Source organism: Capnocytophaga ochracea DSM 7271, assembly GCF_000023285.1.
Lineage (GTDB): Bacteria > Bacteroidota > Bacteroidia > Flavobacteriales > Flavobacteriaceae > Capnocytophaga > Capnocytophaga ochracea.
The window spans coordinates 1,760,172-1,875,514 of record NC_013162.1 but is presented as its reverse complement, the minus strand read 5'-3'; the positions used below and the strand labels follow the sequence as shown (position 1 = coordinate 1,875,514).

Below are 115,343 nucleotides of genomic sequence, written 5' to 3'. Positions count from 1 at the left end.
GGAGGCGAACACAACTTCCATAATTTCACCTATACCTTAGGAGGAACAATGCCTATTTCACGAGTTTCACAACTGAAATCTAACATAGGCGTGGCGTGGCGTGCTCCTCAGGTAAACGAACTGTACAGTAGCGGACTTCATCACGGCGCAGGTACTTATGATTTAGGTGACGATAAGCTCGAATCAGAAACAGGAGTGAAGTGGGTTACCTCACTTTTGCTAAACAATGAGAATAAACGTTGGAATGTAAATCTCGACTTTTATATCCAATATATTAAGAATTACATTTACGATTATCCTACCGGCGAAGTGCAAACCCTCTTTTCAGGCGTGTATCCTATCTTTCAGTACACCCAAGCCAATGCGTTTTTTAGAGGCGCTGACCTCGATGCTACTGTTCGTTTGTTAAACAAAAACAGAGTAGCACAAGTAGGCAATCCTACAAGTTTAGACTACCATTTGAAAGCCTCAGTAGTATGGGCTAACGAAGTGAAAACGGGACGTTACTTTCCGTTTATTCCTGCCCCTCGTTTGAGTCAGTCACTAGAATATAACAAAACGCACCGCAACAGTTTATTAAGCCGTATGAGTGCTAGCATAGGGCATACTTTTGTAGCCAAGCAAACACACTTTGAGCCCTCACAAGAGTTAGTACCTACTACACCCGATGCCTATCACCTTTTCGAGGCGAGCATAGGAGGTACTTTGGATATAGGCAAACGCCAAACCCTGGACATAAGGTTATCAGCCGAAAACCTTTTTAATACTGAATATAAGGAATACACCAATCGTTTTAGGTATTATGCCCACGATTTGGGTAGGAATGTATATTTAAGAATAAATTACAATTTTTAAACACTATTAAAATGAAAAAGATATCTTATTATTTAAAAGCTATTAGTCTAATAGCATTAGTATGTTTTACAATGGGCAGTTGTAGTAAAGACAACACTAAACCCACTCCTCCAAACGATGAAACCAAAGACAGAGGGCACGATATGCCCGACAAAGTGCAGTTTATCATTACCAATTTAGGAACTAACGAGGTGCAAGAGCGCACCGCCGACAAGTCAGCTAAAGGAATAGTGTATGACATCACCGAGCCTATAAAATGGCAAGTGGGACACGAATATCGTTTCGAGATTGTCTATTACAACAATGGAGCTCGTATGAACCACGAGTTTGTAAGTGCCAAAATGGCTCCTATCCATCAGCACTTCTTTCAGTTATTTCAAGGAGAGTATCCTAAAGATGAAGCAGGAAGAACCGCTATGGTAACAGCTATGAACAAAGCCCTAAGCTATGTATATCAAGATACCGACCCCGAAAATGGTACTTACGGCACACAAGGGGTGAAATTGCGCTTGCGCACTTGGGATAAAACTAACCCTGAGCAGCGCGACCCTATTGGACTAAAAGGCGTCTTTCACATCAAAGACGAAGCTACCGCAGGTGATTACAAGTTGCGCATCAAGTTAGCACACTTTCTTATTGCTAATAAGCTCAACCCTAAAACTCAAGAAGAGCGTCCATACAACGTAGTGGAGTATTCTAATGCCTTCACCTCAGACTCCGATATGACAGTACCTATACAGATTATTCGTTAGCTGTGTGTATTATCAACTTTTCCAAGTTGATACCTCGCTAATACATTTTTACAAAACAATAACTTTTAATATTAAAAAACGATGAAAAGAATATATTATATCTTAAAAATCAGTTTATTTTTACTATTTGTAACAATAACCCTAAACTCTTGCAGTAAGGACAAAGACCCTCAAAACCCTATTATTACAAACCCTACTGAATTTGCGTGGAGCAAACTCGAAGTGCGCTTTACCAAAGGGCATTCTCACGGATATTTTCACGGAAACCCCGATTACCCTGTGAAATATCTCAAAACAGTACAACGTTTCTATTTTAATAACATAAATGGAGTGCCTACACCTGCTACCGATAACCCTACTGCTATCCGCTGGGAAGGAACTGATGTAGTGACTGATGATCACCACGATGAAGATGAGGACGAAGATGCTCTCCACAATCACCAGCACAATGCAGGCGTGAGCTTATACGGTATAGAATTGATTTTTTACGACAAAGACGGCAAGCGTGTAAATGCACAACTGAGCACTGGTGATGCTCCCAATCACTACCAATTCTTCTTTATCGCAAATAATTTTGCAGCAGTAGCCAGCAATACAACTGTGCCTACCCAAGCTGAAGCACTCGACTACAAATACCGCGATACCAACCCTGAAGAATTGTATATCAAAGGCGGTAGTTTTGATAAAAACCCTAATGCTCCTAAAGGAGTGCTTCGTAAAGAGCAGATAGGCTTGAAAGGCTTTTTTGAAGTAAAAAGAACCTATATAAACTTCGATTTACAAATCGTATTAGGTGTTTTTACTACCAAGCCCGCAAATCTAACCTATAATACTGTTCCTGCTAATAAAGTGTTAGATATAAAAATACCTATACATATCTACACAGACCTTTTGCGAGAAGACAAGACGGTAGAAGATGCAATGCGCGAGTTTGGTGTTACGAGAGAGGAAATTATCAAAGATCAAGACGACATTATAGCTTCTGATCTTTCTCCTGAAAGCAGTGGTACCTTTTTATAATTTTGTGCATATCACTTAGCAATAATAAAAGAGACTGTTCTTTTTTGAGGAACAGTCTCTTTTTTAAACAATAAGTAAAGCTAATAAAACCAGTTTATACTCGTTTTACTCCTATTATCCTCCATTTATTCTATATCTGTCCGCGTGTTTTGCACCGTTCATTGTTCGTCTTTTGTTCGTCTTAGATTCGTCTTAGCTTCGCTCTTCCTTCGAATAAACATTGATATTCAGATACATTTTCCTCCTCAAAACATTTTTTTCTCTTCACTTTTCACTAAAATATCTCAACTTGCTCACAGCATAAAAAGTTATCAAACGAGTTAAAACAATTGTACGAAGTTATAACATACCCTTTACTCTCTACCTTTTATCTTTCACCTGAATTGAGAAATTATCTCATCAAAATTTGCACATTCAAATATTTGTTGTAATTTAGCCGAAATTTTCGAATTGTATCAACAACTAAAAACAACTATACTATGGGAAAAGGATTTTTTAAGGTTCCTAAAGCTACCAACGAACCCGTAAAAAGTTATGCGCCAGGAAGTACTGAGCGTGAGGCTGTACTACAAGCCTATAAAGAATTGTGGAATACTAAAGTAGATGCTCCTCTCTATATTGGAGGTGAAGCCGTACGTACAGGTCATACAGGTGAAATGCATTCCCCTCACGACCATAAGCACTCATTGGGTGTTTACCACAAAGCGAGCAAAGAACACGTGCAACAAGCCATCGAAGCAGCGCTAAAGGCGCGTACTCAGTGGGCTAACCTTGCGTGGGAAGAACGCGCTGCTATTTTTTTAAAAGCTGCCGACCTTATTGCTGGACCTTACCGTGCTAAAATGAACGCCACTACTATGATAGCGCAGTCTAAAACCGTACACCAAGCCGAAATAGATTCTGCTTGCGAGTTGATAGACTTCTTGCGCTTCAATGTGCAGTTTATGGCTAATATCTATAACGACCAACCTAACTCTTCCGAAGGCGTATGGAATCGTGTAGAATACCGTCCGTTGGAAGGTTTTGTATATGCTGTTACGCCTTTTAACTTCACCGCTATCTCTGGCAACCTTCCTACCAGTGCTGCCCTTATGGGAAATGTAGTCATTTGGAAGCCGAGTACTTCACAAATATTTTCCGCTGAAATGATAGTAGAAGTCCTCAAAAAAGCAGGTTTACCCGATGGTGTTATCAACGTATTGCACGGCGATGCAGCTATGATTACCGATACTGTTTTAGCAAGCCCTCATTTCGCAGGTATTCATTTTACAGGCTCTACCGAAGTATTCCAAGATATTTGGAAAAAGATAGGTAACAATATTCACCTCTATCGCTCTTATCCTAAAATTGTAGGTGAAACAGGTGGTAAAGACTTTATCATCGCTCACCCAAGTGCTTGCCCCAAACAAGTAGCTACGGCTATTACTCGTGGAGCTTTTGAATATCAAGGACAAAAATGTAGTGCTGCTTCTCGCGTGTACTTACCTAAATCGAAGGCTGACGAAACGCTGAAATTGGTAAAAAAAGATGTACTCTCTTTCAAAATGGGTTCTCCCGAAAACTTTGAGAACTTCATCACTGCGGTAATTCACGAACATTCTTTCGATAAATTAGCTAAATATATAGACCAAGCTAAAAAAGACAAAGATGCCGAGATATTTGTAGGTGGTGGATATGATAAAAGCAAAGGGTACTTTATAGAACCTACTGTTATTGTTACTACCAATCCTCATTATACCACTATGGAAACCGAACTTTTCGGACCTGTAGTAACTGTGTATGTATATGATGACTCTAAATGGGAAGAAACCTTGAAACTCGTTGATGAAACTTCAGTTTATGCACTCACAGGAGCTGTATTTGGTACTTGTCGTTATGCGTTAGACGAAGCGGTGAAAGTACTCGAAAACGCAGCAGGTAATTTCTATATCAACGATAAACCTACAGGAGCCGTAGTAGGACAACAACCTTTCGGTGGAGCACGCGCCTCAGGCACTAACGACAAAGCTGGGTCTGCCCAAAACTTATTGCGTTGGGTATCGCCACGCCTTATCAAAGAAACTTTTGTACCACCAGTAGACTATCGTTATCCATTCTTAGGATAATAAATAAAATTTTAACTTTGCCAAAGTTCTCTGCCCGTGTGGCTCGCTTCTTTGGCAAAGTTTCTCTTAAATCTATATAAAAACAGTTCCCTTACAAACACTTGTATTTGTGGATTGTCCCTCTTCGGAGGTTCGGGAGCTTAATTAATCATTAAACACTAAACATTAATCATTAGACATTAAATGGAATGGCTTTGGAACTTGATGACTAACCACGAGAGTGTGGCTTACACTGTGATAGTGTATAGCGTGGTCATCGCAGTAGGAGTTGCTTTAGGAAAAATTAAAATATTTGGCATCTCTTTTGGTATTGCTTGGGTACTTTTCGCAGGTATCGCTATGGCCGAATTAGGATTCACTGTAAACCCCCATATTCAACATTTTGTAAAAGAGTTCGGATTGATTCTGTTCGTCTACACCATCGGACTACAAGTAGGCCCTGGCTTTTTTGCCTCCTTCCAAAAAGAAGGCATCAAATTCAATCTCTTGGCAGTGCTCTCTATTGTGAGTTGTGTACTTACTGTAATTGCTATCCACTACATCACCCAAACCGATATGGGTACCTTGGTAGGTATAATGTCAGGTGCCGTAACCAATACCCCAGGGTTAGGAGCTGCTCAAGCTACTTTAGAAGATGTATTTAAAGGCGACCCAGCTACAATGCCGAACCTCTCTACCGCCTATGCTGTTGCTTATCCTTTTGGGGTGTTAGGAATTATCTTGGTAATGTTAGGACTCAAAGCTTTCTTAAAAGTGAATTTAGATGTTGAAAAACGTTTAAATTCTGTACGTCACTCTAAAGATCAAGTAGTGATCAATCGATTCGCGATAAAAGTAAGCAATCCTGCCCTCTTTGGTAAAAAATTGAGCGTTATCAAACAAACTCTTGATTTCGATTTTACCATCTCACGTATGTGTAGAAAAGGAGAGATTATATTAGCTAGTGCCGACACACTGATAGAAGAAGGCGATATCGTACTGATAGTAGCTAACCAAAAAGAAAATGAGAAGTTTTTGACCCTAATAGGTGACAGCGTTTCTATTTTGGATTATTTCCCTGATGTAAAAGATATGCGCTATACTTCACGCCGTATCAACGTTACCCAACGTGCTATTTTCACCAAAACTCTTGCAGAGCTCGATGTACGCAAACGTTTTGGAGTAACCATCACTCGTGTATATCGCGCAGGTATTGAGTTCGTGCCCGCTGCCGATACAAAATTACAGTTTGGTGATACCATTACTGTAATAGGCGATGAATCGCACATACAACTCGTAAGCAAAGAGTTCGGTAATTCTAAACGACGTATGCAAACCCCTCACATAGCCGAGCTCTTTATGGGGATTACTCTTGGTGTATTATTAGGAAGTATTCCGTTTGCTATCCCTGGCATACCTGTACCTGTAAAATTAGGGTTAGCAGGAGGCCCTCTGATTGTTGCCATTCTCATCAGCCGTTATGGCGGTAAATTCTCAGTAACTCACTACGTATCTCAAAGTGCCAACCTAATGGTACGAGAGATAGGTATTGTGCTCTTCCTTGCCAGTGTAGGCTTAGACGCAGGAGCTACTTTTATAGAAACTATCTTGCACGGACAAGGCTTGTACTGGATGTGTTTAGGAGCGCTCATTACTCTTATACCACTTATTATCACCTCTTTAGTAGCACGATTTAAAGCAAAATTAGACTATTTGGGTATCTGCGGATTACTCTCTGGAGCTTCAACCGACCCGCCAGCTTTAGCTTTTGCTAATGATATGTCGAACTCCGAAATTCCCGCACTCACTTATGCAAGTGTATATCCGCTTACTACATTCTTGCGAATAATGGTAGCACAATTATTGATTGTATTTTTTGTGTGACGTTTCAAAAAAAGTTGTACTTTTGCCCTCTGAAAGAATAAAATATTATGTTTGAAAATATGATAGATATGGTGGGCAAACTCCAAGAAATCAAGGACTTTTGGATAGTTACCTTAAACAAATCCATTAAGAGTACTACCGATAAAAATGAAGCTATCTTGGCTGAAGTAGCCAAACAAGGGCTTCCGTTTAACTTTTAAAATATAAATCTATGGGTAAAATAATAGCTATTGCAAACCAAAAAGGAGGAGTAGGCAAAACCACTACTTCCGTGAACTTAGCCGCCGCATTGGGCGTATTGGAGAAAAAAGTATTACTCATCGATGCCGACCCGCAGGCAAATGCTACTTCTGGCATAGGTATTGATGTAGATTCTATTGAGCACGGTACTTACGAGCTTTTGGAACACACTATGGAGGCTAAAGATATGATTGTTCACACCAGCTCTCCTAATCTCGACCTTATAGCTGCTCACATCAACTTAGTGGCTATTGAGATTGAGCTCGTAGACAAAGAACAACGAGAATATATGCTCAAAAAAGCCTTAGAGCCTATCAAAGACCAATACGATTACATTTTGATAGACTGTGCACCCTCGTTGGGACTTATTACCCTGAATGCTCTTACAGCAGCTAACTCGGTGATTATACCTATTCAGTGTGAGTATTTCGCTTTGGAAGGGTTGGGTAAACTTCTCAATACTATTAAAAGTGTACAAAAAACCTTCAATCCCAATTTAGATATCGAAGGCTTACTACTCACTATGTACGATGCGCGCTTACGTTTGTCTAACCAAGTGGTGGAAGAGGTACAAAAACACTTCAGCGATATGGTATTCAAAACCATTATCCAGCGTAATGTGCGCCTTAGTGAAGCACCTAGTTTTGGTGAAACTATCATCAACTACGATGCTACCAGCAAAGGAGCTACCAATCACATCAACTTAGCTCAAGAGATTATAGATAAAAACAAAACAGTATAATGACAAAACCTGCTAAAAAACCTGCCTTGGGGAGAGGTATTTCAGCTATTTTTGGCAATAGCCCCGAAGTGGCTATTAATTCTATCAAAGATAAAAATGCCGATAAGATTGTAGGAAATATCATAGAACTTGAACTCAACCTAATAGAAACGAACCCTTTCCAGCCTCGTACTTCTTTTAATGAAGAAGAGCTACAAGGGCTCGCTTCCTCTATTGAGGAATTAGGGGTAGTGCAACCTATCACCGTACGCAAACTCGACGGAGAAAACAAATATCAGCTCATTTCGGGCGAACGCCGTTTCAGAGCTTCTAAATTAGCTGGACTAAAAACCATTCCTGCCTATATTCGCATTGCTGATGACAACGAGTCACTCACAATGGCTTTGGTAGAGAATATTCAGCGTCAAGATTTAGACCCCATAGAGATTGCTCTTTCTTACCAACAGCTCATCGAGCAGGTGAATCTCACTCAAGACCAAATGAGCAAGCGCGTAGGCAAGAAACGTTCTACCATTACAAACTATTTGCGTTTGCTCAAACTCGCTCCTATTATTCAAACAGGCATACGCGACGGATTCATTTCTATGGGGCACGGTCGTGCAATAATCGCCATAGAAAACCCTGAACAACAAGCAGAAGTATACCAGCGTATCATTTCCGATAACCTATCAGTGCGTGATACCGAAGAGTTAGTGCGCCGCTTGCAAAACTCCGAAACACCTAATGTGGTAAGTATTCAAATCCCTAAAAGCAATAGTAAAACTGAAGTACCTACTTATATCAAAGAAAATATGAGTAGTTTTAATCATTTTTTTGGTACTAAAGTTACTGTAAAGATGAGCAAGAACGGCAAAGGTAGCCTTACCATTCCTTTTAGTTCAGAGGAAGATTTCAAACGTATTCAAAGTTTATTACACAAAAAGGATGAGTAGAAAGATTGTTTTGATAATAGCCCTACTTATGGGAGTGGGTATTTCGTATGCACAAGACGATACAGAGGAAGTGGTAAAAACACCCTCAGACTCTGTGCAGATAGCTGTTATGCAAGACAATATGAAAAAAGTCCCTTGGAATACCGACCCTCTTTCGCCTGCTAAAGCCGCTTTCTATTCAGCGGTTATCCCTGGTTTAGGTCAGATATACAACAAGAGCTATTGGAAAGTACCTTTGGTGTATATTGCTATCGGTACCCCAATATACTTCTACATACAAAACTCTAAGGAATACGATCGTTACCTCACTGCCTACAAACGTCGTCAACAAGGATTTACCGATGATGAGTTCTATGGCAATCGCCCTGATGGACAACCTCGTCTCAGTACCGATGGATTAAGACGAGGCATACAGTTCTATCGTCGTAATAAAGAGCTTTCTATTCTTATAGGGATAGGCTTATATGCCCTGAATATCATCGAGGCAAATGTCGATGCACATCTCAAACAATTCAATGTAGATGAACGCCTCACAGTGGAACCTTTCATTCAACACGATTTCCTCACACAGCCCCAATTTGGCTTGACACTCAACTATAAATCCAAGAAATAATGACCACACAAAATCTATTAGAAACCTTGCGCCACATTGTTGGTGCAAAGTACGTTATTACCGACCCTTCAAAAACTGAACGTTACCGCACTGGGTATCGTTTTGGTACCGGAAATGCAATTGCCGTGGTGCGTCCCGCTACTTTGTGGGAACAATGGCAAGTACTCGAAGCTTGTGTAGCAGCTGATGTGATTGTAATTTCACAAGCTGCCAATACAGGTATCACGGGAGGATCTAATCCTTTTGGTAACGATTACGACCGCGATGTAGTAATCATCAACACGATGCGTAATGACAACATTCAGCTTATACTTGATGCTAAGCAAGCTATATGTCTTACAGGAGCAACACTCAACCACTTGGAACAAGAGTTAAAACCCCATAACCGCGAACCTCATTCAGTAATAGGATCCTCTTGCATTGGGGCTTCAGTTATTGGAGGCGTGTGTAACAACTCTGGCGGTTCTTTAGTACAACGTGGTCCTGCTTATACCGAAATGGCACTTTATGCCCAACGCAATGCCAACGGTAAATTAGAACTCATTAATCACTTAGGTATTGATTTAGGAAGCTCTCCTAAGGAAATACTTACCAATCTGCAAGAGGGTAGATACCAAGCAAAGGATATTCACACTTCTGATAAGAAAGGACACGATCACGACTATTGTAACCACGTACGTGAGATTAATGCCAATACGCCTGCTCGCTTTAATGCCGACCCAGCTCGCTTATACGAAGCCTCAGGTAGTGCAGGTCGTTTAGGAGTTTTTGCCGTACGCGTGGATACTTTCCCTGCCGAGAAAAAAACAGCTGTATTCTATATAGGTACTAACAACACAGCGGTACTTACCAAATTGCGCCGTGATATGCTCGGTACTTTCGAAGAAATTCCTATCTCTGGCGAGTATATTCACCGTACCGCCTTTGATATCGCTGCTAAATACGGTAAAGATACTTTTTGGTATATCAAAAATGTAGGTACTGAATACTTACCCAAGCTCTTTTCTCTCAAAGCGTGGGGCGACCGCGTAGCCAAAAAACTACCTTTTATGCCCAACCATTTCAGTGAAAAATTCTTGCAATTCACCTCTAAACTAATGCCTCAACACCTCCCCAAAATATTGTGGGATTACCGCAACCAATACGAGCACCATCTCATTTTAAAAATGGGAGGCAAAGGGGTAGACGAAGCTAGAGCTTATTTGCAAAAAGAATTTGCCGATAGCACTAAAGGAGCTTATATAGAGTGTGATGCCAAACTTGCACAAGCAGCAATGCTCTTGCGCTTTGCTGTGGCTTCAGCAGCTATTCGCTATCGTTCCGTACACGAAGATGAGGTAGAAGATATCGTCGCTTTAGACATCGCTTTGCGTCGCAATGATGAAGATTGGTTTGAAAAGCTTCCTCCTGAACTCGACGCTAAGATACTTTACAAATTGTACTATGGTCACTTTATGTGCCACGTATTCCATCAAGATTACGTGATTAAGAAAGGTTACAACTGTGAGGAAATAGAAGAAGAGATGCTCAAAATATTAGACACTCGTGGCGCACAATATCCTGCAGAACACAATGTAGGGCATTTATATCACGCTAACGACGACCTTAAGAACTTTTACAACTCTCTTGACCCTACCAATAGCTTTAACCCAGGTATTGGTAAGACCTCTAAGAAAAAAGATTGGAAATAGAAACTCATAGTATTACATATTTAGAGAGGCTACCTCAAAAAATTTTGAGGTAGCCTCTCTTTTTTGTTTTTCTTTATCACTTCATACCTTCTCTATAATCACGTGGCGTTATTTTAGTAGCTTGTTTAAAAACTGTACTAAAATACTTAGAAGAGTTAAATCCTACTTCAAAAGCTATATCAGTAACTGATTTTTCTGTTTGTTTTAAGAGCTGACAAGCTACTTCTATGCGATACTTATTGATATATTCACTGATACCAATACCTGTAATTTGTTTCATTTTATTATACACCGAAGCACGACTCATTGCCATTGCTTCAGAAATCTTTGTTACATCTAAGTCAATATTACTATAGTGCTTTTTGATGATTTCATTAAGTTTTATCATAAACACTTCGTCAGCATTGCTGATAGTAGTAAGTGCAGGTGAAGGAATCAATAGTTCTTTTTCATAACGTTGCTTGATGAGCTCTTTTTGTTTGAACAAATTACTTATTACTGAAAGCAAAAGGTCTATATCAAAAGGTTTAGAGAGATAAGCATCGGCACCTAATTTATAGCCTATCTTTTGACTTTCGGTATCACTTTTAGCCGTGAGTAATATTACGGGAATATGACTGATTTGTAAATGCTCTTTCACCTCTTTACACAACTGATAACCATTCATTACAGGCATCATCACATCGCTAATGATAATATCGGGCTGATGCGTTTTTAATAACAACAAAGCCTCCTCACCATTTACTGCTTTTAAAACGCTTTTAAACAACGGACGAAGTTCATCATAAAGATAATTTAAAAAATCAGGATTATCATCTACCAAGAGTACAGAATACATAGAGGTATCCATAGTTACTGCTATCTTCTCTGGGGCTTCAGTTTGTTCTTCTTCACCTTCAAACTTGTGAAGGACGCCCTCAGTGCTATGAGAGTAAGGTAATTCTACATAAAAAACTGTTTGCTCTTCTTCATCTTGATAAGCCCCAATAGTACCGAGATGTTTCTCTACTAATTCTTTACAATAAGCCAACCCTATACCACTACCTCGCTGGTTGTGTTTTCCTTGTTCAAAGCGAGTAAAGAGCTTATCCATATCAATATTATGCAATCCTATACCGGTATTTTCTACTTGAAAACGCACTTTTTGTTCGTTATAACTACTGCGAATGTGTATAGTAGAATACTCATTACTAAACTTTACTGCATTCATTAGTAAGTTAGAAAGGACTACCCTTATTTTGGCACTATCTAACTCTACAGGGGGTAAATTTTTATCGAGATGTAGTTCTAAACTTATATGCTTTGTTTCAAATTCTTGTTCAAAATCTTTAGCACTATCGGTGATAAGGTGATTCAAATCAGTATAGGCTTTGGTGAGTGTATTTTCTAACGAAGTATTACGGTTATAGTCTAATACCCAATTGATAATATTCTTCATAGTAGTAGCTTGACGGAAAGCACTCTCTAACTGAGTTTTCTGTGAACGCGTGAGTTTACTACTCTCGGTATGATTAAGCAGACGCTTTAACGGTGCATAAATGAGGGTAAGAGGCGTGCGCAATTCGTGACTTACATTGGTGAGGAATTGTATTTTATCTTCATTGAGTTCCTGCTGATGCAAAGCTATTTGCCATTTGAGTTGTTGTTTTTTACGACGCAGATAACCCCACATTACACCTGCAATAATAGCCAACAAAAGCAAAGAAATTCCTACCAAAAAAGAAGTGCGCTGATACCACACAGGAAGCACTTCGAAGTTGAGCAATGAGGTATCTTTCGTCCAATAGCCATTTTTAGTCATACAAGCGACTTCTACTTGGTATTTTCCTACTGAAAGCAAAGAGATATCTAAACTATTGTCATAAGTTTCAATCACCGAAGTTTGGGCGTTATTTTTAATCTTAAAACGGAAGAGTATGCGCCTAAACATATCTTTTTCATTCAATCCTACATTTAGTTTTAAGGTTTTGAAATAAGGGGGTACCTCTTTAGGAAAGTTTTCGGCGGTGTATATTTTGCCGTTCAATTCTATATTTTGCAAAAAGAGTAAAGGAGTACTACTCTCTTCGGTGTGAATATTCTTATTTATCTTCACAAAACCACCCACTCCTCCCATATAGATGTAAGGGGAAGGCAACAACTGTACATAGCCTGTAAGCACATCGTTGTGGAGAAAACCATCAGAATCGTCCCAAATCATTATCTTCTTATCGGGAATATGATAAGAAAATAGCACATTGGAAGCATTAATCCACAAACGCTGTTCAGTATCGAGTTGCATATAGCTAATTTGGTGGAACATATTATCGGTTCCTACGGCACTGAGCTTCTTTTGTGGTATCGCATAGCTAAATAACCCGTTGGAAGTAGCAATCCACAGGGTGTGATGAGCTTTATCATTGCATACTGCACTAATAGTATACCCCTCATTAAGAGTTAGATAACGTGTTATCTTAGCTTCCGATAACTTCATTTGGTAGAGTACATTTCCTTTGGAGAGAAATAAAGTATCACCTTGTTGTGCTTTGAGTTGTAGGGCATTTTTAGGAGTAAGTCCTTCGGCAAAAGAAATTTTATTAAACTCTTTGTTTTGAAGATTATACAGATAGGTGTTTTTAGCTGTAATAAGTATTTTATCTTTATCAATGTGATATACAAAGGGAGTAAAGCCTGCGTGACACTCTTGCTGGTCAGTAGCTTCATCGATGAGCAAGAAAGGAGTGTAGGAACGACTCAGAATATTATATATGAAAAGACCTTTGCCATAAAGAGAGACTAACAACTCATTAGGTGAAAAGTAGGTTATAGAAGAGACCTTATCGTTATACGTATTGGTATGATGTACAAATTGTTCTGTTTTGGGGTTAAAAGCATTGATGCCTCCTCCATCGGTGCCTATCCATATGATACCATTGGGAGCTTCGAACAAACTTATTACAGCGCGTTCACTTAACCCATTGCTACTTCCTAACGCACTATCAGTATAAGTCTTGATATAGGTTTCTTTAAAGAGAAAAACACCATCGCGCACTGTACCTGCCCAAAGGTTATGATTAGGATCTTCATAAAGCACTGTAATGGAATTGACCGGCAAGGAATGTATATTACCGGCACTATGCTGAATATTGTAAAAAGTGTTCTTCTCAGGACTAAAAACCGATACTCCTCCCCCATCGGTGGCTAACCATATATTGCCTTTATAAGGCTTGATATCTAAGATAATATCATTGGACAAAAGAGTATTGTGAGTATCGTAATGTGAGCGCAATTCACCTGCAAGGGTAGCACGAAAAAGCCCTTTTTGAAAAATAGAATAATACACTTCTTTGCGTTGTGCATCATAATACAAAGAACTCAGCGGGCTTGTATTTTCAATAAACAAACTCAACAGTTCTGAGGTAAGAGAATACTTATAAATACCATCGTTTTCAGTACCTACAAGAAAGGTTGTATTATCAACAGGGCATAGATAGGTAATGAGGCATTCTTTATCTTTTGTTTTAGGTTCTTTCCTCAAAGGCAAACGCCCTATATTTTTAGTTTTGTAGTTATACTGGTAGATAGCACTATATCCACCAAAGTAAACCCCTTGTTCAGTAGCACAAATAGAGAAGAGTTGTTGCTGGATTTTAGAGGTAAAAGTATCTTTATTTGGGTCGTATTGCCATACGCCTTTATCGGTTACAGCCCAAAGGTTATGCTGGGTATCTTCATAAAGATGATAGATGTAAGACTCAGTATACCTTTTGATATGATTACGGTCTACCCTATTGATACCCTGGCGAGTACCTATCCACAAAATTCCCTTATGGTCACGTACAATAGCGGTAACGCCCGATTGAGAGAGACCGTGTTCAATGGAAATACGTTTAAAATAGTATTCCGTAGGGTTTTGCCCGTAGATTACCCACGTAAAAAAAAGTAAGATACAAGTGCCAAGCACCGATGATAGTTTTATTATCTTCATTGGGTTATTCAGGGTATTCGATGCGTACGTGATAGATATTAGTAAGTTTGCTTTTAAATATGCGTTTGATAGCTTCGATTTCTTTGAAAGATATATCGGAATTGGCAAACTGATTATCGTCTAACTGTTTTTTGATAATACGGTCTACAAACTCATTGAGAGCTTCGAAGGTAGGATTTTTGAGGCTCTTAGTAGCTGCTTCAACCGAATCAGCCATCATAAGAATAGCGGTTTCTTTGGAGAAAGGAATAGGACCTGGATAACGGAAATCTTCTTCCTTAGTACCTTCGGGATTTAAGTCTAAGGCTTTGCGATAGAAATAATAAGTAAGACTACGCCCGTGATGGGTTTTAATAAAATCGATAATGCGTTTGGGCAGTTTGTTTTTATGAGCGAGTTCTACTCCATCGGCTACGTGCTTGATAATCACCTTAGCGCTTTGTTCAGGAGTGAGCTGGTCGTGAGGGTTGAGGCTTGTTTTTTGGTTTTCGGTAAAGTAAATAGGGTTTTCCATCTTACCGATGTCGTGATAGAGTGCGCCTACACGTACCAAGAGGGTATTAGCTCCAATCTCGGCAGCAGCAGCTTCGGCAAGATTAGCCACTTGCATAGAGTGCTGGAAGGTACCTGGAGCTTTTTCGGAAAGCTGACGCAAGAGCTTGGTATTCGTATCGGAGAGTTCTAAGAGAGAGACATCGGAAACTAAGCCAAAAGTACGTTCGTAGATATACGTAAAGGGTTGCGAAAAGAGAATACCAATACCATTGAGGATAAAGAGGGTAAGTAGAGAGATATCGAGCCCTTTGAGTGTTCCTTCGGTAATGGTGTGGAAAGCGATATAAATAATTAAATAGGCAGCCGTGATGAGTCCTGCTGATACAAAACTACTCAATCGGTAGTGCATTCCCCTAGGAGTGAGAATGATAGCCATAGCAGCCACAATCTGTATGAATACAAACTGGAAGCTATTGGGCACAATAAAGCCTGTGATGAGTATGGTGCTGATATACACAAAGAGGACGGTACGCAAATCGAAAAACGACTTGAGAATGAGCACCATCATTCCTACGGGGACAATATAGATATAATCGGGGAAATACCTTGAAATGAGCCCTACGAAAAGAATCATACTGAGCATATTGAGTAAAATAACACTCAATTTAAGGTTGCTTTTATATAATTTCTTTTCGTATATTTTTAAGTACAACGCCATCAGTAGCAATACCATAGCTACTAACGTGTAATAACCTAAAAGCGACCAATTATAGTTGTTCTGACTCCACGTTTGGGTTTCGTACTCGTCTCTGAGCGACAACAAAGTATTCAGTTTTTCGCCCTCTACCAATTCACCTTTGGCAATGATGAGTTTCCCTTTATTTACCCAACCGCGCGTATAGACTATCTCTTTAAGGTTTTGAGTAAGCGCTTTTTGAGTGAAATTTTGGTCGATTACGAGGTTAGGAGTAAGGATTTCAAAGAAAAGGTCGTAGTAATTTTTGTGATACTCATTATAAGGGGCGGTATCGAAATAGTTTTTAATAGCTGTTGCCAACTGTTGAAGATATAACACATGTTCGGCAGGCACCTCTACTATTTGATTGTTATGCTTGATAATGAAGATTTCAGAAGGGCTAAACGCAGGCTGATTGAGCATCACTCCATTGCGATAGCTTTCCGCTAAAAAAGCCTCAGCTTTTTTAAGCAAGAGTTCTCGTTTATCGTCGGGTAGATGTTTGAAATAAGCGTACTTTTTCTGTTCAAACTTTTGCTTAGCACTCACAAAAGCGGTAGTATCTTGCTTGTAATACACCGTAGATTGGTTGGTTATTTGTTGTTTTTCGGCTTTTATTTGCTCTTCTGTTTTCTTTAAGGGAAAATCAAAAGGGGCATATAGGTTTTCGTGTTGCCAAAGCTCTCCTTTGCGAAATTCGTATTTAAATTTCGCTTTTTCGGGAAATACTTGCAAGATGAGTACTAAGGCTATAGCAAAGGCTAAAACCTTGAACACAAGTGATTTTTTAATAAATGCTTTGATATTTTTGAGCGTTATCATCGTTTTTCCTTTCTCAAATGTAGATGTAAATGCAATGCAAAGATAAGAAATAATTTTTTAATACCAAGAAATGAAAAAATGAGAAAATGAGAGAATTAGAAAATGAGAAAATGAGGAAATGAGGTGCGAGCTTGAGTTAGAGGAATGAGGCTGTGCCTCAGAAATTAAACAAATATTAAACAAAATCAAGGCTGCGCCTTGTGAAAAGGGGAGAGAGGTTGGTCGGAGTTTTTGGAGAATCTTAAAGAGGTTCTGAACTTTCGGAAGATATCGGAGAGATTCGGAAGATGGTTAAGAGGGATTTTGATGAAAAAAGGGTGTAAGATGGGTGGGGGTAGCTTATAGAGAGCTTATAGGAAGCTTATACGAATCTTGGACGATTGTTATAGAAAGGGTGTGTAAAAAATTGATTAATAGCTTAATACAACAATGCCAAAAATGCCAAAAATGGGGTTTCGAGGCGAAAGAAAAAGAATCCTCACCCCGATCACATACTCTCCTATTCGGAGACTTCTCCCAAGGAGAGGGGGAATGTAGTGACGGAAAGGAGAAGGGATAATTAGAGAATTAGCAAATTTGGAAATGAGAGAATGGGGTGGTGTGGGGTCTTAGGGCATAGGCAATAGGGGGGAGTATGATGGAAAAGGTGGAGTGTAGTGACGGCAAAGATGAAGGGAATGTGGAGGAGATTTCAACTTTACTAAAATTCTAAATTTTGGAAAAGTTTGCGATGCAAAAGCGATTTTGAGACTTTCCAAGCATCTCCGGGGTAACGATACAAAGAAAAAAGGGTGAGTGTGGCAAGGTTATAATGAAGGGCTATTGTTTGTAAAATCTTGTGTTTTGGGAGTTGATTTTTTCGTAGATAGCAGTTAATTCAAAAAAAAGTTGTATTTTTGACCCCTCAATAAAACTATACAGAAAGAACTTTGTTACATTATAAACGTCAACTCACTTTCATTATCAGCTTATTAGTGGTAAGCTCCTGTCTTTGGTATGCGGAATCATTCGCCTTTAAGTCGGGTGGTTTTCACTATACAACTCCGTGGGCAGTGCGCGATACTATCAAAAAAGATACAGTAGAGCCTAAAAACGACCGCCGTGGGCGACGTATTAAGCCTAAGAAACCTTCGGAAAAAGCTAAAGATTCCCTTAAAAACGATACGATTAAAAAACCTAAGAATGCCTTGGAAGACATCGTGAAATACAAGGCTAAGGACAGTATTGTGTTCAACAAGGTGAAGAACGAAATCATTTTGTACAACGAAACTAATGTGCAATATACTGATATTGACATCACTGCGGGAATAGACGTGATTAACTATGAGAAAGGCGAAGTGTATGCCGGACGCCTAAAAGACAGCGTGGGAGAATATACCCAACACCCTGTATTTAAGCAAGGTAGTGATGTAATAGAGCCCGATTCGATACGTTTTAATTACCGCAACCAGAAGGCGATTATCCGCAATGCTTATACCAAGCAGGACGAAAACAACATAAAAGGCGAAATCATTAAGAAAGAAAATGACTCTACTTACTTTATGAGAAACGCGATTATTACTACTGCCGAAGACCTCGACGACCCTGATTATTACATCAGAGTGCGCAAAGCGAAGTTCGTGCCTAAAAAGAAGGTTATTGCAGGGTTTAGCAATATGTATATCGTGGATATTCCTACGCCTTTGGCTATTCCGTTTGCTTATTACCCTATGGTATCGGGACGCACTTCGGGGCTTATCTTCCCTACCTTTGGTGAGGTGAATAACCGTGGTTATTTCTTACAGAACATAGGTTATTACTTTGTAATTAGCGACAATTTTGACCTTTCGCTTACGGGTGACTATTATACCAATGGTAGCTATGGACTTAGGGCACAATCGGCTTATGTGAAGCGCTACAAGTATTCAGGGAACTTCAATCTTTCATTTGAGAATAACATATACAGTATGAAGGGCTTACCTGACTATTCAGGTAGCCGTATGTACAATATCCAGTGGTCGCATTCCAAAGACGGTAAAGCCAACCCTAATTCTAACTTTTCGGCTTCGGTGAACCTATCGAGCAACAGTAGATATTACCAAGAATCCTACAATCAAGCGAACACGTCGAACTTTTTGAACAACACGATGATGTCGTCTATCTCGTACTCCAAGACGTTCCCAGCGTATCCTTCGATTAACTTATCGCTATCGGCATCGCATTCACAAAATACAAATACCAAAAGTATTGATATGACACTTCCCTCGATGCGTGCGAGTATGGAGCGCATTTACCCTTTTGCTCGTGAAGGACAAACGAAGAAAGGACTTATCAAGAGTTTGAATTTTCAGTACAGTATGCAAGCTGATAACCGTTTTTCGACCTATGACAGTTTGTTCTTTACTAAAAAGATGTTTGACGAGGCGAGAAACGGGGTGCGACACTCTATACCGGTGAGTACAACTGCTAAGCTATTTAAATACGTTACCTTAGGGTTGAACTCATCAGTAAACGAGACGTGGCAATTTAGGACAATTCGCCGTAAGGACTTCAATAGCAATACGGGCAAGGTAGGCATTGACACCCTCAGTGGTTTTGACCGTTTTATGACGTACAACCTCGGGGCGAGTCTCGGTACGACTATTTACGGTACTTTCCGTTTTGGCAAGAATGCTAAAATACAAGCTATTCGCCACGTGATGCGACCCTCGGTGAGTTATGGTTATAATCCTTCTTTTGACCAGTATTACGATTATTACATTTCGGACGCTTATGGCAACCGCTCACAATACACTCGTTTTGAGGGTGGTATCTACGGTACGCCAAGTTTGGGTGAGTCGCAATCGATAGGGTTCTCATTGGCAAACACCTTTGAAGCCAAAGTGAAACAAAAAGATAGCACTGATGCTGAGCCGAAAAAGGTAATGCTCTTGAATAGTCTCAATTTCAGTTCTAACTACAACGTGATTACCAAGCAATTTAGTCCGCTGAACATTACGGGGGGTACTTCGTTCTTCAACGGGAAGCTCGGGGTGAACTTTGGGGCGACACTCAACCCTTATGCAATAGACAACAACGGACGACAAATGGAGAAATGGAATATAGACAACGGCGGTAGTCTTTTTAGGCTTACTAACGCCAATATTTCTACCAACTATTCATTCTCGAACAAAGATAAAAAAGACAAGAATAAAGACAAACAGACGGGTAACGTAGCGGGAGGACGTACTGATGACCTCTTTGGGTCGTCGAAACCACTAAGCGAAGTGCAGGATATGGATAAAAACCGCAAAGAAGGCGAGGATAAAGATGAGAAGAAGACCTTTTACAAGGCAGTTATCCCTTGGGACATAACCTTAGCACATTCGCTTACTTATAGCAATCAGGCACGCGAAAATAAGATATCCAACAACTCGCTAATGTTCTCAGGTAACGTATCGCTCACGCCCAAATGGCAGGTAGGAGTTTCGAGCGGTTATGACTTTGTAAACCAAGGATTCACCTATACCCAATTACGTTTTGAGCGCGATTTGAGCAGTTTCCGTATGAGTTTTCAGTTCACTCCGTTCGGTTATCGCAGTTCGTGGTATTTCTTTATCGGCATCAAAGCCTCAATGCTTTCAGACCTAAAATGGGAGAAGAACAAAGAGCCGGATAGGGTCTTAAGGTAAAAGGTAAAAGGTAAGAGGTAAAAGGTAACAAAGAAAATTATGAAAGAAAAGATACAACAACTTCGGGAGGAACTCAATGAGCACAATTATAACTACTATGTGCTGGACAATCCTACGATTTCGGATTATGAGTTCGACCAAAAGCTTAAAGAACTACAAGCCTTAGAGCAAGCATACCCAGAGTTTTACGATGAGAATTCGCCTACTGTACGCGTGGGAGGTTCTGTTACTAAAAGTTTTCCAACCGTAATACACGAATACCGTATGTACTCGTTAGATAACTCTTATTCTAAGGAAGACTTAGAGGAATGGGAACAGCGTATTATCAAGACGTTGGGCAGTGACCAAATTAACTTTACTTGCGAACTGAAATACGACGGTGCTTCTATAGATTTGTTGTACGAAAATGGCAAGCTTAAACAAGCTACTACTCGTGGTGATGGTATTCAAGGTGACGATATTACCGCCAATGTGCGTACGATTCGTTCAGTACCCTTGCAACTAAAAGGCGATTATCCTGAACGTTTTTACATTCGCGGGGAGATAGTAATGCCTAAAAAAGCCTTTGAAAGCCTTAATAAGGAACGTACAGCAGCTGGCGAAGACCCTTTTATGAACCCTCGTAACACCGCCAGCGGTAGTCTCAAATTGCAAGATACTGCCGAGGTTGCTAAACGAGGTTTAGATTGCTTGTTGTACTTTTTGGTAGGGAACACAGGTATAAAGAGTCAGTTTGAGAGTTTAGAAAAAGCGCGCGAATGGGGCTTTAAAGTACCTAATATTTCCAAATTGTGCCATTCTACTGCCGAAGTAATGGACTTTATCAACGAATGGGATACCAAACGCCACACTTTGCCTTATGAAACTGATGGAGTAGTGGTAAAGGTAGATAGTATTGCCCAGCAAGAAGAGTTGGGGTATACTTCAAAATCGCCGCGTTGGGCAATGGCTTACAAGTTCAAAGCAGAACAAGTAGACACTGTTTTAGAGAGTATTTCCTACCAAGTGGGACGTACAGGAGCTATTACTCCGGTGGCAAATCTCAAACCCGTGTTACTAGCGGGAACGGTAGTAAAACGTGCTTCATTGCATAATGCTGACCAGATTGAAAAGCTCGATATTCGCATAGGCGACTCGGTATATGTAGAAAAAGGCGGGGAGATTATCCCTAAAATTGTAGGCGTGAACTTAGATAAGCGCGAAGCAGATGCTCAGCCCGTGAAATATATCACCCATTGTCCTGAATGTGGTACCGAATTGGTGCGCAACGAAGGCGAAGCGCAACACTACTGTCCTAATGCTTATGGCTGTCCGCCCCAGATTACAGGTAAGATTCAACATTTTATCTCACGCAAAGCAATGGATATAGAAGGCTTAGGTGAAGAGACAGTAGAACAACTCTTCCGTGCCGGTATTATCCATACTTATGCTGACCTCTACGAGGTAACCGTAGAGAAATTGCTCCCCTTAGAGCGTATGGCACAAAAGAGTGCTGAGAATATTGTTAAAGGTATTCAGAAATCAAAAGAAATACCTTTTGAACGCGTGCTTTTTGCTTTGGGGATTAGGTATGTAGGTGAGACTGTTGCCAAGAAGCTGGCACGCCACTACAAAACGATTGAAGCCCTAGAAAATGCCACTATCGAACAGTTGGTGGAAGTAGATGAAATAGGGAACCAAATAGCCAGCAGTATAGTAAACTTCTTCGCTGATGACTACAACCGTCAACTCATCGATAGGCTCAAAGGCTATGGTTTGCAGTTTTCAATTAATGAACAAGCTACCGAAGGTCAAACTGATACCCTCAAAGGGCTTACCTTTGTGGTTTCTGGGGTCTTTCACTTGTATTCACGGGAGGAACTCAAAGCCCTTATTGAACAACACGGAGGTAAAGTAGGGTCATCTATCTCTTCTAAAACTAATTACGTGATAGTAGGCGATAATATGGGACCAAGTAAGAAAGAAAAAGCCGAGCAATTAGGTGTGAAGATGATTAGTGAAGAAGAATTTAATGCAATGATTTTGTAAGTAGAGTTGCATATCCTTTTATGCTATAGCCTTCTCTTTGTTTGTTAAAATAAATAATCCTTCTGATAAAAAGCAATGCCCCCAAAAGTTAGCACTTTTGGGGGCATTTGTCATTATTTTTCTAAATTGATTATACTTACTATTTCAATTCAAAAGTTGTTTTACGAGCTAACTGACGTGCTCTTGAAGAGTTCTTATCAACACTTGCATCTACGCCTTTTCCTTCGGCAGTAATACGAGAGCCATCAATACCTGCTTTCACAAGCAAATCTTTCACAGCATCAGCACGTTTTTGTGATAACGTTTGGTTGTACTGAGTACCTCCTAATTCATCAGCATAACCATTAATATTAATGTGTGCATTAGGATTAGATTTCATATATTTAGCTACAAAATCTACAGCCCAAGAAGATGATATCTGTGGTTTAGATGAATTAAAATCAAAGTAAGCATTGATATAACCTTTTCTGATGAGGTCAGCAGCTACATCATCATCTTTTACTTCTCCGTTTTCACCTACTTTATCTTTTGCTTTGTAATTATCGTTTAAGTAGCTTTCAATTTCATCAGGAACGTTGTTGCCATTGGCATCGTTCATTTTGTTTTGCTTGTTAGCCACTTCGCTCTTCAAGTCAGCAACGTTATTTTCAAGGTTAGCTACGCGTTGAGCCACTTCTTCTAATTCGTCTTTTTTAGAAGCTGCTGCCCAATCGGCGTGTTTACCGTGTTTACCGAGAGCAATATTTAAACCAGCAGTAAGGGTAAAGTGGTTTCCTTGGAAGCCTTGTTGTCCATTAGCTGATTTTGTGTCATAAGTAAGTTGTTGCTTACTATTGATGTACATTGACGCATCAAGCAAAAAGGCTATACGGTTAGAAATCCTCAGCTGAGGAGTAAGACCTACTGTAAGAAATGCTATTTGGTCGGGTTTAGAAATATAATCACTATTAAGCTGTGAATATCCAAAACCTGCGTGCAATAGTAATCCTAAGTCACTTGTCCATTCTTCAAAGCTAAGAACACTCGCAAGGTTTGCTACCCCTTGTAGGTTTACATTCCAAAGTCTAGATTCAAAATTAGGTGTATCGTCATCATTTTTAAAAACGTCGTAACCACCGCCTAAGCGAACCCCAAACTTGTTGTTTGCCATATAGCGCACACCTGCATTTGTGCTCCATAAATTAGGCGTATTAGTACTATACCCACTTGTAAAAGGAGTGGTAGGTTTATTAAACCCTCCATTTATATCAATAGACCATTTGTTATAGTCATTCTGTTGTGCTTGGACTCCAAAGAAAACCAATGAAGCCAATAGTAAAATGCTTCTTTTCATTACTTTCTGATTTTATAATTATACAAAAACTGGGGCAAAGGTATAACTTTTTTTTGTATTCAAAAAGTTTTTAACAAACTTTAAAACTTCTGCTCTTCTCTATTGCATAAGTTTTTAGTGCTTATCTTTGTGTCTTAATAACATTCTTTCCAATGGTGTGATAGCACTATCAACCCCTTCTTCAAAAGTCTTAAACTGTTTCTTTACCACAAGACTTTCTCCTGGGATATGTACTTTCACTTCTACTATTTTATTTTCTTTGGTATTGGTATTTTCCAACTTCAAATGCACATCTGCTTCGATAATCCTATCGTAAAAATTATCGAGCTTATCAAGTTTTTTCTGAATAAAGTCTACTAATTTTTGGTCGACTGTAAAATCAACTGAGTGTACGTGTACTTTCATAATGTTTACAAATTTAAGGTTTAACAATTCAATTATTCTTCCTCATTGCTATTGCCTTTTGCCCGAGGGTGTGCTTTCTTATACTGCTTTTTGAGTTCAGCCAAGCTGGTGTTCGTATACACTTGGGTAGAAGCCAAGCTGGAATGCCCCAGTAGTTCCTTCACAGTATAAAGGTCTGCTCCATTATCTAACAAATGACTCGCAAATGAGTGTCTCAATACGTGAGGACTCACATCTTTCTTTGTTGTTACAACACTAAAATACGAATTAATAATTCTGTATACCAGCGTCGAATATATCTTTTTACCATTCTTTACTAAAAATAGATAATCCTGGCTTTTTTCATTCTTTACCTCCTCTCTTAAAACTAAATATTCTTTAAGAGTGTTTTCAAGCTCAGGAATAATAGGTATATACCGCTCTTTATCACCTTTCCCAAGCACTTTTATTTGTTTTTGCTCAAAATCCACATCGCTTACTTTCAGTCCAGACAACTCTGAGCGACGTATACCCGTAGCATAAAGCGTCTCAATCACTGCCCTATTCCTCACTTCATCAAATGAGTCCTTCGATGAAAAAAAGGACAACACTTTTTCAATCTCAGCTTCCGAAAAAGGCAACTTGTGCTTCTTCTCCGTTTTCAATAAAAATATACCTTTCTCAAACGGACTTATTTCTATCTGTTTCGTCTTCTTCAAGAAATTGTAATAAGTCTTTAAAGCCGATAACTTCCTATTGATACTCCTAAATGAAATAGTTTCATCCGATAGGTGTATAATCCATTTCTTTATATCTTCTTGGTCAGCTTGTTCCAAACAGCAATCTTCCCCTTTTTCCTCATATAGATTCTTAATAAACTTCTCAAAACTCCTAAGGTCGTGTTTATAAGCCTCAACTGTATGGTCAGAATATTTCATCTCTATCGAAAGATAAATAATAAAGGCGTTGATAGACATAGGTTAAAAATTTAGTTGATTAGTAAACTCAGTTTCTCAAGCAAGGTTCTCACCTTTCTTCGCTACAAAATAAGTAAATATTTTTGACATACTCGATAAAAAAAGTGTTAAATTTTAAGATGAATTGTTAATTATTTTTTTACTTGTAGAAAATGAGAGAGTTATATTTCTCTTTTTCTTCCTATAAAATTTCTTTTCTTACTAAATATATTGAAATCACTTTACATTACTGTCCGGTTCTAATCGCTTCCACAGGATTGAGCCGTGCAGCCGACGATGCAGGTATAATACCCGAAAGCAAACCTACTACAAACGAGATTCCTAAGCCTATCGCTACGTTCTTAAACGATAGCACAAAGTTAAACCCATCAGTACTGCTCGGAATTATAAAGGTAAGTAACCACACAAAGAACAACCCAAAAAGTCCTCCGATGATAGCCAAAAGCACCGCTTCAAACAAAAACTGAAACAAGATAAATTGGTTTTTAGCCCCTAACGACTTCTGTACGCCTATAAGGCTCGTGCGTTCTTTCACACTCACAAACATAATATTAGCAATACCAAAGCCTCCTACCAAGATTGAAAAGCCTCCTATAATCCAGCCCACAACGTTCATCATACTAATCGTTTCGTCTATCATATCAGTAAACGACGATATTTTATTGACGAAAAAGTTATCTATATCCTCAGGTTTAAGTCCGCGATAAGCACGGAATTTCTGGCGCAATACAGCTTCATACTCCGCCATATCCACCCCTTTTTTAGGTTTTAGCACCACCCCACTGGGTAGCCCTTGTGGACCTGTATTCATAAAGCCCCTTATAAAATTGGCAGGTACATAAGCATTCTCATCAGGCCCTCCTCCTAGTTCCCCGTATTTTTTCAGTACACCAATCACAGTAAGTTTCCTACCGAAAATGCGTATCTCTTTATTCATAGGGTCTTCCTCACCAAAAAGCTGTTCAGCCAGATTATGCCCTAATATAACTACCGCAGTACCGGCATTAGCTTCAGCTTCGTTGTAAAACCTACCTTTTTTTATCCTAATATCACTTATTTGTTCAACTCCTGCCGAAGTAGATTGTATAGTAGGCGACGGAATCGTTTTGCCATTGTATTTTATCGTCGAAAATACCCCAAACAATTCATACACCACAGCTTCAGTATTAGGTATTTCACGCTTCATAAATTCGTATTCCTGATAGCTAACTTGCGGAAAGTTCAAGCGTTGCCAGCGGGGCACATCGGTAGGAGCAAAAGAGAATTTAGAGACGTTTATCATATTCTTGTCTAACCCCGAAAGGCTCTCCTGAATACTTCTATTCAGTGAATCAACCGCCGCTAATACCGATATAATAGAGAAGATTCCCACCGTTACACCCAATAACGAAAGGAAAGTGCGGAGCTTATTGTCTCGCAACGATTTGATTGCGAAGTTAAAACTCTCTTTTAATAGTTGTAAATAAATAAACATAGGTCAGTTATACTTGTATTTCTTTTTTGCAAATGTACATTATTTTTTTTAATTAAATACGAAATATTTTTTTCTTTCCTCCACTTCTTCGTCACCACACTCCCCTTTTTGAAGATAACCAGCGAGAAGTTTTCACCACATCACCTTCACTTTTTCCGTCGCTACATTCCCCCTCTCCTTGGGAGAAGTCTCCGAATAGGAGAGTATGTGATCGGGGTGAGGATTCTCTTTCTTTCGCCTCGAAACCCCATTTTTGGCATTTTTAGCATTGTTGTATTAAGCTATTAATCAATTTTTTACACACCCTTTCTATACCAATCGTCCAAGATTCGTATAAGCTTCCTATAAGCTTCCTATAAGCTAACCCCACCCATCTTACACCCTTTTTTCATCAAAATCCCTCTTAACCATCTTCCGAATTTCTCCGATATCTTCCGAAAGTTCAGAACCTCTTTAATATTCTCCAAAAACTCCGACCTACCTCTCTTCCCATTTCACAAGGCGTAGCCTTGATTTTGTTTTATTTTTGTTTAATTTCTGAGGCACAGCCTCATTCCTCTAACTCAAGCTCGCATCTCATTTTCTCATTTCCTCATTTCCTCATTTCCTAAATTTCCGGTATTATTAGCATTTTTTTAATCTTTTGTTTGCTTGGTATTGATAAAAAGTAGTATTTTTGTAGCCTAAAATGAAACCTTTTTTTCCAAATGAGCACTGCAAAACAAGCTAAATCTGCCTTAATATCTGTTTTCGACAAAACAGGATTAGAGCCTATCATTCACAGAATGAAAACCTTAGGAATTACTATTTACTCCACAGGAGGTACCGAAGATTTTATCAAAAAATTAGGTGTAGAGGTAGTTCCCGTCGAATCTATTACCGATTATCCCCCTATTTTCGGCGGACGTGTCAAGACGCTCCACCCTAAAATCTTCGGAGGTATTCTCAACCGTCAGGATAATGCACAAGATACTGAAGAAATGAAGCAATACGCTATCCCTCAAATCGATATAGTGATTGTAGACTTATATCCTTTCGAAAAAACAGTAACCAGCGGAGCTAGCGAGCAAGAGATTATTGAAAAGATAGATATAGGAGGTATTTCGCTTATTCGTGCAGCTGCCAAAAACTATAAAGATGTACTTTGTGTGGCATCGGTAAACCAATATGCTGACCTTTTGTACATCTTAAACGAACAGCACGGTAGCTCTACTTTGGAAGAGCGCCACTCCTTTGCTACTAAGGCTTTCCGAGTATCCTCACACTACGATACCGCTATCTTCAACTATTTTAATCAAACAGAAGAAATTCCTACCTTAGCAATTAGCGAGTGCGACGGACAAGTACTACGCTACGGCGAAAACCCTCATCAAAAAGGAGAATTTTACGGTAATTTCGATGCCCTTTTCGATAAACTACACGGCAAAGAGCTCTCTTATAACAATTTGTTAGATGTAGATGCCGCCGTAAACTTAATGGCTGAATTTGTAGGTGACGACCCTACTTTTGCCATACTGAAACACAACAATGCTTGTGGGGTAGCAACTCGCAAAACTATCCACGAAGCATATAAAGATGCTCTTGCAGGCGACCCCGTATCGGCTTTTGGTGGCATTCTCATCTCTAATACTAAGATAGATTCAGCTACTGCCGAAACCATTCACTCGCTGTTCTTTGAGGTAATCATTGCACCTTCTTACAGCGATGAAGCCTTAAAAATACTCGAACAGAAGAAAAATCGTATTATTTTAGTACAGAAGAAAGCCAAAATGCCTACAACAAGTGTGCGCTCGTGTCTCAACGGCTATTTGGTACAAGAAAAAGACCTAAAAACCGATAACATAGAAGATGTACAATACGTAACCGCTGTAAAACCCTCAACTGAAGTGCTCGAAGACCTCTTTTTTGCCTCTAAAATATGTAAGAATACCAAATCGAATACCATTGTATTGGCGAAGAATAAACAGCTCATTGCAAGTGGTACAGGACAAACCAGTCGTGTAGATGCTCTTAAACAAGCTATTGAAAAGGCTAAAGAATTTCAGTTTGACCTCAACGATGCAGTAATGGCAAGCGATGCTTTCTTCCCCTTCCCCGATTGTGTGGAAATCGCTCACGACGAAGGTATCCGTTCGGTGATACAACCTGGGGGTTCTATCAAAGACCAAGCCAGCATCGATTATTGCGATGCGCACCAAATGGGAATGGTATTCACAGGAATACGACATTTTAAACACTAAATAAACGCTTTTTAAACAACGTATGAAACACATTGCAGCCGTAGGAGGCTATTTTATAATGCTTTATGATGTTTTTCGTAAACGTACCCGCTGGTCGATAATGAAAGACCTTATCTTGCGTGAGATAGACGATTTAATATTTGGGTCAATAGGTATCGTAACTTTTATCTCTTTCTTTGTGGGAGGGGTAGTAGCAGTACAAACAGCCCTAAATATCGATAACCCTTTTATTCCTAAATATCTCATAGGTTTCGCCACTCGCCAATCTATTGTATTGGAGTTTGCCCCCACCTTTACAGCTATCATCTTGGCAGGAAAAATAGGGTCGTTTATCACTTCCAGTATAGGTACGATGCGCGTAACCGAACAGATTGACGCTCTTGATATTATGGGAGTAAACTCAGTGAATTATTTAGTATTCCCAAAAATAGTAGCCCTAATGTTAATGCCTTTTCTCATCGCCTTAGGTATGTACTTAGGAGTATTAGGAGGCTGGGCTTCAGCGGTGATGAGTGGTTATACCACCTCTGCCGAATTTGTGCAGGGAGTACAATACGACTTCAAACCTTACAGTATGATATACGCTTTCACCAAAACGGTAGTATTTGCCTTCTTCTTGGCTACTATCCCGTCCTATCACGGCTATTATATGAAAGGGGGTGCACTGGACGTTGGGAAAGCGAGTACCGTTTCGTTTGTATGGACAAGTATAGTGATTATCCTTTCTAACTCGGTACTCACACAGTTGTTCTACGCTTAAAATGTATCAAGAAAACAAACCACAATATCGCATTTTACTGCTTATCGCCTTAGCACACGGACTCAATGACCTCATTCAAGGGGTCATTCCGTCTATTTATCCTGCTCTGCAAAGCAAATATGCTCTCACAATGACGCAAGTAGGGGTTATTACACTCTGTTACCAACTATCAGCCTCTATATTGCAACCCTTAGTAGGCAATTATACCGATAAGCACCCTAAGCCCTACTCACAAGTATTAGGAATGGCATTTACTACTATGGGAATCGTGAGTTTATCGCTTTCGAGTAACTATACAGCTATACTGTGCTCGGTGGTATTCATAGGGGTAGGTTCATCGGTATTCCACCCCGAATCGTCCAGAGTAGCATTTTTAGCCTCAGGAGGCAGACGCTCGTTCGCACAAGCTATCTTCCAGTTGGGTGGTAACTTTGGGACAGCCTTAGCCCCTCTATTGGTGATATTACTATTGTTCAGCAAAAAAATAATCGACGGACGAGTTGTAGAAGAAAGTCATCAAGGCAATTTAATATGGTTTGCAGGGTTCTCTATCTTTGCAATGCTCATACTGCTCCTCATAGGCAAATGGCGTAGCATTCTGCTTAAATTGCTCAAAAAGAAAGCTAAAAAACCTGTAGTGTTGCCCAATCTCACCCGTGCACAAATACGCAACTCTATGATTATATTGATGTTGTTAGTATTCTCCAAGAACTTCTATACAGCAGCTATCAACAATTATTTTCAGTTTTATACTATTAAAAAATTCGGATTTAGTAATGCTGAGGCACAAGTATACCTATTTTACTTTTTAGGAGCGGTAGCTGCGGGCTCACTTGTTGGAGGGTTTTTAGGTGATAAAGTAGGAAGAAAATTTATTATTTGGTTTTCAATCTTAGGGGCTGCCCCCTTTGCGCTTTGGTTGCCTTACGCCGATGCTACCACTACGGCAGTACTCATCGTGCTGATAGGGTTTATCATCTCATCGGCTTTTGCCTCTATTTTAGTCTATTCACAAGAGCTTTTGCCCCAGAAAATAGGAATGATTTCAGGCTTTTTCTACGGTTTTGCTTTTGGTATGGGCGGATTGGCTTCGGCAGTATTAGGCAAATTGATAGACATAACCAGTATTGACTTCGTTTATAAACTATGTTCTTTCTTGCCTTTGATGGGGCTTATTGCATACTTTTTGCCAAACTTATCTTCTGTATCTCTTTCTCAAAAACAGACACGAACAACCCCATAAGGGTATTTTGCAATACTCTTACAAATAAACTTTTTCAGTGTTTAAGCTATATTTCTAACTTACGATAATGCGTTGAGTTTCTCGATAAGAGCCCCTGCTTTTTGTTCAAAGTCTCTTCTCACTTGTTTGAGGTGAGCGCCTCTGTTTTCCACTGTTTTATCGGCTACTTTATCGATAAGCGTATCAAAATCGTTGAGAATTTCGGTTACAAGAGCTTTACCTTCCTCTGTTTGCATCTTTCCTGTGAAATACACTGCATCGATAATATCACCCAACACGTAGTTAATGTCCTTTTTTAAATTGCGAATACTTGCCATACGTTTTTAATTTATTTATAAATTGGTTGCAAAGTTATGAATTATTTATTATCTTTGCAAAAAATAAATAGGTAATGTATGTATATAATTTAACAGTGGTGATAAGCGATGAGGTATTCACCCAGTGGCAAGAATGGCTACAAAACGTTTATTTACCTACTATAAACACTAATAAAGCCATAGAGAGAGTACGAGTGTTTAAAGTATTGGACGTACCTGAAAAACACTATGCCATTCATCACGAAACTACTTCACCCGCACAGTTATTGCATTTCATTGAGCACACTATTCCTAAACTCCTACAACAGTCTGCTGAAACTTTTGGCGAAAAGGTTCTCTTCTGGGGTACCCAACTAAAAGAAGTAAAAAGTGAAGAGTGAGAAGTAAATAGATTTTGGCACAGAAATTGATTTACATTCATTAAGCACAAACCATTGACCACAAACCATTAATTACACACTATTAACTAAAAACGATTGACGATGAAAAAGAATTTTAACCTCAGAAAAACGATGAGATACCTCACCTTAGGTCTGGTAGCCTCATTAGCACTTACCTCGTGCGTAGGTTATTACTACGCCGATGGTATCTATAACGACCCTGTACCCGAAAGGGTAAGATACGTGGAGAGAGAAAGCTATCCTGAACGTTATGACTATCCTCCTGAAAACCGTTATACCCCTAATAAATATAAGGATTTTTTCAGTGAGAAAGCACAACAATATCAACAAACTGACAGTAGTTTTACACATTTTACCGATGTGAATAGCTATCGCTCCAATGCCTATACAGGCAACTCCTCTTACGGAGGTTGGGGTAGTAACCCTTCACGAGTGAATGTAAATGTATATAATAACGGTTGGGTAAATCCTTATTACGGCTGGAATAACTATTGGGGCTACGGAGCTTGGTATCCTTATTATAGCTATTACGACTACCCTTACTATCGCCCTTATCGCTCTGGCTGGAGCTTTTCCTTAGGCTGGGGCTGGGGTAATTACTACGACCCTTATTGGGGCGGTTACTACGGAGGCTACTATCCTTACTACGGTTACTATGGTTATCCTTATTATTATGGATATTACGGATACCCATACTATGGATATTATTACGACTATTACCGCCCAAGAGATTACTATTATGAGCCCAATCGTTCATATGGTAGAGATTACTATGGCGGAAGCAGAGGAAGAGCTATCATAAGAGACGACGGACGAAGAGGAGACCCTAATCGTTATAGTGATTACAATAGAGGCTCTTACAATCGTTCTCAAACACAAGGTAATAATTATAGCAATGACGCAAGTTGTCCTAATTACCAAAATCAAGGACATAACAATGATTATAATAGAGCTCCTTCAGGCTATGAATTAAGAAGAGCTTATGAGTCTAACAATTCTAACTATTCAGGCAGAAGTTCTAACTATAGCAATAGTAATTCAGGAGGAAACTACAACAGTAGCAGTTCCTCTAATAGTGGAGGAGGATACAGAAGTTCTAATCGTGATTAAAAATATTAACAAATGAAAAAAATCAATCATATATTACTTTTAGGAGCTTTTCTTTTCGTAGCTAATGTACAAGCACAGAATTATACTGATGCCTTGCGTTACTCAACAGAAGAGCTTACAGGAACAGCTCGTTTTAAAGCGATGAGTGGAGCTTTCGGAGCCTTGGGAGGCGACCCTTCTGCTATCAATGTCAATCCTGCGGCGAGTTCTATATTTAGCAGTTCTGAAATCTCATTTTCTTTAAATAACAACAATCAGAAAAGAGAGATTACTTTTTTAAATAGAAATACTAAAATGACTAATAATGACTTCAATCTGAATCAGTTTGGAGTTGTGTTTCTCTTACCAGATGCTTCTGCTACTTTTAAGAAAGTGAGTTTTGGATTTAATTATCAATTAGCAAAAACATTTGATAATGATAAGTTTTCATATTCTGCTTACAATAACAAAGGATTAGATAATTATTTTTTGTACTATGCTACAAAAGGTAATAACGGAAATCCATTTAGTTATGGCACTTTTTCAGGAGGTCCTGATCGTATAACAGGGACAGAAGGTAACCAACGAGATGTGGGCGAATTTTATGCTAAATTAGGAAAAACAGAAGGGTATGCTGCACAAATGGCTTATTTAGGAATGATGGCTCAACTTATCACTCCTACTGCTACTTCTACGACTAACATTGCTTATAATCCTAGTGGAGATAATAGAGAACGGTTACAAACTTATAGAATAGATCGTTCAGGTTATGTGAATAAATATAACTTTAATTTTGCTTCACAGTTGGGAGACTTTATAGGCTTAGGATTAAACTTGAATGTTCATAACATCAATGAAAAAGCTCTTTATAGTGCAAAAGATGATAATTTTCAAGGCACTAATCCTTTTTTGCGATATGCTAACCATAAGCAATATATCAATACCACAGGAGATGGTTTTTCTTTGCAGTTAGGAGCTATTATAAAAATAACAGATGACTTGCGTTTAGGTATGAGCTATCAATCGCCTACGTGGTATAGAATGAAAGAAGAGTACAGACAAGTGTTGTATGGTACTGTAGGTGTTGCTACTAGAACTTTTGATTCAGACGTTGAGCTTATCAATCGTTATGGAGATGAAATTTGGTATGAACGTGAATATAAATTCCGTACTCCGAGTGCGTGGACAGGTAGTTTAGCTTATATTATCAAGAAAAGAGCCATACTAAGTGTAGATTATACTTATAGAGCTTATAACAATCTAAAGTTTAGAAGTAGTAATATGGAAGGTGAGAATAATATTATCCAAAATGATTTGGGTGATACTTCTACCTTACGCGTAGGAGGTGAATTCCGTATTCCTTTCAAAATGTTTAAGAATGAACCAGCAAGTACTAACTATATAAGCCTTCGTGGAGGTTATCGTTACGAGCAAAGTCCATATCGCAAAAAGGTGGCTACAGTAGGCGACCTCACCGGCTATTCGTTTGGAGCAGGGGTTACTTTAGGAGGTATCCGCTTAGATGCGTCTTATGACATCGCTAAACAAACAAACCTATACCAAATGTACGAAACAATACTTACCGATAATGCTCAAATAAAATCAACTTATGGTAACTTCTTGTTTACCTTTACTGCACAATTATTTTAGGTAAAAAGTAAAGCGAGCGAATGCTTGAAGATAGATACGTGAGTAAAAAATAAAAGAGACGGTGCTATGCGCCGTCTTATTTTTAGTATAATGAAATTACACAGAAACTTAGTAGATGCCGTAATAGAGGGACTTACCTTTATTTTTAACGAAGGGCAATACGCCGATAAGGTAGTAGAAAAACAACTGAAAAAAGACAAGCGTTGGGGCGCCCGCGATAGGGCTTTTATTGCCGAAACCATTTACGACATTGTCCGTTGGAAACGGCTTTATGCCGAGATTGCCGAAGTGTACGAACCCTTTACAGTGCACAACCTACGCCGTATGTTTGCCGTGTGGGCGACTCTCAAAAGTATAGCTTTGCCCGATTGGGGAAACTATTTTGAAGATACTCCTGCACGTCGTATTAAAGGCAAGTTCGACGAACTCTCTAAGGTGAGAAAACTACGTGAATCTGTACCCGACTGGTTAGATACTTTGGGAGCACAAGAATTAGGAGAAACGTTGTGGACAGATGAATTGCACGCCCTTAACAGTTTAGCTCCCGTAGTATTGCGAGTGAATACCCTTAAAACTTCTTTGGAACACTTGCAACAGTTTTTGCGACAAGAAGGAGTAGAAACTTATCCTTTGCGCGATTACCCCGATGCTTTGCAGTTAGTAGAACGCAGCAATATCTTTAAAACCCAAGCTTTTGCCGATGGACTGTTTGAGGTACAAGATGCTTCCTCTCAAAAAGTAGCACCCTTTATGCAGATAGACGACAAGGTGAAACGTGTAATCGACACTTGTGCTGGAGCAGGAGGTAAAACCTTACACCTCGCTACCCTAATGCAAAACAAAGGTCAGATTATAGCGATGGATATCTACGAGCAGAAATTGCAAGAGCTCAAACGCAGGGCACGCCGTAACGGGGTTTTTAACATAGAAACTAAACTCATAGAACCCAAACAGCTCAAACGTATGCACGGCACATTCGACCGCGTACTCATTGATGCCCCTTGTAGCGGACTCGGCGTACTGCGCCGTAACCCAGATGCAAAATGGAAATTGCAACCTGAATTCTTGGACGAAATACGCACTACTCAACAAGAAATTTTACAACAGTACAGTAAATTGCTAAAAAAAGGAGGCAAACTTGTCTATGCTACTTGTTCTATATTACCTTCTGAGAATCATCAACAAGTACAGACGTTTTTAGCTTCGGAAGTAGGAAAAGAGTATCGCTTAGAAGCTGAGGAAGTGATTTTTGCCCATCAATCGGGGTATGATGGTTTCTATATGGCAAGACTTATTAATGATTAATGATTTCTCTAATCATTAAAAATTGTACATATCATTATTTTGTTGTAATTTTGCACTCTAAAATTTATCACTCATAAACTCAATAACGAATGAAGAAAATAATAACACTGATATTCGTAGTACTTGTAGCAATAGCAAATGCTCAAATACATAACCCTGTAAAATGGAAAACAGCGGTTGAAAAAATCAGCGATAACGAATATTATTTGGTAGCAACAGCTTCCATTGAGGCAGGCTGGAAACTCTACGCACAAAACATTCCGCCTAAAGGACCTATTCCTACCTCCTTTGCCTTTGAAAAAAGCGCAAACTTCGAGCTTATGGGTAAGACCGAAGAAAGTAAACCTATACAAAAACACGACAAGGTTTTTGATATGGAAATTGCTTATTTTCACAATCAAGCTGTCTTCAAACAACGCATCAAAATAGTAAAACCTATAACTTCTATAAAAGCAACGGTAGAGTTTATGAGCTGTGACGATAGTAACTGTTTACCTCCTGATACAGTAGATTTAGAGTTTTTCCTTTCGGGAGCTCCCGTTGCAAGCAAAGTGGCAACTCCTCAGTTTACTTTTGGTAATAATACCGACGGAAATAATACAGTTCCTACAACTACCGTAAGTCAGACTACAACAACAAAAGCTCCTAATACTACCCCTATCTCACGTCAAGGTCTGTGGACAATATTCTTTATATCTTTTCTTTCTGGCTTTGCTGCCTTGCTCACTCCTTGTGTATTCCCAATGATTCCTATGACGGTGAGTTATTTTACCAAACAGAGCAAAACTAAAGCCAAAGGTGTGAAGAATGCTGTGATCTATGGCACTTCTATCATTGTGATTTACGTATTGTTAGGCTCAGCTATTACTGCTATCTTTGGTGCAGATGCTTTGAATGCTTTAGCAAGTAATTTCTGGTTCAACCTCATCTTTTTCTTGATTTTGGTAGTGTTCGCTATTTCATTCTTAGGAGCGTTCGAAATTACTTTGCCTAGTTCGTGGAGTACCAAAGTAGATGCTCAAGCCGATCGCAGTGGTTTTATAGGCATCTTCTTTATGGCGTTGGCGTTAGCTATCGTATCATTCTCGTGCACAGGTCCTATTGTAGGTACTTTGTTAGTACAAGCTGCTTCCGAAGGGGGGATCGCTCCTATTATTGGTATGTTCGGCTTCTCATTGGCAATAGCCTTGCCTTTTGCCTTGTTCGCAGCCTTCCCTGGTTGGTTACACTCCTTGCCTAAATCAGGTGGTTGGATGAACACCGTGAAAGTGGTATTGGGATTTTTAGAATTGGCATTAGCATTCAAATTCCTTTCTAATGCTGATTTGGTATTACAATACCACTGGATAGAACGAGAAGTATTTATCGCTATTTGGATTGCAGTTTTTGGTGCCTTATCGCTCTACCTTTTTGGAAAAATACGTTTGCCTCACGACGATGCCACCGACCGTATTTCAGTAGGTCGCCTGCTATTAGGCTTACTAACTCTTAGTTTTACGGTTTATATGATTCCGGGGTTATGGGGGGCACCACTCAACCTTATCAATGCTTTTCCTCCTCCGCAACATTATAGCGAATCGCCTTACGGTGTAGGCTATACCGCTGACGGAGGTAGTACCAGTGTAGATGAAGGTGCTCTTCCTGAAGGAGCGCACTTGTTCAAACCTCACAATATCGTTACTTTTGATGATTATGAAAAAGGATTAGCTTATGCCAAACAAGTGAACAAACCCGTATTGTTAGACTTTACTGGCTGGTCTTGTGTAAACTGCCGTAAAATGGAACAAAATGTATGGCCTAACCCCCAAGTGCTCGATGCTCTTAGAAATGAGGTGGTATTAATTTCGTTGTACGTAGACGATAAACGTCCGCTACCCGAAAGCGAAGTGAGACCTTCACAGATTAGAGAAGGCAAGATGATAAAAACCATTGGACAAAAATGGAGTGAGTTTCAAACCCTCCATTACAAAGCCAATACACAACCCTTTTACGTGCTGATGAATCTCCAAGGAGAGAACTTAGTAGACCCGATAGGATATACCCTTGATACCGATGACCCCGATGAGTTTTACCAATGGATAAAACAAGGAGTTTCTGCTTTTGGCAAATAAAATTATTTGATGAAAAACAAACACTACATACTCCCCATATTTATAGGCTTAAGTTTAGCATTAGGGCTTGTTTTAGGAAGACAGCTTGCGAATTTCTACATTCCCAAGCCTCCTCCACCCGTACCTATGCCTATTACTGATATAGATACGATGCAAGAGAACCCTTATAAAGTGAAATTAAACAGACTTATCGACTATATAGAAGAGGACTATGTAGATAAAGTAAATACCGATAGTATTGTAGACCTCACAATAAATAGTATTTTGCGCAAGTTAGATCCTCACTCCACTTATATCTCTAAAAGTGATATCCAAGAGGTAGCCGAAACAATGAGTGGTAAGTTCGTAGGTGTGGGTATTAGCTTTTATATTTACAAAGATACCATTGCCGTAATCAAACCTATTGAAGGAAGTGATGCAATGCACAAAGGTATTCGCTTTGGCGATCGTATTTTAATAGCAGGGAAAGATACCTTGTTTAAAAAACACTTAAATACTGATAAAATCAAAAATATTCTCAAAGGAGAAATGGGGTCAAAAGTAGATTTAACTATTTACCGAAAAAGTAAAGATAGTCTTTTTAAGATAGGTATTGAGCGAAAGTTTATTCCCATTAAAAGCATTGATTGTTTTTACAAAGTAAATGATACTTTAGGCTATATACGTATGAATAGGTTTGCCGAAACTACTAATGACGAATTTGCCTCAGCACTTAAAGCTTTGGAAAAAGAAGGTATTAACAGTTTAATTCTAGATTTGCGTAATAATTCTGGTGGTTTTCTCAATGTAGGAATTCAGATAGCCGATGAGTTCTTAGCAAAGGATAAGATGATTGTATTTACCAAAAACAATCGCAAAGAAATAGAAGAAACCTATTCTACTGCTGGCGGGTTATTCGAAAATAAACCCATATTTGTACTTGTCAATGAAAATAGCGCTTCAGCTAGTGAGATTGTAGCAGGAGCTTTACAGGATAACGATAGAGGTGTAATAGTAGGACGTAGAACTTTCGGCAAGGGATTAGTACAAAGCGAAATGCCTTTACCTGATGGTTCAGCAGTACGTCTTACTACCGCTCGCTACTACACTCCCACTGGACGTTCTATACAAAAGCCCTACAACTTGCGTCACCAGCGCAGAAGTTTCCAAATAGATAATGCTACAGTCCCCGATTCTTTAAAGTTTACAACTCCTAAAGGAAAAATAGTGTATGGTGGTGGTGGTATCTACCCTGATGTATATGTACCAGTAGATATGAAACCAGAAACCTATATGGTAAATGAAGTGCTAAACTCAGGACTTACGAACTTCTTTTTGTTTGAATACTTAGACAGTCACCCTTCTCAGAACCATAAGCCTCAAAAGTCTTATTTCATAGGGGGATACAAAGTGCCCAAAGAAATGCTCAACGCCTTTTCAAAGTTTTTAAAAGAGCGTAAAATCAACATAGATTTCAAACGAAACAGCAATGATATATCAAAATATCTAAAAGCTAACTTAGCTGAGATATGGTTTAACGATAATGTAGCAGGGCTTATCAGGAATCAAGGAGATTTTTACATAGAAAGCTGTCTACACTACTACAAACAAAAACACCCTAAAAATGGTACTGAAAATCCTACCAAAGTGGTAAGGAGAAAAGCCAAAAAACCTATAAAAAGAGTTTAAAAAATATATGAGCAAGAATTTAACATCACGCAGTGAAGACTATTCTAAATGGTATAACGAATTGGTTGTAAAAGCCGATTTAGCCGAAAGTTCAGGCGTGCGTGGCTGTATGGTAATCAAACCTTACGGCTATGCTATTTGGGAAAAAATGCAAGCAGAACTCGACCGTATGTTTAAAGAAACTGGTCACACCAATGCTTATTTTCCTTTATTTGTACCCAAAAGTTATTTTGAAGCAGAGGAAAAGAATGCTGAAGGTTTTGCTAAAGAATGTGCCGTAGTAACCCACTATCGTCTTAAAGCCGACCCTAATGAAAAAGGAAAACTAATGGTAGACCCGGAAGCAAAACTCGAAGAAGAGCTGATAGTACGTCCTACCTCAGAGGCAATTATTTGGAACACCTACAAAAACTGGATACAGTCTTACCGTGATTTGCCTATACTCATCAACCAATGGGCGAATGTTGTGCGCTGGGAGATGCGCACCCGTCTATTTCTTCGCACTGCGGAATTCTTGTGGCAAGAAGGACACACCGCTCACGCCACTAAAGCCGAAGCCATAGAAGAAGCTCAAAAGATGATGAACGTATATGCTGACTTTGTAGAGAACTTTATGGCTGTGCCTGTAATAAAAGGTGTAAAAAGTGAAAGCGAACGCTTTGCAGGGGCTGACGATACCTACTGTATAGAAGCCCTTATGCAAGATGGAAAAGCACTGCAAGCAGGAACATCACACTTCTTAGGACAGAACTTCGCCAAAGCCTTTGACGTGAAATATGTGAGCAAAGAAGGTAAACAAGAATATGTATGGGCGAGCTCTTGGGGTGTTTCTACTCGCTTGATGGGAGCACTCATTATGACCCACAGCGATGACAATGGATTAGTACTTCCTCCTAAATTGGCTCCTATACAAGTGGTAATCGTGCCTATCTACAAAGGAGCTGAACAATTAGAAAAAGTGCGCTCCCATATTCAGCCTTTAATTGAAGAACTCAAAAAACACAATATTAGTGTAAAATTCGACGATCGTGATACACAGTCTCCTGGCTTTAAGTTCCACGAGTACGAACTCAAAGGGATACCTGTACGCTTAGCTGTAGGACAACGCGACATAGAGCACAATACCTTCGAAGTAGCCCGTCGCGATACTCTTACCAAAGAGACAGTAGCTGGTGACCAAATTGTAGCTCATATTCAGCAGCTTTTAGAGAATATTCAATCCAATATGTACAACAAAGCTTTGGAGTACCGCAATACCCATATTACCGAGGTAAATAGCTATGACGAGTTCAAGGAATTGTTAGAAACTAAAGGAGGTTTCCTCTCAGCACACTGGGATGGTACTCCCGAAACTGAAGAGCGTATCAAAGAAGAGACCAAAGCAACGATACGTTGTATACCATTGGATATCAAGGAAGAGTCTGGGTATTGCATCTACTCGGGTAAGCCTTCGAAAAAACGAGTGCTTTTTGCTAAAGCTTATTAAAAATAAAATGAGTCCAGTGATCACTGGACTCATTTTTCTTAATATAATTAGTTTCCTCATTACTTATCTTCTATGCTTTAAAACTTTTAAACAAAGTTTCCATCTTTTCTCTTTCTTCTTCAGCTAAAGCTGCATCTACCAAGATTCGTCCACTGTGTTCATCAGTAATAATCTTTCTACGAGAGGCAATTTCTACTTGTACTTGTGGCGGAATAGCAAAGAATGAACCTCCAGAGGCTCCACGCTGAATTGGCACTATTGCTAAACGGTTCATCACACTACTGCGAATGCGTTGATAGGCTTTTAGCAAACGCTCTTCAATTTTAGCCGCATACTCTTCTGCTTTTTCTCTTAAAAATTCTTCCTCTTTCTCAGTTTCTGCCAAAACAGAATCAAGTTCAGCTTTTTTGTGCTTGAGGTGCGCATCACGTTGGGCTTTGCGCTCATCTACTTGCTTAATAGCCTCTTTCTTTTGGTCTACTTGCGCTTTACCTTCTTTAATGCGTTTTTCTGCCAACTGTACTTCTAACTCTTGAAATTCTATCTCTTTAGAAAGAGAGGTATATTCACGATTGTTACGTACATTCTTTTGCTGGGTAGTATATTTTTTAATAAGGGCTTTTGCCTCTTCAATTTTTGCCTTCTTCTCAGCAATTCCTGCCTGCAATTCGTCTAACTCTTCTTTAAACTTTACGTGACGTTTTTTTAAACCCTCTACCTCATCTTCAAGGTCTGAAACTTCTAACGGAAGCTCTCCACGAGTGTTCTGTAACTCATCAATCTTAGAATCGATAAGCTGTAAATCATACAATGCTCTTAATTTTTCTTCTACGGTTATATCCACTTTTTGTGCCATATCTATGAATAATATTTGATAGGATTTGTATCTACATTTGATATTGAGAGGGCAAAAGTAGGAATTTTTTTTGAAAGATACTCAAATAAAATAAATTTTATGTATTGTTCACTTTCAAAATGACCTATATCTGCTAATAATATTTTCCCCTCAGCCCTGAAAAAATCGTGGTATTTAAAGTCTGCACTCACAAAAACATCTGCTCCTGCTCGCTTAGCATCTTCTATTGCAAAAGCTCCACTTCCTCCCAATACAGCTACTTTTTTCACTTCTTTCCCCCTGAATGCTGAATACCTAATACAGCTTGCCTCCATTTTTTCTTTTAAATAAACAAGGAAATCTGCCTCACTCATCGGGGTTTTAAATTCCCCTATCATACCCATTCCTATATGTTGGTGCTCGTTTTCGAGTATATATATCTCATAAGCCACCTCTTCATAGGGGTGATTTTGGCGAAGTGCTTTTAGTATTTGAAATTGTAAGTGCTTGGGAAAAATAACTCCTATTTGTGTTTCATCTTCTGTGTGAAATACATTGGGTTCACCAATAGTTGGGTGCGAAGATTCATTGCCCTTATAAGTGCCTTTCCCTTCAAGATTGAAACTGCATTCCGCATAGTTGCCAATATTCCCCGCTCCTGCTTCGAAGAGCGCTTTACGTAGCTTTTCAGCATTGGCTTTTGGAACATAGGTAATAAGTTTTCTAATAACATTAGGCTGTGGAATAAGTATGGAGCGATTATGCAATCCTAAATGGTCAGCAATAGAAGCATTCACTCCTAACAGCTGATTATCCAAAGCCGTATGCATACTGTAAATAGCTATTTGGTGTCGAATCGCTTTCATCACTACTCGTTCCACATAGGTCTTCCCTGTAAGCGATTTAAGCCCATTAAAGATAATCGGGTGGAAACTAACAATAAGATTACAATTCTTTTCAACAGCTTCTTCTACCACAGCTTCTAATGTATCTAAGGTGATGAGCACTCCTGTTACTTCGGCATTGGCGTCACCTACCAATAAGCCTACATTGTCAAAACTCTCAGCATAATCAAGTGGTGCAAGAGTTTCAAGAACTTTAGTTATGTCTTTTACTTTCATCGTATTATTTTAATGTTTACATACTTTTTCACAGTTCTTTTAATAAAGATTTTCTCTAATCTTTTTCTATATCTGATTTATTGTGTTAGAGATTTAAAATCTCTCCATCATCGTAATACACTACTCTGTCTCCTATAATACGAGCAGGAGCGGTGTATCTATGAGGTTCTTCCTTACCTATTGCCATAATATGATTTACTTGCCAACCCTTGGCTTTCAAATAATCTGATACCATCGACCTATGACAACGCCACCAAACAGCCTCTGCACACATATAAGCAGTAGTTTCTTTTTCAGCTATAGCAATGAGTTGAGCAATACCTTTTTCAAAATCATAGGTCTCCATATAATCAGCATAAGCTCGGAAGGACTCGTTATGCCAACGAGTATTCTTAGAGTCTTTATGTACTTTACGTCTACCACCTAATAACGTGAGATGGGTATAGGCTATCCCAATTTCGGGTAATACTACCTCTAAGTTTTCTTTATTAAATTGCAAATATTTGTTAGAGCCTGGTAACCCTCTGATATCAACTAAATGTTGTATCTCAAACGATTGTAACATTTCTATAAATTCTTCCAATGTATGTGTGGAATGTCCTATCGTATATATTCTCTTCATAATCAATTACTAACCACTATCTTACTCTTTCCATTACCTTCCTTCTGTACCACTACTTTCACAGCAATACGCTCTACCATCTCCTGTACGTGAGAGATAACTCCCACTTTCTTCCCTTGATTTTGCAAACTCTCTAAGGCATCTAAGGCTACTGAAAGTGTCTCAGAGTCTAAAGAACCAAAACCTTCGTCTATAAAAAGGGTTTCTACGTTCATTTTGGTAGATGAAAGAGACGAAAGTGCCAAAGCTAAAGCCAAGGATACCAAAAACGATTCTCCTCCTGAAAGTGAGTATACCGACCGTACCTCAGCTCCCATATCGTTGTCTATCACTTGCAGACTAAGAGAGTTAGGAATGCGTTGCAGGGTGTAGCGCCTATTGAGGTAGCGCATCTGCACATTAGCATATTGCAAGAGCATATCCAAAGTGTACTCCTGCGCGTATTTGCGAAACGCATTACCTGTACTACTTCCTATCAGGTCGTTGAGCAAGCTCCAGCGATGAGCGAGTTTTTCCTTTTCTTCTTTGGCTGTATGCAACTCAACTGCTATTGCTCGCTGTTGCTCATCATTTAAAAGCCGACTCTTTTGAGTGACTACCGTATCGCGAAAGGTATCTTCTTCTGCTGTCTGTTCAGCCAACTGTTGGACGATATCTTCTTCTGTAAAGTTGAGTGGTCTTTTTTCTTTTAGTGTTTCAAGCGCTTGCTGTTTTTCATTCGCAATGGTATTGTATTGTGCAATGCGGTCATTTAAGGATTGAAGGGCTTGGCGCTCTGATTGTAGCCATTCGTGAGAACGATTCGCCCACTCTTGCATTTTCCTTCTTATATGCTCTATTTGAGCAGGCTTGTAGGCTGTAAGCCATTCTTCTATTTTGTGAGTTGACTCGGCTATATGAGCTTGCGATTGCTGTTGTTGCATTGCTAAGGTCTCTAAGGTTTTTTCGTTAGCCGTCATCTCCAATAAAATAGCGTTATATTGCTGTTGCGTTTGCTCTAAAAGAGTTGTTAATTGCTCTAAATGCTGTTGGTAACTCTCTTCTATTACTTGAACCGATTTTCCTTCTAACAATCCCGCACGTTCTTCTTTCAGCGTTTGCAATTGCGCTTGCTCTTTATCGATTGTCGTTGTCAATTCGGTGAGCTCTTGACGGAGTACTTGTTGTGAGGAGGCGAGCTCGGTGCGCTCTTGGGTGAGTTCAGCAAGGCGCTTTTTGTATTTCTCGATACAAGCCGAATGCGCTTCCCAGTCGGTTTTAGCAGTGGTGATTTGGGTTTGAAATTGCACAATATCGGTTTTCCAAAGGTTGAGCCAAGCGTCCGAAAGTTGTAAGCTCTGTAATTGCTGACTGTATTTTTGCCGTTGTTGCTTGTAATTTTCAACGTCTTTCGCAAGGGTATTCAGCTCATCAGTAAGCGATTTGAGTCGGTTGAGGACTTCAAAAAGACGCTCGTTTTCCGCTAAAAGATGTTCTGTTTTTGCTATCTTATCCGTGATATATTCTTCTATTTTCACAGAAGGATAGGTCGTATAATACACTGATTGCGACAAGCGTTCGCTCTCTTGTTGCCATAAATCCGTACGCTCTGCGTTTTCTGCTGTCTGACTCTCTATACGCTTTTGCAGTTCTTTGAGCTCCGTTTCTTTGGTGATAACCTCTTTGGTAAGCGTTTCTAATTGTTTTTTAGCCGTTAGAAATTCTTGTTGCACTGTATCTATCAGGTGTTCAGCTACTGCCTTATGAGCATTGGGGTGGTGTACCGAACCACATACGGGGCAGGCTTCTCCTTCCACCAAATGTTCTCTCAAAAACGCTACATCTTTGGTATTTTCTATTTGTGCCCTTTGGTAAATGCGTTCCGCTGTATCACAAGCTATTTGGGTGGCTATCTTCTCAGTTTTTAAACGTTGCAATGTTTCCAATATTTGGCTTTGGGTGTTTTGCATCTCTTGTAAGAGCGCTTCTCTCTGAACCTTTGCGTCAGTGTATTGCTTGATATGTTTGGCAATCTCTCTATCCGCCTGATACACTTGCAAGGCGGTGAGATAAGCCTTCTGCTGTTTAGCAAGCATCTCTATATCAGTTGAAGGGAGTGCCTGTATAGGGTATTGTGCTTTCAGCTCATTGAGTTGTTGTCTAAGGCGTTCTTCTGCTTGGCTATGGGCAGTTAGTTTTTCATTGAGTTGTTGCTGTTCTTCCACAAGCTGTTTGAGCCACAACGCATTGCGGTACAACTGCGCTTCATCAGGGTGAGTGTTGAGCCACTGCTCTTCTTGCTGAATGTACCTCTCCCCTTTCTGTATATGTTCAGTTACTTTTTCAAGCGACTCTTTTTTAGCTTGCAAAGCAGTCTCTTTCGCCTCTTGCTGCTGCTGTTTTTGCTCAAAAATCTGCGTTAGTTCTGCAAGTCGTACGTCCAATTCCTTTGCTCTGGCAATAAAAGGTTTGGCAATTTCATAAGCCTTTTTGGCAGTAGCCAAATCGTTTTCGGTTAGCAATTTTTGCTCGGATACCTTAGCCTTATTAGCTGTGAGCCGTTCTTTTTCGGCAGTAGCTTCTTTCAAATGTTGCTGAGCAGTTGCTAATAGTTCTTTTTCCCTTTGCTCGGTGAGGATATCCCCTTTTATGGCTTGTAATTGCTCTATGATAGCAAGCTCTCCAAAACGTTCCGCTTGCGAGGTTTTCTCTTGTTCGGCTTTTTCTTTATTGGCAATAGCTTCTTGCCATTGCTGAGTGTACAACTTCTGATTGTCAAACCACTGCTGTTGTTCTTTTAAAGTAGCGAGCGAGGCTTGTAAGGTTTTCAACCTCTCTTCATCGGCTGTAAGTTGCTCGGTTAAGGCACTGCGTTCTTCTTCCGTTAAAAAAACGATGTTTTCAAGCTGTTTTTCTAAGAGTTGGAGTTCGTTTTTATGTTGCTTGTTGAGTTCGTACACTTGCTTAGAAATGCGTGTGTAAATCTCCGTACCTGTGAGTTTTTCTAAAATATCCGACCGCTTATCATCATTCGCTTTTAAGAACGACGTAAAGTCTCCTTGTGCCAAAATTACCGATTTGGTAAACTCGTCAAAGGTCAAGCCTACGCATTCCTTTATCTTTTCGAGCACCAATGTCTTGCGGTTCTCAGCAATCAGTTGGTTATCCGTCAGGCAAGTAAGTTGCAAAGTTTCAGGCTGAATTGCCCCCGAAAGTTTGTTATAGGCTCTGCGTACCTGCCATTCCGCTTCATAAGTCTTGCCGTCTACCGCCTGAAATACCACTTTGGCATAGCCCGAAATCGCCCCTTTGCGCAAGAGGTTCTTCACATTATTCACCTGCACCTCAGCCGAGCCGTCAGCAATAGCAACCGAGTTTTTTGTAGTTGCCAATCGAGGAGTATCGTTGTAAAGCGCAAGGCAAATAGCATCTAAAATGGTAGATTTGCCTGCCCCTGTCGCTCCTGTAATAGCAAATAACCCCACCGATTTAAGGGGTTCAGCTTCCAAATTAAGCGTAAAGGGACCTTCTATAGAAGCGATATTATGAAGAGAGACCGAAAGTATTTTCATAAGAAAAAAAACCTCCGTGAGGAGGTTTTTAAAAGTTGCTATGTTATTTTTGGAACTTAGCGTATTTGTTTTTAAACTTATCAATACGTCCGGCTGTGTCGATAAGTTTAGATTTACCAGTGTAGTAAGGGTGCGAAGTGCGAGAAATCTCTAATTTTACTAATGGATACTCAACCCCTTCTACTTCAATAGTCTCTTTTGTTTCTACGGTAGACTTTGTGATGAAGATATCGTCGTTCGACATATCTTTGAAAGCCACCAAACGGTAAGATTCTGGGTGAATTTCTTTTTTCATTGCAATGCTAATTTTATTACGTAATTTTTTCAGGGCGCAAAGGTACAACTATTTTTCGAATTGACAAACTAAATGATTAAAATCTAAAACCTTAAAATATAATTCACTGATTATTAAATGCTCCAACAGCCTTTGTATAACAATCACCTAAGATTCATCAAACTCTCAATTGTCGCTTTTGCATCGTATCTCCCCCTTTAAAGATAGCCAGCGAGAAGTTTTCACCACATTCCCTCCGTCATTCGTCACCCGTCACCCGTCATTACACCCCCTCTCCTTGGGAGAGGGACGGGGTGAGGATTCCTTTTCTTTCGCCTCGAAACCCCATTTTTAACATTTTTAGTACGGTTGTATGATATTATTAATCAATCACTTATATACCCTTTCTATACCAATCGTCCAAGATTCGTATAAGCTTCCTATAAGCTATCTATAAGCTACCCCCCACCCTTCTTATAGCCTTTTTTCACCAAAATCCCTCTCGACCCACTTCCGAACTATTCCGTTTCCTTCCGAAAGCTCCTAATAGTTCCAACACATCGCTTTTGCGGTACACACTTTGTCAAAGTTTGAAACTTTGGCAAAGTTGAATAAACTGACAAACCTCCGCTGGCGCATTTCTTGTAGCTCGCACTCCATTTCCTCATTTCCTCATTTTCTAATTTTCTAATTTGCTAATTCCCAAAAGTTACTTTACAAGGCGTAGCCTTGATTTTGTTTAAATTTTGTTTAATTTCTGAGGCACAGCCTCATTCCTCTAAATCAAACTCGCACCTCATTTTCTAATTTTATAAATTATTTTGTATCTTTGCATCGTTTTGGCGCAGTATTTGATTAACAGCTATGAATTAAAAGTTAATAATAAAAGCCTTTGCGACTTTTAACTCTTAACTCTTATCTTTTAACTAATTATGATTCATATCGACGAAAAAATATATCTTTGGCTCATAGCGGTACTCATCCCGCTATTCATCATCTTTGCCCTTTCAATGCTTCGCAAACGTCGGTTGCAAAGACAATTTGCCTCCTCCCCTGCCCTTAGGCGTTTAGCTCCTGACCGTTCGCGATTCAAACTCTGGGTGAAATGGAGTGTCTTGGCAGTAGTGCTTGTGCTACTGAGCATCGCCCTTGCTAACCCCAAGATAGGTACAAAAATTGAAACCGTAAAACGCGAAGGGGTAGATATCGTCTTTGCCATTGATGTCTCTAAAAGTATGCTTGCCGAAGACGTAGCCCCCAATCGTTTGGAAAAGGCAAAACGCATCGCTTTCGAAACCATTAGTCAGCTAAAAGGCGACCGTGTAGGTATCGTAGCTTATGCAGCTAGCGCTTATCCTCAGCTCGCTCTCACTACCGACCATTCTGCCGCTAAGATGTTTCTACAAGATATGAACACCGATATGCTTTCCTCTCAGGGAACTGCCATTCAGGAAGCAATACGTATGGCAAGCAACTATTTCGATGAGAATACTCCCACCGCGCGCTTGCTCTTTATCCTCACCGATGGCGAAGACCACGAAATGGGTGCTACCGAAATCGCTACCGAAGCACAAGAAAAAGGAGTACATATCTACACCATAGGTATTGGCACCGAAAAAGGCGCTCCTATCCCTATCAAAGAAGGAGGCGGACAAACGTATAAGCGCGACCGCAATGGCGAGGTAGTGATTACCAAACTCAACCGCGAACTCTTGCAACAGATAGCCATCAATGCAGGAGGTGAATACCTCGACGGCGATAACACCCAAAAAGTAGTAAGCCAAATTAACAAGATATTAGACGGTACTGAAAAAAGTCAGTTCGATACCCAAAAATTTGTAGATTTCAAAGACCAATTTCAGTGGTTTTTAGGCGGAGCTTTGCTCTTGCTCATCTTAGACCTCGCTATCTTTGAACGCAAAACCCAATGGGTAAAGAAATTGAATCTATTCAACGAAAAAGAAAAAGACAAATAGTGCGTCCCAAACTTTGCCAAAGTTTGAAACTTTGGCAAAGTTGAAAACAAACAATCTACTATGAAAAACGTTCTATACATAACATTATCCTTACTATCCCTCTCTGCTTTTGCACAAACCAAAGCCGAAAAAGAGGCTCAAAAAGCAATTGCTAACTCTAAAAAATATACGTACGAGGGCAACACCGCTCTCAAAGGCGATAAACCCGTACAAGCCGAAGTAGAATATCGCAAGGCAATAGCCGAAGATAAAAACAACGCTACTGCACAGTATAATCTCGGTACGATGTATTATCAACAAAAGAGTTACGACGAGGCTTTCTCCCGACTCAAAAACGCCTCAACCTCCGATAAGATAACCGAAGAAGAAAAACACAAGGCTTTCCACAATTTAGGCAATGCCTTTATGAAGAACAAAGAGTACGAAAAGGCGGTGCTCTCTTATAAAGAAGCTTTGCGTCATAATCCTAAAGATGAAGAAACCCGTTACAATTTGGCAGTAGCCAAAGAAATGCTTAAACAAAACCCACCTCCACCTCAAAACAACAAAAACAATAAAGATAAAAACAACCAACAAAACCAAAACAATCAACAGAACCAGCAAAATCAGAATAATCAGAATAATCAACAGAACCAAAATAACCAGAATAAAAACCAAGATAACAAGAATAATCAGGACAACAAAGACAATAAAGATAATAAAAAAGATCAAGGCGATAAACAGGATAAAAACAAAGATAAGGGCGACGACCAAAAAGATCCTAACCAAAACAACCAGCAGAATAAAAACCAAAGCGGACAAGGACAAGGTGAGCAACGTCCCTCTTCTCTTTCGCCACAACAAATGGAGCGTATCTTGGAGGCAATGAACAACGAAGAGCGCAAAACTCAAGAGAAAATTAACGCTCAAAAAGTAAAAGGTCAACGCGCTAAAACTGAAAAAGATTGGTAGTAGTAGGGGCGAATGGCTATTCGCCCTTTTAATAAGTAAAAGCTAAAATGAAATACAAGATAATATTCTTTATAACTTTCTTAATCCAAAGTCTCTATGCACAACAAGTAGAGTTCAAAGCCGAAGTGAGTAAAAATCAATTAGGGGCTAACGAACGCTTGCGCATAGAGTTCTCTATGAATAAAGACGGCGATAACTTTACTCCGCCTAACTTTCACGGTTTTACCATAGTAATGGGACCTTCGCAATCGGTTTCAAGATCGTGGATTAATGGAGTAAGTAGTTTCTCCAAAACTTATATTTACATTCTCCAACCTACTGCCAAAGGTAAGTTTACCATAGGACAAGCAAGTATAGAAATTGACGGTAGAACATATAAAACAAACCCCATAGCTATCACTGTTACCGAGGCAGTAAAAACTCCCTCAATAGACAGAAATACTAACGATATCGCACGTGAAAACCTATTCCTTCTTGCCGAAGTTTCAAAACCCAACCCATACCTTAACGAAGCTGTAAGTGTGGTATATCGGCTTTATGTAGGAGGAGAAATATCTCTTAGTAACCTGCGTTTGTTAGATGTACCAAAATACCCTAACTTCTGGAGTCAAGATATACGTCTTCAAAATTATGAGGTAGAAAATTGCTCTTATCAAGGTCGTTCCTACCGTTGTATTGTAGTAAAAAGAATAGTGCTTTACCCTCAAAAAACAGGCGCTATCACTCTCGAACCTCTGTCTGTAGAAGCTATTATCAATGCTCCTACAGGACAACGAGACTTCTTTGGGCGTCCTTTCTATGAAGAAATATCACGCAAAGTAAGCTCTGGTAGTCGTGTTTTAAACATAAAGCCCTTACCTGAGGAAGGAAAACCCGAAAACTTCTCAGGAGCAGTCGGTAACTTCTCTTTTTCTGTAAATGCTACAAAACAAACACTCAAAGCTAATGAAAGTACTCAACTAAAAATAGAAGTATCAGGTAATGGCAATTTTAAACTGTTTGATTTACCTAAGCCTACTTTCCCATCATCGTTAGAAGTATATGCTCCCGAACAAAAAGAAGATATCAACACTTCTCTTAACGGAATGAAAGGACGCTTAGAACAAACCTATACTATCGTTCCTGAATACAAAGGAAAATATCCTATTTCAGGACTCTCTTTCTCGTATTTCAACCCTAATACTCAGAAATATGAAACTGTAAAAACCGAAGATATTTGGATAGATGTAACCGAAGGTCCTACAGCCGAAAACCAGCCTAATGACACGGCTAATAGTAATAACATTCCTCTAAAACCAGAAGGTCTTCAAACCAATGCTGACCTTCAGCCAATGCACCAACCCGTATTCTTTGGTTCTACAGCTTACTATTTATGGCTGTTCTTGCCTTTGCTTCTTATCCCTATTGTACTTATCTGGTGGCATATCAAAATGCAAAGAGCCGGAGATATCGAAGGTAATAAAGTAAGAGTAGCCAATAGATTAGCGAAGAAATATCTGGGAGAAGCTAAACGTAAATTAGGTGATAAAGGTACCTTCTACGAAGCGTTAGAACGCGCCTTGCACAATTACTTAAAAGCCAAATTAAAAATTGAAACAGCTGAAATGAGCAAAGATAAAATCACTGAACTATTGCTCAGCCGAAAAGCTACTGAAGCTACCGTAGCTCAGTTTATGGCATTACTCGCTAATTGCGAAATGGCACGCTACTCTCAGCATCACACCGATGCTTCTATGGAAAAAGATTTTAGCGAGGCAGTACAAGTAATCTCTGCCCTCGACAAACAAGTGAAAAACAAGTAATAAAATGAAAAACAACATCATCATATCACTCTTGCTGTTGCTCTCTTTCTCTGTTTTCTCTCAAACTAACGAAAATCCTTTCGAGAAAGCAACCCAATATTACGACCAAGGAGAGTATCAAAATGCAATTGACCAATACAAATCAATTTTAAAGTCTGGTAAAGAATCATCAGCTTTGTACTATAATTTAGCAAATACTTATTACAAACTGAATCACGTGCCTGAAAGTATCTATTATTATGAAAAAGCGCTCCAGCTAAACCCCAAAAATCAACAGGCTAAAAACGGGCTCTTATTAGCAAACCAAATGAAGGTAGATGCTATTACACCTCTACCTAAAACCTGGTTACGCCAGCTCTCCGATGCCATTACAGGTTTGTTTAGCTTGCAAACGTGGGCAGTGCTCTCTATAATAGGAGTAATGGTATTTGTATTGAGTTTCTTTTGTTACTACTTTTTAGAACAAACTGCCCTCAAACGGCTCTTTTTCACCTTGATGTTCATATCAGTAGCAGTAGCGGTAGGCACTTATTTCATCGCCGATTTTCATAAAAGGCAAGTAGACGGTGAAAAATACGCTATCTTATTCGATAAAACGGTACGGGTATTTTCTGAAGCCAATTCTTATAGCAATGAAGTAGTACAGCTTCACGAAGGTACTAAAGTAGAAATTATAGAAAAGAATAATGACTGGATAAAAATTCGTTTAGCTAATGGAAAAATAGGGTGGACTAAAGAAAGTGCTTTAAAAGTATTATAATTAAAAAAATATAAATATAGACAATAAAAAAGACTACTTTATCAATAAAGTAGTCTTATCTTTTTGTGCCTACGACTGGATTCGAACCAGCACGCCCTAACGAGCACCACCCCCTCAAGATGGCGAGTCTACCAATTTCTCCACGTAGGCTTACGCATTTGTGACCTGGCTGGGGCTCGAACCCAGGACCCCAACATTAAAAGTGTTGTGCTCTACCAACTGAGCTACCAAGTCCCTTAAAAATAAAAAAACAAATTGTATAACCCTTGTGACCTGGCTGGGGCTCGAACCCAGGACCCCAACATTAAAAGTGTTGTGCTCTACCAACTGAGCTACCAAGTCCCTTAAAAATAAAAAAACAAATTGTATAACCCTTGTGACCCGGCAGGGGATCGAACCCTGGACCCCAACATTAAGAGTGTCGTGCTCTACCAGCTGAGCTACCGAGTCATTATAACAATTCGGTGTCTTTATTGTTTTGCGGGTGCAAAGATATAACAAATTTCTTATGTAACAAGAAAAAAAGTATTATTTTTGCACTTTATTTTTAGCATTACATTTCAAACATCTATTATACAATACCTTATATATGAAAATAATTTTACTTGGCTATATGGGAAGCGGTAAAACTACTCTTGGAGAAGCTATAGCTCACCTTAAAAACATTCCTTTTATTGACCTTGATTCTTATATTGCTGAAGGTGAAAACCTATCAGTACAAGAGATTTTTAGTAGTAAAGGAGAGATTTATTTTCGAAAAAAAGAAACTCTTTATTTAAAGGAGTTATTACAAAAAGAGGAAGACTTTATATTATCCTTAGGAGGGGGAACACCGTGCTTTGGCAATAATATGGCTTTAATAAAAGAAGCTACTTCTTTATCTATTTATCTAAAATACCAACCTAAAACCTTAGCCAGACGTCTTATTAAAGAAAAACCGCATCGCCCTCTACTCTCTGAAATTAATGATGCTGATTTAGAGGATTTCATTCGCAAACATCTGTTTGAACGCAACCCTTTTTATATGCAAGCTAACTATATTATCTCTATGGATAATCTTACTGAAGAAGAAAGTATAAATGAAATTGTAAAAATTCTATAACTCTAAAAGCTATACGAATTAGCAATTAACTACAAGAAAGAGAAAGGGGCTTCTGCAATAATCTTAGTAGGCTCTTTCTTTACAGGGTGAACAAAGCTCAGGCTATAAGCGTGAAGACAGATACCTCCATCGGGATTGGAACGTTTGGCACCGTACTTCAGGTCTCCTTTGATGTGCAATTCTATGGCAGCTAATTGCGCTCTTATCTGGTGATGGCGCCCCGTGATGAGGTCGATTTCTAATAGGTAATAACGTTCATACGATTTCAATAACTTATAATGCAATACCGCTTTCTTGCTATGCTGCATTTCTTTATTATATGCTACTGACTTGTTTTGTTTTTCATTACGCACTAACCAATGGGTAAGCGTATCTTCCTCGACAGGAGGTTTTGCATCTACCAACGCCCAATAGGTTTTCTGTACTTCCTGTTTATTAGCAAACATCGTATTGAGGCGTGCGAGAGCTTTAGAGGTTTTGGCAAAGAGCACCACTCCCGTAGTAGGGCGATCTAAGCGATGTACCACTCCAAGGAATACCTCCCCAGGTTTGTTATATTTTTGTTTAAGGTATTGTTTGACAATATCGCTAAGCGGAGTGTCCCCCGTCTTGTCGCCCTGAACTATGTCGCCTACTCGCTTGTTTACGGCGATAACGTGATTGTCTTCGTAAAGCACGTCTACGTTTTCGGCGTTTGTGATAAGTTTCATAATGTCGTTTATTAGTGAAATAGAAAAAGCGCATTCCGTCGTAGAAAAGACCTAAGAGAAGAATGGCTACCGAAATGAGCAGAGTATATATTGAAAAACCTCGTTCAATATAAAAATACCCCGCACTAAATCCTCCTAGAAAGAAGAACGCAATGATAAAAAGTCTGAGACGAATGGTGTTTCGCAAATGCGTGTGTTGCTGCTCGTAGTGATTACGATTAAGGTAAATTCTTTGGGCGAGTTCGATACCTAAATCGGTGAAGAGACCTGTAAGGTGGGTAGTACGCACTACCGAGTTAGAGATTTTAGTCACAAAAGCATTCTGCAAGCCCATTGCAAAGAGCAAGATACAAGCGGTAACATCGGCGGGAATGTCATTGGAAGAAAAAGCGTGTAACCCTACTACCGATAACAAAGCTAAACACTCCAAGAGTGTAGGTTTGAGATACTTGTTCTGGGTACGATGATAATTAGCATCCTCAATCAGTAAACCCGAAGTGAAAGAACCTATGAGGAAAGCAAAGATGTAAAGAAAGTAAATGAGCCCTTTCCAAAACTCAGCTACCGACACGTCATAGATAAAATATGCAAAATGTCCCGTAACATTGGTGGTAAGTTTACCCACAAACAAAAAGCCGGTAACGTTCACCATTCCTGCGACGAATGAGAGCACTACGGCTATTTGTAGATTATGTTTGGCGGTACGTTTTTTACCTTGATGACGGAACATTAATACTGTTCTTTTTCGTTAGGAAAATCGACGCTTTTTACGTCTTCGATGTAATGCGATACGGCATTAGTAATCACTTCTTGCAAATTGGCATATTTGCGCAAGAAACGAGGCTGGAATTCATTGCTCATACCTAGCATATCCTGCATCACCAATACTTGTCCATCTACTGCACTACCAGCCCCAATCCCTATAATGGGAATATGCACACTCTTGGCTACTTCTTCAGCCAATGTAGCAGGTATTTTCTCTAATACAATAGCAAAACAACCCAATTGTTCTAATAACTTAGCATCTTCTTTGAGTTTTTGGGCTTCAGCTTCTTCTTTAGCACGCAAAGCGAATGAACCAAACTGGTGAATGGATTGAGGAGTGAGCCCCAAGTGTCCCATTACCGGAATGCCCGCATTTACAATGCGCTTGATGCTCTCGGCTTCCTCCTTACCTCCCTCCAATTTAATTGCGTGAGCGCCACTTTCTTTCATTATTCTAATAGCTGAGCGCAACGCCTTTTTAGGGTCGGATTGGTAAGTACCAAAAGGCAAATCTACCACTATAAGGGCGCGACTCACCCCTCGTACTACTGATGAGGCGTGATAAATCATTTGGTCTAAGGTGATAGGGAGGGTAGTTTCGTGACCTGCCATTACATTGCTGGCGGAGTCGCCTACCAATAGCACATCGATACCGGCACTATCTAATAGTTTAGCAAATGTATAATCGTAGGCGGTAAGCATTGAAATCTTTTCGCCATTGGCTTTCATCTCTACTATCGATTTGGTAGTTACTCGTTTGTATTCTTTTCTAACTGCTGACATTTTGTTGTAGTTTAAAAATCGGGGGCAAAGATACGAATAATTGAGAAATTAGCTAATTTGTGAATTAGCAAATTAGGAGAAATAGTATTTTGTCTACTCTTTTATAAACTATCCAATTGCTATAAACCATATTATGTTTCTTATTATTTGGATACTTATAATGTATAGAACCCGTATTTTTAGAGCGGATTTATCAAAATAAAAGTTATTCAACTTTGCCAAAATTTAAAACTTTGGCAAAGTGCATACTGAAAATTAATTCTCGCGTATCTTTTCTATAATATACTCGTAATGAGTGTAGTGTTTTACAAAATCGAGGTCGGTTACATCAATGATAAGAGAATTCATAGCGGTATTCTTCTGTATGAAATCTAAATAGCCATAGTGTATCTTTTTCAGATAATCGGGGGAGATGTTTTGCTCATATGTTCTACCACGTTTCTTGATATTTTCAATAAGACGGTCGGTATTTTGATAGAGGAATACATACAAATCGGGTTTGATGATTTGGCTATAAAGAATGTAAAAAAGCTTACGGTACAACACAAATTCATCATCGGTAAGAGTTACCTTAGAAAAGATAAGTGATTTGAAGATATCATAATCGGAGACGACGAACTCCTTGAACAAGTCCATTTGTGCTAACTGTTCACACATTTGCTGGTAGCGTTCGGTAAGGAACGACATCTCCAACGTAAAACCGTATTGTTTGGGATTCTCGTAGAATTTAGGCAGGAAAGGATTATCAGAAAACTGTTCTAAGATGAGCTTTGCATTGAAATCTTCGGCTATTTTAGTTGCCAAAGTGGTCTTTCCAGAACCTATATTCCCCTCAATAGCAATGTACTTATAATTCAAGAAAGGCGATTTTTGTGCAGGAAACGACAGCTGGTCGGTAAGACGTTGCACGGGTGAAGTATCATCGGTAGTGCGGAGGAGTTCGGCAACCGTTTTTTTGAGTACAGGGTGTACTTTGAGGTCATCGATATTTGCTAAAGGTTTCAGCACAAACTTACGGCGATGCAAGAGAGGATGAGGCACGGTGAGTACTTCGGTATTAATAACTTTATCGTCGTAGAAAAGAATATCGAGGTCGATAGTGCGTGATTGGTAGCCTTTGGACTGAGGCATACGCTCTCGCCCAAGTTCTTGTTCTATTTGCAAGAGCTGTACTAATACTTCCTCAGGTGAGAGAAAGGTACGACATAGCAAGCAGGTGTTCAGGAAAGCTTCCCCCGAAAAACCCCAAGAGGGTGTTTCGTAAACAGGGGCTATATCGACAATAGTACCCACCCGCATCGCAATGCCTTCAATGGCTTGTTGCAGGTAGGCTTTACGATTTCCTAAGTTACTTCCTAATGATATGTAGACATCGTGGTTCAATTAACGAGCGCTATTCAACTTTGGCAAAGTATAGGACGCAAAAGCGACCTTTTTTCATTGATTATTGATTCTGCAAAAATCGCATTATGTTGTCGTAGATGCGGTTCTCTATATCGGAAGTATCGGCGGGGAGGAATTTCTCGCCCATAATGTTCTCGTAGAGCTCTATATAACGCTCAGAAACGGATTGTACATACTTATCAGTCATCGTAGGTACTTTTTGTCCTTTTTCACCTTGAAAGCCCTTCGAAATGAGCCACTGGCGTACGAATTCTTTGGAGAGTTGTATTTGGGGTTCACCGTTTTCTTGTCGTTCGTCATAGCCTTCTTTATAGAAATAACGAGAGGAATCGGGGGTGTGAATTTCGTCGATGAGCACTATTTCGCCATCGCGAGTTTTACCGAATTCGTATTTAGTATCTACCAAGATGAGTCCGTGTTTAGAGGCGATTTCAGTACCGCGAGCAAAGAGTGCGTAGGTGTATTTTTCCATCAATCGATAGTCTTCCTCGCTTACAATTCCTTTGCGAATGAGGTCTTCACGGGAAATATCTTCGTCGTGCAAGCCTTGTTCGGCTTTGGTAGCCGGAGTAATAATGGGGTGTTGTGGGAACATATCGAACTCTCGCAAGCCTTCTGGCAAAGGTACACCCGATAGTTTGCGCACGCCATTTTTGTAGAGACGAGCCGAGTGTCCTGCAAGATAACCGCGAATGACCATTTCCACTTTTAGCGGTTCGCACACTTGACCAATAGAAACATTAGGGTCAGGAGAAGCAATAAGCCAATTAGGTACAATATCTTCAGTTTGTTGCAAGAAACTCACAGCCATTTGATTTAATATCTGACCTTTGTAAGGAATACCTTTGGGTAGAATGGTATCGAAAGCCGAAATACGGTCGGTAGCAATCATAATGAGGGTATCATCTTTAAGTTGATACACATCACGCACTTTCCCTCTGTAAACGGATTTTTGTTTAGGGAATTTAAAGTTTGTTTTTGTTATAGTATTCATTTCTGTAAATGGTTAAAAATCTCTTCTCGGTGCAAAGGTAAAAAATAATTACGAATTACGGATTACGAATTATGAAAAAAATGAGTGAAGAAATTGTAATACCTTAAATACCAGAAATGCCAAATAAAGATTAAAAAATTAGCAAATGATTAATGGTTAATGGTGAATGGTGAATGGTTAATGATTAATGGTTAATGATTAATGGTTAATGATTAATGATTAATGGTTAATGATTAATGATTAATGATTAATGATTAATGGTGAAATTGGGAGAGGATTATACAAAGCTTATGGGATAATCGAACGATGAGTGGCTTTTCAGTGGCTCTACAGTGGGTCTACAGTGGGTCTACAGTGGGTCTACAATGGCTCTACAACGAACAAAAGACGAAGGAATGACGAACAGAAAACGAACCTACGATGAAGGTAAAGCGAATTTAAGATAGAGATAAAAAGAAGGTTATTAGTAGAGTTCAACTTTGGCAATGTTTGAAACTTTGGCAAAGTTCATACAAAAGACGGTGCGAGCCGCACAGGCAGTGGTAGCACGGCAGGCAAGTAGGAAAAGAATGAACGAAGAAATGATAAAGATTTCTTGTAGTTAGGGCGAAGATAGGGGGAAGTTTATTGAAGGTTTTTATTTTTGAGCGGTGAGTTCTTCGTAGCGTTTTAGCACATCTTTTACGTTGCGAATGGATTTCTTTGTCCAATTGATAAGAGTGCTGAGGCGTTCTTCATCGGTGAGTTGCCAAGCTACTTGGCTACGGCGGAGTTTATCAGTAAGCTGTTGCAGGACAATGGCTACCGCTACCGAGATATTCAAACTTTCGGTAAAACCTACCATTGGAATTTTTAAATATGTATCAGCTTGTGAGAGTACTTGCTCAGAGAGCCCTTCTTTTTCTGTACCAAAGAAGAAAGCACTCTTTTTACTAATATCGAAGTCGTTGAGGAAATAAGCATCCTTGTGTGGGGTTGTTGCCACAATTTGGTAACCTTGGGCACGGAGGGCATCGATACAACTTTGGGTGTCGTTATAGCGGAAGACGTCTACCCATTTTTGAGCACCCATTGCTATTTTGGCATCGAGGCGTTTGCCAAATCGTCCTTCTATGCTGTGTGCTTGTTGCACGCCAAAGACTTCGCAAGTGCGCACTACGGCACTGGTGTTATGCATTTGGAATACATCTTCCATCGCTACCGTAAAGTGATTGGTACGCGCACTTATCACCTGTAAAAAACGTTCCTTGCGTTCTTCGGTAATAAAATGTTCTAAATAGGTGAGTAATTCTTGATTCATAGTTTTTTCTCAAAAGCTTTGCGGGGAGTACCTCTGAAAGTAACTTCTCCGCAGTACTTATAGCCTAATTTTTCGAATAGATGTAACATAGGGGCATTATCGAAATTAGTATCGGCTCGCAAAGAAGGAATGCCTTTATTGCGAGCTATTTCCTCTATCTTTTGAAGAAGAAACTTTGCTAAGCCACGCCCCAAATGGTCAGGCGAAATTGCTACGCGATGAAATACCATAAAGTCGGCATTGGTAAGCCATTTGCCCTTGATAGCCTCATAAGCAGGTTCGCTGTTGATGAGGAGAGCAACATAGCCTAATATTTCGTTGTCTTCTGTGAGTACATAGCCATATTGATGGGTGATATCGTTAGCTATCACCTCTTCATTAGGGTAGCCGTCTTGCCACTGGTTACTGCCATCGGCTTTGCGACGCTCAATAGCAGCAGATAGGATTGCCCAAATAGCAGGAGTATCCTGAGGCATTGCTATTCTAAGCGTTACATTTTCGTTCATTGTGTTACTTGTTACCTATTAAAACCCTGCAAATGTACAAAAAACTTTGCTAATTGCAATATTTTGACTAACTTGCCCCGCTTTTTAGCTTTTGAGAATATGAGTACACCCCCCAATGCCATTGAGGTAACCCACCTCAGCAAACAATATAAAGAAGCCACTAGCCTTGCCTTAAACGATGTGACGTTTAAGGTGAGAAGAGGAGAAATTTATGGTATTTTAGGACCTAATGGAGCGGGAAAAACTACCCTGATGTCTATTCTTTTTGGGAGTATCAAACCTACGATGGGGAGTTTTTCTATTGTAGGACTTACTTATAAAGATACAAGCCTTAGGTATAAAATAGGGGTGGTTCCGCAAGAATACGCTTTGTATCCTACGCTTACCGCTCGCGAAAACTTGCATTATTTCGGTAGCCTGTATGGACTCAAAGGCAAACAACTAAAAGCACTCACTGACGAAGCTCTTGAGCGAGTAGCCTTAGCCTCAGTTGCCAATAAGAAAATTGCTCATTTTTCGGGGGGAATGAAACGCCGTATCAACTTGGTGGCGGGTATATTGCACAGCCCTGAGGTGCTTTTCTTAGACGAACCTACGGTGGGGGTGGATGTGCAGTCCAAAAATATTATTATCGATTATTTAAAGGAATTGAACAGAGGAGGAATGTCGATTCTTTACACCTCCCATCATTTGCAAGAGGCACAGGATTTTTGTGACCGTGTAGGTATTTTAAACGAAGGACAATTGCTAAAAGAAGACACGCCTCAAAACCTTATTACCGAAGTGCAAGCATTTAATTTGGAAGAAGCGTTTATTCAGGTAACGGGTAAGAGATAAAAGGTAATAAAAAAAGCTACCGAATTGGTAGCTTTTTTTGTTTATATCTTATTTGATAAAATCTTTGTATTGAGGGTTTAATATTTTATATTCCTCTACTTTCCCGGAAGGGACATAGATGTTGCGCAATAGTGTTTGATTAAATGCCATAGTTCCTATTATAAAAGCATTAGGATTACGTATGATTACAGTATGCAAATTATCACACTTTGCAAAGGCATTATTTACTATATTGTTTACTGTTTCAGGAAGTATAACACTTGTAAGTCTATTACAACCTGTGAAAGCTCTTGCTTCAATAGTAGTAACGCTCGAAGGAATATCTACATTTTGTAGGTGAGTACAATTAGCAAAGGTTTGTGTTTTTATTTTTGTAATCTCTCTTCTTATATTCTCATTCGATACTTCTACACTTGTCAATTTAGTACATAGATAGAAAGCCTTAGCCCCTATATCTTTTACTTTATCCCCAATGACGAAAGTTCTCAACTGGTATGTGAGTTTATTTATTTCTGCGTTAAAAGCATTGTCAGCTATGATTTCTACATCTTTTAACTTAGGGTCAGTATTCATATCTATAAAAAGTGTTTTCTCATTTTTCCATTTTACTAAGGTCTTTCCGTCAGCGCTAAGTTCATAGTCTGTGTCACTCATTTGTTGAGCGGTAAGAGAAATACCGGTAGAAGGCCAACCTATATTAGTTTTAGGTCCATAGAATATTTTAGCTTCAGTATCGATATAGTAATCGCCTTCTACTCCTTGACTCACGGGTTTGCCTTGTCCTGAATATATTTTAGAGCGATCTTTACCGGGAAGCCCTTGTGCTCCCGTAGCACCCGTAGCACCTGTTTCTCCTTTGTCTCCTTGAGCTTTTATATGAGTGTCCTGATTCCCTATAAACCAATTACCATTCTCTCCTATATGAGGCGTAATACCATTTTGACCTTTTTGACCATTGGTGCCATTAGTACCATCAGTACCTTTTTCTCCTTGGGCTTTAATATGAGTATTCGTTTCACCTATATACCAAAAGCCATTTTTTATTTGAGGTACAGGAGCATCTTTTCCGTTTTGACCGTCGGTACCATTAGCACCATCGGCTCCTGCATCACCTTTTAAGCCTTTTAAAGAAATAGGAGTTCCCCATCCTTGTGCTGTTTTAGCTCCATAAAGATTGGCTGTAGATAGGTCGAGATAATAATCGCCTACCGTTCCTTGAGAAGCATCAGGCACGCCTATTCCTGAGAGGATTAAGTTGCCACGCTCACCGCGTTCTCCTTTTATTTCTACACGTTCTGTGTCGGTTTTGGTACATTGCACAGACACAAGACCAAGGCAACTTAATATTGCCATAAATAAAAATCTTTTCATAAAAATTGTTCTTCGATTAGCAAATAATATTAAAAATCGGGCGCAAAAGTACAAAATAAGAAAATACAACAATGCTTTTTTAACAATTAAAATGTTTATATTGCAATTATTTTATACAATATAGTTTGCATATCTGCTATAATAATAGTATGTTTGCCTGCTGATTTTAAGCACTTACCAGATTCTATAAAAACATTACTTTTATGAAGAAAAATCTAATACTTTACTTTCTATTATTCTCTTTTATCTCATTATGGGGGCAACAAAAAGCTACTCTTATTCACGCAGATGCTAACTTGTATAAGGTAGACAGTCTGCTTTACAGAAGTGAACAATTAGTAAATGAAGACAAGAAGATTATCAAAAAGATACCTATTAAAACTATCATTAATCTACGCTATTTTACTCGTTCAGGAGACAAGAAGATTTTCCACGCCTCTGAAGGTATCAAGCTTATCAATCACCCGTTACTTACTTGGCGTATCAAAGCTCCTGAAATAGCAAGTGTACTAAAACTAATTCGCAAACATCAAAACGAAGGAGCGGTACTTATTCACTGTTATCACGGCGCTGATCGTACAGGTATTATGGTAGCAATGTATAGAATTATCTATGAAGATTGGAGTATAGCCGATGCTAAAAATGAGATGCTCAATGGACCTTACGGCTATCACAGTGTCTGGAAAAACTTAGAAGCCTTGTTCACCGAAAGTACTGTTGCCGAAGTACGTAAGCACTTAGGAATAAAATAGAAAATAAAAAGAGACTATCCTAGAATGTTTTACAGATAGTCTCTAATATCTTTATCTGTACATCGCCTCTATTTCACGACTATAATTGGCATAAATCACTTTTCTTCTGAGTTTGAGCGAAGGAGTAATCTCATTACGCTCAATAGTAAAAGCCGAAGGCAGAAGCGTAAACTTTTTAATCTGCTCGTAGTCGGGTAGGTCTTTCTGAAATTTTTGTAGTTGCTTGCCTATGTATTCAATCACTTGGCTATGCTTTATCATATCTGCCGTGTTTTTATACTTAAGGTTGAGATCTTTTAGTGCTTGTGAGAGCATCTCGTAGTTAGGTACAATAAGGGCAGAAACAAACTTCTTACCATCAGCAATCACGGCTATTTGTTCTATAAGGTTATACTTCCCTACCTTGCCTTCAATCATCTGTGGAGCAATGTATTTGCCATTAGAAGTCTTCATCAGTTCTTTAATGCGTTCGGTGATAAAGAGATTGTTATTTCCGTCCAAATTACCCGCATCACCCGTACGCAAATAACCATCGGGAGTAAAAGCTTTGGCGGTTTCTTCAGGGTTCTTGTAGTAACCCTTCATCACCATTCCTCCTTTTACCAATATCTCGTTCTCTTCTCCTATCCGCACTTGCACATTAGGCATCACATTCCCTACCGATTGTGGGTTGATACGATCGTCGCCCCAACAAGATATAGTAGCAGTCGTTTCGGTCATCCCATAACCTAATTTCAGGTTAATACCTATCGACTGAAAGAAACGCCCGATACTAGGTTCGAGGTTAGCCCCTCCACAAGGCATAAACTTAATGCGTCCACCAAGAGCCTCTTTCAGTTTCTTATACACCATTTTATCAAAAAGGTTATAAGCTTTCTGTAAGACAAACGACGGTTTCTTACCTTGTTCGCGTAATGCCAATACTCGTTTACCAGTAGCTATTGCCAAGCGGAAGAGCTTACGCTTTACAAATGACGATGCGTCAGCTCGGTCGTGTACGGTGGCAAATATCTTTTCGTAGAAGCGCGGTACAGCACACATCAAGGTAGGACGTACCTCAGCAAGGGCTTCGCGCACTAAGTTAGTATCATCTAAGTAATAAACAGTAACTGCTTTGTAAAGGCAGAAGTACGTCCACGCGCGTTCAAATACGTGCGATAGTGGCAAGAAAGCCAATGACGTATCAGTGTTATCTACGGTAGATAAGCGCTCGGTATGTCCTACCATCTGGAAAGCCAAATTCTCATAAGTGAGCATTACTCCCTTGGGCTCACCCGTAGTACCCGAAGTGTAAATAATCGTAAAAAGGTCATCTAAATTGCGTTCTGCAATGCGCTTGTCTAACTCTGTGTCATACTGCGGACTATTGCCGAGTGCCAAAAAGTCGTTCCAGTGAATAGAATACTGTTTTTCGGTAAGAGGCACTTCGTTATCACATACCACAATCATTTGCAAGGTGGGGCACTGAGAGGCTACTTCAAGAGCTTTGTGGTATTGCTTTTCATCGCCCACAAACAGCACTTTCACCTCAGCGTGGTTCATCACGTAGAGAGCTTGTTCGGCGGTATTTGTAGTATATATGGGTACCGGAATGGCACGTATTTGCAAGCAAGCAAGGTCGGCAAGCGACCATTGTGGGGTATTCTGTGCAAGAATCCCTACAGTTTCTTGGGGCTGGATACCCAATGAAAGCAGAGATTTAGATAAAAGGGTTGTGGTACTGCCTAAGGTCTCCCACGTAATACCTTTCCAATGAGAAGAAGCGACTCTTCCCATCAAAGCGTCTTTCTGTGGGTATTGCTGTACATTATTCCGAAACAGCGATACAAAGTGATAGGCTGTTAAGTCCATTTCGTTATTGAATTAATTAGTCGGGGCAAAAGTATAAAATAATTTTCAATTGACAATCCACGCTCAATAAATAACAAATCCTATGCCACAAAAAAGAGGAATAGAGTCTACCTCTATTCCTCTCTTATCTCTATCTAATGTTTTTATTAGTTAAACAAACGCTCGAAGAAGTTCTTGCGCTTTTCATTCTTCGAGTCATCCATTTGGTAAATATCGTCAGATACTGTCACGTTGTTATTATCAACACCCGATACGGTTTCAGCTGTAAATTTAGTTTGACCCTCTGACATAATACTTATCACAAAATCGATATAATCTTTTCCTTGCTTAGCCAAATAGTTTTTAAAGAAACGACTGCTCAATTCTACACCCCCTATTCTCTCCATTTTCAAAAGTGAATCATAGAAAGGTGCCAAATAGTCTTTAATCGCTGCTTCAGGCACCGATCTTCTTCTGCCAATGTAATGTGTAATATTACCCGATGCATCACGACGCATTTCAAAATCAGTAACCACCCAGTAGTATTCTCCTGTTTTAGCTAAGTTCTTAATCACACCCACAAAGTTATTTCCCGCCTTTAAGTTATCCCAAAGAAGCTTAAAAATAAGTTTTGGCATATCGGGGTGGCGTATCAAGTTATGAGGTTGTCCTATGAGTTCTTCAGCAGTGTAGTGTGATACCTCACAAAACACATCATTCACTTTGGTAATAGTACCAATCGCATCTGTTTCACTGATGAGTACTTTGGTCTTATCCCACTGTACTTCACGGTCAATAGGAGTGGGTCTTGCAATTGTAGGTACAGCACTTTTAAATTCTGACATATTATTTTAAATTTTTTAGTTAATCACATAAGTTGCTCTAGATAGTTATTGCACAAACAATCTACCAAAGAAACTCTTGCGTTTCTCGTTTTGAGCCTCATTCATAGTTACAATATCATCTGAAATCACTTGTGTAGTATCTACTGATGATACTTGATTTTCTTCAAAAGACACATTTTCTCTATTTTCATTCATTATATCTATAATGAAATCAATATAATCCTTGCCTTGTTTAGCTAAGTAGTTCTTGAAAAAACGGGTACTAAGTTCCATTCCACCTATCTTCTCAAGCTTCAAAAGCGTATCATAAAACGGAGCTACATAGTTGTCTATTACTCCTTTGGGCACCGATCTACGGCGTGCAATGTAGTGTGTGATATTTCCATCAGCATCTCTACGCATTTCAAAATCGGTGATTACCCAATAATACTCTCCTGATTTTGCTAAGTTCTTAATCACCCCAATAAAGTTATTCCCCAATTTAAGGTTATCCCAAAGCAGTTTAAAAATCAGTTTAGGCATATCAGGGTGGCGAATGATACTATGTGGTTGCCCTACCATTTCCGCAGCACTATAGCCACAAACATTGCAAAACACATCGTTTACATTGGTAATTCGACCATAAATATCAGTTTCACTAATCACTACCAACGATTTATTCCAGTTCACCTCCTTGTCAATAGGAGTAGGACGTTGTACAGTAAGCTTAATGTCTCTATAATCTCTAATCATTACAAAATTAAATTTTGGTTATTATGGCACAAAAGTAATGCTTTTATTTTAATTATATGTATTTTTTTATCAAAAAATTTTCCTTACAACAATCTTCTCCTTTTATTAGTTTGATTTACAATTTACTATAATAAAACTAACTCCTCTAATCTCTCTCTTCTTATTTGGAAAAATAATACACATTTAGCATTTTTTCTCTCTCTTTTTAATCTTCTGCCCTCTTATTTTTGCTCTCCCTCTATTTCTTTGGTATATTTGTTATAGAGAAACGATGCTACCAGTAGCAATACCCCAAGCAGTACAAACACTATGGTCTTATGTAGCGTATCGAGGTGGGTAGTATCGTAAAAGAATAACTTCAAGAGCGTAAAACCTACCAATATAATACCCGATATTCGCTGGTATTTCTTCCTTTTAAAAATACCCAATACTACCAATAAAATAGCATAACCTCCCCATAAAATTGTAAGACCTAATTTATAATTAGCTACCGATTCATATATATCTGTCCAGTGCAGTAATTCACTGCTAGCAACCCACAAAATAACCAGATGCAACAACATTTCCAATACACGCCTTGCCCCTGTTTTAAATTCCAAAAACTTACTGAGGGCATAAATGCTATTGCCTAATACCACCAGCGAGAGCAAACCCACATATCTAATATTTAAAAACCAAAGTGATAACTGCCCTCCTTCCTGCACTTCTTCCATATAACGTTCTCGCAACTCACTGAAATAGTAAAGCCCCAAGGTCATAAATATAGTCAGTAACAAAAAGTTTAAGCCTATTTGTAGTTCTGCCAACAATTTCTTTTTCAGGTACTTCACATTCAGAAAACTATAAGCCGAAATAAACAACACACTGTATATAATATGCCATACCCCTTTAAAAGTGTTCAAGTCTTGATATGCCTCATAATGGCTGTAAATCACAGGGTCTTGATGTAAAGCCCTCATATCGCAAAACACGCTTATCTCTCTGTAAAAAGTGCAATACAAAATAAGTACCGAAAAAATATTGAACAAAAAGCTCAACACTTTATTAAGTGTCCCTGTCTCTTTGTATTTATCATTGATATAAGCCATTGCTCCTACCGCCACACTATAAAGTAACCCTGTAATAAAGAGCAAGTTAGCAAAAGGCGTGATATACGCTCTCGCGTCTTCCATATCAAAGATACTATAAGAGCCTTTCCCCCAATCTATCAGCAAACTGAAAGTAGCCAAAATCGCTACTGCGTATGAAATTCGCTCGTACACAGGCATTTTTTTAGTACGCCCAAACCCAAAAAGTAACGCAGCTTCGGCTATCCAGAAGATAGTTATCCACGTTCCTTTAAACTGTATCGGAATTACCAAAGTAGCAAATGAGAGTGCCAACACCAAAACTAAGTATTTCAAAGCCTGAGAAGGCGCCTTTTTGAGGTGAAAATAATAACCCACCAAAAAGTGAAATACAGCGTTAAGCAATGTAAACATCGCCACAAAAGTCCGATTATTAGGATAATAATCCAATATAAGCCAAACACCCATCGCGTAAAACGACAAGCTACTAAACAAGAACAAAAGCACATCTACCGCTTCCAATTCCTGTACCCTGTGTATTTTCTGAGCTATAAAAGCAACATAGAAAGTGAGGAACGTTACCAAATTAAATACAAAGTAAGGCACAAAGTCGTCGTACTGATAAGCCGATACCCACGTCGAGAACAACAATAGCCAAGTGAGGAACAACGCCGAAATGTACAGTGAACGCCATTGCTTATAAAACGAAAGTATCAGCACACCTATATTAATAATTGCTGTATACGCAAATAAGATTTCTACCTGACCCGAGTTATTACTCAAAAGAAAAGGTACCGCATAACCTCCCACAAGCCCTATAATAGCTATCACCACTTGGTTATAGCTCAACGAAGCAAGTACCGTAAAGGCTGTAAAGAGGAACATCAGCACAAAGGCAAGAGATTGCGGGAAATAACCAAAAACAGCATATGCAATAAAGGTGACGAAATAAAAAATCGTCATTGCTCCACTCACCAAGATAGCACTAAAACTCTCATATTTTTTCTTGAGCATAGCTCCCGTTACAAAAAGCCCTATACCCATTAAGTAACCTAAAACCAAGCGCATTGCAGGGCTGATAAGGTTATGCTGAATAGAGTATTTCACCCCTATAAACACCCCAATAATAATAATCACTATCCCTATCTTGCTAAACAAATTCTCACCGATAAATCGCTCCCAGTTAGTAGGTTGCTTCGGCTCAAACGGATTTCTCACCTTCTTTTTGGGCGCAAACGGATTCGTTTTTGTTGTAAAAGTAATCGGAGGGGTCTCTTGTTTCGGTTGTGAAGTTTCTTGCACCGGTTCAGCAACCGCCGCAACAGCCGTTTGCTTCTCTACAACAGCTGTCGTCATTTCCTCAGCCACAGTATTTATTACGGTTTGTTCCTCAACAGGAGTTACCGTTTCCACAGGGGGAGTCTCTGTTACTGCCTCACGTGTACCCTCAGGCACTGCCGTTTCTGCGGGTACCGCCGAACTTAATACCGAAGTAGCACGCATTTGGGCTTTCAGTTCCCAAAGCGTTTGCTTTATCTGCTTCATCTCTTTAATGAAGTCGTACTGCCTGTCCACAGCACCATCTACCTGAGCCATTAAGGCTTCTAAATCTTTTTCTGATACCATAACTTATAAGTAAAAGCGAATGCTAATAAGCAATGAAAGCACAAAGGTAACAAAAAAAACTAATTTACCAAAATCACCCATATAATCCTTACAGCATTCACATTTAACGGATTCTCCTCCATTGAGAATATGCAAAAAGTTTTAAATAGGTATGATTGCGGATTGTCTCCCTTTGGAGGGGGAGCGGGGGAGGTAAGTTATAACACCTCTCCCCTACCCCAAACGCCCTTCACCCTAAATTACGAAAGTACACCCCTACGCCTCAGCTTTCGTTTTAATATATCTTTAACACCTCCTAAATACCTGTTTCTCAACGTTTAATACAGTCATTGTATACCAATCGTCCAAGATTCGTATAAGCTTCCTATAAGCTTTCTATAAGCTAAGTACACTAAACCATACCTTCAATATCTTTCTAAACCTTTCTAAAATCCTTCCAAAAACTTTCGTTCCTCCTCAAATTTTCAATCCTTTCACTCCCCCTCCCAAGACTTTCAAAGTCCCCCCGAGATTCTCCGAAAAACTCCGGTGTGTCGCTTTTGCGCTACACACTTAGCCAAAGTTTGAACTTTGGCTAAGTTAATTGGCATTACTGACATTATTGGCATTATCAAAACTCTTATAAAAGAACAAGTAACGGAAAGCATTTTTAAATTCTTCGTAAAAATTTCGTTATATTTTTTTCCAGATTACAAAATTATCCCTATCTTTGCCGATGCAAAATAAGTACATTCACTTATCAAGACTTTTATTTATTAAGAAATTAACTTTATATGACAACATTAGTAATTTTAGCGGCAGGTTTAGGAAGTCGCTTTGGTTCAGACAAGCAGTTAGAAAATATTCACAATGGCAATGCTTTGTTTGATTACGGTATTTACGACGCTCTACAAGCTGGTTTCGACAATGTAGTACTCATTATCCGTCGTGAAATCGACGATTTAGCACGCCAACACTTAGAAAATCGATTCAATAATGTGCCCATTACTTATGTATATCAAGACGATTTTAACCCAAAAGGCATCGAACGTAAAAAACCTTGGGGTACAGGGCACGCTATGCTTTGTGTAAAAGAGTTTGTAAAAAACCCATTCCTCATCATCAATGCCGATGATTATTATGGCAAAGAAGGCTTTCGTTTAATGTACAAAGCGCTCAATGCTGGTAAAGAAAAAACGTTCTTCTCAGGAGGATATCTACTAAAAAACACCCTTAGTGAAAACGGAACTGTTTCACGCGGTATCTGCGAAGTAGACGCCAATCACCACCTACTCTCTATCAACGAAGCTACCAAACTGCGTAAAATTAACGAAACTACTGCTATCGATGAGGCTACAGGCACCGAGTATCCCCTAAGCACCTACGTATCTATGAACTTCTGGGGATTTACTCACGAAGTATTGGATATAGCCGACCGTTATTTCAAAGAATTTGTAGCCGAACATAAAGATGACCCTAAATCCGAATTTTATATCCCTATGGTAGTACAACACGCCATTAAGGATTACGGATATAAATTAGAAGTATTACCCAATCACGACAACTGGTTCGGTATGACCTATCACGAAGACCTCGCAATGGTACAAAACGAAATACAAAAACTCGTAGATAAAGGCGAGTACCCCGATAGGTTCTAATCATTTGAAGACTAAAAAGATAACAGCTTTCAACTTTGCCAAAGTTTGAAACTTTGGCAAAGTTCAATAATAAAATGTTTAACCCGTAAGAGATAATAAGTTTTTATTTTACTTCTTATCTCTTACCTCTTACCTAAATAAAAATGAAAGAAATAGCCAATCAATTTAACTTAAAAGGAACCCTCCTTTCTGTGGAACCTTATGGCAACGGACACATCAACCGTACGTATTTGGTAAAAACCACCGATACAAATTATATCCTTCAAGGGATTAACAGCAATGTGTTCAAAACCCCTAATAGCATCATCAAAAACATCGAACTGCTTTGGGAAACTGAACCTAACAATCACGTGATTCTCCCGATGATGAAAGCTAAACAAGGAGGATACTCCGTAAATGCTGAGGGCATTGTATGGCGAGTATTCCCTTTTGCCGAAGGTTATACTTCTTATGAATTCATCGAAGCTCCTTGGCAAGCCGAAAAAGCTGCCACTGCCTTTGCAACTTTTATGAAAACCTTTGCCAATATCGATACCTCTCGATTGCAGGCTACCATTCCTAATTTCCATAACGGAGATTTACGCTTCCAACAACTCGAAGAGGCTTATGCTCAGGCAACTCCTGCACGCAAAGACAAAGCTGAAAAGCTATACAAATTTGCGCAAAAACACAAGGTAATTTTCGACCTTATCCAAAAAGAAGTAGACGAAAAGCGCATTCCTATACGCGTAACCCACAACGATACCAAAATCAATAACGTACTCATCAATAAATCCAATCCCGATGATTTTAGAGTAATCGACCTCGATACAGTGATGCAAGGTATCTTACTGTACGATTTCGGCGATATGGTGCGCACTTCGGTAAGCCCTACCGAAGAAAACGAAGCCGATGAAAGCAAAATCATTTTCAATACCGAGTTCTTCGAAGCACTTTGTAAAGGTTTTTCAGTAATGAACCCTGTGATGACTCCCTCAGAGAAAAAACATATCGTCGACGGAGCCAAATATATGATATTCATTATCGGTATCCGTTTTCTCGCCGATTATTTTAATAACGATGTGTATTACAAAATCTCATATCCTGAGGAGAATTACATTCGTGCCCGTAACCAGTTCGTGCTCTTTCAGCGTTTGGAAGACAAAGAAAAAGAACTCAGAGCAATTGCTAAAAAGTACTTTAAATAGGTAATACAAACTTTTAGTTTGAAACTTTGCCAAAGTTGAAACCAAGCTAATTTTTAATTTAAAATCTATTTTTTTTACTATGAGAAATGTTTTTATAACCTCCCTTTTACTTATTTTGCCACTATCTACGTTTGGACAATCTCCATTCTCAGTGAAAAAAGTAGGAGAAAAAGGAAGTCCTATTTTGTTTATTCCAGGACTTGGCTGCTCCAGCGATGTCTGGCAAGAGACTGTACCTGCTCTGATCACTAACCACACTTGCTACCTGCTTACCTTAGCGGGGTTTGGAGGAATTACCCCTGTAAAGAATCCAAGTTTGGACTATTGGACAGATGCCATTATCTCCTATATCAAAAAGGAGAACATCCAAAAACCTACGATTGTAGGGCATAGCTTAGGGGGCATCCTTGCTATGAAAATAGCCGCTAAAGCCTCTGACCTACTTGATAGAATAGTGATTGTAGATGCTCTGCCTTGCTTGCCTTTGCTTTCTGATCCTAATTTTAAGATAACACCTAACAAGGATTGTACTCCTATGATCAAGGAACTTACAGCAATGTCTAAAGAAGACTTTGAGCGTTCGCAAATGGCTTCAATGATGTACTATACAACAAAGGAAGCCAAGAAGCCTACCATCGTTCAGTGGAGTGTAGCCTCAGATAGGGAGACCCTCGCCAAACTTGTGTGTGAAATCTCTAATACAGACCTCAGAGAGGAAATAAAACAGATAAAAGTGCCTGCTTTAGTGCTCTTAGAGTCCGTATTTACTTCTTCAAAAGACAACATAAGAGATCAATATCAAAATTTATCTTTGAGAGACCTTAGATATGCCAATAAAGGGCTCCACTTTATTATGTATGATGACTTTGATTGGTATTTGACTCAGCTAAAATCCTTTATAAGATAAGAAATATATTGTCTCTACAAGAATCATATCTATTAGGAATTGTCTTTGACAGCACTCCCTTTTTCCATTATATTATTTAATTAAGTAATTTCTAAACAAAACTAATAACTAAAATTAAAACTATATGAAACACTTAGAACAAAAGTTTCAAGAAGTTTTCGGTGCTCCTGCCGAAAAACAATTCTTCGCACCAGGACGTGTGAATCTCATCGGTGAACATACCGACTACAATGGCGGTAATGTGTTCCCTTGCGCTATCGACAAAGGCACTTACGGTCTCGTAAAAAAACGCAATGACCGCAAATTCCGTATGTATTCTGAAAACTTTGCCGACCTTGGCGTAATGGAGTTCACCCTCGACGAACTTACCAACGACAAAAAACACGATTGGGCTAACTACCCAAAAGGTGTGATTAAAATGTTCCTCGAAGCAGGACAAAAAATCGACTCTGGGTTCGATATTCTCTTCTCTGGGAATATCCCTAATGGCGCAGGACTTTCTTCTTCTGCTTCTATTGAGATGCTTACCGCTATTGTGCTAAAAGACCTCTTCCATCTCTCTATCGACTCTGTGGAAATGGCGCAATTAGGCAAGAAAACTGAAAACCTATTCATTGGGGTAAACTCTGGTATTATGGACCAATTTGCGATAGCTATGGGTAAGAAAGACCACGCTATCCTCCTCGATTGCAACACACTCAAATATGCCTATGTGCCTGTGGTACTTAAAGATGAGGTAATCGTGATTGCCAATACTAACAAACGTCGTGGTCTCGCCGATTCTAAATACAACGAACGCCGTGCTGAATGTGATGAAGCCTTAGCCGAATTGCAAACTAAATTGCCTATTAAAGCCTTAGGAGAACTCTCTATTGAACAATTTGAAGCCAACAAAGACCTCATCAAGAGTCCCGTTCGCCAAAAAAGAGCTAAACACGCAGTATATGAAAACCAACGCACTCTTAAAGCACAAAAAGAGCTTTCAGCAGGTAATTTAGCTGAGTTTGGTAAGTTAATGAACCAATCGCACATTTCTTTGCGCGACGATTATGAGGTAACAGGCGTAGAACTCGATACTTTGGTTGCTCTTGCTTGGGAACAACCTGGAGTAGTAGGTTCGCGTATGACGGGAGCAGGCTTTGGCGGTTGCACTGTAAGCATCGTGAAAAAAGACAAAGTAGACGATTTTATTAAAAATGTAGGCGAGGCTTACAAAAACAAAATAGGATATGCTGCCGATTTTTATATCGCTTCTGTGAGCGACGGCGCTAAAAAACTATAAACAAGACAAAGTATGATAACCATCAACAAAAGCCTGTTCGGTACTCACAACGGACAGGCTGTCTATCAATATACCTTACAGAATGCGAACGGCTTTCGCGTGTCTGTTTTGAACTTAGGCGGTACTATTACCGAAATAGCTGTAAAAGATAAGCACAACGTACTTAAAAACGTAGTATTAGGTTATGCGCATTTAGAAGATTACATAGGTAATGGCGCTTATAATGGAGCTACCATAGGGCGCACTTCAGGGCGTATTCACAACGCTACTTTCACTATCGACGGGAAAACCTATCATCTATTTAAAAATAATGGTGAAAACTCATTGCACGGTGGTAAAGAAGGCTTTAGCAGTAAACTCTTTGAAGTAAAAGAGCTCGCTAATGGCTTGGAAATGCACTACACAAGTCCTGATGGAGAAGAAGGCTACCCTGCAAAAGTAGATTTCAAAGTGATTTACACCATCACTGAAGATAACAGTCTGCATATTGCTTACGAAGCCGTTGCCGATGCTAAAACCTACCTTAATATCACCAACCACAGTTATTTCAACCTTTCAGGTGATATGGAAATGAATGGCGATACCCAAGTACTACAAATCGCTGCTGATAATATTTGTGAATTGGCAGAAGGGCTTATTCCTACGGGTGATTACATAGCTGTAAAAGATACTACTTTCGACCTCCGCAAAGGTAAAGTTATCGCTGAGGGTATTGCTGAAGGACACCCTCAATTCGAAATCACACGTGCCTACGACCACCCCTTTGTGCTCAACCACAGCGGACTCAATGGTGCTCCTCAGTTGGTATTGCATTCTCCTCACAGTGGTATTACTATGGAAGCCTATACTACCCAACGTGTGGCTGTGATTTACACTGGTAACTTTTTAGATGATGTTCCTGTATTTGATAAGGTATGTACTGCCAAAGAAAAACCATCAAAAAACCCACGATTTGTAGGTGTAGCTATTGAGATGCAAGATTTCCCCGATGGTATCAATCAGCCGAAGTTTGGGGTAAAACCCTTAGAAAAAGGGGAAGTGTACAAGCAAGAAACCGTTTATAAGTTTCTTATTAAATAACAAATAGTCTTGTTAATTATTAATTGATAATTATTAATCGTGAAAGTTTATATTGAAGTAGAAAAGCTCATCAGTTATGCGGTACTTCATAACTTGGTGAAGGAAGACGACCGTATTCTTGTTACCAATGCTGTTTTGGAAAGTATTGGTTGCGATAGTTATACCGAGTTTACAAAAGAAGAGCAAGCTCAAATCGCTAAAGAGGTAGCCCAGATAACTTATCCTACGGAAGTACTCGACCGCTTAGTGCAGTGGGCAGCTGAGAACGGCACCCTCACTACCGATACGCTTACTTTCCGTGACCTACTGAACTCTAAGATTATGGGACAGGTATTACCTCGTACATCGGTAATTCGCAACGATTTTTGGCATACTTACCAAAGGAGCAAAGAGCAGGCAACCCAACAGTTTTACGAGCTCAACAAGCAAAGCAACTACATACGCACCGATAGAATTGCTAAGAACATTCTGTGGGAACACAATAGCCCTTATGGCAATTTAGAAATTACTATCAACCTTTCTAAGCCAGAGAAAGACCCTCGTGATATTGCTGCCCAAAAAGATGTGGTAGCCACTAACTACCCAAAATGTTTGCTCTGTAAAGAGAACGAAGGTTATATGGGGCGTGTGAATCACGCTGGTAGGCAAAACTTGCGCACGATTAAGCTGGATTTAGCCAATGAGGAATGGTTTTTCCAATACTCTCCCTATATCTATTACAACGAGCATTGTATCGTCTTTTCGAGTGAACATCGCCCAATGAAGATTGACAAGGCTTGCTTTGAGCACGTATTGGGCTTTGTAGAGCAATTTCCTCATTACTTCCTCAGTTCTAATGCCGATTTACCTATTGTAGGAGGCTCTATCCTCTCACACGACCATTTTCAAGGCGGACGACACGTTTTCCCTATGGAAAAAGCTACCATAAAAGAACGCGTGAGCTTCAAAGGTTTTGAGGATGTGGAAGCAGGTATTGTAAATTGGCCTATGAGCGTATTGCGATTGCGCGGTGAGAAAGACCGCCTCATCGCCTTAGCCGATGTAATCTTACAATCGTGGATAAACTACAGCGATGAATCATTAGGCATCTACTCACATACTGAGGGCGTGCGTCACAATACGGTAAACCCTGTGGCACGTTTTAAAAACGGCAAATATGAACTCGATTTGGCTTTGCGCAACAACCGCACCGATGCCCAGCACCCTATGGGTATCTTTCACCCTTACGAACATCTGCACAATATCAAAAAAGAGAACATTGGGATTATTGAGGTGATGGGCTTAGCGATTTTACCCGGTAGGTTAAAGACTGAAATGGCGAGTATTAAAACCTTGCTTGGTGAAGCCATTACAGCTGGTAACGCTTTCAGCGCTGTATATACCAAAATGAACGCTGACTCTGCTTTGCAAAAACACACTCAGTGGTTAGAACGTTACGTGAGCTCCTGCCCTACTCCACTTTCTATAAAGAACTTAGATAACTTTATTAATAGGAGTATAGGCGATACTTTTTGTGAGGTATTGGAGAATTGTGGCGTGTTTAAACATACTCCAAAAGGAGAAGAAGGGTTTAGGAGATTTGTTGCTCAGGCTCAAGTTTAGGTAAAATGTAAAAGATAAAAGGTAAAAAAATAAAGTATATTCAAGGGACGTTTTATAAAACGTCCCTTTTTTAATAAGAAAGGCAATAATACAAGAAACGCCAATAATGCCAAAAATACCAATAATGTCAGAAATAATCAACTTTGGCAAAGGTGCGAGCCGCACAGGCAGTGTGAGCCACACGGGCAGATTAATTAGGAAATGAGAAAATGAGAAAATTAGCAAATGAGAGAATAAGATAAATACCAATAAAACCAAATAATACCAAATAATACCAATAATGCCAGAAATAATCAACTTTGGCAAAGTTTAAAACTTTGCCAAAGTTTTAGATGAAAAAGCGATGTGTTGGGACTGGTTAGGGTTTTCGGAAGGAAACGGAAAAGAACGGAAGAGAGCTGAGAGAAGTTTTGGTGAAAAAAGGGTGTTAGGAGGGTGGGGTTAGCTTATAGAGAGCTTATAGGAAGCTTATACGAATCTTGGACGATTGGTATAGAAAGGGTATATAAGTAGTTGATTCATACTGTAATACAACAGCGCTAAAAATGTTAAAAACGGAGTTTCGAGGCGAAAGAAAAAGAATCCTCTCCCCAATCACATACTCTCCTATTCGGAGACTTCTCCCAAGGAGAGGGGGTGTAGTGACAAGGGGCGAGTGACGGAAAAGGGAAGTAATGACGAGGGACGAATGACGAATAAAGAGGGACGGGGGTGACGAATGACAAAGGAACAATAGACGAAAAATGAGGGTTTTATTTTCGTGAAAGGCAGGTCTACAAAAAATAAGAAGGGTTATAATAATATAAAGTGAGTTCGACGTAAGAAATATATAGTTAAACCTTTATTAATCAAATGAATAAACAGCTTCGCTGTTTTAAAGTCGCGCACTGATTACACGGAATACACGGATAGTCTTTCATTTGACAATTGACAATTGATAATTGACAAATGTGATGGGCACGAATTAGCAACTGCGTTGCTGGATTTACACGGATTATGATGCGAATATAATTATAATTCAGTATTTTGTTATATGGAACTGACGTTAATATACAGTAGATTTGGTTTTAGAAAAGTAACAATCTGTATATTATTTTTATTATTTTTTATATCTTTGCATTTTAAAAGTGATTTTATACGATGAAAAAACGCTTCTTACTGCTCCTTTTATTCGGTTTAATGCTCTGTCTTACAAAAGTATGGGGGCAGACACACGTGTCGGGTAAAGTGATTGATGAAAACGGTAACCCCGTGGCTTATGCCAATGTGATTTTTGCAAAAACTACCATTGGAGCTTATACCGACGACCAAGGGCGGTTTTCTCTGTATTCGGAGAAAAGACAGAAGGATTTGGAAGTTTCACTTATAGGATACAACACTAGGAAAATACATTTAGACAAAGACAATACCAAAGATTTGGTAGTGGTATTGGTGGAAGGGGAATTGCTCGAAGAGGTAACAGTTGTAGCGAAACCTACTAAGGCACTTTCTAAAAAAGAGAACCCTGCCTATACCGTATTGCAAGGTATTTGGAAGAATAAAAAGAAGCGTGGACTACAAAACGCTACGGCGTATCAGTTTAAAAAACACAGTACAACGGAATTGGGGGTGAACAACCTCGATACCATCTTCTTAAAAAAGGCTTTAGGAAAGGAATATGACACCATCAGACGTATTCTTTCTGAGAAGAAATACAAAGAGACCTTCTCTCTGCCAATGTATCTCACTGAAAAGATAGAAACGGTTTACGGCGACAATCAGTTGGGGAAAAAGCGAGTAGATATAGAAGCTGAACGTGCTCAAGGGATTGTACAACAAGGATTTGGGTTGGAACGTGTAAGTCAGTCGTTTGACGATTTTGATATTTACGACAATACTTATATGATACTGAACAAGCCCTTTGTGAGTCCGCTAGCGGAGTTTGGTTATGGCGTATATCTGTACGTGCTGAGCGATACAATTCAGAGAGACGACCGCTCGTTCTATCGCATCAACTTTTTTCCTCGTGATGACCAAGATTTAGCATTAGAGGGAAAGTTTGAAGTAGACACTAAGACTTATATAGTGAGTTCGATACAGATGCATACTACGGCTAAAACGAATATCAACTTAGTACGTGGACTTTCTTTTGAAAAATACTTTACCATTGCTAACGACAGTATTTACCTTCCTGAACACGAGATACAAGAAGGGGACTTTACGCTCCTGACGAAGAAAGACGAAGAAAAGGGATTGTATGTAAAGAACTACATCACTTTTTCGGATATTGTTCTCAACAAGCCTAAACCTGCTAATTTTTATGACGAGCAGGTGGTAAAGGTAGCGAAAAATCAGTTTTACAAAGACGATAGTTATTGGGACGCAAATACCTTAGGAGGGGCAGATCTCACTAAAACGAAAGTTCTGATTCGGGAAGTGGGGAGCAATAAACGCATCAAGATGATAGGTGATGTAACCGATATTGTGACGTCGGGCTATATTCCTATTGGCAATTATATGCAGTTTGGCAGGTTTTGGCAAACTTTCTCGAGCAACAACGTAGAGGGTTTACGGCTAAGAGCCGGCTTTCGTTCGTTCTTCTCTACCGATGACCGCTTCCGCACCTATGTATACGGAGCTTATGGGGTGAGAGACAAAGAGTTTAAATACGGTATCAGTGGTAAATACCTTATCTCTCACAGTCCGCGTATTACCTTTGGAGCGGGCTATCAGAACGACAATTTGCAATTGGGTACCTTTGTGATGCACGACGATACCAAATTAGATTTTGAAAATACTACCAACTTTATCATTGCACGTGGTGAGAACTATTATCTTACTCGCAACAGAAAAGTACAAGGTGTTATTAACTATGATATTGTGCCTAACTTGCAGTTTTCGGTATTTGGTACTTACCAAAAACTCACTTCGGCAAGCGAAGAGAACTTCCTCATTGCCTACCGAAACCCCAAGACAGGCGAGGAAATTCACGAATACGACAACTTTTATACAGGGGCACAATTAACCTTTACCCCCAACAGAAAGGTATTTGGCTATGGGGTGGAACAGCGTTATGGCAAAAAGCTCTTCCCGATGTATACCCTTAAATACTCCAAAGGCGTAGACGGTGTATTAAACAGTAAGTTTGATTACGACAAAGTACAAACGATACTCTATAAACCAATTCCACTTTTCGGGTACGGTATTTTCCACGCTACGGTGGAAGCAGGGAAGGTATTCGGTACAGCACCTCTGATAGCACTAACCCCTACTCCTGCAAACCAATCGTATTCATCAGCTCCTAACACTTTTGCGCTTTTAGATTACTACGATTTCATTACCGACACCTATATCAATGGATATTTTGAGCATCATTTTGATGGTTTCTTGTTCAACCGCATTCCTTTTTTGCAAAAAACGCGCTTTAAGAGTTTAATATTTGGACGATTTGCTTACGGAACACTCTCTGACAAGAACAAACAAGCTAATATTACCAATATTATATTCAATTCACCTGAAAAACTGTATTGGGAATACGGATTTGGGATTGAGAACATAGGGTTAGGAAACTTTCGCTTTATACGAGTAGATTTCGTATGGCGTAACGATTTCAATGATGTGAATGGGGTGCGAAATCCTAAGTTTGGAGTACGGATTGGGATAGTACCATCGTTTTAGGTAAAAGGTAAAAGATAAAAAGTAAAAGGAAAAGCGAGCGAGGGCTCACAGCTGGGTATGTGAGCAAAAGGCAAAAAGTAAAAAGTAAAATAGATACTTTCTAATGAAGCAACAAAATATAAACAACTTAGTTCGGTTAGGGGAACTGCTTTCTAAAACCGAACAATTCAACGATATATTTGATAAAGCAGAACAGCAGAACAGTTGGTTTACACGTGCTAATGTAATATTTGCCTTTAAATCGTGGAGTGAAGCCCTCAGCAAAAACAATGTACAACAATGGCTGTCGCAATATCAATTACCACAAACTACTTCGCCTAAAAAAATATTGATTATAATGGCTGGTAATCTGCCTTTGGTAGGCTTCCACGATTTGTTGTGCGTATTGGTAGCAGGGCATAAGGCAATAGTGAAGCTCTCCAGTGACGATGGCATACTACTTCCCTACCTTATAAAACAGATAAGGGCTTTTGCTACTGAATGGGCAGAAGCGGTAGCTTTTACAGATGATAAAGTAACTGAATACGATGCCGTAATAGCTACGGGTAGCGATAATACCGCACGCTATTTTGAGTATTACTTTGGCAAGAAACCCCATATTATAAGGAAAAACCGCCATTCAGTAGCCGTACTTACAGGTGAAGAAACACCTGAGGAATTGCAGGATTTAGGTAAAGACATCTTTCTGTATTACGGCTTGGGTTGCCGAAGTGTTTCTAAACTATTCGTACCCCAGGGTTATGATTTCAACCTATTATTTCAGGCTATCTACCCCTATAAAGACATTATTGAAGAACAAAAATACGCCAATAACTACGACTACAACAAAGCCGTTTACCTAATGAGCTTGTATAAACTACTCGAGAACGGTTTCTTACTGCTGAAAGAAGACGAACATTACGGTTCACCTATTGCTACTCTTTTCTATGAATATTACACCAATAAAGAAGCCCTAAAAAAGAAATTAGCAACCGACAGAGAAAAGATACAATGTGTAGTAGGTCATAATTTTATAGATGGTGAAATACCCTTCGGGCAAACGCAGACTCCTAAACTATGGGATTACGCCGATGGTGTAAACACACTTACGTTTTTACTAAATTTGTAACAGCTAAATAAAAAGAATTGTTCACATAGAAAAAACACAGATTAACAACCTACTAACTATAAGACACTTAAGAAATAATTTTAGTGTTTTAGTAAAAAAAATGTTCAAAAATATTGCAGGTATAAAAAAAAGTAGTACTTTTGCCACCGCATTAGAGGAGAAGTAGTACTTTAATAGCAGAAAGGTCCGTTCGTCTAGGGGTTAGGACGCAAGGTTTTCATCCTTGTAACAGGGGTTCGATTCCCCTACGGACTACAAGCATATATTAAGTTTTTTGGATTAAACAATAATTTTCAAGGTCCGTTCGTCTAGGGGTTAGGACGCAAGGTTTTCATCCTTGTAACAGGGGTTCGATTCCCCTACGGACTACTAAATGCAACTATTAGAAGTATCTTCAAAAGAAAAGGTACGGCGATAAAAATAAAACTAATAAAGGAAAATGGCAAACCATAAATCAGCATTAAAGAGAATCAGAAGAAACGAAGCAGCTCGTTTACGCAATCGTTATCAACACAAGACGGCTCGTAACGCCGTGAGAAAACTACGCGCTTTGGAAAATGTAGAAGAAGCCAAAGCTCTTTTCCCTAAAGTAGTTTCGATGATTGATAAACTTGCTAAGAGAAATATTATTCACGCTAATAAAGCGGCGAATTTAAAGAGCAGTTTAGCTAAACATATTAACAAGTTAGCTAAATAGTCATTTAGGTTTTAGATTTATCACTAATAGCCAGATTTATGTAAGTAAGTCTGGCTTTGGTGTTTTCAGTAATACAAGAGGTTATGAAGTACAGATTTTATATATTATTCAGTTTATTAACGTGTTTCATTTCGTGTAATGACGACAAAGAGACTAACAAAACAAGGCAAGTGCACAAAGTTAAATCAATTGACTTTGAGGAGTTCAAATTGATAGACCTTACTCCTAAAGCTCAAGAGGATATGAAGCATTGGAAGAGTTTTCAATCGCTGATGCAGGTGATTGTTTCGATGGCTCCTGCCAAGATTAAAAACACAGATGATTTAATGCTCTCAAACCCCGATAGCCTCTTGGTGTATAGTAGACTGTACCCTATCAACTCTAAAACTGAAAACATCAATAGCTTAGTAGAACGTGATTGGCGAGCTCCCGCAGAGGCTTCGAAAGATACTGTTTTTAGGTTTGAAAAGAAAAAGAACAATGAGGTAGCCTCTTTACAATGGAGTAGATTTTTGGTAGCAAACATTCCTTATACTTTTTCTGTAGTTTTAAAAAAAGTAAACTATCCAAAAGTAAACCTAAATTTCTCAGAGTCCAACAACGATGAACTATCGGCAACCTTTGCATTAGATACGCTTAACTCCTCGACAAGCAACGTAAAAAAGACCGCCCTAGAAGACGATTGGAACAGATATCAGATTACTTTTTCACCTAAAAAATCAGCTCCTTACACTATAAAACTTTCCTTAGATGAGAATGCTAAAGAGAATGACAATGTAATTCTGTATCGTTCTGTTTTAGAACTTCCTGCTAAATACTTTCACAAAGTAGGACAGTATTCGGACAAGATTGTGGGAGAACATTCGGAAGTAGAGAGCTCTTATTATTCAGTATTCTTTTGGTTGGTACAGATAGAAGATGCCTTACGAGAATTACTCAACGATGACGCTACCTTCCCTCAAAAGATAAATGTTCCTACTGTGAAAGCACGTCTTAGACTTTTCCAAACACAGATAAAAGTCTTAGCTGACAATGTAAAGAACAATCCGGATTTTAAAGAAGAAGAGCTTAAAAGCAATATTTCGCTATTAGGACAAACGTTTAACAGTGTGATTGCGCGTATCAATAACATCTATGGAAACGACTTAGAAGAACGAATGAAGTTTATTGGTACACAAGACACCGATAGTATACTAAAGAAAGACGTGAAGAAATTTGAGTAATAGTTAAATATTAAAAATAGGAAAAATACTGTAATCCGAGATTTAGCGTTGCTGATCTTAGTAACAAAAATACTTATAAAATCTTGTAAAGATTATGTGAATTACGTATTTTTGTAAGTCGTGATAATTAGTATTCTAATAACTTAAATAATAGTTTATGATTGTTTTATTATTTTTAAATGCTTTTGCATCATTAATAAGCATAATCTCTTCTATATTAGTTCTTTTCTATCCTCAATGGATGAGTAAATCGCAAGAGGTTAGTATAGGGGAAAGATTTTTCACTCAGATGTATGTTGCGCGAGCTGTCCCTTTTGGTTTGATTGTTGCTATAGTACCATTCATAACTAATATTGATAATACAGTAGTTAAAATAATTTTATCAACTGCAATGACAATACAAATAATAGATGCTATCATAGGTTTTAAGAGAAAAGAATTACCAATGATTATAGGACCTTCAATTGCTGCAACAATACACGGATTAACTGCTTGGTACATTTAAACAATATAAAAAATGAAATTTATAATCACTATGAGTACACTGATATTATGTAGTGTAACTGCGCAAGCACAGACTTTAGCTGAGCGTATCAACGCTAGCAACGTAACCCTTGTGGATGTACGTACTCCAAAAGAATATGCCGCGGGGACTGCTGAAGGAGCCATTAATATTCCTTTGGAAGAGATGGGTGCCCGATGGCAAGAACTAAAAGGAAAAGAGAATATCGTTCTCTTTTGCCGTCGCGGTATACGCGCTGGCAAAGCACAGGACATTCTTAAAATGCACAACATTACAGCTGTGAATGGCAAAACAGTAGAACACGTAAAGTCGTTACAGAAAGTAAACTTAGCCGATAAGCTCACTTTTAAGACTGATAAACCTACTACTTATTTTGTAAAAGATGGTAAAAATGTGAGACAAGTAGCCATAGCTTTAGGTGAAGGAGGAGTGCTGAAAAAACACACTACCAGTATCCCTGCAACCCTTATTATGGTGAAAGGAACTGTACGTTTTCTTATCAATGGAGAAGAAATTGTGCTTAAAGACCTCGATACCTATCAAATACCCGTAGATGTAGAACACGAAGTGATAGGAGTAGAGAAAGAAAATGTATTTATAGTTACTAAGGGGGATTAATCAATTAGATATTTACAAGATATATAACTTTGCCAAAGCTCGTAGTACGAGAGACTATTAGAGTTTTGGCAAAGTTTTTTATTACTTTTTACCTAAAAAGCAAGGTTATCAATCAATCTTACTCCCTCGGCGTGTACGACTATAAAAGCACGGTAGTCTTTACCTGCTTCTTTTTTGGTAATAGGTTGCAATGTATGCGCATCGGTAATGGTAAAATATTCTAAGGTGAAGTCGGGCTGTTGAGCAAAGACTTCTTTTACCCAGATTTCTACTTCAGCAGGGCTATGAGTAGCAAAACGTTCTTTGGCAGCGAGTAGAGTGTTGTAAATAATGGTAGCGCGCTGTTTTATCGACTCGCTGAGGAGAGCATTGCGGGAGCTGAGAGCCAAACCATCGGCATTGCGCACGATTGGGCAAGGAACAATGGTTACTGACAAGCCCGTTTGTCGTACCATTTGCTGAATAATAAGCAGTTGTTGGTAATCTTTTTCACCAAAATAAGCTCTATCGGGCATTACAATCTCAAAAAGTTTTTTAACAATCGTGCCTACACCATCGAAATGACCAGGACGAGAAGTACCTTCCATCACTTTGTCTAATCCTGCAAAGTCAAAAGGTTCAGCGACTACTTCTTCGCCATAAATATCGGCTACGGTAGGGGCATAAATGAGTATCTCTTTACTGAACTGAGCAATCTTTTGGGCATCGGCTTCTAAGGTGCGCGGGTATTTCTGCAAATCGGTAGGATTGTTGAACTGCGTAGGGTTCACAAAAATGCTCACTACCGCTATATCATTCTCTTGTTTAGCTTTTTTTATGAGTGATAAATGTCCGTCGTGTAAAGCGCCCATAGTAGGTACTAAACCAATCGTTTTTCCTTGATTTTTAAGGGTTTCCAACAGGTTATGGAGTTCCTTTTGGTGTGTGTAAATCATCGGTATCAAATCTTTTTTGGGTGCAAACTTATATAAAATTATGGATATGTGCATATTTTTTTGTACTTTTGTGCCTTCTAAGAGCTAATTAAAATAACTAATTACTTTTTATGAAAGATAAAAAAGTACTCTACGTATCGTCGGAAGTGTTGCCTTATTCGCCTTATAGCGAGTTGGCAAAGATGTCATTTGAAGCCCCGAGAATGGTGAATAACAATGGAGGGCAGATACGTATTTTTATGCCCAAGTTTGGTAATATCAATGAACGACGCCATCAGTTGCACGAGGTGATACGCCTTTCGGGGATGAATATTATTATCAATGATATTGATGTACCTCTGATTATTAAAGTAGCTTCCATTCCTAAGGAGCGCATACAGGTTTATTTTATTGACAACGATGAATATTTCAGGCGCACTGGCACACTCTTTGATGGGGAAAATAATATGTACCCAGACAACGATGAGCGTTGTATTTTCTTTGCTAAAGGTATTGTAGAAACTGTTAAAAAGCTCAATTGGTTACCCGATATTATTCATATACACGGTTGGGCATCGGCTTTGTTGCCTCTTTACTTGCGCACCTATTACAAAGATGAACCTATCTTTTCAGAAAGTAAGATTGTTACCTCAGTATTCGATAGCGATTATGAAGGAGCTTTGGACAGTACGCTTATCAATAAAGTGGCTTTTGATGGTATTAGCAAAAAGACGGTAGACCCGCTAAAAAATCCTACTTATTACAATTTGATGCGTGTCGCTATCAAGTATTCAGATGGAGTTGTAGTGGTGAGTGAAGATATGCCTGAGGATTTCCAAACCTACCTAAAAAATCTAAGAAAGCCTGTACTTTACAACAGTGATAAGGAAACTTTCCAAGATTCTTACCGCGAATTTTACACTAAAATATTAAAGAAATAACAAACGAATGAATAACATACAGAAGATTTTATTTTTTGCTACTATAGTAACACTTTTCAGTGCTTGCTCAAGTAATGATTTCAACGAGATAGATGGTGGACTGCTAAAAAATCCTAACTTTGACACTAATGTATTTACAGCTACTATTCAGGTAAGCAAAATAAAAGAAAGTGCAGTACAAACCAACGGTTTAGGAGGATATTTATTAGGACAGTACAGCCAAGCTCCCTTTGGTACCAAATCGGCTACCATAGTGGCTCAAGTAACATTGCCAGCTGTTAATCCTACTTTTGGGACTAAAACACAAGCCTCTGAAAACAGTGAGAACAAATCGGAAAACGAAACCGTTACAGAAGCGTATCTATACATTCCTTTCTTTAATCCGAATAGTTCTAATAGCAACGCTTCTTACTCTCAAAATGTAGAATATACGTTAGATTCTATCTATGGGAATAGAGATGCGAGCTTTCAAGTAAATGTGAGAGAACTGAACTATTTTTTAAGTGATATTGATACGGATCTCAATGCTAAAATATATTATTCAAACGACACTAATATTACAAGTAATTTAGGTGCTTCTATTGTGTCTAACACTACTAGTACTTACACTATCAGTAATAAAGCTATTACTCGCTATCAGTTTGACAACCCACAAACAAGTGAAGATGAGAGTAAAAAAGTACAAGATGTATTACCACCAGGGTTGCGTATTCCACTAAGCACAAATTTCTTCCAAACAAAAATTATCAACAAGGAAGGCAGTAGCGAACTTGCTAACGCTAATGAATTTAAAAAATATTTTAAGGGGATAAGCGTCAGTACTTCTAACTTTTCAAAGGATTTAATGATGCTCCTAAATATGGCAAATGCAAAAATAGAGATTGTATATAGCTATGAAACTTCAGGAACGAATTCTACAACTACAGAAACACGTAAAAATCGATATGAACTTTCATTGAATGGCATTACAGTAAACTTATTTAACAATTCAGGAGAGAGTTTGACTGATAGCAGTAAAATATACCTCAGCGGAGCCTTAGGACAAACGGCTTCGATTACTATCTCAAATACAGATATTGCCAATATTAAGTCGCAAAAACTAATGGTAACCGATGCTAGTTTATTGTTATATGTGGATAATTCAGTAAGCTATACAAAAGAGCCTGAACGCCTCTTTATCTATAACACCCAAACAGGAGCTGTACTTGTAGATTATCAGTACGACCCAACATCAAATGCTGATTCGTCTACTTATTCATATCTCTATCACCTAGGAAAATTGCAAAAAGAAAACGGGAAAGGAGCTTTTTACCAATTGAGGATTACCAATCATATTTTAAATCTGGTTAATGAAATAGGGACAAATGTACCTTTAGGGATAGTAGTAGCTTCTAATGTGAAAAACACTAACTTAGGAGCATATTTGAGAAACACTAATACAAAAGGAAAAATACCATCTTCAGCAGTGGTTACTCCTTTGGGTACTGTTATAAAAGATGTAAAATTGCGTATCAGCTACACTCAACCTAAATAGTGATGGATTTAAGAGATCAGTTAAAATCACTTTTCCCTGACCATATAGAAGAGGAGATACCTGAAGAAGTTTCGTCTAATATTTGGTTGCAGGATGAGCCTTTACTATGCAAATACGAAAAACGCAAAGGGAAACCCGTAACCGTAATTGAGGGCTATAATGGCGCAGAAGCCGATTTTAAGATCTTGGCTAAAGAACTCAAAACGTACCTTGGCGTAGGGGGAACTGTGAAAAACGATACTATCCTCATACAAGGTGATTACCGTGACACTATTATGCAACTTCTCAAAAAAAAAGGTTTTAAGGTGAAGCGCATAGGCGGTTGAAAACAATTGACAATTCATAATTAACAAATTAGTAATATGAAATTATTAGAAGGAAAAACAGCTATTATCACTGGTGCTAGTAGAGGCATTGGGCGTGGTATAGCCAAAGTATTTGCATCCCACGGGGCAAATATTGCTTTTTCGTACAGTTCGTCAGTGGATGCTGCAATGGCATTAGAGAAAGAATTAGCTACAAAAGGTGTGAAAGTAAAAGGCTACCAAAGCGATGCTTCTAACTTCGCACAGTCGCAAGAATTTGTAGATGCAGTGGTAGCGGAATTTGGCACAGTTGATATTCTAGTAAACAACGCAGGTATCACTAAAGACAACCTACTGATGCGCATCAGTGAAGAAGATTTTGATAAGGTAATAGAAGTAAATCTCAAATCGGTGTTTAATATGACCAAAGCGGTACAGCGCATTATGCTTAAACAACGTAAAGGTTCTATTATCAATATGAGTAGTGTGGTGGGCGTGAAAGGCAATGCTGGACAGTCAAACTATGCAGCTTCTAAAGCGGGAATTATCGGCTTTACCAAATCGATTGCCTTAGAGTTAGGCTCTCGAAATATCCGTTGCAATGCTATCGCTCCAGGCTTTATAGAAACCGAAATGACAGCTGTACTTGACGAAAAAGTAGTACAAGGCTGGCGTGATGTTATCCCCCTAAAACGTGGCGGACAACCCGAAGACGTAGCGAATGCTTGTGTGTTTTTAGCCTCTGATATGTCGGCTTACATCACAGGGCAAGTGCTCAATGTTGATGGAGGAATGCTCACATAATTTTGTTATATCAAAAAAACTTTTTACTTTTGCCGAATGTTAATAAAAAAATATATCATCATCGGTCTGCTGACTGTGCTCTTTACTTCGTGTGGAGAGTATCAAAAAGCCTTGAAATCAAAAGAAGGAAGCGTAAAATACACTGAGGCTGAAAAGCTATATAAGGCTAAAAAATATAAAAAAGCGACACGCCTTTTTGAACAAATAGCTTCAGAATATGCGGGTAAGCCACAAGGAGAACGTATTTATTATATGTTTGGAGATTCTTACTATCAGCTAAAACAATACAGTTTGGCGTCTTATCAGTTTGAACGACTTCAGAAATTATATCCTCGTAGCGAAAAAGCTACAGAGTCGGCTTTCTTAGAAGCGAAATCGCTTTACTTGGAAACTCCTAAATATAGTGTAGACCAAACTTATACCTATCAGGCTCTTGAGAAATTACAATACTTTTTGGATAGATATTCTGATAGTGAATATGCTAAAGAAGCTAACGAGCTAGCCTTAGACTTGGTAACTCGCTTAGAGAAAAAAGAGTTTGAAATAGCTAAACAATACGACCAAATACGTGACTATCAAGCAGCGATGAAATCGTTAGACAATTTTCTGACTAACAACCCAGGTAGTGCTTTTAGAGAAGATGCGTTATACACGCGCTTACATTCAGCTTACGAGTGGGCTATCAATAGTATAGAGACTAAAAAAGAGGAACGCCTCAATACCGCTAAAGAAGCTTACGACAACTTATTGCGTGCCTATCCTGAAACTAAATACAAGAAAGAAGCAGAGAATATGCTTGCTAAAATAAACACATCATTAAAAAGTTTTATATCACAAAAATAACTACATTATGGATTTTAAGAAAATAGATGCTCCTACCACTACTGTTACTTATAACAAATCGGCTATAGAAGCACCTACGGGTAATATTTATGAAGCTATTTCTATTATTGCTAAGAGAGCTAACCAAATAAATGCCGAAATTAAAAAGGAATTGGTAGAAAAATTAGAGGCTTTCGCTACTAATAATGATAGCTTGGAGGAAATCTTTGAGAATAAAGAACAAATAGAGGTATCTCGCTTTTATGAGCGTTTGCCTAAACCACAAGCTATTGCTGTAAAAGAATGGCTTGAAGGTAAGATTTATTACCGTGAAGCCGAATAGAATTGGGTATTTATAGATTATTTGTTAGGCTTTAAGCAGTAAGCATCCGCTTGCCGTTTAGAGCCTTTTTGTAATTATATTTCTAAATTATGAATATAGTACTTGGTATCACTGCGGGTATAGCGGCTTATAAAACACCTCAATTAGTGCGCTTGCTCACCAAAAATGGGCACAATGTAAAAGTAATTCTCACTGAGAATGCAAAAGAGTTTGTAACACCTCTTACCCTTAGTACAGTATCTAAAAACCCTGTACTCACAAGTTTTTCCTCTCCCGAGGGCAATTGGCATAGCCACGTGGAGTTAGCACTCTGGGCTGATGCAATGCTCATCGCTCCTGCTACTGCCAATACGGTTGCTAAAATGGCACACGGCGTATGCGATAATCTGCTGTTGGCGACTTATTTTTCAGCGAAAACTCCCGTGTTTGTCGCTCCTGCAATGGATTTAGATATGTACGCTCACCCTACGGTTGCCGAGAATTTAGCAAAATTAGCATCCTATGGTAATCATATCATTCCTGCTACTTATGGTGAACTTGCTAGCGGACTTGTAGGGCAAGGGCGTATGGCTGATCCCGAAGATATAGTGCTGTTTATAGAGAATACACTCTCCGAAAATCTTCCTCTTAAGGGTAAAAAAATACTTATCACAGCAGGGCCTACTTATGAGGCTATCGACCCCGTGCGATTTATAGGGAACTTCTCTTCTGGCAAAATGGGGATTGCTCTTGCTAATGAAGCTATACGACAAGGAGCTGAGGTACATTTGGTATTAGGCCCCTCTTCCGAAAAGAATATTCACTCACAAATTCACTTGCATAGGGTGGTAAGCGCTCAGCAAATGTACGAAGCTGCTGTAAGCGAATTCTCTACTTGTGATATCGCTATCCTCTCGGCAGCTGTAGTCGACTATACTCCCGAAATTGTAGCCCCCGAGAAAATAAAAAAGAAAGGCGGTAATCTCAGCCTCACCTTAGTGCCTACGGTCGATATATTAGCGTCTCTAGGTAAAATCAAAACTACCCAAACGCTTATTGGTTTTGCCCTAGAAACTGAAAATGAGGTAGCTAATGCCCAAACCAAATTGGAGAAAAAGAACTTAAATGGCATTGTTCTCAACTCGTTGCGCGATGCAGGAGCGGGTTTTGGTACTGATACCAATAAAGTTACTTTTATTACTAAAGAAAAACAAATCAGTTTTCCTTTAAAAAGCAAAGAAGAAGTCGCTAAAGATATTTTGGCGCAAATATTTGGTATTCTTATAGAAAAGTAATATCTTTGTACTTTCAATCTTATAAAAAATATAAATAAATGAAAGCATACATCTTCCCTGGTCAAGGAGCCCAATTTGTAGGTATGGGGCTTGACTTATATGAAAAATCTACCGAAGCCAAAGCGCTTTTTGAAGCTGCTAACGGCATTCTCGGATTCTCTATTACTGATATAATGTTTAGTGGTACCGATGAAGACCTCAAACAAACCAAAGTTACCCAGCCTGCTATTTTCTTGCACTCAGTAATCCTTAGCAAGGTGCTTGGTAAAAATTTCGCTCCTCAAATGGTAGCAGGCCATTCATTAGGTGAATTTTCTGCCCTAGTAGCCAATCGAGCCCTCTCATTTGAAGATGGTTTGCAATTAGTAGCCAAGCGTGCTGCTGCTATGCAAAAGGCTTGTGAATTACAACCTGGCACAATGGCTGCCGTATTAGGCTTAGACGATAGTAAGGTTGAAGAACTTTGTGCAACAGTTGATGGAATTGTAACCCCTGCCAACTATAATTGCCCAGGTCAGTTGGTGATTTCAGGCGAACTTAAAGCGGTAGAAGCTGCTTGCGAAAAAATGAAAGAAGCAGGTGCTAAGCGCGCTCTTGTTCTTCCCATAGGTGGCGCATTCCACTCAGTATTGATGAAACCTGCCGAAGAAGAACTAGCAACAGCGATTGAGCAAACAGCTTTCCACAAACCGTTATGCCCTGTATACCAAAATGTAACAACTACAGCCGTAAGTGATGAAAACGCTATCAAAACCAACCTTATCAAGCAACTTACCGCCCCTGTGAAATGGACTCAAAGTGTAGAACAAATGATAGCCGATGGCGCTACCGAATTTATTGAAGTAGGACCTGGCAAAGTGCTACAAGGCTTGGTAAAGAAAATAAACAAAGAGGCAGTGGTAGCTTCGGCAGAAATATGATACAAGTAGAAAATTTACATAAATCTTTTAACGGAACTGAAGTGCTCAAAGGTATTTCTACTACTTTTGAAAAAGGTAAAACGAATCTGATTATCGGGCAAAGTGGTTCAGGAAAAACAGTGTTTCTCAAATCACTTTTAGGTCTTTTTACCCCTGATTCAGGTGACATTATCTACGATGGGGTGAAGTACGCTGATATGAAACGCAAAGAACGTGTAGCCTTGCGTCAAAAAATGGGAATGGTATTCCAAGGTAGCGCTTTATTCGACTCTATGACGGTGCTCGAGAATGTGATGTTTCCTTTGAAGATGTTTTCTCAAAAAACACCTGAAGAAATACGCGAGCGTGCTGATATCGTATTGAGTCGCGTAAACCTAGTAAATGCCGAAGATAAATTACCATCAGAAATTTCTGGAGGTATGCAGAAACGGGTAGCTATTGCTCGTGCGATTGTAAACCAACCTAACTACTTGTTTTGCGATGAACCTAACTCAGGGCTAGATCCTAAGACCTCTATCGTAATAGACAACCTTATTCAGGAAATTACGGAAGAGTTTAACATCACTACGGTGATAAATACCCACGATATGAACTCGGTAATGGAAATAGGGGCTAAAATTGTATTCCTTAAAAATGGTTATAAAGAATGGGAAGGCTCTAAAGATACTATTTTCCGCACCGATAACGAAGCTGTTACTGACTTTGTATATTCATCAGAGCTGTTTAAAAAAGTAAGAAAAGCTTATTTAGAAGAACACGAGGATTAGATTAATAATTAAATTCTAAAAAACTGTCTATAAAATTTATAGGCAGTTTTTTTATTTTAAGAGAATTTATATTCAAAATCTCACTTAAAAAGAAAAGCTCTCCTTGGAGAAAGGAAAGCTTTCATTGGTTTACTATAAACCCGTGTAAAAATATTTACACAAAACAACACAACTAAATCTTATGAAGCGGTCTGGACGGGACTCGAACCCGCGACCCCATGCGTGACAGGCATGTATTCTAACCAGCTGAACTACCAGACCTTCAGTAAATTTGTGCAATTCATTTCTTCATTGCGGTTGCAAAGATACTACTTTTTTTATTACCTGCAAATTTTTAGAGCGTTTTTTTAAACTTTTTTTAATCTTTCTTTATAATATATCTGATAATAAACATATTAAAGTATTAAATATTAAAGGTTGTATTGGCTGTTTTTAGATGTAATTCCACTGCATTACTATCGGTAAGGCTTGCGATATAACAAGTAATGCCCATTACCTTGTCATATAACGAGCCTTTTTTACGATACCTTTCAGGTAACTTTTTAAGCAAAAGTTTATCAAATGATGTCTCACGTCCGTTTTCTTGATTGATAATAGCCGTAAAAAAAATATCTAATAAATGTTGTAAAACCACATAACCCGATACTTCTTTTTCTACAACCTCATCGGATTGATATATACGTTCCACACTACAATCTATTACATCAGTGATTTGGTGACGATATTTACTATCATATAAAAGCGACTGGTGAAATTCTCCTGCCAAGATTGCATCTTCATTTTGCAAGAAAATATCAGTAGCATCTTGTATCAAAGCTCCTATAGCAACTGCACGTAAATAAGCAATACGTTCTTCTTTAGTTTGTAGTTTGCTATATTTATGAGTATTTATCTTATCTGAAATGATACCACCTAAATACTCTAAGGCTACATCTTCGCCTATAAGCCCTAAGTTGATACCGTCTTCAAAGTCTATAATAGTATAACAAATATCGTCGGCTACCTCCACCAAGAAAGCTAAGGGATGACGTGCATAACGCAATTCACCATTTACACTATTAGATTTTAGTCCTAAAGTTTCAGCCACCTCTTTGAAGAATTTTTTATCGCCTTGGAAAAAGCCATATTTCTTATCAGCTATACGGTCAGTAGGACGTACAGGTAGTGATTCTTTAGGATACTTAGTAAAAGCTCCTAAGGTAGCATAAGTAAGCCGTAAACCTCCCTCTGCCCCCAAACGTGTTTCGTTAAGAATTCTAAAACCATTGGCATTCCCTTCAAAACTACACAAATCAGCATACTCGGCTTCTGTGAGTAAATGTTTGATAGCAGTTCCTTTTTTGAATTGAAAAAACTCTCCTATAGCCTTTTCACCACTGTGTCCAAAAGGTGGATTACCAATATCGTGTGCTACCGCCGCCGCTGCAATAATGGCTCCAAAATCGTTTGTTTGGTAACCCAATTCGCGCAAGTGAGGATATTTGGTGAGCACGTGTTTACCCACAGCACGCCCCAAACTACGCCCCACTACCGACACCTCAATACTATGTGTAAGACGTGTGTGTACAAAACTTGTTTTTGAAAGTGGAATTACTTGTGTTTTGTCTTGCAAGCTACGAAAAGCACTTGAAAAGACCACACGGTCATAATCCATATCAAAACTGAGTCGTGTTTCATCTTCATTTTTTCGCAAACGAAGACTAGTATCACCATATTTATTAAGAGAGAGTAAGTTTTCCCAAAGCATTTTTATTGTTTATTTAAGGTACGGGGTCATAGCCACTTCCTCCCCAAGGGTGGCAACTACATATACGCTTAATAGCCAACCAGCCTCCCTTAAAAAAACCGTACTTTTGCAAGGCTTCTAAAGTGTATTGCGAGCAGGTAGGGGTATACCTGCACGTAGGAGGCTTAAGTGGCGAAATGGCTACTTGATAAAAGCGCACTAAATAAATGAAAAGATACTTCATTTCATTAGTTATTAGTCAGTAGTTATTAGCCGTTAGTTTTCTAACTACTAACAACCAATTTCTAACTACTACTTAGTAAATCGTTCAATTACTTCGTTGCTTACACCAGTATTAGAGAAGCCTCCATCGTGGAAAAGGTTTTGCATCGTTACTTTGCGAGTAAGATCGGAGAAGAGAGATACCGTATAATTGGCACAATCTTGAGCGGTGGCATTACCCAGTGGCGACATAGCATCGGCATAGGCAATAAAACCGTCAAAACCTTTTACGCCTTGTCCTGCAGTAGTAGCGGTAGGTGATTGTGAAATGGTATTCACACGCACTTTCTTGTCTTTACCAAAGAAATAGCCAAAACTACGCGCAATAGATTCTAAGTAAGCTTTGTTATCAGCCATATCGTTATAATCAGGGAAGGTGCGTTGTGCTGCCATATAGGTAAGTGCTACAATACTACCCCATTCGTTCATCGCATCGTTCTTATAAAGCACTTGACATACTTTGTGAAAAGAAAGCGCTGAAACGTCCCAACCTTTTTCAGTGTTCACATAGTTAGACTCGGTATAAGGAATGTTTTTGCGCACGTTTACCGACATACCGATAGAGTGCAACACAAAATCCAACTTACCCCCTAAAATCTCCATAGCTTTAGTTACCAAGTTTTGGAGATCGTCCATATTGGTAGCATCGGCAGGAATAATTTCAGAGCCTGTTTTTTCGGCTAAGTTTTTTATTTGTCCCATACGCATTGCTACGGGAGCATTGGTAAGTACAAACTTACCACCTTCTTCGTGTACACGTTCTGCTGTTTTCCAAGCGATAGAATTTTCGTCTAAGGCACCAAAGATGATGCCTCTTTTTCCTTTTAATAAATTATACATAATTTTTTCTTTTATAAAATGAATTTTGTTCCTATGGGGCAAATGTACAAAATATTTCTGTATAAATAAAAAGCTACCTGATGTTTTAGGTAGCTTTCTATCTGTAACAATATAGTGTATTACTTTTCAAGCGCTTTTAAAGCATTGATAATAATAGCAATACATTCTCTTAATTCCGTTTCATTCATTACCAATGGCGGAGCAAATCTAATGATATTGCCGTGAGTAGGTTTAGCTAGCAACCCATTATCGCGCATCCTTAGACAGATATTCCAAGCAGTGTCACTCTCTTCGGTATCGTTGATAACCACCGCATTTAGGAGACCTTTACCACGCACTAAGGTAGCTATGTTCGAGGTTTTGATATAGTCGCCGATTTCTTTGCGGAAAATCTCACCTAAACGAGCGGCATTTTCAGCCAAATGTTCATCTTTTACTACCTGCAAGGCTTCAATCGCTACGGCTGCTGCCAAGGGATTGCCTCCAAAAGTACTACCGTGTTGCCCAGCTTTAATCACGTGCATAATACGGTCATCAGCAAGGACAGCACTCACGGGATATACACCTCCGCTAAGGGCTTTCCCCAGTACCAATATATCAGGTTTTACATTCTCGTGGTCTACTGCTAAACGTTTTCCGGTACGCGCTACTCCTGTTTGTACCTCATCGGCGATAAAGAGTGCATTATACTTTTGGCATAAGGCTTTTGCTCCGCTTAAATACCCCTCAGAAGGAACGTATACACCAGCTTCACCTTGTATAGGTTCTACTAAAAAGCCTGCTACTGTTGCTTTATTATCAGCAAGAACTTGTTCCAAAGCGACTAAATCGTTGTAAGGAACGGAAACAAAACCAGGTGTATAAGGTCCAAAGTTCTTACGCGCATTTTTATCAGATGAAAAAGATACAACTGTAGTGGTACGCCCGTGGAAGTTCTGGTCGCATACGATGATGATGGCAGCGCTTTCAGGCACCCCTTTCTGTTCGTAAGCCCATTTGCGACATATTTTAATAGCTGTTTCTACCGCTTCAGCCCCTGTATTCATCGGGAGGACTTTCTCGAAGCCAAAATACTCGGTTACGTACTTTTCATACACTCCGAGCTTATCGTTGTAGAAAGCGCGAGAAGTGAGTGTAAGAGTTTGCGCTTGGTCAGTAAGTGCTTTGATGATACGTGGGTGGCAGTGACCTTGGTTTACGGCAGAGTAAGACGAAAGGAAATCGTAGTAGCGTTTGCCTTCGACATCCCACACATATACCCCTTGCCCTTTGCTGAGCACTACGGGTAGCGGGTGATAGTTATGTGCACCGTACTGATTTTCGAGTGCCATTGCTTGTTCTGAGGTTAATTTATGTGTTATCATATATTTTGTTATATACTTTTAAAGAAAAAAATAATATTCATCTTATCACAAAGCTTTATTTTCATATTTACTTTGTCTAATAGTAATTTTTCTATCTGTAAAAATCTTAGGCAAAGATACAACAATAAATTAAATAATCCTATATATTCATATAAAAAAGAAGTTTGACACCTAAATCTTTTTTATATGAAACAGTTTATATCGTTTTATATTTGTAGTATTTTTCTTCTCACAGAAATAATTTTGTAGTATTTCTTACTTTTGAACGATAATCTTATTACAGTATTAACTATTGATTTTCTTTGCATTAGCATTAATTTTTTATATTTATAGAAAAAGATTTTTCATAAAAATTTCTTTTTATAAAAAAAATATTATACCTTTGCCTCGATAAAAGATCATAATTATGACAGATACAGTATTACAACCCAAAGGTACAGACGTAAAAACAGATACGGAAGTACAACTGACAGGTGCACAACTACAACAAATGCTTGATGCTCACTGTCAAGATATGAAAGAAGGAATGCCAGGATTTCTTTTTTATGGAATTTTGAGCAGTACTGATGGTTCTATCTTAAGCAAAGCTTCTGCTAATGACGAAGCTTCAAAGATAATTGAGCAAGGCTCTGCTTTTCATCTTACTATTGTTAATCAAGTAAAGAAAGTGGTAGATAGCAATGATGCTTTAGGAAAGTTGGAGTTAGATTACATTCTTATTGAAACAGACAAAATTACGTTTATGTTGATGATTTCAGCTTTAGGAAAATTCTTTTCTATCACCGCTTTAGATAGAGCTAAATCAAATATTGGTATTTCAAGAGCTTTACTTTACAAGTGCAAAAGAGAGTTTGGAACATTATTAGACGACTTTTTTTAGTATTTTTTTTAACAGAAGAAATTGCAGATTGTTTGCTTTGTGCTCTTTTTATATCAATTAAAGTATAAAACTTTTCATAGGATTTGATTATTAGATCATCATTCAGATCTACGGTAGTGTATTGCTATTTTTATCAATGAGAATAATAGTTCTTGAAAGCATCACATACTATAAAAGAGAAACTAATTTTAACTTGTTGTCTTATTTTAGTGAAGTGCAACATATTTTCCAGAAAAAACAAAAAAGCACAAATTTAGAGTGCCTAAATTTGTGCTATGAAGATATTATTTAATATCTTTTTAAAGCTGTTCATCTAATACTATTGCAAAGGGTCTACTTTTTTCAATCAAACCTCTCGCTATTGCTAAATTAGCTTTTTCTCTGTCTAAGGCTAAGAGAATAAAAAATTTTCCTAAATTCGAAATTCCAATTACATAGGTGATTTTATTGGTTTCGATAAGAGTACTATGTGTTTCTTTAATGTCTAATGATTCACTTAAGGCAACCACACTTTTTACTTGTGCTACAATAGTTGAAAAAATAGGAGCGGTTTCTTCTGCAATTGTTGAAAATTCTGGACTGGATGAAGCTTTTGCCATAATAGTTCCTTCAGCAGAATTAAGAATTCCACAAAATAGAAATCCTGGCAAATTAGCTTTCATATCTGAGCAGAGTTTGTTAAGTGCTTCTTGTAATTCTTTACCTGTCATAAATTTAATTTTTTATATGTTATTCTGATGCAAATATATGTATAATATATACAACTATCTATTTTTTAACATTATTTAATGTTATTTATATATACTTTAAGCTTTTTCACTTGAATTATTGTGAAATAAAACAGAAAAATAAACGCATTAATATATCATCACAGCTCCTACGGTAGCGTTGCTGGTTTCATCGATGAGGATAGCACTACCCATTGGAGGATTGCTTTGGAATGCATCGTATACTAATGGGGAAGCCGTTTTGAGTCGGATTTTTGCGATTTCATTGAGTTTTACACTTTCTACACCTTCAGTTTGGTTGAGGGTATTGACGTCTATTTTATACTCTATTTCCTTCACAATTGCTTTTACAAGTTTACTACGCTGTTGCAATAAGTATTTATTGCCTTCGCGCAATTCGCGTTTATCCATCCAGCATACAATAGCCTCGATATCTTGTCCTTGCTGAGGCTCTGCTCCTTGTTTGGCAAAGTAGTCGCCACGAGAAATATCGATATCGTCTTCGATGTGTAGTACTACTGGGTCACCTGCCTTTGCTTCTGCCACTTCTTCGCCGTTATACTCTATCTTACTGAGCTTTGTAGTAATACCTTCCGGTTCTACTATTATCGCATCACCTTTGCGATAAGTGCCCGAAATGACTTCTCCTGCATAACCGCGGTAATCGTGTAAAGCTTCGGTTTGTGGGCGTATTACGTACTGCACCTGAAAACGAGGTTGGTCATAGTTGTTTTTGGTAATTTCTACTGTTTCCAAAAAGTCTAAAAGCGAATTGCCTTTGTACCAAGGCATCGCCTCAGTGGTATTCACGATATTATCGCCTACAAAAGCTGAAATAGGGAAATAGTGCACGCTCTTCAATCCTAAACGTTTGGCAATCTCTTCGTACTCTTGCTTGATATTGTTAAATACCTCTTCGCTATAACCTACCAAGTCCATTTTGTTTACGGTTACCACTACCTCTGGGATATTGAGCAGGGAGGCGATGATTGAATGGCGACGAGTTTGTTCGGTTACGCCATTGCGAGCATCTACCAAAATGATTATGAGCTCGGAATTAGAAGCCCCCGTAATCATATTGCGGGTGTATTGGGTATGACCAGGAGCATCGGCGATGATAAATTTGCGTTTGGGAGTAGCAAAGTAGCGGTAGGCTACATCGATAGTAATCCCTTGTTCGCGTTCAGCACGGAGCCCATCGGTGATGATAGCGAGGTCGATACCATCGTCGTTCTTATTTTTTGATTGTTGTTCCAATGCTTCGAGCTGGTCGGCTAAAATACTTTTGCTATCGTATAACAATCGACCTATAAGGGTACTTTTACCGTCGTCTACGCTACCTGCGGTGATAAATCGTAATATATTCATTTGCTTTATTTCTGTTGAGTAAATATAATTTGGTGCAAAAGTACAAACTAATTGGCAAATTAGCAAATTTGGAACTTAGTAAATGGAGCGCTTGTATTTAAAAACCTAACCCCCGTTCCCCCTTCCCAAAAGGAAGGGGGGCAATCCGCAAAAGCGACTTTCTAAAGAGAAAACATCTAATATTCTCTACTATTTTTTTGTGGTTTATTAATAAAATATAAGCCTATTATTTTAAAAACGAATGCCGTGCTGAGTAAATGGGGCACGAACTACAAGAAATGCAACAGCAGAGGCGGACTTGTAGAACGGAGGTCAGACAGGTGGGAGGTGCGAGTCACACGGGCGATAGAGGGTTAGAGCTATCGGAAGAAAAAAGAGAAGTTCGAAAGTGAGTTAAGAGTGATTCTGATAAGAAATGGTCGTTAGGAGGGTATGGTTAGCTTATAGGGAGCTTATAGGAAGCTTATACGAATCTTGGACGATTGGTATAGAAAGAGTATATAAAAAGTTGATTAACACTATGATACAACAATGATAAAAATGTTAAAAACGGGGTTTCGAGGCGAAAGAAAGGGAAAAGGCAATAGGCCTTAGGCCATAGGCACTAGGGGGGAGTGTGAAGGAAAAGAGAATTGACGGGTCGGGAAATTAGAGAATTAGAAAATTTGGAAATTAGCAAATGGAGTGAGAGGTTCTGGACTATAGGTCATAGGCACTAGGAGAAAGTATGACGGAAAGAGAATTGACGGGTGGGGAAATTAGAGAATTAGCAAATTTGGAAATTAGCAAATGGAGTGAGAGGTTCTGGACTATAGACCATAGACACTAGGTGAGAGTATGACGGAAAAGGGGAAATTAGTGACGGGAAAGGCGAATGAAAAATAGAATTTTGTTATATTGAATTGATGTTATTTAACTCTAAGGGGCGAAAGAAGAACCAATAATAACTCGTATTAAAAGTTTTACTACAAAAAACTTTACTATTAGTACCAAATTTTATACTTTTGCGCAAAATAAATCAAAGCTAAAAACGAGCTCATCGCTTAACTGAAATAAGAAAATGAGCCTCTGAGACAATTAAAAGATTATAAGGTAAAAGGTAAAAAAGATGACAAGTGATAAAATGAGAATTGTATTTATGGGGACACCTGACTTTGCGCTGGCGTCGCTAAAAGCATTAGTAGAGAACCATTACAACGTAGTAGGTGTAGTAACGGTAGCCGATAAACCTTCGGGACGCGGACAGAAGCTACACCAGTCGCCGGTGAAACTCTATGCCGAAAGCAAAGGGATACCGGTATTACAACCCATAAAACTAAAAGATGAAACTTTTGTAAATGCACTGAAAGCCTTACAACCCGATTTGCAAATAGTAGTAGCCTTCCGTATGTTGCCCGAAGTGGTATGGCGATTACCTAAATACGGCACATTCAATCTGCACGCCTCTCTTTTACCTAACTATCGTGGAGCAGCCCCCATCAACTGGGCAATTATCAACGGGGAAAAGGAAACAGGGGTAACGACTTTCTTTATAGACGAGAAGATTGATACGGGAGCTATTATCGCACAAGAGGTTACACCTATTGAGTCTCACGAAACAGCGGGCACCTTACACGACAAACTAATGGTGCAAGGTGCTGAATTGGTACTGAAAACCGTAGATAGCATTGCAGAAGGGACTTGCACTACCCAACCACAAAACAAGGAAGTAACCTTTGCCGAAGCTCCTAAGATATACAAAGAGACTTGTAAGATAGATTGGCAAGCGGAAGGAATGACAATAGAGCGTTTAGTGAGGGGAATGAGCCCCTACCCTACTGCGTGGACAGCGTTTGTACAAAAAGGAGAAGTACTAAATGTAAAAGTATATGATGCTATTTTCGAACCTGTCTCTCATCAATATTCTATTGGGGAACTCTTAGTAGGTAAAAAAGGACTGCGTGTAGCTGTAAAAGATGGTTATATACAGCTATTAGAATTGCAATTACCTGCTAAAAAACGTATGAAAACCAATGACTTGCTGAATGGATTCAGCTTTGATAATACCACAATACTATAATGACGAGTTGTAGCACGACAGGCAATTAAAAAACTTTGGTGAAAATTGATTCTCTAATCAGATAATTGACAAACTGGCTAATTGGCTCATTAACTTTTCGATTTCTTGTTCGGTATTAAAACTGTGCAAGCATATTCTCAGGCGTTCTTGTCCCGCAGGTACGGTGGGTGCTAAAATCGGTAATACGCCTATATCTTGGGCTTGTAGTACTTTGGCAAGTGCTTTCACTCGTTCATTGCCTGCTACTACTATGGCTTGAATAGCCGAATCAGAAGGAATAAAACCCTGTATTTTGTATTTGGCAATTTGCGTTTTAAAATACTGTATATTATGATGCAGTTGTTCTATTGATTTAGTTGTCTGTAAGGTCTCATATCCTGCCCTAATAGTTGCCACACTATGTGGACTCATAGCAGTAGTATATATGAAAGAGCGTGAAAAGTTCACTAAATACTGTATCACCTCATTTGAAGCTAAGACAGCAGCTCCGTGTGCTCCCAAGCCTTTCCCGAAGGTAACGATGCGGGCAAAAATTTCTTCTTCCACCCCCAATGCTTGCACCAATCCACAGCCGTGTTTGCCAAATACTCCTATGGCGTGAGCTTCGTCTACCGCTATATAAGCCCCATACTGCTTTGCTAATGTTACCAAACGCACCAAATCAGGACTATCACCGTCCATTGAAAAAACTGTTTCAGTAACGATGAGCACCGTTTTATCAGGGAAAGCAAACTTTTTTAAGAGCTTTTCTAAATCGTCTAAATCATTATGTTTAAACTTATAGGAGTTGGCTAAACTCAGTGAAATACCGTCGCGTATAGAAGCGTGGCTGTAACTATCGTATAAAATAATATCACCTCGCCCTACGATACAGGAGAAGAATCCCACATTGGCATCATAGCCCGAATTGTACAAAAGAGCTGTTTCGGCGTTATGAAAATGGGCTATATAGCTTTCGGTTTCGGAAAAGATAGGCAAGTTACCCGAAAGCAATCGCGATCCTGTAGCCCCGTGAGGTGCTGTTTGCTGAGGGAGTAATTGAGAGATGCGTTTAGTAATCTCAGAATTTGTACTGAATCCTATATAATCATTGGAGTAGAAATCAATAGCAAAATGGCGTTGTTTGAGACTGCGTAAGGCATTATGAGCTTCACGTTCAGCTAATTTTTCTTTGATGTGTTTCATTTGAATATTCTTTTATTCTTTCTCCTTTACAGGAAAGAAAAAGGCTCTAGGATGTGTTTTAAAGGCTCTCCATACGCAACGACCTAAATATTTTAGTTCTGAAGCAGGTACTTCACGAGAACGCAAGGCTATCCATAGCGACAGACCAAAACTCACAATAAAGTTACCTAAACCGATGATGCCTATCCCTAAGATACACCAAAGGATATTCTCTAAGCTAATGATAAAATTCATACCATACAAGCCATAAGCTAAATTACCACTGGCAAAGGTGATGTGGCGTATATCGATGGGCAAACCGAAGAAATGACCTATTGCCCACGCACTTCCCATAAAGACTCCAAACCAAATATTTGAGACGACACTCGGCCATTTTTGTTGCATCCAGTTAGCAACGCGTTGCATACGTACTTTACCAAAGAAGCCTTTAAGAAAGGGGTGTTCGGAAAGACGATAATAGAAGTTGTTAAAGTTATTTACACTAGCTACGTTGCCTGCTATAATACCCGATAAGAACAGAAATACCCCTGCAATACAAGCGTGCAAAAATACAGGGGTGTGCCATATATTCAGGTCTTCCAAGAGATGTAAACTTTTTTTAGTAGCGATATTGTAACCACTGAGGTAACTCATTCCTATCGCCAAAAGCATAGACACAGGAAAAGCTCCAAACACATTGCCTACAAAGGCGATGAACTGCGAACGGAACAAACGTGTAAAGAGTGCTGAGAATTCGGTGTAGTGTTTCTGTTTTTCTTTATTGTTATCGTTGTCGCTGAGGCTCTCTAAAGTCTTGGCAATCGTGGAAGCCGTCATCGCAGGTTGTTTGGTAGCCAAAGTAGACCCCGTGAGGTAGATGAGCACAAAACCAATAGCGTAGTTAAAACTGTAGTTCAGCGCACGGAAAAAATCACTTTGGTCGGGTTGCATCGACATATAGAGTTTTACCAAACACATAAACCCCACGATAACGCCACCCCACAAAGCTGTTTTGAGCATCTTGAAGTACTCACCGGTAGTAGAAGTAATATAGTGTTCACCCGTCTTTCCGGTATAGTTCGTAATCTCGTAGGTGATGTTATAAACACTATCATCTATCAGCTTTCGAATATTGTTCTTCTTAGAATTAGTTTTCACCATATCTAAGTAGAAGGCAATCGTTTTTTCACATTTATCAGCTTCTTTTTCTATAAACAGGTAGTTATAGAGTCGCTTGATGCGTTTTATTTGCTGACGAATGAGCAAAAGAGTTTGGTTCACACTAAAACTCACCCCATATTTAGAAGTATTAGCATCAGCTTTGTTTACGAAATCCTCACACTGACCAACTAGTATATTCAGCTGTTTATAATCAAGTTCGTGGTCTTGTATATATAGATAAGGGTTATCTTCCTTGGAAAGAGTACGTGCAAGATTGTTCAGCTCATCGTCGAGAGCGATAAAGGGACTATTGAGGTGAGCATATTCAGGCACCATACGGCGCACATCAGTTTGCAAGGCGAGCCCTCCCATACGTTGTGAGAGAATCATTATCGCCAAAAGGATTTGCTTGGAAGTAGTTTTGCTCTCACTATCCTCATAGAAAGTAGATACAGCAAGAATATCAAAGAGTTCTTTCCAGTTATCTAAAGGAATTTGATGTACCCACTTCACATCGGAAGGACGGTAGAAGAGTTGGTTGAGTACGTATTGTATATTCTCTTCCGAAGGCTGGTCGGGCAAAAGCTGACGACTGATACGACGACGCAATTCTTTGAAGAAAGAAACACTGTTAAGCAGACCAGCATCAGTAAAAAGAATTACTTTTTGTTTATTAGCAAATACGTTATGGAGTTTTTCCTTGAAGAAAGCGATGCTATCAGATTTGTGTTTGATTTCAGCGATGAGTTCATCGATATTGAGAGGAGACTTTTTATTTTTACTTTTACGACGAAAGTAGTTCACTACATCAAACACGAAGTCAATATCTTCATAGTCTGATGAGTGCATATAAGTCTCAAAGATTTCATAAATAGATTTATATTCTTTTGCGAATCGCAACATATCTTACAGTGAATAATTAAGAATTGATAATTAACAATGAGGGAGCAAAGATATGAAAAAATTGTCAATCTGCTAATTTGTTAATTAAAAAAGGCTGCCCGAGTAGGACAGCCTTTTGAGTTCTTATCTTTTATTTTTACTTATTAGAAGTTGTAGCGTACTCCGAAGCTAAAGGTACGACCTTCGCCAAAGTACACTTGGTTTCTCACATCGATACCTTGGTAAGTTTTACTACTATCAGTGGTGTGAATACTTGTATATGATTCAGCGATGTAATAAGTATCTAATAGGTTATAGGCGTGAGCTGAGAAAGTGAGACGTTGCTTATCAGTAAGTTGCCATCTATAAAAAGCAGAAAGGTCAAACAAATGATAAGCAGGTAATTTTATAGCTCCTTTTTCAGCTACTGTTTTTTCAGAAAAAGTACCAATATTCAAATTAGCATATAAATTATCTATATAGCGCCAATCGATATCAAAATTCAAATTCTTAACGGGCAGTGCAGTTAATCCCAAAGAAGCTGTTGTTTGAGCTGTTTGTCCTACTTTTGCTTTATCTAAGTATAGTTTAAGCTCTGCAGCCCTACCAACAGGCACCTCATTTCCTTGTAAGTCTATAGCATTACCATTCTCATTCAAAAGAGTTCCTGAGGCATCGCCTTTGTAATACCAGTCACCAAATGAGAACATACCATTTAGTTTTAAGTAATCAGTAATAGTAGCTTTGAAATCTACTTCCACCCCATTGTGTATTTCTTGAACACCCAAAATATTTGCATAGCCTGTATTACTGCCACGTCCTCCTGAAGAACTTCCGAAAGTGTAAGTTTGACGAAGGAATCTATCTTTCCAAGTAGTGTGATAAAGGTTTAAATTACCACTGAAGAATTTAGATTTAAAACCATATCCAGCTTCTACTCCAAATATCTTTTCATTGGTAAGCGAAGGATTTAAATAGTTTAGATTGTTAGGATATACAGCGTTGAAGAAAGGTTGCTTAGAATAATATCCTATGTTAGCATACACATTATGCTGTTCGTTGATATTATAATTCACTCCTCCTTTGATATTATAACCTATCAAGTTTTTAAAACCTGTTTTAGTATACATTACCGAATTAGGATTTGTACTTATAGCGCGTGAAACTCCATCTTTCAAAAAGTTATCAATACGTTGGTATGACTGCATAGAGGTAGAACCTTGTAAGAAAGCTGAAAAATGATCGTCAGAGTATTCTAACTGTGAAAAAAGTCCCATCCATTTCACTTCCCCTTCACTACTATAACCTATACGATTTTCAAGAGGTTCTACTTTCTGGAAAGGATTCCAAGAGGGCTTAGTAGATACCGCAGAACGAATTACGGTAGGGGTTGCCAAATTCTTGTTGTTATTTCGTGTATTATCAGTATAACTATCGTTACCCAACAAATCAGTTACTACTTGGTAGTGATAACCATAGTAATAACGACCATCAAGCCCCATATTAATAGTGAAGTGATCATTAATCTGGTGTTGCAGGTTGGTAAGGATACCATACCAGTCGTGTGAGTTTACTGAGCCATTTAAGGTAAAACCTTCACCATAACCTGTAAAAGCTCGACCTCCACCTGGATTAGCAATTGTTACGTTCTTTCCTGCTTCTCTTGGGTGTTGCATAGGGAGTAAATCATCTACTGTCTCTCCGTTGTTATAACGCACCACTTTATCGAAATCTATCTGTCCATCATCTCTACGGAAAGAATTTAAATAGTTTTTCTGAAGAGAATAGGTGGTTGTACCACTAGCAGTAGTTTTCGAAGAGATTGAATGTGCCACCCCCGATGAACTTGTTCCCATACCACGTCCTAATGATGCATATACTACAGTACTAAGGGAAGTACTTTCATTGATATTCCAATCCCAATTGAGCATTGCTACTGGTTTGTGATAAACATTTTTCTTAATGGTGTGTTCTTCACCATTTAAGTATCCCCAATCTGAATTATAGCGACGGTTGGGTTTGTCTTCTGAACCATATTTCTGATAATCAGAAATTAGCGGACTTATATTACGTTGGTTATGCCATTGTGGAGCCCCTGTGAAGGTAAATTGGAAACTATGTTTTTTAGAAGGTTCATAACCTAACGCAAAATAGTAGCTATAGCCATCAAACTGAGTACCATCTACATATTTCCGTCCTGCATTTTTGCTGAACAACACAGAAGCCGACCAACCAGTAAGACTCTTTCCTGTATTGTAAGAAACCGTACCTTTATATTCTTGATTAGTACCATAGTTGAAAGATATATTCCCTCCTTCTTGCATATCCGAAGCACGCAAAATGAAATTCATAGTACCACCTACCGATGCAATCGCCAACTTAGATGCACCGAGCCCACGTTGTACCTGCATTGCGGAAGTTACATCTGAAAGCCCTGTCCAGTTACTGAAGTATACGGTACCACCTTCCATATCGTTTACAGGCATACCATTAACCATTACAGCCACATTCCTACTGTCAAAGCCTCGAATATTGATTTTAGAATCACCAAAGCCTCCTCCCCCTTTTGTAGCATAAACAGAAGGAGTTCTATTGAGCACTTCAGGAAGTTCACGTGTGCCTAATTTTTCTATAATTTCGGTAGCTTGAATAGTAGATACCGCCACAGGTGTTTTACGCTCTTGTGCAATGTCTAACAAGGTGCTTTTACCTGTTACAATTACCTCTCCTAGGGTTTGTTGGTCGCTTGTAAGGGTAATTCGCACGTGCGCTTTACCATTCACAAGTTTATACGAAACTGTCTTGGTAACATATCCAAGATAAGAGAACTCTAAGGTTCCAGTAGGTGAGTCTACATTCAAGGAATACTTACCGTCCATATCAGTAGAAGCCCCTTTGGTAGTCCCTTTAACCAAAACATTTGCTCCCATTAACGGAGCGTTGTAATCACCATCAATTACTTCACCTGTAATAACTCCTTGCTGAGAGTAAAGCATTGATGTGAGAAAAAGTACGGCTACATTTAAAAACCAGCTTTTCATTATATTAGTTAAATTAGTTACGAATGGTTATGGTCAGTAGTGAGCTAAGTAGTACTATTTATTCGGAGCAAAGTTACTAACTTTTTTGATATCCCCCAACAGATTTGTCAAAATATTTTCTAACATATTTATTAACAAGGAGTCTACTTACACTTAAAACACTAATTACAAGTATGTTGTACGCTTAAAGTTATGTATACAGCAAAAATAAAGTGTTAAATTTTAACTATTTTTTAATCTTTTGTAGTAGATTTGCGCTCTAAACCGAGCTTATACAGCAATGAATAGACAAAAGAAACATACCCAAGCCTTTATTTTGGTTGCACTTTTATTCTTACTTTTTGGAGGTTTAACAGTGCTCATACAGCTTTTATTACCTCATCTTCGTGATGTGTTTCAGTTGCATTATTCCGATGCAGCCTATATTCTTCTATCTTTCTTCTTGTCTTACTTATTTTTTTCTATCCCTGCAGGTTTTATTCTCACTAAAATAGGTTATCAGCGAGGCATTATCTTAGGTCTTTTGCTCATCTCCTTAGGTGCTTTGCTCTTCTATCCTGCTGCTGGAGAACGTTTATATTGGGTATTTTTAACTGCTATCTTCGTATTAGGCTGTGGCGTTACTTTCCTACAAGTGGCTATGAACTCTTATATAGTGATTTTAGGCGACGAAGCCACTACACCTCGCCGGCTCACTTTCTCTCAAGCTTTCAACGCCATAGGCACTACTATTGCTCCTATATTTGGAGCCACTTACTTACTGAGCAACGAAATAAAAAAAGATGCTGAAATAGAAGCCTTAGACACTACAGATAAGCTTATTTATTTCCGTGAAGAAGCCTTTTCAATACAATTACCTTTTTTGTATATAGCCTTATGGGCACTTGCTTTAGCATTTGTTTTTGCAGTAGTTAAATTACCTTATGCTTATAGAATAAAAGAAGAAGTAAATAAAGACAGTTATTGGAATCTTCTCAAGAAAACTCCCTTACTGTTGGGGGCTATAGGTATTTTCTTGTATGTAGGTGCTGAAGTAGTGATAGGAAGTTACGCAGTAAACTACTTCATCGATATGAACATCACTAAGGATATTTTAGAGAACTCTTCTATGTGCTTTATTGTAGAAACGCTTGGCTTATTGGCAGGGAAACCTCATCTAACCTCAGCCGATCCGAAGGCTGTTATAGCTGTTTTTCTCACTTTCTACTGGGGAGGTGCTATGTTAGGACGCTTTATCAGTGCTTATCTCATTAAGTGGATTGCTCCCGCCAAAGTTCTCATTGCTTTTGCTATAGTTGCCATCTCTCTTATTTTGTTTTCTATCAATACCGGTGGTTTGCTCTCAATGTGGGCTTTATTAAGTATCGGTCTCTTCAACTCTATGATGTTCCCCACTATTTTTGCGCTTGCTTGTGAAGGAATAGGCGAACTCAAAACTCAAGCTTCAGGTATCCTTTGTACGATGATTGTCGGTGGCGGACTTTTGCCTATTCTGTACGGTTCCCTTACTGATTATATAGGTTTCCGCTTAGCATTCCTAACCTTAGTAGTTTGCTACGGTTATATCGCTTTCTTTGGCTTTTACAAAAGCAATAAATAATTATTATTAATGGTTAATGGTCAATAAAAAAACTTTGTCAGAGTCCAAGGACTCTGACAAAGTCTATAATTTGCTAATTTTCAAATTCGTTAATTTGCTAATTCCACAAACAGTTCTTCTCCTTCTTTTACTACCTTTGCTACTTTCTTACTAGTAAGACCTTTAATGGCTTTATCCCATTTCTTGTTAGAAAATGCTGTTTGTGTTTTGAGAGCATCTAAAAGCAGTCTCTCTGAGGTTTTTAAAAGCTCAAACACTACTTTCTCGTCTTCCGAAAGCTCTACTTCTTTCTTCTCGGGGCGCATTTGTGGGAAGAACAATACTTCTTGTATACTCTCATTGTTGGTAAGGAACATTACGAGTCTGTCCATACCGATACCCAAACCTGAGGTAGGTGGCATACCGTATTCAAGAGCACGCAAAAAATCTTGGTCAATAAACATCGCTTCGTCGTCGCCTTTTTCTGAGAGTCGCAATTGTTCTTCAAAGCGCTCACGTTGGTCAATAGGGTCGTTTAATTCTGAATAAGCATTGGCAATCTCCTTACCGCATACCATTAACTCAAAACGTTCAGTAAGGTCGGGGTTGTCGCGGTGTTCTTTGGTCAGTGGCGACATCTCTTTGGGGTAATCAGTGATGAAAGTAGGCTGAATGAAGTTGCCTTCGCATTTCTCACCAAATATTTCATCTATCAATTTGCCCTTGCCCATCGCCTCGTCTACTGCAATACCGATAGACTGTGCAAAGGCTCTCAATTCGTCTTCTGTCTTCGCAGTAATGTCAAAGCCTGTGAACTGTTTAATAGCATCAGTCATCGTAAGGCGTGGATAAGGAGCTTTGAAATCTACTGTATGTTTACCAAAGGTCGCCTTAGTAGTACCATTAACCGCCATAGCGCAATGCTCAATCAAGCGTTCAGTGAAGTCCATCATCCAGTGATAATCTTTGTAAGCCACATAAATTTCCATAGCCGTAAACTCAGGGTTGTGAGTTCTATCCATACCCTCGTTGCGGAAGTTCTTAGAAAATTCATACACTCCGTCAAAACCTCCTACAATAAGACGTTTTAAGTAAAGTTCATTGGCAATACGCATATACAGCGGAATGTCCAACGCATTGTGATGGGTGATAAACGGACGTGCACTAGCTCCCCCTGGTATAGCTTGTAGTATAGGTGTCTCTACTTCCAAATAACCTGCATCGTTAAAAAACTGACGCATAGCATTGAAGAGTTTAGTGCGCTTGATAAACACTTCTTTCACTTGTGGATTTACTACCAAATCTACATAGCGCATACGGTAGCGTTGTTCAGGATCGGTGAAGGCATCGTGTACTTTACCATCGGCATCTACCTTAGGCATAGGTAGCGGACGTAATACTTTTGAAAGTAGCGTAAAGTTCTTTACCAACACAGTTTTCTCACCCATTTTAGTGATGAAGAGTGTTCCTTCAGCACCTATAAAGTCACCTAAATCCAATAATTTTTTAAACACCTCGTTGTAAAGCGTTTTATCATCGGTAGGGCACATCTCATCGCGGTTGAAGTACAATTGCATCGTGCCTTCACTATCTTGCAAAGTAGCAAACGAGGCTTTTCCTTGTACACGCAACGACATTAATCTACCGGCTACAACCACTTGTTTACCTTCTTCATAATGGTTGGCTACGTCCTTAGAGGTAGTATCAACCGGATATAATGGAGCGGGATAAGGGTTTATCCCCAATTCTTTCAATTTAGAGAGTTTTTCTCTGCGAATGATTTCTTGTTCTGATAACATCTTTTTTAATGATTAATGCTTAATGATAAATGATTAGTAGCTAGTGATTAATTGAAATACTTTTAGGGTGCAAAAGTACGGCGTTTTTTTGACTTACACAATAGCATTCGCAAATAAACACGATGTTCATATTTAAAGTTTTAAGAGTCTTCTCTCTTACAATCCTATTTATTCTGTAAAACAATTCTTCATAATGTGCTTTTGCTAGCAAAGATACTAAGTTATTTCTAAATGTGAACACTGTGCATTGACGTACTTTTATATTCTCTATACACCTCTCATAATACACAAAGAGAGACTAAAAAGTAACTATGCTGATGTTCAGCTATAAAAAAGACTGCCTAAATATAATTCTTTAGGCAGTCTTTTGTATATAATGTATCGTTTTATGCTATCCAAAAACGTGTAAAGCTTCAAAGCTTACCAAAGTAAGATAACCTAACACAAAACCTAAAAGGGCTATCCATAAGATGTTTTTCACATACCAAAAGAAATTAATCTTCTCCATACCCATAGCTACTACCCCCGCAGCCGAACCAATGATAAGCAAGCTACCTCCTGTACCAGCCGCATAGGCAATGTAGTGCCAAAGACCACTATCCATAGGTTCTTGGAACATACCCATACTAGCCGCTACTAATGGTACGTTGTCTATTACAGCAGAGGCAAAACCTAAGAGCAAAATTACTACGTTTGTACTTGGGATAGTCTCATTCAATGTTTGTGCAAAGTTGAAAAGCGTACCGATAGTTTGCAATGAAGCCACTGCCAAGAGAATTCCTAAAAAGAATAGTATGCTCGAAAATTCGATACGTTCTAATGCACGATGAATACTGAATTTATCCTTATCGGTTGATGAAAGTTCCCTGATAGGTTTTAATTTTTCAGAAATAAACCACATAGTAGCCAGAGCAAAAAGCATACCTATATAAGGAGGTAAGTGTGTAATCGATTTAAAAATAGGCACAAAGATAATAGAGATAAAGCCTATTACTAACACAGGCATACTGCTCTTGTAAGTAATACTCTCTTCGCTGTTTGAAGTATCTATCTTTCCTTTGAATACAGGTAAAAACGAAGCGACAAACAAAGGTACTATCAAGCATACAGTAGCAGGAATAAATACGTATTCTACTAATTTAGCAGCGGTTACTTTGTTTTTTACCCAGAGCATAGTAGTTGTTACGTCACCGATAGGAGACCAAGCCCCTCCTGCATTGGCAGCGATCACAATGAGGGAAGCATACCAAATGCGCTCTTTTTGGTCAGGTATGAGCTTACGTACAATGGTTATGAGAATAATGGTAGTAGTAAGGTTGTCGATAATAGCAGAGAGAAAAAAAGCAATAATGCCTATAATCCAAAGCAATTTTACTTTGCTTCTGGTGCGAATCATCCGCTTGATGATTTCAAACCCACGGTGCATATCAATGATTTCTACAATGGTCATTGCACCGATTAAGAAGAAGAGTATTTCGGAAGTTTCAGCTAAGTGATGTCGTAGTGCTTCATCAATAGCATTACTGTTGTTAGCTATATCTACGGGTACTAACACTCCGTTGAGCACTTCTAGTACATCAAGGTTAAATACTTTAAGTATCGTCCAACAGATGACAGCCATAGCTAAGGCTGAAATGGTTTTGTCTACCTTTATTTGGTGTTCGGTAGTAATACAAAGATAGCCAATGAAAAAAATGGCAATAATCCACGCTTCCATATAATAAATTCTATTTTAAAAATTAACGTGGCGCAAATGTACTAAAACTTCTCGTTATATACCAAATCTTTTTAAAAGTTTTTATTCGCAGATAGGGCTTGGTACACCACTCCTTGTATCTTTTGGCGCACCAATCGGTTTACCAAAAGTTTATTGTCAGAAGAGGGATAAGTGCGGTTCGAGAGGATAACTATTACTATTTCATTAGTGGGGTCAGCCCACGCAAAAGTACCCGTAAAACCGGTATGTCCAAAGCTATCCATTGGCACACAACCACAAGTAGGACCTGATTTGCCTAACTGTGGCTTATCAAATCCTAAACCTCGACGGTTACCTTCTGGACAGTAGTTACAAGTGTTGAAGATTTTTATAGCCTGAGGTTGCAAGAACCACGTACCACCGTAATACCCTTGTTGGAGGTACATTTGCATCACTTTGGCTACATCGTCGGCAGTTCCAAAAAGTCCTGCGTGTCCACCAACCCCTCCTAAAAGGGCTGCTCCTTGGTCGTGTACGTACCCTCGAAGCTCCTGAGAACGAAAGGTCTTTTCATCTTCGGCAGGTGCAATATTTACAGGAGAGAAGCGTTGCAAAGGAAGAAAAGTAAGCTGGTAGGCTCCTAAACCTCTATAAAAGTGCTTCTGAACGATTTCTTGTAGGGGCTTCTTGTTTTTTTTTTCTATGTACTTCTTGAAATAATAATAAGGGAGGTCGCTATACAAGTACTTTTTATCTTTGATAAGTTCACTCTCGTCAATTGTTTTATAAATACTGTCAGCATATCCTTCTCTAAGATATAAGTCTTTGGCTACCTCAGTAGGGAAAGAATCACTTTTGGTAGTGCTGTAATACTCAGGCGAAGGCTTTTTATCAATGTCTAAGGTTTTTCGGTAAAAAGGAATCCACGACTGGAACTGAGCATAGTGCGAGAGCACATCTTTCATTACCAAATCTCCCTTGTTTGTATGTTTGAGCTTGGGTAGCAAATCCTCAAAAGTATCTACGGGTTTGAAATCTCCACGCACATAAAGACGCATCAATTCGGGAAGAGTAGCCAATATCTTCGTAAGCGAAGCGAGGTCGTAAATAGTGTTGTCGGTCACTTTATTGGCTGGATTGTAATCTAAAGTACCAAAATTCTTG

90 protein-coding genes and 7 tRNA genes (2 of these 97 cut by a window edge) are annotated in these 115,343 nt (G+C 39.0%); 55 read left to right on the top strand and 42 right to left on the bottom strand.

Annotated features, from left to right (window positions below):
* From COCH_RS07925 to dld, 10 genes are all read left to right on the top strand, one after another.
* Positions 1-855 carry the final stretch of a TonB-dependent receptor gene (locus COCH_RS07925; RefSeq protein ID WP_015782663.1) on the top strand. It extends 1,488 nt beyond the left edge of the window, so the window shows 855 of its 2,343 coding nt (coding positions 1,489-2,343); its start codon lies beyond the left edge, outside the window; it ends in the stop codon at positions 853-855.
* Between the two features lie 11 nt (positions 856-866).
* Positions 867-1,607 (top strand): hypothetical protein, encoded by a 741-nt coding sequence (locus COCH_RS07920; RefSeq protein ID WP_015782662.1) that lies wholly within the window; start codon positions 867-869, stop codon positions 1,605-1,607.
* Positions 1,608-1,688: 81 nt separating this feature from the next.
* Positions 1,689-2,627 (top strand): hypothetical protein, encoded by a 939-nt coding sequence (locus tag COCH_RS07915; RefSeq protein WP_015782661.1) that lies wholly within the window; start codon positions 1,689-1,691, stop codon positions 2,625-2,627.
* 479 nt (positions 2,628-3,106) lie between these two features.
* Entirely contained in the window at positions 3,107-4,732 is a 1,626-nt protein-coding gene (gene pruA / locus COCH_RS07910; protein WP_015782660.1) for an L-glutamate gamma-semialdehyde dehydrogenase, read from the top strand.
* A gap of 183 nt (positions 4,733-4,915) precedes the next feature.
* Positions 4,916-6,595, top strand: a complete 1,680-nt coding sequence (locus tag COCH_RS07905; RefSeq protein WP_009411760.1) for a putative transporter — start codon at positions 4,916-4,918, stop codon at positions 6,593-6,595.
* Positions 6,596-6,642: 47 nt separating this feature from the next.
* Positions 6,643-6,795 carry a hypothetical protein gene (locus COCH_RS12190; protein ID WP_015782659.1) on the top strand — a complete coding sequence of 51 codons (153 nt, stop codon included), beginning with the start codon at positions 6,643-6,645 and terminating at the stop codon, positions 6,793-6,795.
* A gap of 11 nt (positions 6,796-6,806) precedes the next feature.
* On the top strand, positions 6,807-7,577 hold the full coding sequence (locus tag COCH_RS07895; protein ID WP_002671062.1) for a ParA family protein: 771 nt from the start codon (positions 6,807-6,809) through the stop codon (positions 7,575-7,577).
* A complete protein-coding gene (locus COCH_RS07890) occupies positions 7,577-8,509 on the top strand; it encodes a ParB/RepB/Spo0J family partition protein (protein ID WP_015782658.1) in 933 nt (310 codons plus the stop codon). The genes COCH_RS07895 and COCH_RS07890 overlap by 1 nt, the downstream gene beginning before the upstream one ends.
* A complete protein-coding gene (locus COCH_RS07885) occupies positions 8,502-9,122 on the top strand; it encodes a DUF5683 domain-containing protein (protein WP_041546788.1) in 621 nt (206 codons plus the stop codon). Before COCH_RS07890 ends, COCH_RS07885 begins: the two co-directional genes overlap by 8 nt.
* The gene (gene dld / locus COCH_RS07880; protein WP_015782656.1) at positions 9,122-10,813 is read left to right on the top strand and encodes a D-lactate dehydrogenase; all 1,692 of its coding nucleotides are present in this window, start codon (positions 9,122-9,124) and stop codon (positions 10,811-10,813) included. Before COCH_RS07885 ends, dld begins: the two co-directional genes overlap by 1 nt.
* Before the next feature lie 76 nt (positions 10,814-10,889).
* Here dld and COCH_RS07875 read toward each other — a convergent pair whose 3' ends face one another.
* Positions 10,890-14,780, bottom strand: a complete 3,891-nt coding sequence (locus COCH_RS07875; protein ID WP_015782655.1) for a response regulator — start codon at positions 14,778-14,780, stop codon at positions 10,890-10,892.
* Between the two features lie 4 nt (positions 14,781-14,784).
* Entirely contained in the window at positions 14,785-16,833 is a 2,049-nt protein-coding gene (locus COCH_RS07870) for an HD family phosphohydrolase (protein WP_015782654.1), read from the bottom strand.
* Between the two features lie 974 nt (positions 16,834-17,807).
* Here COCH_RS07870 and COCH_RS07860 point away from each other — a divergent pair.
* Positions 17,808-20,483 (top strand): putative LPS assembly protein LptD, encoded by a 2,676-nt coding sequence (locus COCH_RS07860; protein WP_041546949.1) that lies wholly within the window; start codon positions 17,808-17,810, stop codon positions 20,481-20,483.
* A gap of 39 nt (positions 20,484-20,522) precedes the next feature.
* A complete protein-coding gene (gene ligA, locus COCH_RS07855) occupies positions 20,523-22,511 on the top strand; it encodes an NAD-dependent DNA ligase LigA (protein ID WP_015782652.1) in 1,989 nt (662 codons plus the stop codon).
* Positions 22,512-22,650: 139 nt separating this feature from the next.
* On the opposite strand, the gene COCH_RS07850 is transcribed toward ligA, so the two are convergent.
* The 4 genes from COCH_RS07850 to COCH_RS07835 form a co-directional block, all read right to left on the bottom strand.
* Entirely contained in the window at positions 22,651-23,844 is a 1,194-nt protein-coding gene (locus COCH_RS07850) for an OmpA family protein (protein WP_009419658.1), read from the bottom strand.
* A gap of 114 nt (positions 23,845-23,958) precedes the next feature.
* The gene (hpf, locus tag COCH_RS07845) at positions 23,959-24,249 is read right to left on the bottom strand and encodes a ribosome hibernation-promoting factor, HPF/YfiA family (RefSeq protein ID WP_015782651.1); all 291 of its coding nucleotides are present in this window, start codon (positions 24,247-24,249) and stop codon (positions 23,959-23,961) included.
* A gap of 32 nt (positions 24,250-24,281) precedes the next feature.
* Positions 24,282-25,205 (bottom strand): tyrosine-type recombinase/integrase, encoded by a 924-nt coding sequence (locus COCH_RS07840; RefSeq protein ID WP_015782650.1) that lies wholly within the window; start codon positions 25,203-25,205, stop codon positions 24,282-24,284.
* Positions 25,206-25,431: 226 nt separating this feature from the next.
* The gene (locus tag COCH_RS07835; RefSeq protein WP_015782649.1) at positions 25,432-26,679 is read right to left on the bottom strand and encodes an ABC transporter permease; all 1,248 of its coding nucleotides are present in this window, start codon (positions 26,677-26,679) and stop codon (positions 25,432-25,434) included.
* A gap of 707 nt (positions 26,680-27,386) precedes the next feature.
* On the opposite strand from COCH_RS07835, the gene purH reads away from it, so the two are divergent.
* From purH to COCH_RS07820, 3 genes are read left to right on the top strand one after another with little or no spacing between them, the layout of a single operon-like run.
* The gene (purH, locus tag COCH_RS07830; RefSeq protein WP_015782648.1) at positions 27,387-28,919 is read left to right on the top strand and encodes a bifunctional phosphoribosylaminoimidazolecarboxamide formyltransferase/IMP cyclohydrolase; all 1,533 of its coding nucleotides are present in this window, start codon (positions 27,387-27,389) and stop codon (positions 28,917-28,919) included.
* A gap of 22 nt (positions 28,920-28,941) precedes the next feature.
* Positions 28,942-29,679, top strand: a complete 738-nt coding sequence (locus COCH_RS07825; protein ID WP_002671101.1) for an MlaE family ABC transporter permease — start codon at positions 28,942-28,944, stop codon at positions 29,677-29,679.
* Between the two features lies 1 nt (position 29,680).
* Positions 29,681-30,922: an MFS transporter gene (locus COCH_RS07820; RefSeq protein WP_015782647.1), complete on the top strand. Its 1,242-nt coding sequence runs from the start codon at positions 29,681-29,683 to the stop codon at positions 30,920-30,922.
* A 59-nt stretch (positions 30,923-30,981) separates the two neighbouring features.
* Here the strand turns inward: COCH_RS07820 and COCH_RS07815 are convergent, their stop codons facing one another.
* Positions 30,982-31,239, bottom strand: a complete 258-nt coding sequence (locus tag COCH_RS07815; protein ID WP_015782646.1) for a hypothetical protein — start codon at positions 31,237-31,239, stop codon at positions 30,982-30,984.
* Between the two features lie 74 nt (positions 31,240-31,313).
* Between COCH_RS07815 and COCH_RS07810 the strand changes: the two genes are divergently transcribed.
* The 7 genes from COCH_RS07810 (at position 31,314) to proS (ending at position 40,949) form a co-directional block, all read left to right on the top strand.
* Positions 31,314-31,619, top strand: coding sequence for a DUF4286 family protein (locus COCH_RS07810; RefSeq protein WP_015782645.1), 306 nt, complete (start codon positions 31,314-31,316; stop codon positions 31,617-31,619).
* 102 nt (positions 31,620-31,721) lie between these two features.
* Complete coding sequence (locus COCH_RS07805) at positions 31,722-32,750, top strand: hypothetical protein (protein ID WP_015782644.1); 1,029 nt, start codon at positions 31,722-31,724, stop codon at positions 32,748-32,750.
* Between the two features lie 12 nt (positions 32,751-32,762).
* Positions 32,763-34,379: an OmpP1/FadL family transporter gene (locus tag COCH_RS07800; RefSeq protein WP_015782643.1), complete on the top strand. Its 1,617-nt coding sequence runs from the start codon at positions 32,763-32,765 to the stop codon at positions 34,377-34,379.
* Between the two features lie 90 nt (positions 34,380-34,469).
* Positions 34,470-35,684 (top strand): RsmB/NOP family class I SAM-dependent RNA methyltransferase, encoded by a 1,215-nt coding sequence (locus COCH_RS07795; RefSeq protein ID WP_041546784.1) that lies wholly within the window; start codon positions 34,470-34,472, stop codon positions 35,682-35,684.
* 89 nt (positions 35,685-35,773) lie between these two features.
* On the top strand, positions 35,774-37,795 hold the full coding sequence (locus tag COCH_RS07790) for a protein-disulfide reductase DsbD family protein (RefSeq protein WP_015782641.1): 2,022 nt from the start codon (positions 35,774-35,776) through the stop codon (positions 37,793-37,795).
* Between the two features lie 9 nt (positions 37,796-37,804).
* Positions 37,805-39,463 carry a S41 family peptidase gene (locus COCH_RS07785; RefSeq protein ID WP_015782640.1) on the top strand — a complete coding sequence of 553 codons (1,659 nt, stop codon included), beginning with the start codon at positions 37,805-37,807 and terminating at the stop codon, positions 39,461-39,463.
* A gap of 7 nt (positions 39,464-39,470) precedes the next feature.
* Complete coding sequence (proS, locus tag COCH_RS07780; RefSeq protein WP_015782639.1) at positions 39,471-40,949, top strand: proline--tRNA ligase; 1,479 nt, start codon at positions 39,471-39,473, stop codon at positions 40,947-40,949.
* Positions 40,950-41,019: 70 nt separating this feature from the next.
* Here proS and COCH_RS07775 read toward each other — a convergent pair whose 3' ends face one another.
* From COCH_RS07775 to COCH_RS07755, 5 genes are all read right to left on the bottom strand, one after another.
* Entirely contained in the window at positions 41,020-41,805 is a 786-nt protein-coding gene (locus tag COCH_RS07775; protein WP_002671132.1) for a zinc ribbon domain-containing protein, read from the bottom strand.
* Positions 41,806-41,807: 2 nt separating this feature from the next.
* Positions 41,808-42,905: a Nif3-like dinuclear metal center hexameric protein gene (locus COCH_RS07770; RefSeq protein ID WP_015782638.1), complete on the bottom strand. Its 1,098-nt coding sequence runs from the start codon at positions 42,903-42,905 to the stop codon at positions 41,808-41,810.
* Positions 42,906-42,990: 85 nt separating this feature from the next.
* Positions 42,991-43,527, bottom strand: a complete 537-nt coding sequence (locus COCH_RS07765) for a DUF488 domain-containing protein (protein WP_015782637.1) — start codon at positions 43,525-43,527, stop codon at positions 42,991-42,993.
* Positions 43,528-43,529: 2 nt separating this feature from the next.
* Positions 43,530-47,078, bottom strand: a complete 3,549-nt coding sequence (locus COCH_RS07760) for an AAA family ATPase (protein ID WP_015782636.1) — start codon at positions 47,076-47,078, stop codon at positions 43,530-43,532.
* Positions 47,079-47,121: 43 nt separating this feature from the next.
* On the bottom strand, positions 47,122-47,373 hold the full coding sequence (locus COCH_RS07755) for a type B 50S ribosomal protein L31 (RefSeq protein ID WP_002671135.1): 252 nt from the start codon (positions 47,371-47,373) through the stop codon (positions 47,122-47,124).
* 911 nt (positions 47,374-48,284) lie between these two features.
* Between COCH_RS07755 and COCH_RS07750 the strand changes: the two genes are divergently transcribed.
* The 4 genes from COCH_RS07750 to COCH_RS07735 are packed head-to-tail and all read left to right on the top strand — an operon-like array spanning position 48,285 to position 52,841.
* The gene (locus tag COCH_RS07750) at positions 48,285-49,328 is read left to right on the top strand and encodes a VWA domain-containing protein (protein WP_015782635.1); all 1,044 of its coding nucleotides are present in this window, start codon (positions 48,285-48,287) and stop codon (positions 49,326-49,328) included.
* 60 nt (positions 49,329-49,388) lie between these two features.
* On the top strand, positions 49,389-50,279 hold the full coding sequence (locus COCH_RS07745; RefSeq protein WP_015782634.1) for a tetratricopeptide repeat protein: 891 nt from the start codon (positions 49,389-49,391) through the stop codon (positions 50,277-50,279).
* Between the two features lie 47 nt (positions 50,280-50,326).
* Positions 50,327-52,081 carry a BatD family protein gene (locus tag COCH_RS07740; protein WP_009751630.1) on the top strand — a complete coding sequence of 585 codons (1,755 nt, stop codon included), beginning with the start codon at positions 50,327-50,329 and terminating at the stop codon, positions 52,079-52,081.
* 4 nt (positions 52,082-52,085) lie between these two features.
* Complete coding sequence (locus tag COCH_RS07735) at positions 52,086-52,841, top strand: tetratricopeptide repeat protein (RefSeq protein WP_002671140.1); 756 nt, start codon at positions 52,086-52,088, stop codon at positions 52,839-52,841.
* A 66-nt stretch (positions 52,842-52,907) separates the two neighbouring features.
* Here the strand turns inward: COCH_RS07735 and COCH_RS07730 are convergent.
* The 4 genes from COCH_RS07730 to COCH_RS07715 form a co-directional block, all read right to left on the bottom strand.
* Positions 52,908-52,991, bottom strand: a tRNA-Leu gene (locus tag COCH_RS07730).
* Between the two features lie 11 nt (positions 52,992-53,002).
* Positions 53,003-53,075, bottom strand: a tRNA-Lys gene (locus COCH_RS07725).
* A gap of 35 nt (positions 53,076-53,110) precedes the next feature.
* A tRNA-Lys gene (locus COCH_RS07720) sits at positions 53,111-53,183 on the bottom strand.
* 35 nt (positions 53,184-53,218) lie between these two features.
* A tRNA-Lys gene (locus COCH_RS07715) sits at positions 53,219-53,291 on the bottom strand.
* Between the two features lie 139 nt (positions 53,292-53,430).
* Here COCH_RS07715 and COCH_RS07710 point away from each other — a divergent pair.
* Positions 53,431-53,943, top strand: a complete 513-nt coding sequence (locus COCH_RS07710; protein WP_015782633.1) for a shikimate kinase — start codon at positions 53,431-53,433, stop codon at positions 53,941-53,943.
* Positions 53,944-53,972: 29 nt separating this feature from the next.
* Here COCH_RS07710 and COCH_RS11130 read toward each other — a convergent pair whose 3' ends face one another.
* The 7 genes from COCH_RS11130 to COCH_RS07680 form a co-directional block, all read right to left on the bottom strand.
* On the bottom strand, positions 53,973-54,620 hold the full coding sequence (locus tag COCH_RS11130; protein WP_015782632.1) for an RluA family pseudouridine synthase: 648 nt from the start codon (positions 54,618-54,620) through the stop codon (positions 53,973-53,975).
* Complete coding sequence (locus COCH_RS07705; protein ID WP_015782631.1) at positions 54,532-55,383, bottom strand: YoaK family protein; 852 nt, start codon at positions 55,381-55,383, stop codon at positions 54,532-54,534. Before COCH_RS07705 ends, COCH_RS11130 begins: the two co-directional genes overlap by 89 nt.
* Complete coding sequence (gene panB, locus COCH_RS07700; RefSeq protein ID WP_015782630.1) at positions 55,383-56,201, bottom strand: 3-methyl-2-oxobutanoate hydroxymethyltransferase; 819 nt, start codon at positions 56,199-56,201, stop codon at positions 55,383-55,385. The genes COCH_RS07705 and panB overlap by 1 nt, the downstream gene beginning before the upstream one ends.
* A gap of 255 nt (positions 56,202-56,456) precedes the next feature.
* The gene (gene folK, locus COCH_RS07695) at positions 56,457-57,584 is read right to left on the bottom strand and encodes a 2-amino-4-hydroxy-6-hydroxymethyldihydropteridine diphosphokinase (RefSeq protein ID WP_002671149.1); all 1,128 of its coding nucleotides are present in this window, start codon (positions 57,582-57,584) and stop codon (positions 56,457-56,459) included.
* A 61-nt stretch (positions 57,585-57,645) separates the two neighbouring features.
* Positions 57,646-58,599 carry a phosphoribosylaminoimidazolesuccinocarboxamide synthase gene (locus tag COCH_RS07690; protein WP_009411722.1) on the bottom strand — a complete coding sequence of 318 codons (954 nt, stop codon included), beginning with the start codon at positions 58,597-58,599 and terminating at the stop codon, positions 57,646-57,648.
* 637 nt (positions 58,600-59,236) lie between these two features.
* Entirely contained in the window at positions 59,237-59,899 is a 663-nt protein-coding gene (locus COCH_RS07685; protein ID WP_009420669.1) for a TrmH family RNA methyltransferase, read from the bottom strand.
* Positions 59,896-60,405 (bottom strand): GNAT family N-acetyltransferase, encoded by a 510-nt coding sequence (locus COCH_RS07680; protein WP_015782629.1) that lies wholly within the window; start codon positions 60,403-60,405, stop codon positions 59,896-59,898. The genes COCH_RS07685 and COCH_RS07680 overlap by 4 nt, the downstream gene beginning before the upstream one ends.
* A 99-nt stretch (positions 60,406-60,504) precedes the next feature.
* Between COCH_RS07680 and COCH_RS07675 the strand changes: the two genes are divergently transcribed.
* The gene (locus COCH_RS07675) at positions 60,505-61,242 is read left to right on the top strand and encodes an ABC transporter ATP-binding protein (RefSeq protein WP_015782628.1); all 738 of its coding nucleotides are present in this window, start codon (positions 60,505-60,507) and stop codon (positions 61,240-61,242) included.
* A gap of 48 nt (positions 61,243-61,290) precedes the next feature.
* Here the strand turns inward: COCH_RS07675 and COCH_RS07670 are convergent, their stop codons facing one another.
* Positions 61,291-62,613 (bottom strand): leucine-rich repeat protein, encoded by a 1,323-nt coding sequence (locus COCH_RS07670; RefSeq protein WP_049756975.1) that lies wholly within the window; start codon positions 62,611-62,613, stop codon positions 61,291-61,293.
* Positions 62,614-62,816: 203 nt separating this feature from the next.
* Here COCH_RS07670 and COCH_RS07665 point away from each other — a divergent pair, with 203 nt between their 5' ends.
* Positions 62,817-63,365 carry a tyrosine-protein phosphatase gene (locus COCH_RS07665; RefSeq protein ID WP_015782626.1) on the top strand — a complete coding sequence of 183 codons (549 nt, stop codon included), beginning with the start codon at positions 62,817-62,819 and terminating at the stop codon, positions 63,363-63,365.
* A 51-nt stretch (positions 63,366-63,416) separates the two neighbouring features.
* Here the strand turns inward: COCH_RS07665 and COCH_RS07660 are convergent, their stop codons facing one another.
* From COCH_RS07660 to COCH_RS07645, 4 genes are all read right to left on the bottom strand, one after another.
* Positions 63,417-65,216: an AMP-dependent synthetase/ligase gene (locus tag COCH_RS07660; RefSeq protein ID WP_015782625.1), complete on the bottom strand. Its 1,800-nt coding sequence runs from the start codon at positions 65,214-65,216 to the stop codon at positions 63,417-63,419.
* A 146-nt stretch (positions 65,217-65,362) separates the two neighbouring features.
* Positions 65,363-66,040, bottom strand: a complete 678-nt coding sequence (locus COCH_RS07655) for a PAS domain-containing protein (RefSeq protein WP_015782624.1) — start codon at positions 66,038-66,040, stop codon at positions 65,363-65,365.
* A 45-nt stretch (positions 66,041-66,085) separates the two neighbouring features.
* Positions 66,086-66,772, bottom strand: a complete 687-nt coding sequence (locus tag COCH_RS07650) for a PAS domain-containing protein (protein ID WP_009422490.1) — start codon at positions 66,770-66,772, stop codon at positions 66,086-66,088.
* Positions 66,773-66,993: 221 nt separating this feature from the next.
* Positions 66,994-69,465, bottom strand: coding sequence for a DUF2339 domain-containing protein (locus COCH_RS07645; protein ID WP_015782623.1), 2,472 nt, complete (start codon positions 69,463-69,465; stop codon positions 66,994-66,996).
* A gap of 773 nt (positions 69,466-70,238) precedes the next feature.
* On the opposite strand from COCH_RS07645, the gene COCH_RS07635 reads away from it, so the two are divergent.
* The 14 genes from COCH_RS07635 to COCH_RS07570 all read left to right on the top strand — a co-directional run bounded on the left by COCH_RS07635 (position 70,239) and on the right by COCH_RS07570 (position 84,986).
* Positions 70,239-71,102, top strand: a complete 864-nt coding sequence (locus COCH_RS07635) for a nucleotidyltransferase family protein (protein WP_015782622.1) — start codon at positions 70,239-70,241, stop codon at positions 71,100-71,102.
* Positions 71,103-71,245: 143 nt separating this feature from the next.
* Positions 71,246-72,289 carry a phosphotransferase enzyme family protein gene (locus COCH_RS07630; RefSeq protein WP_015782621.1) on the top strand — a complete coding sequence of 348 codons (1,044 nt, stop codon included), beginning with the start codon at positions 71,246-71,248 and terminating at the stop codon, positions 72,287-72,289.
* Between the two features lie 79 nt (positions 72,290-72,368).
* Positions 72,369-73,196 (top strand): alpha/beta fold hydrolase, encoded by an 828-nt coding sequence (locus COCH_RS07625; protein WP_015782620.1) that lies wholly within the window; start codon positions 72,369-72,371, stop codon positions 73,194-73,196.
* 124 nt (positions 73,197-73,320) lie between these two features.
* Entirely contained in the window at positions 73,321-74,478 is a 1,158-nt protein-coding gene (locus tag COCH_RS07620; protein WP_015782619.1) for a galactokinase, read from the top strand.
* A gap of 12 nt (positions 74,479-74,490) precedes the next feature.
* Entirely contained in the window at positions 74,491-75,558 is a 1,068-nt protein-coding gene (locus COCH_RS07615) for an aldose epimerase family protein (RefSeq protein ID WP_015782618.1), read from the top strand.
* 39 nt (positions 75,559-75,597) lie between these two features.
* A complete protein-coding gene (locus COCH_RS07610) occupies positions 75,598-77,160 on the top strand; it encodes a UDP-glucose--hexose-1-phosphate uridylyltransferase (RefSeq protein WP_015782617.1) in 1,563 nt (520 codons plus the stop codon).
* A 1,140-nt stretch (positions 77,161-78,300) separates the two neighbouring features.
* Complete coding sequence (locus COCH_RS07605; protein WP_015782616.1) at positions 78,301-80,817, top strand: DUF5686 and carboxypeptidase-like regulatory domain-containing protein; 2,517 nt, start codon at positions 78,301-78,303, stop codon at positions 80,815-80,817.
* Between the two features lie 103 nt (positions 80,818-80,920).
* On the top strand, positions 80,921-81,925 hold the full coding sequence (locus COCH_RS07600; protein ID WP_015782615.1) for an acyl-CoA reductase: 1,005 nt from the start codon (positions 80,921-80,923) through the stop codon (positions 81,923-81,925).
* 183 nt (positions 81,926-82,108) lie between these two features.
* Positions 82,109-82,180, top strand: a tRNA-Glu gene (locus tag COCH_RS07595).
* Between the two features lie 42 nt (positions 82,181-82,222).
* A tRNA-Glu gene (locus COCH_RS07590) sits at positions 82,223-82,294 on the top strand.
* 70 nt (positions 82,295-82,364) lie between these two features.
* Positions 82,365-82,622 (top strand): 30S ribosomal protein S20, encoded by a 258-nt coding sequence (rpsT, locus tag COCH_RS07585; RefSeq protein WP_002670974.1) that lies wholly within the window; start codon positions 82,365-82,367, stop codon positions 82,620-82,622.
* 83 nt (positions 82,623-82,705) lie between these two features.
* Positions 82,706-83,845 carry a hypothetical protein gene (locus COCH_RS07580; RefSeq protein ID WP_015782614.1) on the top strand — a complete coding sequence of 380 codons (1,140 nt, stop codon included), beginning with the start codon at positions 82,706-82,708 and terminating at the stop codon, positions 83,843-83,845.
* 157 nt (positions 83,846-84,002) lie between these two features.
* Complete coding sequence (locus COCH_RS07575) at positions 84,003-84,350, top strand: hypothetical protein (protein WP_041546781.1); 348 nt, start codon at positions 84,003-84,005, stop codon at positions 84,348-84,350.
* Positions 84,351-84,362: 12 nt separating this feature from the next.
* Positions 84,363-84,986: a rhodanese-like domain-containing protein gene (locus COCH_RS07570; RefSeq protein WP_015782613.1), complete on the top strand. Its 624-nt coding sequence runs from the start codon at positions 84,363-84,365 to the stop codon at positions 84,984-84,986.
* Between the two features lie 92 nt (positions 84,987-85,078).
* Here the strand turns inward: COCH_RS07570 and panC are convergent, their stop codons facing one another.
* Positions 85,079-85,921, bottom strand: coding sequence for a pantoate--beta-alanine ligase (panC, locus tag COCH_RS07565; protein WP_015782612.1), 843 nt, complete (start codon positions 85,919-85,921; stop codon positions 85,079-85,081).
* Positions 85,922-86,031: 110 nt separating this feature from the next.
* On the opposite strand from panC, the gene COCH_RS07560 reads away from it, so the two are divergent.
* The 9 genes from COCH_RS07560 to COCH_RS07520 all read left to right on the top strand — a co-directional run bounded on the left by COCH_RS07560 (position 86,032) and on the right by COCH_RS07520 (position 93,610).
* A complete protein-coding gene (locus COCH_RS07560) occupies positions 86,032-86,841 on the top strand; it encodes a glycogen/starch synthase (protein ID WP_009411690.1) in 810 nt (269 codons plus the stop codon).
* Positions 86,842-86,848: 7 nt separating this feature from the next.
* Positions 86,849-88,375: a DUF4270 domain-containing protein gene (locus COCH_RS07555; RefSeq protein ID WP_015782611.1), complete on the top strand. Its 1,527-nt coding sequence runs from the start codon at positions 86,849-86,851 to the stop codon at positions 88,373-88,375.
* 2 nt (positions 88,376-88,377) lie between these two features.
* Positions 88,378-88,701 carry a translation initiation factor gene (locus COCH_RS07550; protein WP_015782610.1) on the top strand — a complete coding sequence of 108 codons (324 nt, stop codon included), beginning with the start codon at positions 88,378-88,380 and terminating at the stop codon, positions 88,699-88,701.
* A 36-nt stretch (positions 88,702-88,737) separates the two neighbouring features.
* Positions 88,738-89,484, top strand: coding sequence for a 3-oxoacyl-[acyl-carrier-protein] reductase (gene fabG / locus COCH_RS07545; protein WP_015782609.1), 747 nt, complete (start codon positions 88,738-88,740; stop codon positions 89,482-89,484).
* Positions 89,485-89,520: 36 nt separating this feature from the next.
* Positions 89,521-90,327 (top strand): outer membrane protein assembly factor BamD, encoded by an 807-nt coding sequence (locus COCH_RS07540; RefSeq protein WP_015782608.1) that lies wholly within the window; start codon positions 89,521-89,523, stop codon positions 90,325-90,327.
* A 7-nt stretch (positions 90,328-90,334) separates the two neighbouring features.
* Positions 90,335-90,649 (top strand): DNA-directed RNA polymerase subunit omega, encoded by a 315-nt coding sequence (locus COCH_RS07535; RefSeq protein ID WP_002670957.1) that lies wholly within the window; start codon positions 90,335-90,337, stop codon positions 90,647-90,649.
* A gap of 89 nt (positions 90,650-90,738) precedes the next feature.
* Positions 90,739-91,923 carry a bifunctional phosphopantothenoylcysteine decarboxylase/phosphopantothenate--cysteine ligase CoaBC gene (gene coaBC / locus COCH_RS07530; RefSeq protein ID WP_015782607.1) on the top strand — a complete coding sequence of 395 codons (1,185 nt, stop codon included), beginning with the start codon at positions 90,739-90,741 and terminating at the stop codon, positions 91,921-91,923.
* Positions 91,924-91,961: 38 nt separating this feature from the next.
* Complete coding sequence (gene fabD / locus COCH_RS07525) at positions 91,962-92,843, top strand: ACP S-malonyltransferase (RefSeq protein WP_015782606.1); 882 nt, start codon at positions 91,962-91,964, stop codon at positions 92,841-92,843.
* Positions 92,840-93,610: an ABC transporter ATP-binding protein gene (locus COCH_RS07520; protein ID WP_009751636.1), complete on the top strand. Its 771-nt coding sequence runs from the start codon at positions 92,840-92,842 to the stop codon at positions 93,608-93,610. The genes fabD and COCH_RS07520 overlap by 4 nt, the downstream gene beginning before the upstream one ends.
* A gap of 187 nt (positions 93,611-93,797) precedes the next feature.
* Here the strand turns inward: COCH_RS07520 and COCH_RS07515 are convergent.
* The 5 genes from COCH_RS07515 to rocD all read right to left on the bottom strand — a co-directional run bounded on the left by COCH_RS07515 (position 93,798) and on the right by rocD (position 97,822).
* A tRNA-Asp gene (locus COCH_RS07515) sits at positions 93,798-93,871 on the bottom strand.
* Between the two features lie 142 nt (positions 93,872-94,013).
* On the bottom strand, positions 94,014-95,357 hold the full coding sequence (dgt, locus tag COCH_RS07510) for a dGTP triphosphohydrolase (RefSeq protein ID WP_015782605.1): 1,344 nt from the start codon (positions 95,355-95,357) through the stop codon (positions 94,014-94,016).
* Positions 95,358-95,370: 13 nt separating this feature from the next.
* On the bottom strand, positions 95,371-95,580 hold the full coding sequence (gene yidD, locus COCH_RS07505) for a membrane protein insertion efficiency factor YidD (protein ID WP_002680684.1): 210 nt from the start codon (positions 95,578-95,580) through the stop codon (positions 95,371-95,373).
* A 68-nt stretch (positions 95,581-95,648) separates the two neighbouring features.
* A complete protein-coding gene (locus COCH_RS07500; RefSeq protein WP_009751608.1) occupies positions 95,649-96,458 on the bottom strand; it encodes an enoyl-ACP reductase FabI in 810 nt (269 codons plus the stop codon).
* A 119-nt stretch (positions 96,459-96,577) separates the two neighbouring features.
* On the bottom strand, positions 96,578-97,822 hold the full coding sequence (rocD, locus tag COCH_RS07495) for an ornithine--oxo-acid transaminase (RefSeq protein ID WP_015782604.1): 1,245 nt from the start codon (positions 97,820-97,822) through the stop codon (positions 96,578-96,580).
* 406 nt (positions 97,823-98,228) lie between these two features.
* Between rocD and COCH_RS07490 the strand changes: the two genes are divergently transcribed.
* Positions 98,229-98,702 carry a hypothetical protein gene (locus COCH_RS07490; RefSeq protein WP_009418655.1) on the top strand — a complete coding sequence of 158 codons (474 nt, stop codon included), beginning with the start codon at positions 98,229-98,231 and terminating at the stop codon, positions 98,700-98,702.
* Positions 98,703-99,001: 299 nt separating this feature from the next.
* Here COCH_RS07490 and COCH_RS07485 read toward each other — a convergent pair whose 3' ends face one another.
* Both COCH_RS07485 and COCH_RS07480 read right to left on the bottom strand, forming a co-directional pair.
* Complete coding sequence (locus COCH_RS07485; protein WP_009751611.1) at positions 99,002-99,412, bottom strand: hypothetical protein; 411 nt, start codon at positions 99,410-99,412, stop codon at positions 99,002-99,004.
* Between the two features lie 147 nt (positions 99,413-99,559).
* Positions 99,560-100,798, bottom strand: coding sequence for a sulfate adenylyltransferase subunit 1 (locus COCH_RS07480; RefSeq protein WP_009751621.1), 1,239 nt, complete (start codon positions 100,796-100,798; stop codon positions 99,560-99,562).
* A gap of 1,108 nt (positions 100,799-101,906) precedes the next feature.
* Between COCH_RS07480 and fmt the strand changes: the two genes are divergently transcribed.
* Positions 101,907-102,857, top strand: coding sequence for a methionyl-tRNA formyltransferase (gene fmt, locus COCH_RS07475; RefSeq protein ID WP_009418640.1), 951 nt, complete (start codon positions 101,907-101,909; stop codon positions 102,855-102,857).
* 57 nt (positions 102,858-102,914) lie between these two features.
* Here the strand turns inward: fmt and COCH_RS07470 are convergent, their stop codons facing one another.
* From COCH_RS07470 to COCH_RS07460, 3 genes are all read right to left on the bottom strand, one after another.
* Complete coding sequence (locus COCH_RS07470) at positions 102,915-104,042, bottom strand: aminotransferase class I/II-fold pyridoxal phosphate-dependent enzyme (protein WP_009751640.1); 1,128 nt, start codon at positions 104,040-104,042, stop codon at positions 102,915-102,917.
* A gap of 12 nt (positions 104,043-104,054) precedes the next feature.
* On the bottom strand, positions 104,055-106,085 hold the full coding sequence (locus COCH_RS07465; protein ID WP_015782603.1) for a recombinase: 2,031 nt from the start codon (positions 106,083-106,085) through the stop codon (positions 104,055-104,057).
* 143 nt (positions 106,086-106,228) lie between these two features.
* Positions 106,229-109,105, bottom strand: a complete 2,877-nt coding sequence (locus COCH_RS07460) for a TonB-dependent receptor (protein WP_015782602.1) — start codon at positions 109,103-109,105, stop codon at positions 106,229-106,231.
* A 280-nt stretch (positions 109,106-109,385) separates the two neighbouring features.
* On the opposite strand from COCH_RS07460, the gene COCH_RS07455 reads away from it, so the two are divergent.
* Positions 109,386-110,705 carry a sugar MFS transporter gene (locus COCH_RS07455; protein WP_015782601.1) on the top strand — a complete coding sequence of 440 codons (1,320 nt, stop codon included), beginning with the start codon at positions 109,386-109,388 and terminating at the stop codon, positions 110,703-110,705.
* Positions 110,706-110,794: 89 nt separating this feature from the next.
* On the opposite strand, the gene lysS is transcribed toward COCH_RS07455, so the two are convergent.
* The 3 genes from lysS to COCH_RS07440 all read right to left on the bottom strand — a co-directional run.
* On the bottom strand, positions 110,795-112,483 hold the full coding sequence (lysS, locus tag COCH_RS07450; RefSeq protein ID WP_015782600.1) for a lysine--tRNA ligase: 1,689 nt from the start codon (positions 112,481-112,483) through the stop codon (positions 110,795-110,797).
* A gap of 391 nt (positions 112,484-112,874) precedes the next feature.
* Positions 112,875-114,200, bottom strand: coding sequence for a sodium:proton antiporter NhaD (gene nhaD, locus COCH_RS07445; RefSeq protein ID WP_015782599.1), 1,326 nt, complete (start codon positions 114,198-114,200; stop codon positions 112,875-112,877).
* 71 nt (positions 114,201-114,271) lie between these two features.
* A protein-coding gene (locus COCH_RS07440; protein ID WP_015782598.1) for a glycoside hydrolase family 3 N-terminal domain-containing protein crosses the window boundary here: on the bottom strand, positions 114,272-115,343 show its final stretch. The gene runs 1,859 nt beyond the window's last position; 1,072 of the gene's 2,931 nt are visible here — the last part of the coding sequence; its start codon lies beyond the right edge, outside the window; it ends in the stop codon at positions 114,272-114,274.

Excerpts from the sequence above, each read along its gene's own strand:
- COCH_RS07735 (WP_002671140.1), top strand. The coding sequence starts at position 52,086 with ATGAAAAACAACATCATCATATCACTCTTGCTGTTGCTCTCTTTCTCT.
- COCH_RS07535 (WP_002670957.1), top strand. The coding sequence starts at position 90,335 with ATGGATTTTAAGAAAATAGATGCTCCTACCACTACTGTTACTTATAAC.
- COCH_RS07540 (WP_015782608.1), top strand. The coding sequence starts at position 89,521 with ATGTTAATAAAAAAATATATCATCATCGGTCTGCTGACTGTGCTCTTT.
- COCH_RS07480 (WP_009751621.1), bottom strand. The coding sequence starts at position 100,798 with ATGAATATATTACGATTTATCACCGCAGGTAGCGTAGACGACGGTAAA.
- COCH_RS07670 (WP_049756975.1), bottom strand. The coding sequence starts at position 62,613 with ATGAAAAGATTTTTATTTATGGCAATATTAAGTTGCCTTGGTCTTGTG.
- COCH_RS07675 (WP_015782628.1), top strand. The coding sequence starts at position 60,505 with ATGAGTACACCCCCCAATGCCATTGAGGTAACCCACCTCAGCAAACAA.
- COCH_RS07795 (WP_041546784.1), top strand. The coding sequence starts at position 34,470 with ATGAAATTACACAGAAACTTAGTAGATGCCGTAATAGAGGGACTTACC.
- pruA (WP_015782660.1), top strand. The coding sequence starts at position 3,107 with ATGGGAAAAGGATTTTTTAAGGTTCCTAAAGCTACCAACGAACCCGTA.
- COCH_RS07905 (WP_009411760.1), top strand. The coding sequence starts at position 4,916 with ATGGAATGGCTTTGGAACTTGATGACTAACCACGAGAGTGTGGCTTAC.
- COCH_RS07740 (WP_009751630.1), top strand. The coding sequence starts at position 50,327 with ATGAAATACAAGATAATATTCTTTATAACTTTCTTAATCCAAAGTCTC.
- purH (WP_015782648.1), top strand. The coding sequence starts at position 27,387 with ATGAGCACTGCAAAACAAGCTAAATCTGCCTTAATATCTGTTTTCGAC.
- COCH_RS07605 (WP_015782616.1), top strand. The coding sequence starts at position 78,301 with ATGAAAAAACGCTTCTTACTGCTCCTTTTATTCGGTTTAATGCTCTGT.
- COCH_RS07485 (WP_009751611.1), bottom strand. The coding sequence starts at position 99,412 with ATGACAGGTAAAGAATTACAAGAAGCACTTAACAAACTCTGCTCAGAT.
- fabD (WP_015782606.1), top strand. The coding sequence starts at position 91,962 with ATGAAAGCATACATCTTCCCTGGTCAAGGAGCCCAATTTGTAGGTATG.
- COCH_RS12190 (WP_015782659.1), top strand. The coding sequence starts at position 6,643 with ATGTTTGAAAATATGATAGATATGGTGGGCAAACTCCAAGAAATCAAG.
- COCH_RS07825 (WP_002671101.1), top strand. The coding sequence starts at position 28,942 with ATGAAACACATTGCAGCCGTAGGAGGCTATTTTATAATGCTTTATGAT.
- COCH_RS07840 (WP_015782650.1), bottom strand. The coding sequence starts at position 25,205 with ATGTCTATCAACGCCTTTATTATTTATCTTTCGATAGAGATGAAATAT.
- coaBC (WP_015782607.1), top strand. The coding sequence starts at position 90,739 with ATGAATATAGTACTTGGTATCACTGCGGGTATAGCGGCTTATAAAACA.
- COCH_RS07850 (WP_009419658.1), bottom strand. The coding sequence starts at position 23,844 with ATGAAAAGAAGCATTTTACTATTGGCTTCATTGGTTTTCTTTGGAGTC.
- COCH_RS07600 (WP_015782615.1), top strand. The coding sequence starts at position 80,921 with ATGAAGCAACAAAATATAAACAACTTAGTTCGGTTAGGGGAACTGCTT.
- COCH_RS07655 (WP_015782624.1), bottom strand. The coding sequence starts at position 66,040 with ATGTCAGAATTTAAAAGTGCTGTACCTACAATTGCAAGACCCACTCCT.
- yidD (WP_002680684.1), bottom strand. The coding sequence starts at position 95,580 with ATGAAGTATCTTTTCATTTATTTAGTGCGCTTTTATCAAGTAGCCATT.
- COCH_RS07630 (WP_015782621.1), top strand. The coding sequence starts at position 71,246 with ATGAAAGAAATAGCCAATCAATTTAACTTAAAAGGAACCCTCCTTTCT.
- COCH_RS07620 (WP_015782619.1), top strand. The coding sequence starts at position 73,321 with ATGAAACACTTAGAACAAAAGTTTCAAGAAGTTTTCGGTGCTCCTGCC.
- COCH_RS07755 (WP_002671135.1), bottom strand. The coding sequence starts at position 47,373 with ATGAAAAAAGAAATTCACCCAGAATCTTACCGTTTGGTGGCTTTCAAA.
- COCH_RS07775 (WP_002671132.1), bottom strand. The coding sequence starts at position 41,805 with ATGGCACAAAAAGTGGATATAACCGTAGAAGAAAAATTAAGAGCATTG.
- COCH_RS07890 (WP_015782658.1), top strand. The coding sequence starts at position 7,577 with ATGACAAAACCTGCTAAAAAACCTGCCTTGGGGAGAGGTATTTCAGCT.
- COCH_RS07875 (WP_015782655.1), bottom strand. The coding sequence starts at position 14,780 with ATGAAGATAATAAAACTATCATCGGTGCTTGGCACTTGTATCTTACTT.
- dgt (WP_015782605.1), bottom strand. The coding sequence starts at position 95,357 with ATGCTTTGGGAAAACTTACTCTCTCTTAATAAATATGGTGATACTAGT.
- COCH_RS07660 (WP_015782625.1), bottom strand. The coding sequence starts at position 65,216 with ATGGACTTAACAGCCTATCACTTTGTATCGCTGTTTCGGAATAATGTA.
- rocD (WP_015782604.1), bottom strand. The coding sequence starts at position 97,822 with ATGATAACACATAAATTAACCTCAGAACAAGCAATGGCACTCGAAAAT.
- COCH_RS07635 (WP_015782622.1), top strand. The coding sequence starts at position 70,239 with ATGACAACATTAGTAATTTTAGCGGCAGGTTTAGGAAGTCGCTTTGGT.
- COCH_RS07800 (WP_015782643.1), top strand. The coding sequence starts at position 32,763 with ATGAAAAAAATCAATCATATATTACTTTTAGGAGCTTTTCTTTTCGTA.
- COCH_RS07580 (WP_015782614.1), top strand. The coding sequence starts at position 82,706 with ATGAAGTACAGATTTTATATATTATTCAGTTTATTAACGTGTTTCATT.
- COCH_RS07820 (WP_015782647.1), top strand. The coding sequence starts at position 29,681 with ATGTATCAAGAAAACAAACCACAATATCGCATTTTACTGCTTATCGCC.
- COCH_RS07500 (WP_009751608.1), bottom strand. The coding sequence starts at position 96,458 with ATGTATAATTTATTAAAAGGAAAAAGAGGCATCATCTTTGGTGCCTTA.
- panB (WP_015782630.1), bottom strand. The coding sequence starts at position 56,201 with ATGTCAGCAGTTAGAAAAGAATACAAACGAGTAACTACCAAATCGATA.
- COCH_RS07560 (WP_009411690.1), top strand. The coding sequence starts at position 86,032 with ATGAAAGATAAAAAAGTACTCTACGTATCGTCGGAAGTGTTGCCTTAT.
- COCH_RS07870 (WP_015782654.1), bottom strand. The coding sequence starts at position 16,833 with ATGATAACGCTCAAAAATATCAAAGCATTTATTAAAAAATCACTTGTG.
- COCH_RS07570 (WP_015782613.1), top strand. The coding sequence starts at position 84,363 with ATGAAATTTATAATCACTATGAGTACACTGATATTATGTAGTGTAACT.
- COCH_RS07460 (WP_015782602.1), bottom strand. The coding sequence starts at position 109,105 with ATGAAAAGCTGGTTTTTAAATGTAGCCGTACTTTTTCTCACATCAATG.
- rpsT (WP_002670974.1), top strand. The coding sequence starts at position 82,365 with ATGGCAAACCATAAATCAGCATTAAAGAGAATCAGAAGAAACGAAGCA.
- COCH_RS07770 (WP_015782638.1), bottom strand. The coding sequence starts at position 42,905 with ATGAAAGTAAAAGACATAACTAAAGTTCTTGAAACTCTTGCACCACTT.
- COCH_RS07835 (WP_015782649.1), bottom strand. The coding sequence starts at position 26,679 with ATGTTTATTTATTTACAACTATTAAAAGAGAGTTTTAACTTCGCAATC.
- COCH_RS07805 (WP_015782644.1), top strand. The coding sequence starts at position 31,722 with ATGAAAAAGAATTTTAACCTCAGAAAAACGATGAGATACCTCACCTTA.
- COCH_RS07750 (WP_015782635.1), top strand. The coding sequence starts at position 48,285 with ATGATTCATATCGACGAAAAAATATATCTTTGGCTCATAGCGGTACTC.
- COCH_RS07885 (WP_041546788.1), top strand. The coding sequence starts at position 8,502 with ATGAGTAGAAAGATTGTTTTGATAATAGCCCTACTTATGGGAGTGGGT.
- COCH_RS07490 (WP_009418655.1), top strand. The coding sequence starts at position 98,229 with ATGACAGATACAGTATTACAACCCAAAGGTACAGACGTAAAAACAGAT.
- COCH_RS07760 (WP_015782636.1), bottom strand. The coding sequence starts at position 47,078 with ATGAAAATACTTTCGGTCTCTCTTCATAATATCGCTTCTATAGAAGGT.
- COCH_RS07470 (WP_009751640.1), bottom strand. The coding sequence starts at position 104,042 with ATGAAACACATCAAAGAAAAATTAGCTGAACGTGAAGCTCATAATGCC.
- COCH_RS07785 (WP_015782640.1), top strand. The coding sequence starts at position 37,805 with ATGAAAAACAAACACTACATACTCCCCATATTTATAGGCTTAAGTTTA.
- COCH_RS07455 (WP_015782601.1), top strand. The coding sequence starts at position 109,386 with ATGAATAGACAAAAGAAACATACCCAAGCCTTTATTTTGGTTGCACTT.
- COCH_RS07650 (WP_009422490.1), bottom strand. The coding sequence starts at position 66,772 with ATGATTAGAGATTATAGAGACATTAAGCTTACTGTACAACGTCCTACT.
- COCH_RS07555 (WP_015782611.1), top strand. The coding sequence starts at position 86,849 with ATGAATAACATACAGAAGATTTTATTTTTTGCTACTATAGTAACACTT.
- hpf (WP_015782651.1), bottom strand. The coding sequence starts at position 24,249 with ATGAAAGTACACGTACACTCAGTTGATTTTACAGTCGACCAAAAATTA.
- COCH_RS07625 (WP_015782620.1), top strand. The coding sequence starts at position 72,369 with ATGAGAAATGTTTTTATAACCTCCCTTTTACTTATTTTGCCACTATCT.
- COCH_RS07765 (WP_015782637.1), bottom strand. The coding sequence starts at position 43,527 with ATGAAGAGAATATATACGATAGGACATTCCACACATACATTGGAAGAA.
- COCH_RS07790 (WP_015782641.1), top strand. The coding sequence starts at position 35,774 with ATGAAGAAAATAATAACACTGATATTCGTAGTACTTGTAGCAATAGCA.
- panC (WP_015782612.1), bottom strand. The coding sequence starts at position 85,921 with ATGATTTACACACACCAAAAGGAACTCCATAACCTGTTGGAAACCCTT.
- dld (WP_015782656.1), top strand. The coding sequence starts at position 9,122 with ATGACCACACAAAATCTATTAGAAACCTTGCGCCACATTGTTGGTGCA.
- COCH_RS07615 (WP_015782618.1), top strand. The coding sequence starts at position 74,491 with ATGATAACCATCAACAAAAGCCTGTTCGGTACTCACAACGGACAGGCT.
- nhaD (WP_015782599.1), bottom strand. The coding sequence starts at position 114,200 with ATGGAAGCGTGGATTATTGCCATTTTTTTCATTGGCTATCTTTGTATT.
- COCH_RS07810 (WP_015782645.1), top strand. The coding sequence starts at position 31,314 with ATGTATGTATATAATTTAACAGTGGTGATAAGCGATGAGGTATTCACC.
- fmt (WP_009418640.1), top strand. The coding sequence starts at position 101,907 with ATGACAAGTGATAAAATGAGAATTGTATTTATGGGGACACCTGACTTT.
- COCH_RS07575 (WP_041546781.1), top strand. The coding sequence starts at position 84,003 with ATGATTGTTTTATTATTTTTAAATGCTTTTGCATCATTAATAAGCATA.
- COCH_RS07665 (WP_015782626.1), top strand. The coding sequence starts at position 62,817 with ATGAAGAAAAATCTAATACTTTACTTTCTATTATTCTCTTTTATCTCA.
- COCH_RS07710 (WP_015782633.1), top strand. The coding sequence starts at position 53,431 with ATGAAAATAATTTTACTTGGCTATATGGGAAGCGGTAAAACTACTCTT.
- COCH_RS07745 (WP_015782634.1), top strand. The coding sequence starts at position 49,389 with ATGAAAAACGTTCTATACATAACATTATCCTTACTATCCCTCTCTGCT.
- COCH_RS07520 (WP_009751636.1), top strand. The coding sequence starts at position 92,840 with ATGATACAAGTAGAAAATTTACATAAATCTTTTAACGGAACTGAAGTG.
- COCH_RS07915 (WP_015782661.1), top strand. The coding sequence starts at position 1,689 with ATGAAAAGAATATATTATATCTTAAAAATCAGTTTATTTTTACTATTT.
- COCH_RS07680 (WP_015782629.1), bottom strand. The coding sequence starts at position 60,405 with ATGAACGAAAATGTAACGCTTAGAATAGCAATGCCTCAGGATACTCCT.
- COCH_RS07895 (WP_002671062.1), top strand. The coding sequence starts at position 6,807 with ATGGGTAAAATAATAGCTATTGCAAACCAAAAAGGAGGAGTAGGCAAA.
- COCH_RS07705 (WP_015782631.1), bottom strand. The coding sequence starts at position 55,383 with ATGTTCCGTCATCAAGGTAAAAAACGTACCGCCAAACATAATCTACAA.
- lysS (WP_015782600.1), bottom strand. The coding sequence starts at position 112,483 with ATGTTATCAGAACAAGAAATCATTCGCAGAGAAAAACTCTCTAAATTG.
- COCH_RS07645 (WP_015782623.1), bottom strand. The coding sequence starts at position 69,465 with ATGGTATCAGAAAAAGATTTAGAAGCCTTAATGGCTCAGGTAGATGGT.
- ligA (WP_015782652.1), top strand. The coding sequence starts at position 20,523 with ATGAAAGAAAAGATACAACAACTTCGGGAGGAACTCAATGAGCACAAT.
- proS (WP_015782639.1), top strand. The coding sequence starts at position 39,471 with ATGAGCAAGAATTTAACATCACGCAGTGAAGACTATTCTAAATGGTAT.
- COCH_RS07920 (WP_015782662.1), top strand. The coding sequence starts at position 867 with ATGAAAAAGATATCTTATTATTTAAAAGCTATTAGTCTAATAGCATTA.
- COCH_RS07690 (WP_009411722.1), bottom strand. The coding sequence starts at position 58,599 with ATGAATACTATAACAAAAACAAACTTTAAATTCCCTAAACAAAAATCC.
- COCH_RS07550 (WP_015782610.1), top strand. The coding sequence starts at position 88,378 with ATGGATTTAAGAGATCAGTTAAAATCACTTTTCCCTGACCATATAGAA.
- fabG (WP_015782609.1), top strand. The coding sequence starts at position 88,738 with ATGAAATTATTAGAAGGAAAAACAGCTATTATCACTGGTGCTAGTAGA.
- COCH_RS07815 (WP_015782646.1), bottom strand. The coding sequence starts at position 31,239 with ATGGCAAGTATTCGCAATTTAAAAAAGGACATTAACTACGTGTTGGGT.
- COCH_RS07465 (WP_015782603.1), bottom strand. The coding sequence starts at position 106,085 with ATGTTGCGATTCGCAAAAGAATATAAATCTATTTATGAAATCTTTGAG.
- COCH_RS07685 (WP_009420669.1), bottom strand. The coding sequence starts at position 59,899 with ATGAATCAAGAATTACTCACCTATTTAGAACATTTTATTACCGAAGAA.